Raw genomic sequence first — 113,940 nt, forward strand, 5'->3', positions numbered from 1 at the left:
CCGCCGCCACGCGCGCAATGTGCTCCTGCGTCCCGACGGTGGGACCGTCGGTGGACGAGCCGGCGTGCGCGCATACAAGGCCGACGCGCATGGTGCACCTCCATGCGTTTCTCGCGAGCGGGGTCTCCGGTCAGAGCGTCCCATTAACCCAGGTCCGGTGCGCCCAAACCTGACAGATCGGGGTCACCCGGCCAGTGCGTCCCGTGGGCGGGACAGCCGACCGATGCCGATCACCGGCGAAAACGGTCGGCATGACCGCCCCGGCCCGGGGTACCGACGGGGAATGCCGCTGACCCGCAGCCTCTCCGACGCCACAGTCGTCATCACCGGCGCCTCCAGCGGGATCGGCGCGGCCACCGCGTACGCGCTGGCCCGCCGGGGCGCCGACGTGGTGCTGGCCGCCCGGACCGAGTCCGCGCTGCGCCGGGTCGAGTCGTTCTGCCGGGAACTGGGCGGACGGGCCCTGGTGGTGCCCACCGACGTGACCGACCCGGAGGCGGTGGAGCGGCTGGCGACGCGGGCGGTGGCCGAGTTCGGCCGGATCGACGCCTGGATCAACAATGCGGCGGTGGGCACCGTGGGGCTGTTCGACGAGATCCCGGTGGCCGAGTTCCGCCGGGTGGTGGACGTGAACCTGCTCGGCACCGTGTACGGGACGCGGGCCGCGCTGCCCTGGCTCGACGCGGCCGGCGGCGGGGTGCTCGTCAACAACGCCTCGGTGCTGGCCGAGGTGGCGATGCCGTACCAGTCGGCGTACAACGCGACGAAGCACGCGATCCGAGGACTCGCCGACACCGTGCGGCAGGAGCTGCGGGTGACCGGCCGGGGGAACATCTCGATCTGCACCGTGCTGCCCGCCACCATCGACACGCCGTTCTTCCGGCACGCCGCCAACCACTCCGGCCGGGAGCTGACCCCGCCGCCGCCGGTGTACCCGCCGGAGATGGTCGCCGAGACGATCGTCAAGTTGCTGCGCCGGCCTCGGCGCGAGGCGTACGCGGGCGGCGCGGCCCGGCTGATCGGGCTCCAGTGGCGGCTCGCCCCGGCGCTGGCCGAACGCGTGCTGGGCTGGTACACCGCGCGCACCCAGTTCGGCCCCGGCGTACGCGCCGACTCGACCGGCGCGGTCTTCACGCCGGACGCGGCGGCGGAGCGGACCGACGGGTGGTCCGGCCGGCGCGGTCAGGTGCTCCGGCTGAGCGCGGCCGTCGGGCTGGCCGCCGGCACCGCTGTCGGCACGGTGGCGGCGCTCAGCCGCCGGTCGCGGGCCGGCCGGCCGTGAGTCCCGCCGACCGGACCGGTGCGCGGGCTCGGACCGAGGTGCACAATGGGGCGATCATGCCGACGGATGCACGTTGCCTGGTGGAGACCGACGACTCCTCGCCGACGGTCCGGCTGACCGGGGTGCTCGACCGGTCCGAGGTGGAGGCCGTCCGGGACGCGCTGCTCGCCCGGCTGTGGCGGCAGCCCGGGGTGCTGCTCGTGGACCTGTCCGGGGTGCGGATCCCCGATCCGATGGCACGCACCGCCCTGGACGAGATCTGCCGGGCGGTGGACGACTGGCCCGCCGCGCGGCTGCTGCTCGACCCGGACGGGCCGCCACCGGACGCCGCGCCCGAGCCGCTCGACGCCGAGCTGCCCCCGGTGGTCGAGGCCGCCCGGGAGGCGCGCGTGCTGGTGGCCGGCGGCTGCGCCAGGTGGGGACTGCCGGAGCTAACCGAGCCGGCCTGCATCGCGGTCACCGAGATGGTCAACAACGTGGTGGCGCACGCGGTCACGCCGATGACGCTCCGGCTGGCCCCGCGCGGCGGCGCGCTGCACGTCGCGGTCCGGGACCACTCGACCGGGCGGCCCGCGTACGGCGGTCCGGCGCCGGTTGACTCGGTGGGCGGGCGGGGGCTGCTGCTCATCGACACGGTGGCCCGGCGCTGGGGCAGCACGGCACTGCCCGACGGCAAGGTGGTGTGGTGTGTGCTGTACGCCGAGGACGAGGCGGCGTACCGCAACTGAGGTGCTTTTCGCACCGTTTCTCCTGATCCACCCGGCCGGTCGCGGTTAGGGCGGGGAGCGCAGTGGGTAGTTCCCGGGCATGCGCGACGACGAGTACCCCACCCCCGTGTCCGATCCCGAGGCGGCGGGCCTGCCCGACACCGCCGACGACGACTCCACCGCGAACGACGATGTGCTGACCGGACGCGAGGCGGACGGCCCCGAGCCGGCCCAGCTCCCCGGTGACCGCACGCCGGTCGCCGTGGACCAGTTCGGCACCACGGCGGAGGAGCAGCTCGACGGCGAGTCGCTGGACTACAAGCTCCAGCGCGAGCAGTACGAGCGCCCCGCCGACGACCCGCTCGCCGGCCCGGTCGACCCGGACATCGCCGCCGAGGCGGACAGCGAGGAGGCCGCCGCGCAGGCCCAGCTCGACGCCGACGTGATCGACCCGGGCCCGGTCTCGGACCCGCACTCCCCGGTCTCCGTGTATGACCACGGCCAGCTCGGCACCGTCGCCGACCACCAGGTGGGCCGGCTGGTCGAGCCGGACGAGGGCGCACACACCGACCAGGAGACCGACAACGTCGCCTACGACGCCGGCGCGGCCGGTGGCGGGGCCAGCGCGGAGGAACTGGCGGTGCACGAGACCCGGCCGCCGGAGGCGCACTGACAGCTCAGTCGTCCAGGCCCCGCTCGATGGCGTACCGGGTCAGCTCGACCCGGTTGTGCAACTGGAGCTTGCCCAGGGTGTTCTGCACGTGGTTCTGCACGGTCCGGTGGGACAGGCCCAGCCGGTCGGCGATCTGCTTGTAGGACAGCCCCTTGGCGACCAGACGCAGCACCTCGGTCTCCCGTTCGGTGAGTCGGGGTGCCTCGTCGTGCGGGGCGGCCGGCGCCGCGGCCAGCCGCCGGTACTCCCCCAGCACCAGCCCGGCCAGGCCGGGCGTGAACACCGGCTCACCGGCCGCCGTGCGGCGCACCGCGTCCAGGAACTCCGCCGGCGCGGCCGACTTGATCAGGTAGCCGGTGGCGCCGGCCTTGACCGCGTCCAGCACGCCCTGCGGCTCGCCGCTGGCCGACAGCATGAGCACCCGCACGTCGGGCAGCGCGGCGCGCAGGCCCCGGATCACCTCGACGCCGGAGATGTCCGGCAGCTGGAGGTCGAGCACGACCAGGTCGGGACGGGCCGCCGCGGCCACCCGTACCGCCTGCCGGCCCTCGCCGCTGGTCGCCACCACCTGGTGGCCCGCCTCGGTGAGGTCCCGGGCCACGCCCTCGCGCCACATCGGGTGGTCGTCGACCACCATCACCCGGATGCTCACCCGCGGCTCCTCGGCACGACCAGCTCGATCTCGGTGCCCGCGCCGGGCGCCGACACGATCCGCACCTCACCGCCCAGGTCGGCCACCCGGCCCCGGATGGACTGCGCCACCCCGAGCCGCCCCTGCGCGGCGGCCTCCGCCAGCCGGCCGTCCGGGATGCCCGGCCCCTCGTCGCGTACCGAGACGGTCACCGTCTCCTCCTCGTCCTCGATCAGCACCCAGGCCCGCCCGCCGGCGTGCCGGGCCACGTTGTCCAGCGCCGCGCCGACCGCGGCGCCCAGCTCACCGGCGGCCCGCGCCGGCAGCGGCACCGGTGTGGCGGGCGCGGACACCACGACGGTGGCCGAGGCGTACCTGTCGATCAGGTCGCGCAGGTCCTGCTCGTCCCCGCCCGGGTCCGGCGGCGCGCCCGCCCGGCCGATCAACGCCCGCAGCGCCGCCTCCTGCTCGCCGGCCAGCCGGGCCAGCTCGGCCGCCTCGCCGTCCAGGTCCGCGCCGCGCCGCCGGACCAGCGCGAGCACCTGGAGCACCGAGTCGTGGATGTCGCGGGCCAGCCGTTCCCGCTCGCGGGTGGCCGCCTCCAGCTCCACCGCCCGCTGCAACCGCTCCTCCGCCTGCACCGCCAGCCGCGCCACGTGCCCGACCACCACGCCGGCGAGCAGCATGAGGATCGCGCCGGTCAGCGCGGACGGGCTGATCCGGTCCCGGGTGGCGAGGTCGGCGCCGCCGAGGACGATCGCCGCCACCGCGCCACGTCGCCGCCCGCCGGAGACCGCCCAGGCCAGCACCGGCCCGGCCAGCCAGGCGGCGGTCAGCATCGGCACCCCGGCGGCGAGCGCCGCTCGGCCCACCACCCAGGGCGTGACCAGGATGATCGCCAGCACCACGCCGAGGTCGGCCAGGAGCAGCGGCCAGCGCCGCCCGGCCGGACGGCCGTAGCCGGCCGCCGTCACGCCGCTCCACGCGAGCATCGCCAGCAGGACACCGCCCGCGGCGACCGGGTGCGCGTAGCTGCCCGCGTCGCGCAGCACGACCAGTCCGACGTACGCGAGCGCGGCGAAGCGGAACACCGCTATCGATCGCCAGAAGGGGCCCTCGAGGCCGGAGGACGACGGCATGTGCGCCACCCTGTCACAGCCGGTCCGGGGCACCCCGGGCGGTGCGGGCCGAGAAACCCTGACGTACGGTGGAAATGCCGCGAAAGTCGTCGAGAACCATCGTCGGGACGGGGTCATGACAGACGCAGAACTCCCCGCACCGCGTACGGTTGTGCCCATCGAACCTTCCCTGCTTCTCGCCACCGCCTTCGACCAGGCGCAGGTGACCGGGCTGCGGCACTCGGTCACCTCCTGCGCGCACGGTTCCGGCCTGTCCGGCCAACGGCTGGACGACTTCGTGCTGGCGGTCAACGAGCTGATCACCAATGCGGTCCGCCACGGCGGCGGGCAGGGCTGGCTACGGCTCTGGGAGCGGAACGGCGAACTGGTCTGCGAGGTCGCCGACCACGGGCCCGGGATCAGCGAACGGCGGCTGCGCGACCGCGAGCGGCCCGCGCCGGACACCGCCGGCGGCTGGGGCCTCTGGCTGGCCCGGGAGCTGAGCGACACGATGGAGGTGGAGAGCGGCGACGCCGGCACGGTCGTCCGGATCACCGCCGCGCTCGCCACCCGCCAGCCCGTCACCGGCCCGCCGGACGGCTGACCCCGCCGCCGGCGTCAGGCGAACAGGGCGCTCACCGACTCCCCGTTGTGGATCCGCCGCATCGCCTCGGCCAGCGCCGGCGCCACCGACAGCACCTCCAGCTTCGGCACCCGCTTCTGGGCCGGGATCGGCACCGTGTTGGTGCAGACGATCTCCAGGACGCCCTCCTGCGCGCTCAGCCGCTCCAGCGCCCCGCTGGAGAACAGGCCGTGCGTACAGGCCAGCCGGATCGAGCGGACCCGCCGCTCGCGCAGGTGCGAGATCAGCTCGATCACCGTGCTGCCCTTGGCGATCTCGTCGTCCAGCACGATCACGTCCCGGTCCGCCACGTCACCGATGATCGTGCTGATCTGCACCCGGTCGTCGCTGAAACGCTGCTTCGCGCCGGCCGCCACCGGAGTGCCGAGCATCCGGGCGAACGCGGCGGCCTCCTTGGCGTTGCCCAGGTCCGGCGAGACCACCACCGCGTTGCTCAGGTCGTACCCCTTGAAGTGGGCGGCCAGCTCGCGCAGCGCGTGCAGGTGGTCCACCGGGACGCTGAAGAAGCCGTGCACCTGCGGCGAGTGCAGCGTCATGGCCAGCACCCGGTCCGCGCCCGCGGAGGTGAGCAGGTCGGCGACGAGCCGGCCACCGATGGAGATGCGCGGCGCGTCCTTCTTGTCCGACCGGGCGTACGCGTAGTGCGGCAGCACCACGGTGATCCGCGCGGCCGACGCACCCCGGGCCGCGTCGATCATGAGCAGCAGTTCGACCAGGTGCTCCTGCACCGGCGGCACCAGCGGCTGGATGAGGAAGACGTCGCGCTCCCGGCAGTTCGCCTGCAACTGCACCTCAAGGCAGTCGTTGGCGAACCGGGACACCCGCACCGGGTGCAGCGGGACGTGGAGGTGGGCGCAGATCTCGGCGGCGAGGTCGGGATGGGCCGACCCGCTGAACACGGCAATGTCACGCACGTCTGATGATCGTACGGGCCGCCGGAGGGAGACGGTGGACGCTCGCGGCGGGTACGGTGCTGCCGTGACCGCAGAGTTCGTCGCCGCGATCGACCAGGGCACCACGTCCTCGCGCTGCATCGTCTTCGACCGGGCCGGTGAGATCGTCGCCGTGGCCCAGCGCGAGCACCGGCAGATCTTCCCCCGGCCCGGCTGGGTGGAGCACGACGCCGAGGAGATCTGGACGAACGTCGAGCACGTGGTGCGCGAGGCGCTGGCGAGCGCCGACATCGGCACCGAGTCGCTGGCCGCGGTGGGCATCACCAACCAGCGCGAGACCACGGTGGTGTGGGACCGGGAGACCGGCCGCCCGGTGGCGAACGCGATCGTCTGGCAGGACACCCGCACCGGCCCGCTGCTGCGCGAGCTGACCGAGACGTACGACGAGGAGCGGCTGCGGGCCCGCACCGGCCTGACCCCGGCCACCTACTTCGCCGGGCCGAAGCTGCGCTGGCTGCTCGACCACGTCGACGGGCTGCGCGAGCGGGCCGAGCGCGGCGAGGTGCTGTTCGGCACCATGGACAGCTGGCTGATCTGGAAGCTGACCGGCCGGCACGTCACCGACGTGACGAACGCCAGCCGCACCATGCTGATGGACCTGGCGACGCTCGACTGGGCCCCGGAGCTGCTCGACGCGCTGCGCGTCCCGGCCGCCGTGCTGCCGGAGATCCGCAGCTCGGCCGAGGTGTACGGCACCGCCCGGGGGGTGCTGGCCGGGGTGCCGGTGGCGAGTGCGCTCGGCGACCAGCAGGCGGCGTTGTTCGGGCAGACCTGCTTCCAGCCCGGCGAGGCCAAGTGCACGTACGGCACCGGCAGCTTCCTGCTGCTGAACACCGGTGCCAGCCCGGTGCCGTCGCGGCACGGCCTGCTCACCACTGTGGCGTACCGGATCGAGGGCCAGCCCGCCGTGTACGCGCTGGAGGGCGCCATCGCGGTCACCGGCTCGCTGGTGCAGTGGCTGCGCGACAACCTCGGCCTGATCTCCTCCGCCCCGGAGGTCGAGGAGCTGGCCCGCACCGTCGACGACAACGGCGGCTGCTACGTGGTGCCGGCCTTCTCCGGCCTGTTCGCCCCGCACTGGCGCAGCGACGCCCGGGGCGTGATCGCCGGGCTGACCGGCTACATCACCAAGGGCCACCTGGCCCGCGCGGTGCTGGAGGCGTCCGCGTTCCAGACCCGCGAGGTGGTGGACGCGATGAACGCCGACTCCGACGTGGCGCTGCGCCGGCTGCGGGTCGACGGCGGGATGACCGGCAACGAGCTGCTGATGCAGTTCCTCGCCGACGTGCTGGACGTGCCGGTCGTCCGGTCCCGGATCACCGAGACCACGTGCCTCGGCGCCGCGTACGCCGCCGGCCTCGCGGTCGGGTTCTGGCCCGACCTGGCCACGCTGCGGGAGAAGTGGCGCTCGGACGCGCAGTGGGAGTCGACGATGGACCCGGCGCACCGGGAGCACGAGCTGCGCCAGTGGCACAAGGCGGTCCGGCGCACACTCGACTGGGTCGACTGAGCGTCAGGCCCAGGTGTTGCCGGTGAGCTTCTCGTACACCTCGACGTAGCGGGCCCGGGTCGCCTCGATCACCTCGGCCGGGACCTCCGGCGCGGGCGGCTGCTTGTCCCAGCCGCTCGACGTGGCCCAGTCCCGCACGTACTGCTTGTCGTAGGAGAACTGGGCGCGGCCCGGCTGGTACGACTCGGCCGGCCAGAACCGGGACGAGTCCGAGGTGAGCACCTCGTCGCCGAGCACGAGCGTGCCGTCCGCCGCCCAGCCCAGCTCCAGCTTCGTGTCGGCGATCAGGATGCCCCGCTCGGCGGCGATCTCCGCGCCGCGCCGGTAGACGTCGATGGTGATCTGCCGCAGCCGCTCCGCGACCTCCGGCCCGACCTTGTCCACCACCTGCTCGTACGTGATCGGCTCGTCGTGCTCGCCCTTGGGCGCCTTGGTCGACGGCGTGAAGATCGGCTCGGGCAGGATCGACGCCTCGACCAGGCCGCGGGGCAGCGGCACCCCGGATACCGAGCCGGTGCGCTGGTATTCGGCGAAGCCGCCACCGGTCAGGTAGCCCCGGGCCACGCACTCGACCGGCACCATCTCCAGCCGCCGGCAGCGGATCGCCCGGCCGGCGAACTCCGCCGGTACGTCCGTCGCGGAGATCACATGGTTCGGCACCAGGTCGGACAGCTGCTCGAACCACCACAGCGACAGCGCGGTGAGCAGGCGGCCCTTGTCCGGGATCGGGGTCGGCAGCACCACGTCGTAGATGGAGACGCGGTCGGAGGCGACCAGAATCAGGTCCTCGCCGTCGGCGTAGACGTCCCGGACCTTGCCCGAGTGCAGAAGTTCCACGGCGCTAGTACACCATGACCGGCGCGGACCGCCCGGCGCGCCCACCGCCGTCCCGCCCGGCGTTGACACCCGGCCGGGGGCCGGTGAAATGATCCGTCCACCCCACCTTCGGAGAGAGACGCGTGCGCGCTGTGCAGTCCGTACCCCGTCCCGGGATCGACCGGCGACGGTTCCTGGGCGCGCTCACCGGGCTGCCGCTCGCCGCCGGCGGGCTGCCGCTGCTCACCGGGTGCAGCCCGGAGGAGGTGGCCGCCGACGAGGGCCCGATCGAGCTGTCCGTGTTCTGGTGGGGCGGCGCCCGCCGGGCCGCGGCCACCGAACAGGCGCTGCGGCTGTACTCGCAGCAGAACCCGCGGGTCAGCTTCCGGGTCACCTGGCAAGGGCTCAGCGGCTACTACGACCGGCTCGCCACGCAGGCCACCGGCGGGAACGCGCCGGACCTGTTCCAGATCGACGACACCCTGCTCGCCGAGTACGCGGGCCGGGACATCCTGCTCGACCTGACCCGGTACGTCGCCGACGAGCGGCTCGACCTGCGCGAGGTGCCGGAGCAACTGGCCCGCTACGGCCGGGTGGACGAGCGCACGGTGGGCGTGCCGGCCGCGCAGACGAGCGCGGCGCTGGTGTTCAACCGCCGGCTGCTGCGCCGGCTGGGCCAGCCCGAGCCGCGTACCGGGATGTCCTGGAAGGAGTACGCGAACTGGGCCGCCCGCTTCACCCGCGCCTCCGGCAACCGGGTGGCCGGCACCATGGACGCCTCCGGCGACTACCGGGCGTTCTGGCTCTGGCTACGCGGCCAGGGCAGCGAGCTGTACCAGGGGCGGCAGCTCGGCTTCAGCTCCGCCGAACTGCTCGCCTGGTTCGAGTTCTGGGAGGTGGCACGCTTCGACCGGGCCACACCGAGCGCCGCCCTGGTCGAGCAGGCCGACAGCGGCGAGCTGGCCCGCCAGCTCGTGGTCACCGGGCACACGGCGGCCTCCTTCGCCTGGTCGCACCAGCTGCCCGAGTTGCAGAGCCTGACCGACGACGAGCTGGGCGCGGTGGCCTTCCCGGGTACGCCGGCCGCCCAGTGGCCCCGGGCGTCGATGTACTGGGCCGGTTTCCGGGGCACCCGCCACCCGGAAACCGTGGTGGACGTGCTCGACTTCCTGACCACGAACGTGGCGGCCGGCCGGCTCCTCGGCGTCGAGCGCGGCCTGAACGCCAGCAAGCAGGTGCGCTCGTTCGTCGCCGCGGAGGTGACCGGCCGGGCCGAGAAGCGCATGGCCGCGCTCGGCGCCGAGCTGGACGACCTGGCCGGCCCGTCGCCCGCGCCGCCGCCCAAGGGGCACGCCGCGGTACGCACGCTGCTGATCGAGGCGGCCGAGAGCATCCGCGGCAAGCGGGCCGGAGCCCGTACCGCCACCTCCCGATTCATGGCCCAGGCGAACGCCGCCCTCGCTGGCTGACCCACCCCTCCCCCCCACCCCGCCCGGCGTGGGCGGGGTGGGCCGGGGATCAGCGCGGGGGGCGGTTGCGGCGGTTGCGCGTCAGCAGCACCACCAGCAGCACGATGCCGCCGACCACCACGAGGCAGCAGAGCAGGCCGAGGAAGCCGAAGCCGCCCCGGGAACGCCGGCGCGCCGCCTCCACCACGATCTCGCCGGTGCCCGACGACGCCCAGGCCGCGACCGGCACGAAGACCGACAGCACGACCGTACCGAGGACCGCGCCCAGGCGGCCCCACCACTTGTTCCATGCAGACATGACCCCATCCTCGCCGAAGCCCGCAACCGGGGCACGGCGGACAGTGCGGATGTCGCCGGACACGGCGAAAGGCCCCGGAGAGAACTCCGGGGCCTTTCGTGACGAGTAGCGGGGACAGGATTTGAACCTGCGACCTCTGGGTTATGAGCCCAGCGAGCTACCGAGCTGCTCCACCCCGCGTCGGCTCGTAAAGCTTATCGCACTCCGTTCCTGGAGATCAGCCGGGGCCCCGGAATCCCCTCCTCGGGCGCCGCACGACGATCCGACGTCTCGCCGGGCGAGGTCGAGCCCGAGACTCTCTGGCCGAAAACGATATGCCTGAGAGTCATAACTATGACTCTCAGGCATACGCGTCTCGGGACTTCTCTTCCGCCGGGCCGGTCGCGGAACGTGACCAAGGCGTGCGAACCCGCACATGGGTGCGCAGGGCACCGGCGAGAACGGCGAAGGCCCCGGAGAGAACTCCGGGGCCTTCGTCACGAGTAGCGGGGACAGGATTTGAACCTGCGACCTCTGGGTTATGAGCCCAGCGAGCTACCGAGCTGCTCCACCCCGCGTCGGCTCGACAACCGTAGCGCACCGACCCGGGGAGGCGCAAAACGGGTACTCAGTCAGGGCGAAGAACGCCCGGTCCGGGATCGTGGTCGGGGTCGCGGCCGGGAGTCCGTCTGACGACACGAGCCCGTGGTCCGGATGACCGTTGCGGTCCCGGACCACGGGCTCGTGGTGTCAGTTCGGCGTCAGCCGCCCGGTGACGGCGCGGGTGACGTCGGCGCCGGTGGCGAGACGCTGCCCGACGGCGCCGGGTTGCCCGAGCCGTTCGCCGCGGCCTGGGCCTGCTGGAACGCGCTCATCGCCTCGTCCAGCGCCTTCAGCGCACGCCCGTACCGCTCGAAGTCGCCGGACGCCTGCGCGGCCTTGACCTCGCCGATCGCGGTCTGCACCCGGGCGGCCGCCTGGGCCAGCTCCCCGCTCATCGGCGGCGTGTTGTTGTCACCCCCGGTCGGCGACGGCGTCGGCGTCGGCGTGGGGTTGTCGTCGGTGCTGGGTGGCGGGTTGGTGTTCGGCGCCCGCTTGCCCTGCTCGACGAGCTGCTTGATGCCGTCGCCGAGGTTGTTGGCGAGCACCACGTACGAGCCGCCGTCACCGTAGGAGAGCAGCACCTTCTGCAACAGCGGGTACGCGTCCTGGCTGCTGCTCTTCACGTACACCGGTTCGACGTAGAGCATGCCGTCGGCGAACGGCAGCGACAGCAGGTTGCCGTACTGCACCTGCGCCTGGTTGGAGGAGAGCAGGTTCAGCTGCTGCCGGATGTCGCCGTTGTTCGTCATCTGCTGGTGCACCTGCGTCGGACCGGAGATCCGGGTCTGGTCCGGCAGCTCCAGCACCTCCAGCTTCGGCTGCCCGTCGACGTACGACCCGGAGACCAGCGCCGCGAGGTTCTGCCGGCCGTTCGGGGTCACCGCCGAGGTCAGCTGGAAGCGTGGCCCGTCCTGCCCGGGGAACTGGGTGAACAGGTAGTACGGCGGCTGCTTCTGCCCGCTGTCCGGCGCGTCCGGCACATTCGGCACCTGCCAGAAGTCCTGGCCGGAATAGAAGTCGCCGGGGTCGGTGACGTGGAACTTGGTCAGCAGGTTGCGCTGCACCTTGAACAGGTCGGCCGGGTAGCGGAAGTGCTCGGCCAGCTCGGCCGGAATGTCGCCCTTGGGCAGCACCAGGTCCCCGCCGAACGCCTTGTTCCACGCCTTGAGCACCGGGTCGGTGTCGTCGTACGAGTAGAGCTTGACCGTGCCGTCGTACGCGTCGACAGTCGCCTTCACCGAGTTGCGGATGTAGTTGACGTTCTCCCGGGCGAGCTGGAACGTGCCCCGGCCGGTCAGCTCGTCGGTCGTCTCGGCCTGGAGGTTGACCCGCTCGGCGTACGGGTAGGTCGCCGCCGTGGTGTAGCCGTCGATGATCCACAGCACGCGCCCGTTCACCACCGCCGGGTACGGGTCGCCGTCGAGCGTGAGGAACGGCGCGACCTTCTCCACCCGGTCGCGCGGGTTGCGCACGTACAGCAGCTTCGAGTTCTCGTTGACCGCCTCGGAGAGCAGGAAGTTCGACTCCTGCTCCTTGATCGCGTAGAGCAGCCGGCGCGGGAACGAGCCGATCTTGACGCCACCCTCGCCGGTGTAGGTGTAGTACTGCTCACCGCCGGTGGAGGTGGGCCGGTCGAACTCGACGTTGCGGTCGCCGTTCTGCCCGACGATCGCGTAGTCGCTCGCCTCCATCCGCTCGCCGTAGTAGATCCGCGGCTGCTGGGCCGGGATCTCCTCGGTCGGCGAGGAGCACGCCTCCTGCGCCTTCTCGCCGAGGTAGCCGGAGACGAAGTACGGCTGGCCGCCGCAGACCACCTGGTTCGCCGGGGCGGCGACCAGGCCGTATCCGTGGGTGTAGACGGTGTGCCGGTTGATCCAGTTGCTCTGCTGGTCGGTCAGCTCGCCGTAGTTGATCTCACGGACGCCGACCACGTAGTCGGAGGTCTTGTCCTTGACCGAGTACCTGTCGATGTCCAGCTTCGAACCGAAGTCGTAGAAGCCGCGGACCTGCTGCAGCTGCGTGTACGTCTCGGAGACGAGCTGCGGGTCGAGCAGCCGGATGTTCGACACCACCGAGGTGTCGGTGGCGAGGCTGGCGGGTGGAACGAGGTTGCTGGCCGCGTACGGTGTGGTCTTCGTGCCGTCGAGACCGAACGCGGACCGGGTGGCCTTGATGCTGCGTTCGATGTACGGCGCCTCCTTGTCCCGGGCGCTCGGCTTCACCTCGAACGTCTGCACGGCCCACGGGTAGATGCCGCCGATCGCCACCGCGGAGACGCCCAGCAGCGCCAGCGAGATGCCCGGCCAGACCAGGTTCCGCATCACCGCGTTGGAGAACACGATGATCGCCAGCGCCACCACGATCGAGATCCAGGCGAGGATCTCCTTCGCCGGGAGCAGCGCGTTCACGTCGGCGTAGCCGGCGCCGTAGAGCTTGGCGCCCTCGTTGTACTCCAGCAGCATGGCCCGCCGGTCCAGCACGTAGGCGACGGCCTTGAGCAGCACGAACACGGCGACCAGCGAGCTGAGGTGGGCGCGGGCGGCGTTCGTCATCCGGTCGCCGACGCCCTGGAGGCGCACGCCGCCGAAGATGTAGTGCACGGCGAGCGCGCCGAGCAGCGACAGCACCACCGCGGTGAAGCCGACGCCGAGCACGTAGCGCCAGAACGGCAGCTGGAAGACGTAGAAGCCGACGTCGACGCCGAACTCCGGGTCCTTCACGCCGAAGTCGCCGCCGTTGCGGAACAGCAGCCACTGGCCCCAGCGGCTCTGCGCGGAGAGGCCGGCGAACAGCCCGACGACGGCGGCGGCCAGCGCGATCCAGGTGCCGAGCCGAGGGCTCAGCAGCATCCGGTAGCGCTCCAGGGTGGCCTGCTCGGCCGAGTGCGGGCGCATCTTGGGCCGCAGCCGGTGGGCCAGCCAGAGATTGCCGCCGACGAGCAGCGCCATGCCGGCGCCGACCACCAGGAACAGCAGCAGGCGGGTGGCGAGCACGCCGGTGAAGACCTGGGTGTAGCGGACCTCGTCGAACCACAGCCAGTCGGTCCAGGCGTTCACGCCCCACCCGAGGAGGGTGAACAAGATGAACACCCCGATCAGGACACCGATGGTGACGCGTCCGCGCCGGCTCATCCTCGGTAAGGGACTGCTACGCATGACCACTGTTGGCTCCGCACGCTCGATGTGATCGGCTCCGACCAGGCACCAAGAGTACGGGGTGTTCCTGAGCACGTCGGGTCAAGGTCACGTCACGATCCGCGCCGTGACCGCCGCCCGGCCCGCGTCAGCAGCGCGTCGGCTGTCCCCCGGCCCGCAGCGTCTCGAGTGCCGTCAATGCCTCACTCAGCGTGGCGACCTTCAGCAGCGGCAGGCCCGGCTGCGGGTTGCGGACCGCCTCGGCGCAGTTGTCGGCGGGCACCAGGAACGCCTTCGCGCCCGCGTCCTTGGCGCCGACCAGCTTCTGCGCGATACCGCCGATCGGGCCGACGCGACCCTCGTCGTCGATGGTGCCGGTACCGGCGATGATCTTCCCGCCGGTGAGGTCGGCCGGCTCCAGCTTGTCGATGATGCCGAGCGAGAACATCAGCCCGGCGCTCGGCCCGCCGATGTCACCGAGGTCGATCTTCAGGGTGAACGGGTGCGGCTGCTGCTGGTCGATCTCCACGCCGATGCGCGGCCGGCCGTCCTGCTCACGGCTGGTCACCGTGGCCGTACCCGGGGTGCCGCCACGGGTGTAGCCGATCGTCAGCGCGGTGCCCGCCGGCTTCGCCCGGATCAGCTCGGTGAGCTTCGCCGCGCTCGTCACCGGCACCCCGTCGACCGAGGTGACCACGTCGTCGGGGCGCAGCACGTCGACCGACGGGCCGCCCGGCGTGACCGCCTTGACCAGCACCTTGATCGGGTAGCCCAGCTCACGCAGCGCCGCCGTCTCGGCGCTGGTCTGCGAGTTCTGGAAGTCCTCCGCGTTTCGCTTCTCGACCTCCTCCTGCGACTCCCCCGGCGGGTAGACCAGTTCCCGCGGCACCACCGCCTCGTCCGAGGAGAACCATCCGGCAAGCGCCGACCGCAGCCGCACCGTCGGCTGCACACCGACTGTGGTGAGCCGGAGCTGACCGGCGGAGGTGGACGTCGCGCGGCCGGTCACCTGGATGACCTCCTTGCCGTCCTCGCTGCCCAGCGTGTTCACGGTCGGACCCGGGCCGAGCACCACGTACGGCAGCGGCACACTCAGCACGCCGATGCTGAGCAGGGCGGTGAGCAGGGCACCGAGGAGGACGGTCACGCCGCGACGTCTCATGGGCCAGAGCGTACCGATCCGTCCCCTGCCATCCGGCGCGGTGACCGGCGGACTTCGCCCTCAGCGCAACGCCGAGTGGCACGACCTGCGGCGGGGCCCGCGTACCGTAGACGTCGTGCCTGATATTCCGTTCGGCTTCGCGCTCCCGGGTGGTCAACCACCGGACCCCAACGATCCCGCGGCGATGCAGCAGTTCATGTCGCAGTTGCAGCACCTGCTCTCGGCGCCGGGCAGCGGGCCGGTCAACTGGGACCTGGCCCGGCAGGTAGCCGCCAGCCAGCTCGCCGCCGCCGGCGACCCGGCGGTGTCGCCGTTCGAACGCAACGCGGTCGAGGAGGCGCTGCGCATCGCCGACCTGTGGCTGGAGCCGGCGACCTCGTGGCCCTCCGGCATCCGCACCTCGGTCGCCTGGAACCGCAACGAGTGGATCTTCAAGACGCTCGACGTGTGGCGCAAGCTCTGCGACCCGGTGGCCAGCCGGATGGTCGGCGCGATGGGCGACCTGGTGCCGCCGGAGGCCCGCGCCCAGCTCGGCCCGATGCAGTCGATGGTCGCCACGCTCGGCGGCGCCCTCTTCGGCGGCCAGCTCGGCCAGGCGCTCGGCTCGCTCGCCGCCGAGGTGCTCTCCGCCGGTGACATCGGCCTGCCGCTCGGCCCCGCCGGCACCGCCGCGCTCGTTCCCGCCAACATCAAGGTGTACGGCGAGGGCCTGGAGCTGCCCGAGGACGAGGTACGCCTCTACGTGGCCCTGCGCGAGGCCGCCCACCAGCGGTTGTTCCAGCACGTGCCGTGGCTGCGCGGGCACGTGCTGACCGCGGTGGAGAACTACGCCGCGGGCATCCGGGTCAACCGGGAGGCGATCGAGGAGGCGATGGGCCGGGTCGACCCGACCGACCCGGAGTCGATGCAGGCGATCGCGCTGGAGGGCATCTTCACGCCCGAGGACACGCCCGCCCAGAAGGCGTCGCTGGCCCGGCTGGAGACCGTACTCGCCCTGGTCGAGGGCTGGGTCTGCCACGTCGTCGACAGCGCCGCCGGTGACCGCCTCCCCAACGTCGTACGCCTCGGCGAGGCGTTCCGCCGCCGCCGCGCCGCGGGTGGCCCGGCCGAGCAGACGTTCGCCGCGCTCGTCGGCCTCGAACTGCGGCCCCGCCGCCTGCGTGAGGCGACGGTGCTGTGGGCGGCGCTGACCGAGCACCGCGGCATCGCCGGCCGGGACGCGGTCTGGGGTCACCCGGACCTGCTGCCCTCCGACGACGACTTCGCCGCCCCGGAGGCGTTCGCCACGACGAGCACCGATCTCGACGACGAGCTGGCGAACTTCGACTTCTCCGCCCCCGGTGCCCCGGAGGAGAAGTCCCCCGGCGAGGACGACGACAAGCGCTGACGCGTACGCCGGACGGGCCCGCACGGTTCCCCGTGCGGGCCCGTCCGCCTCCCCACCCCGCCCGCCCCGCTCCGTCGATCTTGGACTTGTGGCGCCCAGGATGTCCTGAATGAGGCTTCTGCCAGGTGCCACAACTCCAAGATCGGCGAAGTCGGCGGGGCAGCGGGGGCGCTGGGGGCGATGGGTCAGACGGGGCGGCCGGACAGCAGGGCACGGGTGGCCTCCCAGCCCTCGACGGCCGAATCGAGGGCGGCCAGGTCGGCCGGGCCGCGCATCCGGTGCCATCCGGCGGTGACCGCCACGTCCCCGGGGCTCGGCGCCGCCCGCCGCACCTCGGCCGGCGCGGTCGTGTCCAGGTCCAGCGCCGGCAGCCACGCCGGTACGGGCAGTCGCGCCGCCACCCCCAGCAGCCCGGTTCCGCTCCCCTCGACCGGAGCCAGCGCCACCGGCCGGGTGGTGAGCGGGCGCAGCAGCTTGCCGAGCGTCAGCCCCGGCACGTCCGGCGCGTCCGCCGCCACCACCGCCACCTGGTCGTAGCCGCCCGCCCCGTCATCGCGGGCCGCCCGGTCGCCGATGATCGCCGCGAACACCGCGTTCGGGGTGGGCTCGGGCACCTCGTACACACCGGTGCCGGGCCAGACCACCGCGTCGGCCAGCCATCGGTCGCGGGCGGTGACCGCGACGGCGGTCTCGACCTCGTTCAGCGTCGCGAGCAGGTCGACCACGTCCTCGGCGAGCGCAGTACGCCATCGCGCCGGATCGACTCCGGGCGGCGTCCACGTCACCGGGCCGAGCAGCGCCACCACCACACGTCGCGACATTCGCCGACCTTAACCCCACCCCACGGGCGATCATGAAGTTGGCGGTGACGAAGCGGACGAAACGCCGGGCCAACTTCATGATCGACCGCGATGGCGGCGGTGGTCAGGGGATGGCGGCGGTGGCTGCCACGCCCTCCAGGTAGCCGCGGGCGCGCTCCGACCTCGGGTAGCGGGCGACCAGCGCCCAGAACTGGGCGTTGTGGCTGGGCACGATGAGATGCGCCAGCTCGTGCAGCAGCACGTAGTCGATCACCCAGTCGGGCATGTCCTGAACCCGGTGCGAGATCCGGATGGTGCGGTCGGCGGGCGTGCAGGAGCCCCAGCGGCCGTTCTGGTTGGTCACCCAGCGGACGCTCGCAGGCGCGGCGGCCGACCCGTGTTCGGTCAGGTAGAGGTCGATCAGGCGAGCGGCGCGGGCGAGCAGTTCGGCGTCCGAGCGGGCCAGCCGGCCCTCGCGGGCGGCGAGCCGGGCGAGCATCCGGTCGACCCACTCGCTCTCCTCGGCCCGGGAGAACTGGTCGGGGATCAGCACGACGACGCGCTCACCGTCCCGGTACGCGGACACCGTGCGCCGCCGACGCTGGCTGCGCCGCACCTCGACGACGGGCTTCCGCGTCACGGCCATTACCGGTCCGCGCAGCCTCGGTTGACTGTCACGATGGAAAGCTAATGCGTACTGACCAGGACTCCGCAAGAGTCAACACGACGACACGCGCCCGGAAAGTGGCGGTTGATTGTCAGGAGTCCGGAAAAAATTCTTTGCGACGGTAGCTGACCATCACCTGACCGGCCCTGTTCACGTTAAGTGATCTACGACGAGTGACAGTCGGCGGGGCCACGCGAAGCGGATCTGGGTGCATTCATCCGGCGTGTCCGCGCGAAACTGACTTATCCGACGTTACTCGGCATGCACACTCTCGACGTCGACTTGCTCACAGAGTCGGCGCACAGCTGACATGGAACTGCCCGTACCTGGGTAGGGTCCGCCAACCACGGTCAGGTGACTGACCGCGGAGAACCCCCGGCGCCGGTGCCACGCGTGGGCCGCCGCAGGGAGACCGCCGGGACACCTCCGGCGGACGAGACGAGGAGGCTACCGTGGCCGACCAGGCCCAGACCTACAACGGTTACTGCGTGAAGTGCAAGGAGAAGCGGGACTTCGAGGGGCACGTGGAGGTCTCGAAGACCGGCATGAACATGGCCAAGGGCAAGTGCCCGGTGTGCGGCACAACAGTGAACCGCATCCTGGGCAAGGCCAAGGTCTGACCGTACGACACACACCGGGAGGGCGGCCGTCGGCCGTCCTCCCCGGTCGTGTAGCCGACAGAGTTACCGGCTAGTTGTGGAAAACCGGCGAGAACCTGTGGACAACGCTGGCCACGGCTCGCCGCACCTGTGGACAACGAGCGACGGAGCGCGCGGAGACGGTCACGATCAGTGGCGTGACCGACCCGACACCGCTCGTCCGTCCCGTCCTGCTCCCCGGCCTGACCCGACTCTGGCGCGACCGGCACACGCTCCAGCTCGGCGAGCCGCCCGGCCGCGCAGTGCTGCTGGAGATGTCCTCGCCGGGCACGGCCCGCCTGCTCGACCTGCTCGACGGCACCCGCAGCGAACGCGCCGTGCTGGCCGAGGCGCGCGCCGCCCGGGTCCCGCCCGACGAGGCACGCGCCCTGTTCGACACGCTCCGGGACGCCGGGCTGGTGGTACCGGCGCAAGCACTGCTCCCCCGTGATCTCGCCGGAACGACACGGGCCCGCCTGACCGCCGAGGCCACCGCGCTGGCGCTCGCGTCGCCCGACCTGCCCGGCACACCGGCCCGGCTACTGCGCCGCCGCCGCGACGCCCGGGTGCTGGTCACCGGCACCGGACGACTCGGCGCCGTGGTCACCGTCGCGCTGGCGCAGGCCGGCGTCGGGCACGTCGTACCCGACCTGGCCGGCCCGGTCGGCGCCGGTGACCTGGTCGGGACCGGCCTGACCGCCGCGGAGCTGGGCCGGCCGCTGGCCCTCGCGCTACGCGCGGCGCTGGAGCGGTGCGCGCCCGGAACGGTCACCGTCCCGTCGCGGGCGACCCGGCCGGACCTGGTGGTGCAGCTCGGCGTCGACCGTCCGGCCGAGCTGCTCGCCACCGGGTACGCCCGCCGGAATCAGCCCCACCTGCTGGTCGACCTGCGTGGCGGCGTACCGGTGATCGGCCCGCTGGTCTGCCCGCCCGTCGGTCCCTGCCTGCGCTGCCTGGACCTGCACCGAGGCGACCGGGATCCGGACTGGCCCGCGCTCGCCGCCCAGCTCGCCGCCGACCGGGGAGAGCGGGCCTGCACCGCCGCCACCGGGCTCGCCGGGGCGGCCTTCGCGACGGCCGAGGTGCTGGCCCAGCTCGACGGCGCCCGGCCGGAGACGCTCGGCGGCGCGGTGGAGATCCGCGGGCCGGGCCGGGTCCGCTACCGACGGTGGCCGCCGCACCCCTCCTGCGGCTGCTGCCGGCGTCGCCCGATCCGGTCGGCCCCGGCCGCTACCCGCCGCACGGCAGCAGCGGAGGCCCCGCGTCGGTAACAATGGCCGGGTGACCGACATCCCGCGCCGGGCCGTGTCCCGCACCGCCAAACTCGCCGCTCTGCCGCTCGGGTTCGCCGGTCGAACCGTCCTCGGCATGGGCAAGCGGGTGACCGGCCTCGCGTCCGACGTCATCTCCGCCGAGATCCAGCAGCGCACCGCCGAGCAGTTGTTCAGCGTGCTCGGGCAGCTCAAGGGCGGGGCGATGAAGTTCGGCCAGGCCCTGTCGGTGTTCGAGGCGGCGTTGCCCGAGGAGGTCGCCGCGCCCTACCGGCAGGCGCTCACCAAGCTCCAGGAGGCCGCGCCACCGCTGCCGGCGGCGACAGTGCACAAGGTGCTCGCCGAGCAGCTCGGCCCGGACTGGCGCGACCGGTTCATCGAGTTCGACGACACCCCGGCCGCCGCGGCCAGCATCGGCCAGGTACACCGGGCGGTCTGGCGCGACCCGGGGTACGAAGCGGGGGGCGGCCCCCGGCACCGCGACGTGGCCGTGAAGATCCAGTACCCGGGCGCCGGTGACGCGCTGCTCGCCGACCTCAAGCAGCTCTCCCGGCTCGGCGGCATGTTCCGGGCCATCCAGCCGGGGCTGGACGTGAAGCCGCTGCTGGCCGAGCTGCGTGAGCGCATCACCGAGGAACTGGACTACGAGCTGGAGGCGGAGTCGCAGCGGGCTTTCGCCGCCGCGTACGCCGACGACCCGGACATCTTCATCCCGGAGGTGCTCGACGCCGCGCCGCGGGTGCTGATCACCGAGTGGGTGGAGGGCATCCCGCTGTCCCAGATCATCCGGGAGGGCACCGAGGAGCAGCGGAACGAGGCCGGTCGGCTGATGGCCGAGCTGCACCTGTCCGCGCCGGAGCGGGCCGGGCTGCTGCACGCCGACCCGCACCCGGGCAACTTCCGGCTGCTCCCGGACGGCCGGCTCGGTGTGATCGACTTCGGGGCGGTGGCCCGGATGCCGCAGGGCACGCCCGAACCGATCGGCCGGATCGCGGCGCTGGCGCTGCGCGAGGACGCCGACGCGGTGGTGGAGGGGCTGCGCGCCGAGGGCTTCGTCAGCCGTACCGAGTCGATCGACGCCCCGGCGGTGCTCGACTTCCTGCGTCCGATGCTGGAGCCGATCGCCGCCGACGAGTTCCGTTTCACCCGGGCGTGGCTGCGCGCCGAGGCGACCCGGCTGGCCAGCCCGCGCTCCCCCGCCTACCAGCTCAGCCGGCAGCTCAACCTGCCGCCGTCGTACCTGATGATCCACCGGGTCACGCTGGGCTCGATCGGGGTGCTCTGCCAGTTGGAGGCGAAGGCGTCCTACCGGTCGATCCTGGAACGCTGGCTGCCGGGCTTCGCGCCGGTGGCCTGAGCGCAAGCCGGCGCCGGAAGACCACGAAGGGGCGGTGACCTGGTCGGTCACCGCCCCTTCCTCACGATCATTCTACAGAACGCCCAGGTCGCGGGCCGACTGGCTGCGACCCCGCATGGCGACGGTACGGGCGGAACGGGTTGCCTCAGTGCTCGTGGTGGTGCGACCGGCCTGAGGCCGGCGCATTCGAGCCCTGGACAACGCTTCGTGGAGTAGTTGCATCTCGAATCCGTTCGGCAGGTTCAGCATCAGGGTTTCTCTTTCAGGTCGGCCGGTGGAGGGACACCGGCATCGGTCGGTTTCGGAACGTAGGTGTGTCAGGCTGCCAGCCGGACGGAGTTCCGCGACTCGGACAGCCCGCTGGCCGCCAGTCGCGCCTCCGCCTCGACCCGAAGCTGCGCGTCACGGGCGAGGTCCTCCTTGCGCGGACGGCCACGGGGCCGCTTGCGCGGGACGACCGCGCCACGCTCGAAGATCTCGCCGCCCCAGACGCCCCAGGGCTCGGCTCGCTCCACCGCACCGGCCAGGCACTCGACGCGCAGCGGGCAGTCCCCGCAGAGCGACTTGGCCAGCTCGAGCTCGGCGGGCGAGTCGGAGAACCACAGGTCGGGGTCGAACTTCCGGCAGGGCAGGTTCGCCTCCACGTCGACGCTCACGTCGAGGGGGGCCAACGCCAGACTCATCCTCCGGTCACCTCTCTCTCACTTCGATCTCGTGGATCGCATTCCGACGTACTTCGGCGGGACAAAAAACTGAGGCCGCGGATCCCGGTATGCGGGTTCCGCGGCCTCGAGGTGAGCCGGTGGTCTGATGGATCAGACCGGTCTACCTCGAGGTGGAACGCCGCGGACATCCGTGCGCTTCTTGGCGCCATCGATGCCCTTGCCCGCGAAGCCACTGGTCCCCTCGACTCCGGCGATCGGCGCAACGGTCAGGTTCAGCTCGGCCTGAACCTGGACCTGGTGCACCTGCGGAGCCGACGGTCGAGCGGCGAGGGCCACCCGGACAGCCGACAGCGGAGCGACGGCAGACGGCATCGCCGCGAGACGCTCATAGTTGAAGATCTTCACTGGTGCCACCTCCCTACTCTCCTCGTGCCGACCGTGGACTCATCCCTCTTGAGCAGCCAGAACGGCGCCGCTCGCGAGGTGTGTCATGAGGCTATTCCTCGCCCTCGGGGGAGGGCAAACGATTTACGGCTAGTTTTCAGAAGTTTTCTGTGGGCAGACGTCGTCCACCGTTGCACCGGCCACCAGGGCGAGCACCGTATCCCCGTAAAGCCCGACTTTTCGGGGCCCGATCCCGGCGATCGCCACCAGTTCCTCGGTGCGGCCGGGCTTCCGCTCGGCCAGCGCGGTGAGCGTGGCGTCGGTGAAGACCACGTACGCCGGCACCTTCTGCGCTCCCGCGACCCGCTGCCGCCACTCGCGCAGCCGTTCGTACAGCTCCTCGTCGATGTCGGACGGACAGGTCGGGCAGCGGCCCAGTTTGCGGTCCGCGCCGGCGAGCAGCGTGGCGCCGCAGATCCGGCAGGAGACCACCTGCGGCCGGCGCCGCTCGGCCCGCCGCGCCGGGCCGGCGCCGCCGGCCCGCTCACCGCCGCCGGACCGGTCGAGCTGCGGCAGGAACCGCGAGGGCCGCCGGGCCCGGCCACCCGGCGAGCGGGCCGTGGCGTACGACAGCCAGAGCCACTCCCGGGCCCGGGTGATCCCGACGTAGAGCAGCCGCCGTTCCTCCTCGACCTGCTCCATCGTCTTCGCGTACGTGGTGGGCAGCGTGCCCTCGGCCAGCCCGACCAGGAACACCGCGTCCCACTCCAGCCCCTTCGCCGAGTGCAGCGACGCGAGCGTCACCCCCTCGACTGTGGGCACGTGCTGCTGGGCGGCCCGCCGGGCGAGTTCCTCGGTGAACCCGGTCAGGTCCGGCTCCTCCTCGGCCTGCGCCGCGTACTCCTCGGCGAGTTGGACCAGCGCGGCGAGCGCCTCCCACCGCTCGCGGGCGGCGCCGCCGGGCGGGGGCGCGTCGGGCGCCCAGCCGACGGCGGTGAGCGCCTCGACCACGGCGGCCCGCAGCGCGGTCCCGGCGTCGGCCGACCGGGTGGCGGCGCGCAACGCGATCATCGCCTGCCGCACCTCGGGCCGTTCGAAGAACCGCTCCGCGCCCTGGAGCACGTACGGCACCCCGGCCTCGGAGAGCGCCTTCTCGTACGCCTCGGACTGCGCGTTGGTGCGGAACAGCACCGCGATCTCCCGGGCCGGGGTGCCACCCGCGACGAGCGTCCGGCAGCGGGCGGCGACCGCGTTCGCCTCGGCCGGCTCGTCGGTGAAGATCCGCAGGTCCGGTTCCGGGCCGGGCCGGCGCTGGCCGTGCAGCTCCAGCCGCAGCCGCGCCTCGGTGCCCCGGGCCTGCGAGATCACCGCGTTTGCCAGACCGACGACCTGCGGGGTGGAGCGGTAGTCGCGGACCAGCCGGACCACTGTCGCGCCGCGGTGCAGCCGGGGGAAGTCGACCAGGTACGACGAGGTGGCACCGGTGAACGAGTAGATCGTCTGGCTGGCGTCGCCGACCACTGTGAGGTCGTCCCGGCCGCCCAGCCACGCCTCCAGCAGCCGCTGCTGGAGCGGGTTGACGTCCTGGTACTCGTCGACCACGAAGTGCCGGTACTGGTTGCGCACCTGCTCGGCCACGTCCGGGTGCTCCTCGATGCCCCAGACCGCGGCGCGCAGCATGTCCTCGAAGTCGATCACCCCGTTGCCGCGCTTGAGCCGCTCGTACGCGTCGAACACGTCCGCCACCCGGGCCGGCTCGTACGGCGTCTCGCGCAGCGCCTTGGCCGCGGCGACCACGTATTCCCCGGGCTCGACAAGCGACGACTTGGCCCACTCGATCTCGGCGGACAGGTCCCGCGCGGCGGCCCGGTCGGCGCGCAGGCCGACCTTGGCGGCGGCCAGCGTGACCACCCGCACCTTGCTGTCCAGCAGCTCCGGCATGGCCCGCCCGGCCAGCAGCCGGGGCGCGAAGTAGCGGACCTGCCGCAGCGCCGCCGCGTGGAACGTGCGCGCCTGCACCCCCTGCACCCCGAGCACGCCGAGCCGGCTGCGCATCTCGGCGGCGGCGCGGGCGGTGAACGTGACCGCCAGCACATGCCGGCCGGCGATGTCGCCGGTCAGCGCCCGGTACGCGATCCGCGAGGTCACCGCCCGGGTCTTGCCGGTGCCGGCGCCGGCCAGGATGCAGACCGGCCCGGCCGGGGCGGTCACCGCGGACCGCTGCTCCGGATCCAGCCCGGCCAGCACCTGTTCCGCCGCTGAGTGAACGCCCACAGCAGGGAATCATCCCAGCATCGTGTGACGTTGCAGCGGTTAGCCTGGCCTGATCGGACCGGGCGCGAGTCACCCCTTGGAGGATCAGACCATGCTGACGATGTATTCCACCCCGTGGTGCGGCTACTGCCACCGGCTGAAGTCGCAGCTCGACCGGGAGGGCATCGCGTACGAGGTGGTCGACATCGAGCAGGACCCGACGGCTGCGGACTTCGTGATGAGCGTCAACGGCGGCAACCAGACCGTCCCGACGCTGCGCTTCGCCGACGGCAGCGCCCTGACCAACCCCTCGATCACCCAGGTCAAGCAGCACCTCGCGGCGCTGCCCGGCTGATCTCCCGCGACACCACGAGCGGCCGTACCCGATCCGGGTGCGGCCGTTCGCCGTCGGTCAGGAGCCTCCGCGGCTGAGCACCCCGTCGTCGGCCGGCCGGCGTGGTGACGGGATCCGTACCGGCACGGCGACCGGCGCGGTCAGTCCGCGGCCCCGCCACAGGTAGAGGCCGGCCGCCGTGGTGACGGCACCGACGAGAGCGAACAGCAGCCGGTAGTCGAACACGCCGACGAGCAGCGCGCCGGTGCCGATGGAAAGCGCCTGCGGCCCGCTGACCAGGGCCTCGGACGCGGCGGTGACCCGGCCGAGCAGCCGCGGCGGCGTCCGCCGCTGGATCAGCGTGTTCAACCCCACCATGGTCAGCGGCAGCGACAGACCGGCCAGCAGCAGCGCCACCACCCCGAGCCACAACCGGGGGTACGCCAGCGCCAGCGCTGCTGGTCCGAAGAACGTCACGCCCGCCGCGAGCGCGCCGACCTCGCCGAACCGGCGGACCACGGCGGCCGAGAACAGGCCGCCGACCAGCCCGCCGACGCCCTGCACCATGACCAGCACGCCGACGAACGCGGCGTCGCGGTGCAGGCCCAGATCGACGTACGCGAAGATCAGCGACTCGGTGAAGCCCATCACCAGCGAGCCGAGCCCGTACCCGAGCAGCGCCCGGCGCAGCGCCGGCTCGCCGGTCAGGTGGCGCAGTCCCGCGCCCAGTTCGGACGGCCCGCGCCGATCCGGCCGTGCCGGCGTGCTCTCCTCCACGCGCAGCCGCGCGACCACCGCCGCCGCGGTGACGAAGCCGGTCATGGCGAGCAGGACCAGCAGCCAGCCGCCCACGGCGGCGTACACACCCGCCCCGGCCAGCGGCCCGATCAGCCGCAGGCCCTGCCGGACGGTCTGGAGCAGCCCGTTCGCGTCGGCGAGCAGGTCGGCCGGAACCAGGTGCCGGATCAGTCCGTTGAGCACGGCGGTGAGCGTGATGTACGACAGCCCGTAGAGCGCGGCGACCACGTAGATCACCCAGACGTCGGACCGGTCCCGGACCGTGAGCAGCGGGCCGAGCAGCACTGCCGCGACCAGGTTGGCGGCGATGAAGAACTGCCGCCTGCGGTAGCGGTCGACCACCCAGCCGACCAGCGGGGCGAGCGCCATCGGCGCGATGACCGCGAAGATGGTCGCCCCGGCCATGCTGTCCGAGCCGGTCAGGTCCTTGACCCAGACGGCCAGGGCGAGCAGCAGGACCGACTCCGCCGCCATGCTCGCGACGAGCGCGGCGAACAGGAGACGGAAGTCGGGGCGGCGCAGGACGGTGCGCATCGGGGTCCCTCCACGGTCCTCTTTTTGTCTCGTGACACGCCCGTGCCGGAGCCTCCGACGCCGGTCGCGCCGTCCATACTGACCGTGGGGGGCGAATTTCATACAGTTACCGTCGCGTCAAGCGACGGTCGACGGGAAAGAGGACGCCGTGCCTCCTGCCGCACCAGGCCCGATTCTGCGCCGTCGTCGCCTCGGCATCGAGCTGCGTCGGCTCCGCGAACAGGCCGGTCTGACCGGTGACCAGGTCATCGAGCGGATCGGCTGGGCCTCCGCATCCAAGTTGTCCCGTCTGGAGAACGGCCGCAGCCGTCCCGACCCGGACGACGTGGACGTGTTGCTGACGCTCTACGGCGCCGACGAGGAGCAGCGCGCGGAACTGACCGGGATCACCCACGAGGCCGGCGACATGCGCGGTTGGCTGCGCAACTTCCCGGTGATGACCCAGCAGCAGCGCGCCTTCGCCGAACTGGAGGCGGGTTGCGCGGAGATCTCCGAGTACAACCCGGTGCTGGTGCCGGGGCTGCTGCAGACGCCCGGGTACGCCCGGCACCGGATCCTGTCCGCCGCGCAGGTCGCCGCCGAGGCCGGCGACCCGGAGACAGAGGATCCCGAGACCGAGGTACGCGCGCGGCAGGCCCGCCAGTCGCTGCTGACCCGCTCCCCCGACGTGCCCCGCTACACGGCGGTGCTGGAGGAGGCGGCGCTCGGCCGCCGGGCCGGGCCGCCGGAGGTGCTGCACGAGCAACTCGTCCACCTGTGCGAGATGGCGCTGCTGCCGAACGTGACGCTGCGTCTGCTGCTGCGGGACACCCGGGTCGGTGACTGGTACCTTCCGCCGACCGCGTTCTCGGTCTACCGGTTCGCCGATCCCCTCGATCCGGAGACACTCGCCATCGAAGGTGGGTTCACCGACGTCATGTCGACCGAGGTAAACACCCTAAATCGCTATAAAGTGGTGTTCGAGTGGCTATGCTCGTCGGCACTCTCCGCATCGGACACCCTCTCCTGGTTGATCGAGGCGACGGGGCGGCTGACCGGCACGGCAGTCGAGTCCACGGTGGCGTACGGGCCGGCAACGGCGCCGGCCCAGCGTCGCCGGGACTCGGGGCGCCTCACCACGGAACGGTGATCCGGCACGGACACCGCCCGCGCTCCGGCGTCGCTCGGTCCCATCGGAGCACCTCACCAGGAGCAAGCACCATGAACGAGATCCACACCAGCACGACCGCCCGCTCGGGGCGGCTCGCCGGCGCCGCTTGGCGCAAGAGCACCCGCAGCCAGACCTCCAACTGCGTGGAGGTCGCACCGCTCGGCTCCGGGCCGGGCACCGTGGCCCTGCGGGACAGCAAGGACCCGAGCGGACCGGTCCTGCTGTTCGACCGGGCCGGTTGGCTCGGCTTCCTCGCCGGCACGAAGAGCGGTCAGTTCGATCTGGACTGATCCGGCGAACCACGGGGGGCCGTCGGCGCGAGCCGGCGGCCCCTTGCGCGTCCACCCCCGACGACGGTGCTGACCTGGGATCCCCCGATCGGTCGAGCTGGCGCGTTCCCCTTGCCGGGCGGACACATCGGCGTAACATGACGCGCGAGTGACGTGGAAGTTCCAGCGTGTAACCGCCGATTGTCCGGGGGACACCATGCGGTTCCTGATCGTCCGCACCGAGATCCGCACCGCCGCCGACGCCGACATCGCCGCCGCCTGGGCCGGCGGAGGCCGCCTGCGGGACGAGACGTGCACGCCCGAACCCCGCCGCCAGGTCGTCCACGCCGAGGACCGGGACGCCGCACTCCTGCTCGCCCGCGCACTGTCCGCCGTCGGTGCGGTACGCGCGGGCCGGCACCGGGTCAAGGTGCTGCCGATCGAGGAACACACCCCCGGGCACCCGTACCGCTGGGACGGTGGATGACCGGACGCTGACGTCCGTCGTGGCCGGACCGGCCTCCCCCGCCGTTTTCCCGCCTCACCCGGCCTCGACGGCACGTGTTCCCGGCCCGCGACCGTCGCGGCAACGACGGTCCGGGTCGGGGCCGCGTCCCCACCCCCGGCCCGAGTCCGCCCGGCCTCGCCAGGTCGGGGAGGTGGCTGCATCCCACCGCCCTCGACCACGCCACTTCCCCGAACTGGCGCCGCCGCACCAACCGAGACACGGCAACCCGACGAGGTCGGCCGGGGTCAGCAGTGGCCGTCGAGCCAGCGGTGCACCAGGAACAACGCGATCGACGACGGGGGCGGCAGGACCAGCCGGTCTCCCCCGCCCACCGGCACCGGCTCGCCCGCCAGCGCCGCGCCGATCTCCCGGCGGGTGAACCAGCGCGCGTGCGCGATCTCGGCCAGGTCGACCCGGATCGGCGCGTCCGCGTCGGCGCGGGCCAGGAAGCCGAGCATCAGCGAGCCGGGGAACGGCCAGGACTGGCTGCCCACGTACGCGATCTCCTCGACCGGGACGCCCACCTCCTCGCGGACCTCGCGCAGCACGGCGGCCTCGGCCGACTCGCCGGGCTCGACGTATCCGGCCAGGCAGGAGTAGCGGCGCTGTCCCGGGGTGCGCGGCCAGGCCGCGTTGTTGCCGAGCAGGCAGCGGCCGTCCGGGCCGTCCACCCCGTCGTGCACCAGCACGATCATGGCCGGATCGGTACGCGGCCAGACCCGGCCGCCGTCCGGGTCGATCCGCGACCAGCCGGCCTCGTCGGCGCTCGTCGCCTTGCCGGTCGTCGACGAGTAGCCGTGCCGCAGGTGCCAGTTGAGCAGCGCCAGCGCGGTGGTGAACAGGCCCGCGTCCCGGTCGGTCATCAGGTGGCCGACCTCGCGCAGGTGGGCCGGACGGGTGTCCGGCAGCGCCGGCAGCGGCCCGTCCACCGCGAACACGGGCACGCCGTCCGGCTCGACGCCGAGGAACATCGGCACCGACCGGGGCACCTCGGGCAGCTCACCGGGGCCGACCAGGACCAGCTCCGGCGGGGTCGACGCGCCCCGGACCAGCGCCCGCCCCTCGGCGGCGGAGTCCAGCACCAGCACCCTTGCCCGTTCCCACGCCTCGGTCAGCCAGGCCGGATCGGTACGCCGGTGCGCGGCCCGGTCGAGCGTCGACCGGGCCAGCGGCGGAGCGGGTTCGCCGCTCATGCCGATTCCGTACGCACCGGTGTCAGCGCGGCGAGCGAGTCGGCCACCCGAGCCGCGTCGCCGAGCACGACCGTGACCGCGCGCGCCGGGGCCAGGTAGCGGGCGGCCACCTCGGCCACGTCGTCCACCGTCGTGGCGGCCAGCCGGGCGGCGTACTCGGCGAGGAAGTCCAGCCGCAGCCCGTTGCCGGCGTACGCGCTGGTCAGCGACGCGAGACCGGCCTGGGTGGACATGCCGAGCTGAAGGGTGCCGAGCGCGTACTGACGGGCCTGCTCCAGCTCGTCGGTCTTCGGCGGCACCGTCGCCAGGCGGCCCAGCTCGTAGGTGGTCTCCACCAGCGCCGCCGCTGTCACCTCGGTGGCCACCTCGGCGCCGGCGACGAGCAGCGAACCGGCCACCGAGTGCTCGACGAGCGAGTGCGGCCCGTACGTGTAGCCCTTGTCCTCGCGGATGTTCTCCACCCAGCGGGAGGAGAAGTAGCCGCCGAAGATCAGGTTGGCGAGCTGCAACGCGGCGTGGTCCGGGTGGGTACGGGGCACCGCGGGCAGCGCGAGGCGTACCGAGGACTGCACCGAGCCGGGCCGGTCGACCAGCAGCAACGGCCCGGGTTCCAGCGGCGGCGCCGGGGGCAGCTCGGCGACGTGTCCGTCACCGCGCCACCCGGCGAGCGCCTTCTCGGCCGCGTCCAGCGCCCGTTCCGGGGCCACGTCGCCGACGAGCACCAGCACCGCGCCGGCCGGATGCACCCGCTCGGCGTGCAGCCGGCGCAACGCGGCCGGGCGGACCGCCCGGACCTGGTCCGGGTCGGGGGTCTGCTCCGCGTACGGGTGCCGGCCGTACACCCGCTTGAGCAGCGCGGTACGGGCCAGGTGCGACGGCTGGCTCTGGGCGACCTGGATGCGGTCGACCAGGCGGTCCCGCTCGGTCTCCACCCAGTCGGCCGGGTAGGTGGCGCCGGTGAGCACCTCGGCGAGCAGCTCCAGCATCCGGTCCAGGCCGGTGACCAGGCCCGCACCGGAGAGCATCAGCCGGTCCGGGTCGAGGCCGGCGGTCAGCCCGCCGCCGACCTTCTGCAACTCGGCCGCCAGCTCGGTGGCGCTGTGCGCCTCGGTGCCGGAGAGCATGGTCTGCGCCAGCATCGCGCCGCGGGCCAGGTGGGTGCGCCCGAACGGCATCCACAGTCGCAGCTCGACCAGCGGTACGGAGGAGCGGCGTACCGCGATCACGGTGAGGCCGTTGGCAAGCGTGCGCTCGGCCTGCTTGGGCACCTTGAGGCGGCGGTTCGGACCGAGTGCCGGCAGTGGCCGGACGGTGGTGGCGGTGGTCGTACTCGTGCTCATCGGGCTCCTCCGGCGACGACCTCGACTGCCGCGCGGCGCTCGGGCCGCAGGGTGGCGGCGGCGGCGCGGACCTGTTCCTCGGTCACCTCGCCGACCAGCCGGGGCAGGTCGTTGAGCAGGCCGGGTTCGCCCCGTTGCTGTTCCAGCACCGCCATCCGCAACGCGCGGCCGAGCACCGCGTCCGTGTCGCGCAGCAGGTGGGTGGCCATCCGGGCCTGGGTACGCGCCAGCTCCCCCTCGGTCAGCCCGCCGGTCGCCAGCCGGTCCAACTCCTCGTCGATGGTGCGCAGCACCTTGTCCACGTCGCCGCCGGGCGGCAGGTGCGCCTGGAGCAGCAGCGCGGTGGGGTCGCGGACGTCGAACGGGTCGCCCATGAAGCCGAGATATCCGCCGAGGCTGGTGACCGACCGGTCGCGCTGCACCAGCCGCTCGACCAGCCGGGAGGCGTCGCCGTCGGTGAGCACCTCGGCCAGCACCACGTACGGCAGGTAGCCGGCGAAGTCGCTGACCGGGTCGGGCACCCGCCACGCGCCGGCCACCGCCGGGAGCGGGGCCAGCGCGTCGGTGTACGTGCTGCGCCGTTCGGTGATCAGGTCGGGCTCGGCGAAGTCGGGCCGCTGCGGGGCGGGCCGGGCCGGCACGTCCCCGAAGTGCCGCTCGATCAGCGTGGTCGCCTCGGCCACGTCGATGTCGCCGCTGACCGCGAGTACGGCGTTGCCGCTGGCGTAGTAGCGGCGGAAGAAGTCGGCGGCGTCGGCCACCGTCGCCGACTCCAGGTCGACGAAGGAGCCGTAGCCGTCGTGCGCGTTGGGGAAGGTGTCGAACATCACCGGGGGCAGCGTCAGCCAGGGGAACCCGCCGTACGGCCGGTTCAGCACGTTGACCCGGATCTCCTCCTTGACCACGTCGACCTGGTTGCGCAGGTTCTCCTCGGTCAGCCGGGGGCCGCGCATCCGGTCGGCCTCCAGGAACAACGCCCGTTCCAGGGCGTTCGCGGGAAGCGTCTCGAAGTAGTCGGTGTAGTCCAGGTGGGTGGAGCCGTTGAACGTCCCGCCGGCGCCCTGGACGTGGCGGAAGTGGGCCAGCTTCTCCAGGTTCTCCGAGCCCTGGAACATCAGGTGCTCGAAGAGGTGGGCGAACCCGGTGCGTCCCTCGGGCTCGGAGCGGATGCCGACGTCGTAGACCACCGCCACCCCGATGACCGGGGCGCTGCGGTCCGGCGTGAGCACCACGCGCAGGCCGTTGTCGAGGGTGAACCGTTCGACCGGGTACTTCGTCGCTGGGATCTTCGCTCTCCGCGTCGGCACGAGATCGACACTAGCGCCTCGGCACCGGCTCTATCGCCGGTGTGCCCTGGCCGAACGGTGGACTGTTGCGGGACGGGTCTTGACGCCGACGGCCGCTTGCCCCACTCTTCCTACCAACTAAATAGGAATACTGCGGATTGGACATTCGATGAGAGGGCTTCCCCTGCGCCGCCTGGTCACCCTGGCGACCCTGGCCGCGGTCGGCGCGGCCACACTCGGCACCACCGCCGCCTGCGGCGAGGACAGCGACGCCGCCGCCGGGTCCGGCCCGGTGACGCTGCGCCTGGGCTACTTCCCCAACATCACGCACGCCCCGGCAGTGGTCGGCGTGGAGAAGGGGATCTTCGCCGAGAAGCTCGGCAGCGACGTCGAGCTGGACACCAAGACGTTCAACGCCGGCCCGGCCGCCATCGAGGCCGTCTTCTCCGGCGCGCTCGACGCCACGTACATCGGCCCGAACCCGACGGTGAACGCCTTCTCCAAGTCCAAGGGCGAGGCGGTCCGGGTCGTCTCCGGCGCCGCGTCCGGCGGCGTCGCGCTCGTGGTCAAGCCCGGCATCACCTCGGTGGAGCAGCTGCGCGGCAAGAAGATCGCCACCCCGCAGCTCGGCAACACCCAGGACGTGGCGCTGCGCTTCTGGCTCAAGGAGAAGGGCCTGGAGACCACCAAGGAGGGCGGCGGCGACGTCAAGATCGTGCCGCAGGAGAACGCGCAGACGATCGAGACGTTCGGCAGCGGTGCCATCGACGGTGCCTGGGTGCCCGAGCCGTTCGTCTCCCGGCTGGTAAACGCCGGCGGCAAGGTGCTCGTCGACGAGCGCGACCTGTGGCCGGACAAGAAGTTCGTCATCACCAACCTGCTGGTCAGCACCAAGTTCCTCAAGGCGCACCCGGACGTGGTGAAGAAGCTGGTCGAGGGCCAGGTCGCGGCGAACGAGTTCCTCAACACCAAGCCGGACGAGGCGCAGCAGGCCATCTCCGACCACATCGGCAAGATCACCGGCAAGCCGCTGGACCTCAAGCTGATCAAGCAGGCCTGGCCGACGCTGGAGTTCACGAACGACCCGATCCCGTCGTCGCTGAAGACCGGTCTGGACCACGCGGTCGCGGTCGGGCTGACCCAGCCCGTCGACCTGAACGGCCTCTACGACCTGACGTACCTCAACGAGGTGCTCAAGACGCAGGGCAAGGCCGAGGTCAGCCAGCCGTGACGACGACCGGCACGACCCCGCGCAGCGCGACCGGCTCGGTCGCGCTGCGCGGCGTGACGAAGGTGTACGGCCAGGGCGAGCAGGCGGTCCTGGCGCTGGACGGGCTGTCGCTCGATGTCGCCCCGGGTGAGTTCGTCTGCATGGTCGGCGCGTCCGGCTGCGGCAAGAGCACGCTGCTCAACCTGGTCGCCGGGCTGGACCGGGCCAGCGGCGGCACGATCGAATTGGGCGAGGGCGTCAACCCGGGACTCATGTTCCAGGAGCCGGCGCTGTTCCCCTGGCTCACCGTCGAGGGCAACGTCGAGGTGCCGCTGAAGCTGCGCGGGCTCCCCCGTGACCAGCGCAAGGAGCGGGTGGCCGAGCTGCTGCGCACGGTCCACCTGTCCGAGTTCGGCCGTAAGCGGCCGCACCAGCTCTCCGGCGGCATGCGGCAGCGGGTCGCGCTGGCCCGCACGCTCGCGCTGGAGACGCCGGTGCTGCTGATGGACGAGCCGTTCGGCGCGCTGGACGCGATGACCCGCGACATCCTGCACGACGAACTGGAGCGGATCTGGGCCGAGCGCAAGCTCACCGTCCTGTTCGTCACGCACAACGTCCGGGAGGCGGCCCGGCTCGCCGACCGCATCGTGCTGCTCTCCAGCCGGCCCGGCCGGATCATCTACTCCACCGAGGTCGCCGTGCCGCGCCCCCGGCGGATCGACTCGCCGGAGGTCTCGGCCATCGCCGCCGAGGTCACCGACCGGCTGCGCAAGGAGGTGGGCCGGCATGGCCAGTGACACCCTCGCCGGGTCGGCGCGTACCGACGCGGAGATCTCCGGACTCGACGCCCTGGAGATCGCCGGCCGGGAGAAGGGCCCGTCCCGGGTAGGCCGCCTGTGGTCGGCCACCTGGCCCAAGTTCGCCGCGCTCGCGCTGGCCGTCGCCATCTGGCAGGCGGTGGTCTGGTCCGGGTGGAAGGAGCCGTGGGCGCTGCCCGGCCCGGCGGTGGTCTTCGGCGACCTCGGGGAGTACCTGCTCAGCTCGGCGCTCTGGGAGGGCCTTGCGACCACCGCCCGGCGCGCGGCGGTCGGGTTCGCCGCCGCGGTCGCGGTCGGTCTGCTGCTCGGCCTGGGCGTGGCCCGGGTCAAGGTGCTCCGGGCCGCGCTCGGCTCGATGATCACCGCGTTGCAGACCATGCCGTCGATCGCCTGGTTCCCGCTGGCCATCCTGCTGTTCCAGCTCAGCGAGCAGGCGATCTTCTTCGTGGTGGTGCTCGGCGCCGCGCCGTCGGTCGCCAACGGCGTCATCCACGGCGTGGACTACGTGCCGCCGCTGCTGGTCCGCGCCGGCCGCAACCTCGGTGCCCGGGGGCTCAACCTCTACCGGTACGTGATCGCGCCGGCCGCGCTGCCGGCCATCGTGGCCGGGCTCAAGCAGGGCTGGGCGTTCGCCTGGCGCAGCCTGATGGCCGGTGAGCTGCTGGTGGTCATCGCCACCCGCACCTCGATCGGTGCTCAGCTCACGTACGCACGCGAGCTGAGCGAGGCGCCACGCCTGATGGCCATCATGATCGTCATCCTGGTGGTGGGCCTGCTCGTGGACACCGCGTTCGGGGCCGCCGACAAGGCGATCCGCCGCCGCTGGGGCGTGCTGGACCAGGCCGGCAACTGACGTCGTGTACATCTCCGCGCGCGCCGACTACGCGCTCCGGGCCATGCTCGCCGTCGCCGACGCCGCCGTCACCAGCGGCGACCCGGCGGTCGGCGGCGGCGAGCTGGTCAAGGCGGCGAGCCTGGCCGAGAGCCAGGACATCCCGCTCAGCTTCCTCCAGGGAATCCTGCTCGACCTGCGGCGGGCCGGGCTGCTGCACAGCCACCGCGGCACCGAGGGCGGGTACGCGCTGACCCGCCCACCGGACGAGATCAGTGTGGGCGACGTGCTGCGCGCTGTCGGTGGCGCGATCACCAGCGTCCGGGGCATCCCCGCCGACCGGGCCGGCTACCACGGCGTCGCCACCGGCCTGCGGGACGTGTGGCTGGCGGTGGACGGCGCGATCGCCCTGGTCGTGGACCGGACCACGCTCGCCGACCTGCTGAGCGACCGGGCCACGGCGCCCTGACGCGCGTCCGGTCACGACGTCGGCGGCCGTACCTGCCCGTCGCGGACCATGCGGATCTCGCGTACGCCGTCCTGGACCTGCGTCGTCCCGTCGGCTTCGAAGCCGTGCCGGCGGTAGAACGCCTGGGCACGAGGGTTGGGGTCGGCGACCCACAGCGCCGCCGGCTCCGCCGGGTCGAGGACGGCCCGCAACAACGCCGGCCCGGCGCCGGTGCCGTGATCGGCCGCGTGCACGTAGAGGACGTACAACTGCCGCGCCCACGCCGCCTCGGCATCGAGCGGCGGGCCCGACATCGCGATCCCCACCAGCTCGCCTCGCCGCTCGGCCACCGCCGCCCGGTTCTCGCGGTAGCGCTCGTCGGTCAACGCGGCGATCCAGAACCGCTCCCGGAAGGCCGGGAGGCCCGGATCGTCGAGCACCGCGTCCGGCATGAGCCCGCGGTACGTCTCCTGCCAGCACCGGACATGCACGCGTGCCATCCGGGCGGCGTCCTCGGCCCGGGCCTTGCGAACGGTCACCGACGGGTCCACCGCCGCATCGTAGGCGCCCGGCCGTTCCGGCATCGCCCCTTTTCGGGGCGTCTACTGAGTCTGCGGGGCGCTCATCCCGGGCGTGAAGCTGCGGGCGGCGCCGCGATCCGGCGAGCCGCCGTCGGACGGCTGCCACGGCCCGAACGCGGCCACCGCGGCGAGCGCCAGGCCGGCCCCCGCCACCGCGAGAACCAGCAGCACTTCCCGCGCTCCGCCCGATCCGGCTTCCCCCGCCATGAACCGCTCCCTCCGCGTCCGGCCGACCCCCCGACCGGTACCCCGCGCAGCAGCATCACCGTCGGGTTCCGGTCGCACAGTCGGGCAGCCGACCGAACATCGACTGATTCCCGACTCAGGAGCGACCGCTCTGCCCGACCGGAGAACCGCCGGTCAGGTGCGGGCCGCGGTCAGCGGCGGCGCGGGCGCCGACGAGGACGGGTCGCCGGGGCGGGGTGCGCGGCGGCGGGCGCGGTGATGGTCACCGGCACGCCGGAGGGCTCCCGGGCGCCGGTGAGCCGGGTCAGCTCGCCGTCGCCGGGGCGTACCCGCGTGGTCTTGGGGTTGATGCCCGCGGTGCTCATCAGCCGGGCGACGTCGCGGCGCTGGTCCGGCAGGACGAGCGTCACCACCGTGCCCGACTCGCCGGCCCGCGCGGTCCGGCCGCCCCGGTGCAGGTAGTCCTTGGCCTCGGTGGGCGGGTCGGCGTTGACGACCAGGTCCAGCCCGTCGACGTGGATGCCCCGGGCCGCCACGTCGGTCGCCACCAACGCGGTGACCTGGCCGGTGCGGAACTGCTCCAGGATGCGGGTGCGCTGCGGCTGCGACTTGCCGCCGTGCAGCGCCGCCGCGCGTACGCCCTTGGCGAGCAACTGCCGGGCCACCCGATCGGCGCGGTGCTTGGTGGCGATGAACACGATGGTGCGGCCCTCGCGGGCGGCGATGTGCGCCAGCGCGGCCGGCTTGTCCTCCGCGTCCAGGTGCAGTACGTGGTGTGTCATCGCGGTGACGGTGGCGGTGCCCGGGTCGACGGAGTGCGTCACCGGGTCGGTCAGGAAGCGGCGGACCAGCCGGTCCACGCCGCGGTCCAGGGTGGCCGAGAACAGCATCCGCTGCCCGCCCGGCGCGACCTGCTCCAGCAGCTTCGTCACCTGCGGCAGGAAGCCCATGTCGGCCATCTGGTCGGCCTCGTCCAGCACGGTGATGGCCACCTGGTCCAGCCGGGCGTCCCCCCTGTCGATCAGGTCGTGCAGCCGGCCCGGCGTGGCCACCAGCACCTCGGCGCCGGCGCGCAGCGCGGCCGCCTGGCGGCCCAGCGAGAGCCCGCCGACCACAGTGGCGCAGCGCAGGCCGAGCGTGGCGGCGTACGGGGCGAGCGCGTCGGTCACCTGCGCGGCCAGTTCCCGGGTGGGTACGAGCACCAGCGCGAGCGGGCGGCCCGGGCGGGCCCGGCGACCGGCCGTACGGTGCAGCAGCGGCAGCCCGAACGCGAGCGTCTTGCCGGAGCCGGTCCGGCCCCGGCCGAGCACGTCCCGGCCGGCCAGCGAGTCCGGGATCGTGGCCGCCTGGATCGGGAACGGCGCGGAGATGCCCTGCGCGGCCAGCTCGGAGACGAGCGCCGGAGCCAGGCCGGTGGCGGCGAACGTGGGCAGGGTCGTGGTCATGCGGAAAGCCTTCCTCGACGCGGCACGTGTCGAGGAAGGGCGCCGGACAGCGGCGCGTCACCGGCGTCACCGGTGGTCACAAGCACGAACCGAAAGGGACGGGCCGGCCCGGCAGAGGCGGGCCGGCCCGTGCACCACGCCCGAAGGGGCGCGATGGTGGTGCCGGTTGATCCGAAGATCAGAGCGGGCGGATGTTCTCCGCCTGCGGGCCCTTCTGGCCCTGGGTCACCTCGAACTCGACCCGCTGGTTCTCGTCCAGGCTCCGGTAGCCGGAGGTCTGGATCGCCGAGAAGTGGGCGAAGACGTCGGCGCCGCCGTCGTCCGGGGTGATGAAGCCGAAGCCCTTGTCAGCGTTGAACCACTTGACGGTGCCAATTGCCATGTGTTTCGTCTCCTTGACGGAACGGTCGGCCCGCACGTGTTGCGGGCCGGAGAGGAGCACACCGCGCGTGGAATACGCGGCGTGCCTGTCGCTGCTGGTCGCCCCGCCCGGAGAACTCCGGACACAACAAAGAGCGCCTGGGGCCACAATCCGCCAGGCGCACACAGAGTCTCTGGAAACCAAAACTGCAACCCGGCCAACGTATCACGGATTCGCGCGCTCCGGGAGATCCCCCGGGATTTCCGGCACGGCGGCGACCAACGCGGTCAGCCCCTCGGCGTCGAGCAGGTCGGCCGGACGGACCGTCGCGGAGTCCCGCACGTAGTGGAACGCGGCGCCGACCCGGTCCACCGGCACCCCGGCCAGCTCCGCCCAGGCCAGCCGGTAGACCGCCAGCTGCACCGCCGCCGCGTCGGCCTCCCGGCCGGCCGGCTGCCGCCCGGTCTTCCAGTCGACCACGTCGTAGCGCCCGCCCGGCCGGGCGAACACGGCGTCCATCCGCCCCCTGATCACGACGCCGGCGATGACGGTGGCGAACGGCACCTCCACCTCCACCGGCACCCGGTCGGCCCACTCGCCGGCCAGGAAGCGCTCCTGCAACTCGACGAGCGCCTCGTCCGGGGCCGCGTCCTCGTCCGCCGCGCCGGGCAGCTCGTCCACGTCGAGCAGCCGGTCCGCGCCGAAGCGCTGCTCCAGCCAGGCGTGGAACGCGGTGCCGCGCCGGGCGTACGGGTTCGGCTCGGTCGGCATCGGGCGGCGCAGCGTCCGGGCCAGCGCCTCCGGGTCGCGGCGCAACGCCACGAGCTGGGTCACCGACATCTGGCCGGGTAGAGCGACCTCGACCGCCTCGGCCTGCCGGGCCAGCTCCGCCCGCTCGGCGAGCAGGAGATCGGCCTCGCGCCGCCAGCGGGCCACCTCGGCGTCCTCCGCCGCTCCCGTGGTGGCGAGCACTGCCGCCTCGCGGCGGGCCGTCTCCGGGTCGGCCAGGTGCCGGCGGACCAGCGCCGCCGCTTCGGTCAGCGCGGGCCGGCGGGTGCCGAGCGGGTCGGCCGGCCACTCGGCCCGCAACACCGTCTCGGTGGTCGGGTTCACCGCGTCCCCGGCCGGCTCGGGCGTCCAGGCGTCCACCACGTGCCCGTCCGCACCGGCCAGGCAGGCGTCGTGCACCTCCCGCAGGAACACCGACGGGCCGCGGAACCGTTTGGTCCCCTCCCCCCACCAGTAGCCGGAGCAGAGCAGCAGCCGTCGGGGGCGGGTCACCGCCACGTACGCCAGCCGGCGCTCCTCCCGCTCGTCGTGCGCCCGCCAGGCGTCGGTGAAGTCGGTCAACGCCCGGGCCACGCCACGCTGGTCCTCCGCCTCCGGCAGGCCCAGCTCCGGCAGCCCGTCCGCGTCGCCGCGCAAGGGGAACGGCAGCACGCCCAGCCCGCCCAGCCAGTGGTCGGAGTTGCGGACCGGCCCCGGCCAGGCGCCCCGGGTCATCCCGGCCACCGCCACCACGTCCCACTCCAGGCCCTTCGCGGCGTGCGCGGTGAGCACCTGCACCGCGCCGGCCACCACCTCCACCTCGCCGGGCGCCAGCCCGCGCTCCTCGTCCTCGGCGGCGGCCAGGTAGGCGAGGAAACCGGCGAGCGTCGCGCCGGGCGTCTCGCCGCTGAACCGGGCCGCCACGTCGCCGAGCGCGTCCAGGTGGGCGCGGGCCAGCCCGGCGTCGCCCGCGCCGTCCCGGCCGGCCCGGACCGCCACCTCGACGTCGAGCCCGATGGTCCGCTCGATGTCCGCGATCAGCTCCGGCAGCGACTGGTCCAGCCGGTAGCGCAGCAGCGCCAGCTCCATCCCGTACGAGCGCAGCCGCGCGTAGCCCTCGGCCGAGTACGCCTGCGCCGGCCCCAGATCCGCAAGCGCCTCCACGAGCGTGGCCTCGTCCAGCGCGTCCACGGTGATCTCCGGGCCCTCGTCGCCGGTCAGCTCCCGGCGGCTGCGGGCGATCGCGCGGGCGCGGCGGTGCAGGGCGACCAGGTCACGCGGGCCGATCCGCCAGCGCGCGCCGGTGAGCAGCCGCAGCAGCGCCGCCCCGTCGGTCGGGTCGGCGAGCACGCGCAGCGTGCACACCACGTCCCGTACCTCGGGGGTGTCCAGCAGCCCACCCAGGCCGACCACGTCGACAGGCAGCCCGCGGGCACGCAACGCCGCCTCGATCGCCGGGATCTGGCTGCGCAGCCGCACCAGCACCGCAGTGGTCGGGCGACGGTCGGCGGGGATGTGCTCGGGCAGCGCGCCGGGCATGCCGGCCGCGCCCCGCCAGGCCGCCAGCACGCTGTCCGCGATCCAGTCGGCCTCGTCGGCGTACGTCTCCAGCAACGCGCAGTGCACGGTGCCGCCGGCCTGCCCGCCCGGCGTGCGGTGCGGGATCGGGTCGCGGACGCTGAGCGCGGCGTGCAGTTCCGGCACCCGCGCGCCGGCCGCCCGCAGCGGCACCGACAGCGTGTTGGCGACACCGAGGATCTCCGGCCGGTTGCGCCAGCTCGTCGTCAGGCTGAGCACGTCGGCGGGGCTGCCGTCGGTGCGGGCGAACTCGGCCGGGAACCGGTCGAGCGTGCCGGCGCTGGCCCCCCGCCAGCCGTAGATGGACTGGCACGGGTCGCCGACGGCGGTGACCGGGTGGCCGCCGCCGAACAGCGCGTTGAGCAGCACCACCTGGGCGTGACTGGTGTCCTGGTACTCGTCCAGCAGCACCACCCGGAACCGGTCCCGCTCGATCACCCCGACGCCGGGATGGTCGCGGGCCACCCGGGCCGCGCGGGCGAGCTGGTCGGCGAAGTCCATCGCCTCGAAGTCGTCCTTGCGCCGGGCGTACGCGCGCACCAGCGGCAGCAGCTTCAGCCGGGTCCGCTGGAGCTGGAGCGCCTTGCGCACGTCGGCGTAGACCCGGCCGGGCCGGGACTGCACGTCGGCGAAGAACCGGCCGGTCCAGGCGGCCAGCTCGTCCGGGTCGACCAGGTGCTCGTCCAGCTCACCGGCGAGCGCCAGCACGGCGTCGGTGATGGTCGACGGCATCCGGTCCACCTCGGACATGTCGCCGTCGTAGTTGCGCACCAGCAGGTCGACGAGCTGCCAGCGGGACGCCTCGGTGAGCAGCCGGGTGGTCGGCTCGTATCCGGCGCGCAGCCCGTGCTCGGTGACGATCCGCCCGGCGTACGAGTGGTACGTGGACACGGTCGGCTCGCCCGCCAGCGGGTCGTCGTGCGGATCCCGCCCCGGCCGGCCGAGCCGCCGGATGAGCTGGTCGAGCCGGGTGCGGACCCGGTGTGCCAGCTCACCTGCCGCCTTGCGGGTGAAGGTGAGGCCGAGGATGTGCTCGGGGCGTACGTAGGAGTTGGCGACCAGCCACATCACCCGCGCGGCCATCGTCTCGGTCTTGCCCGAGCCGGCGCCCGCGACCACCAGCAGCGGCTCCACCGGCGCGGCGATGATCGCGGCCTGTTCCCGGGTGGGCGCCGGCAGCCGCAGCAGCCGGGCCAGCTCGACGGGCGTGTAGCGGGGTCCGGCGTCGGCGGTACGCGGCGCGGGCGTGGCGGAGGCGCCGAACAGCGCCGGCTGAACGCTCATGGTCCGGTCCTTGTTCGCGACTGCGGGGCTCGCAAAACCGGCTCACTCCTCGCGCTCACGGCTGACTCTCCGGGGGCGGCTCGACCACCTGGCGGCCCTGGCCGGAGACCGGGCAGCTGGTGCGTACCGGGCAGACCCGGCACTTGGAGTTGGCCACGGCGGCGAACGTCGAGGCGGCCATCGTGTCCGCGGTACGGCGCACCAGCGCGGTGGCCCACCCGGCCTCCGGCCCCTCCCCGGCCGCGGCCTGGGTCTGCTCCTTGGCGTCCCGCGCACCGGTGCCGAGCTGCACCAGCGCGGCCCCGCCCGGTTCCTCGCCGAACTCGGCGAACCCGCCCGCCTCCACGGCCGCCTGGTACGCGCCGAGCTGCGGATGCTCGGCCACCTCCCGCTCGGTGACAGCAGTCGACTTGCCGGTCTTCAGGTCGATCACCACGAGCCGCCCCTCGTCGTCGACCTCCAGCCGGTCGACCCGGCCGGTCAGCTCGATCGGGCGGGCCGGGTCGTCGAGGCGGACCGCGAACTCGTGCTCGATCGCGAGCAGCCGGCGCGGGTTGCCGGCCAGCCAGCGCAGCAGCTTGTCCACCATCGCCTCGGCGCGCTGCCGCTCCGGACCGGCCATCCACCGGGCGGCCAGCTCGATCGCGTCGAACCGGGCGGCCACGTACTCCAGCAACGCCTCCCGGTCGACGCTGGCGTCCTCCGCGAGCATCGCGGCGGCGTGCACCAGGTTGCCGACGCCCTGCGCGGCGCTGGCCGGCCCGCTGCCGCCGTGCCGTTCCAGCAGCCAGCGCAGGCTGCACCGCAACGCGCTCTCCATCGCCGACGGGGTGACCCGCACCGGCTCGCCCTCGTCGACCAGCGGCCGGTCGTCGGAGAGGCCGCGCAACCCCCACCAGTCCTCCGGGTGCGCGCCGGGCACCCCGGCGGCGGCCAGCCGCGCCAGCTCACCCGCCGCCGCGTGCCGCCGGGTGATCGGCGTCGCCGGGTCGGTGACGGCGGTACGCAGCTCCGCCACCAGCGCTGACAGCGTGAGCCCTCGCGGCGGCAGGGTGACCGGGAGCGCGGCGGACGGCCCGTCCTGCGGATGCTCGTCCCCGTGCGGCACCGGCCCGTCCGCAGATCGCCCGCGCGTGGCCGTACCTGTCGGGCCGTTCCCGGCCGGGCCGGGGCCGTTCGGGGCCGGACCGGTCGGGTCCGGGCCGCCACCGCCGGTGGCGGGTGGGTCGGCGGCGGCCAGCTCGTGCAGGAAGCGGCTCGGCTGCTCCTCGTGGTCGTCCCCGCCGACGGCGGCGGACGCGACAGCGGTGACCAGCAGGCGCCGCCGGGCCCGGCTGATCGCCACGTGGAACAGTCGTCGCTCCTCGTCCAGCAGCGCGGACGTCTGCCCGACCAGGCTGGCCCGCAGTCCGGCACCGTCGGCGCGGCCGGCGAGCACGTCGACGAGCCGCTCCGAGCCGAGCAGGCTGCCGCGCAGGCGCAGGTCCGGCCAGACGCCCTCCTGCACCCCGGCCACCGCGACCAGATCCCACTCGAGCCCCTTGGCGGCGTGCGCGGTGAGCAGGCGTACCGCGTCGCCCCGGTCGGCGGCGGCGGCGAGTGTGTCGGCGGGCAGTTCCTGCCCGAGGACGTGGTCGAGGAACACCTCGGTACGCGCGCCCGGCAGCCGGTCGGTGAACCGGGCCGCCGCGTCGAAGAGGACGAGCACCGCGTCCAGGTCACGGTCGGCGGCCTCGGCCCGCCAGCGCTGGGCGGTCTCGTGCTCGCCGGTGGCCGCCCGCCCCCTGGTGATCGCCCCGGCCCAGCGTTCGGCCAGCCCGCTCTCCCGCCACACCGCCCAGAGCACGTCCTCGACCGTGGCGCCGGGCCGGCCGGCCGTCTCCCGGGCGGTCGCGAGCAGGTGCGCCACGGCTTGCGCGGGCGCCGCCCAGCGGCGCTCGATGGTGGCCAGTTCCGCCGGGTCGCGCAGCGCCTCCACCAGCAGCTCCCCGGACGGACGGCGGTCGCCGCCGGCCAGCGCCAGCGCCCGCAGCCCCTGACGCAGCCGCCGCTCGGCCAGCGGGTCGGCCCCGCCCAGCGGCGAGTGCAGCAGCGCGACCGCCGCCTCCTCGTCCAGCCGGCCGGGTTCGAGCGCGCAGCGCAGCAGGAGCAGCAGCGGGGCGACCGCCGGCTGGAGGTGCAGCGGCAGGTCCTCGCCGTGCACGACGGTCGGTACGCCTGCCGTGTGCAGCGCGCGCCGCAGCGACGGCAGTTGCCGGCCGGTGGAGCGGACCAGCACCGCCATCCGGGACCACGGCACGCCGTCGAGCAGGTGCGCCTCGCGCAACGCGTGCGCCAGCCAGGCCGACTCGCTGGTGGCGGACCGGAACGTCCGTACCTCCACCGTTCCGGCCGGCGCGCCGGGAAGCGGGCGCAGCCGCCGGTGCGCCGCCGGACCGCGCAGCCGGCGGGCCAGCCGAGCGGTGGCCGCCAGCAGTTCCGGCCCGGCCCGGTACGAGGTGGTGAGCGTGACCTGGGCTGCCGGCGCACCGGAGGCGGTGCGGAAGCGGTGCGGGAACGTGGTGACGCCCGCCGGGTCGGCGCCGCGGAACGCGTACGTGGACGAGTCCGGGTCGGCGAACGCGACGAGGGACCGGCCGCCGCCGGCCACCACGGCGAGCAGGTCGAGCTGGGCCGGGTCGGTGTCGGCCAACTCGTCGACGTACACATGGGTCAGTCGACGGCGCTCGGCGGCGAGCAGCTCGGGGTCGTCGAGCAGCATGCCGGTGGCGGCGCGCACCAGCTCCGCCGGGTCGTACGCGACCGAACCCCGGTTGCTCACGTCGCGCAGGGCGAGCACGGCGACGTACTCCCGCAGGAAGCGCGCTGCGGCCGGCCAGTCGGCGCGGCCCAGCTTCTCCCCCAGCCGGGCCAGCTCGACCGGGCCGACGCCGCGCTCCGCGGCACGCATCAGCAGATCGCGGAGCTGCTGGGCGAACGCCCGGGTACGCAGCGCGGGGCGCAGGTCCTCCGGCCAGCCGACCGGGTCGTCGCCGGGCTCCTCCCCCACCACGTCGAGCAGCTCGCGGATGATCAGATCCTGCTCGGGGCCGGTGAGCAGCCGGGGCGAGGGCTCGCCGCGTTCGGCCGCCGCGCGGCGCAGCAGCCCGAAGGCGTACGCCGGGAACGTACGCACCAGCGGCTCGCGGACCACGCGGTGTCCGTTCCCGGCGATCCGCGCCTCGATCCGGTGGCGCAGTTCGGTGGCGCCCCGCCGGCCGAAGGTGAGCACGAGGATCCGCTCCGGGTCGACGCCCTCGGCCACGCGGGCCGCGACCGCCTCGACGAGCGTCGTCGTCTTGCCGGTGCCGGGACCGCCCACGACGAGCATCGGCCCGTCGGTGTGCGCGACCACCTCGGCCTGCACCGGATCGACCCGGCACGAAACGTTCGTGCCCTCCCCGGCCCCGATCCCCGCGGAAGCAGCCGACGGTGGCGACGCGCCGGTCTCGTTCTGCGGCGAAGCGCCTTCGGGCGGCGCGGCAGTCTGCGGGTGCGCGGCGGTCTGCGGGTGCGCGGCGGTCTGCGGGTGCACGGTGGTCTGCGGGTGCGCGGCATCGCCCGCCGACCCCCCGGATCGCGGCTCCGCATCGGCCGATCCACCGGACCGACCCACCCCCTGCCCCGCCCCGGCGTCGTGGGTGACCCCCGCCCCCGCGCCGCCGGGCCGGCGCACCAACCGGTACGCCTGCATCACAGACATCCCACCACGCCGGTACGACACCCGGAAACCGACCGCCGACCCGCCGTCACCAGCTCACCTGACCGCGGCGTGCACCACTGCCCGGCTCTGCCACACACCCGTCTCTCAGGCGTTCACGCCCACCTCGGCGAAGTGGGGGCATCCCACCCCTAGATCAACACCATTACGGCGAGGTGGCCACATCGCACCGGCCCGGACACCACCACCTCCCCGAAATGGTGTCGATCAAGCCCCAAGCGGTGTCGATCAAGCCCGCCCCGCGACGGTGTTCAACAAGCCCGACCGGCCGAGCACACACGCACCGAACCGCGCCACTCCAACAAACGACACACCCCCACGCCCGACCCCAGGCGTCCGCGCCACCTCGGCGAAGTGGGGGCATCCCACCCCTAGATCAACACCATTACGGCGAGGTGGCCACATCCCACCGGCCCGGACACCACCACCTCCCCGAAATGGTGTCGATCAAGCTCTCCGGGAAGTGGTGTCGATCAAGCCCCCAAGCGGTGTCGATCAAGCCCGCCGAGACGGTGGTGAACAAGGACGGGCCGACCCGGGCGCGCGTCAGGTGAGGCGGGCGTCGATCAGGTCGAGCGCGGCGGGGACGCTGTCGGCCACCATCAACAGGTCCAGCGCTGCCGGCTTGAGGAACCGCTGTTCGCCGAGCCCGCGGATCCAGTCGAGCAGCGGCCGGTAGAAGCCGTCCACGTCGACGATCACCATCGGCTTGGCGTGCAGGGCCAGGGTGGCGGTGGTCCAGACCTCGAACAGCTCGTCGAGCGTGCCGAGGCCGCCGGGCAGCGCCACGAACGCGTCGGACTTCTCGTCCATCAGCGTCTTGCGGCTGGCCAGGCTGTCGGTCACCAGCAGCTCGTCGGAGTCCAGGTCGGCGACCTCCAGGTCGACCAGGGACTGCGGGATGACGCCGATGGTGCGACCGCCGGCCGCCCGCGCGCCCTGCACCACGGCGCCCATCATCCCGACACAGCCGCCGCCGCTGACCAGCGTGTGGCCGCGCCGGGCCAGTTCCTCACCGGTCTCGGTGGCGAGCGCCAGCCAGCGGGCGTCGAGAGTGCGGGAGGACGCGCAGAAGACACAGACGTTGGCCACGGGTCAGCTCCGTCCCGCCGGGCCCTCGGGGGCGGCCTCGGCGGCGGCTCGCTGGTCGGCGGCCACCCGGGCGACCGCCTCCTCGCGGACCGCCTCCTGCTCGGCGGAGAGCACCGCCTCGGCCTCGACGATGTGCCGGACCGCCTCGTTGACGTCGTCGGTGAGGCGGATCAGATCGAGGTCGGACGGGCCGATCTTGCCCTCGGTGGCCATGGTGGCGCGCAGCCAGTCGAGCAGCCCGCGCCAGTAGTCGGTGCCCATCAGCACGACCGGGAAGCGGGTCACCTTGCCGGTCTGCACCAGCGTGAGCGCCTCGAACAGCTCGTCCAGGGTGCCGAAGCCGCCGGGGAGCACCACGAACGCCTGGGCGTACTTGACGAACATCGTCTTGCGGGCGAAGAAGTAGCGGAAGTCGATGGCCAGGTCGACCCAGTCGTTGAGGCCCTGCTCGAACGGCAGCTCGATGCCGAGCCCGACGGAGAGGCCGCCGGCCTCACCGGCACCCCGGTTGGCGGCCTCCATCACGCCGGGACCGCCGCCGGTGATCACCGCGTACCCGGCCCGGGCGAGTGCGCCGCCCAGTTCCTCGGCCATCCGGCACTCCGGGCTGTCCGGCTTGCTGCGGGCGGAGCCGAAGACGCTCACCGCCGGGGGCAGGTCGGCGAGGGTGTCGAAGCCCTCGACGAACTCGGAGAGGATCCGCAGCGCGCGCCAGGCGTCCTTGGTCTTCCAGTCGCTGCGTCCCCGGGAGTCGAGCAGCCGCTGATCGGCCGTACTCGTCGGAATCGCCCGGTTGCGCAGCGTAACCGCACCGCGGTGCCGTTCTCCCCGGTTCCGCTCCTCCCGTCGGCCGTCCCCGGCCGACATTCCCCTGCTCTCGCCCATGGAGTCACCGTAGTGGAGCGGCTCCGGCCCGGCGCGAAGGCCCGGGAGCCGGAGAAATCTTTGGGATCCGGGCAACTAATTCGGTCGCACGTACGTCTTACTATTCACATACCCGGTATACCCCGGGCGACGCGCCTTCGGGGGAGGAGCCAGCGTTGATCAGTAACAGCGAGATGATCCGGATCCGCCGTCAGATGCAGCGGCGGATCCGTGACGTGGTGGCCGAGCGCCGCCGCGCCCGGATGATGGAGACCCACCGGTCCGACCTGACCGGCGAGACCGGCGAGGCGGAAGCACCCCTGACGACGACCGTCTGACGATCACCGGGGCCCGCGCGGCGGGCGCGGGCCCCGGTGACCGCCGCGCGTCAGGCCGGGGCCAGCCAGCGGTGCAGCGTCGCCGCGCCGTCCCGGATCTTGGTCAGTTCGACGTGCTCGTCCTTGTGGTGCGCCAGGTTCGGGTCGCCGGGGCCGAAGTTCAGCGCCGGGATGCCCATGGCCGCGAACCGCGCCACGTCCGTCCAGCCCAGCTTTCCGATCGGCGCGGCACCGACGGCCGCCAGGAACTCCTGCGCCGCCGGGCTCTCCAGCCCGGGCGGGGCGCCGGCCGCCGCGTCGGTGACCTCCAGCTCGAAGCCGGCGAAGACCTCGCGCAGGTGCGCCTCGGCGCCCGCCGGGTCGCGGTCCGGGGCGTACCGGTAGTTGATCTCGATCTCGCAGCGGTCGGGGATGACGTTGCCGGCCACCCCGCCGGTGATCCGTACCGCGTTGAGGCCCTCGCGGTAGTCGCAGCCCTCGATCGTCACCCGGCGGGCCTCGTACGTGGTCAGCCGCCGCAGCACCTCGCTCGCGCCGTGGATGGCGTTCACCCCGTGCCAGGAGCGCGCCGCGTGGGCCCGCTCGCCGTGCGTGGTGACCACCGCCCGCATGGTGCCCTGGCAGCCCGCCTCGACGATCCCGTACGTCGGCTCCAGCAGCACCGCGAAGTCGGCCTCCAGCCACTCGGGGTGGCTCTGCGCGACCAGGGTCAGGCCGTTGTACTTCGACTCGATCTCCTCGGCCTCGTAGAAGAAGTACGTGACGTCGTAGCGCGGGTCGGGCAGCGTCACCGCCAGGTGCAGCGCGAACGCCACCCCGGACTTCATGTCGGAGGTGCCGCAGCCGTACATCAGGTCGCCGCGCATGGTCGAGGGGAAGTTGCCGTTGAGCGGAACGGTGTCCAGGTGGCCGGCGAGCACCACGCGCTGCGCCCGGCCCAGGTCGGTACGGGCCATCACGGTGTTCGAGTGCCGGTAGGTGGTCAGGTGCGGCACACCGCGCAGCACCTCCTCCACGCAGTCGGCGACGGCCTTCTCGTTGAGGGATACCGACTCGATGTCGACCAGGGCGCGGGTCAGCGCCACCGGATCGGCCAGGACCTCGGGGGTCAACGGGTTCTGCATGTCTCGCACGGTACCGTCATCCTCGGTGGGCGCGAGGGACACGTGCCGCGCCCCCGGCCGCGAGGAGCGGCGGACGCCGCCGCCGGAGCAGAGAGGTGTCACCGTGACGTCCGCACCATCCGCCTGGGGTATCGGCCTGGCCACCGTCACCGCGCAGGACCAGGTGCTCGACACCTGGTACCCGACCGGCAAGCTGGGCCTGGGCGAGCTGCCGCTGGTGCCCGGCGAGGACCGGGCCGACGTGCTCGACCTGCCGCCGGGCGCGATCGGCGAGCGGGCGCTGCCCGGGTTGCGCACTGTCGAGGTGACCACGCTGATCGGCTCGCTGGACGACCCGATCAAGGACGCCGCCGACGCGTACCTTCGGTTGCACCTGCTCTCCCACCGCCTGGTACGGCCGAACGAGCTGAACCTCGACGGCATCTTCGGCAAGCTGGCGAACGTGGCCTGGACGTCGGCCGGGCCGTGCCCGCCGGAGCGGGTGGACGAGCTGCGCGTCATCGAGCGGGCCGCCGGCCGCCACCTGTCCGTGTACGGGGTGGACAAGTTCCCCCGGATGACCGACTACGTGGTGCCGTCCGGGGTGCGGATCGCGGACGCGGACCGGGTCCGGCTGGGCGCGTACCTGTCCTCCGGCACCACTGTGATGCACGAGGGCTTCGTCAACTTCAACGCGGGCACGCTGGGCACCTCGATGGTCGAGGGCCGGATCGTGCAGGGCGTGGTGGTCGGCGACGGCTCCGACATCGGCGGTGGCGCCTCGATCATGGGCACGCTCTCCGGCGGCGGCACGGAGAAGGTGCGCATCGGTGAGCGGAGCCTGGTCGGCGCGAACGCCGGTGTCGGCATCACGCTCGGCGACGACTGCGTGGTGGAGGCCGGCTGCTACATCACCGCCGCCTCGAAGATCACCCTGCCGGACGGCCGGACGGTCAAGGCCCGCGAGCTGTCCGGCGTCGACGGGCTGCTGTTCTGGCGCAACTCGGTGACCGGCGCGCTGGAGGCGAAGCCCCGCACCGGCCAGGGCATCACGCTCAACGCGGCGCTGCACGCCAACGACTGAGCCGTACCCCCGTCCGGGTCCGCGCTCACCGCGCGGACCCGGACGGCCGGCTCACCGCAGGCGGTACGCCTGGATGATCCGCTGGGTCACGGTGTTGCCGGCGTCGTCACGGGCGGTGGCCCGCAGCGACGCGTACCCGGGGCCGGCCGGGTGCCGGACGGTGGCCGTCCACGCCCCGCCCTGCTTCTTCAGTGCCGCCTTCTGCCAGGTCTTCCCACCGTCGTAGGAGACGTCGACGGTGAGCGCCACGACCCGGCCGGACGGCGCGCCGGGCTGACGCTGCACGGTCACCGGCACGGTGAACGTCCGGCCCGCCGGGGCGGAGCTGTCCACCGCCAGCGGCGGGGTGAACCGGACCGCCGTGGCCGGCAGCCGGGCCGGCACGTCACCCGGTACCCGCTTGGAGCGGAACGTCCAGCTCGCCGAGACCTCGGTGCTCAGGTCGGTGAAGCCGCGCGTCGCGGTGGTCTCCACCCGGTAGTTCGCCGTTCCCGGCGGCACTGTGAACTCGCCGTACCCCGGGTAGGGCGACTCGTCGACCAGCTTGCCGTTGCGGTAGAGCCGGGTGTGCTCGGTGTCGTTCAGCGAACCGCCCGGGTGCCCGGCCGCGTCGCTGTGCACCGGCAGCGAGACGACGAGGGTGTCGCCGGTCCGCGTGATGCCCTGCTCCGGCCACTGCGGCTGCGGGAACGACGGGCCGAACGGGGCCTTGTTCCACTCGTCCCGGTAGGTGTGCCCGGCCCGGTAGCGGGTCGGCACTCGTTCCAGCGCCGCCCGCGGCTCCAGCCAGCCCTCCTCGGAGCGCTCACCGAAGGCCAGCTCGGCGCTCCAGCGGGTCCGGGTGACGCTGAGGTGGTCGATCCGCTTGCCCGGCACCTGTACCGGCAGGACGATCGCCGAGCCGCCCATGTTGTAGTCGCGCTCCGCGTAGACGACCAGTTCGTTCTCCATCCCGGCGTAGCCGGCGGCGAACCGGTTCGTGACGGCGGCCAGGTCGGCCGGCCGGTAGTGCCGGACGAAGCCGGTCGGGAACCGGCCCGGGAACAGGTCGTTCAGGCCGTAGAAGTACGGACTGCGCTCCGGCGCGGTCGGCTCGGCCCACTGGCTGGCGAGCGCGCCGACGAAGACCTTGTCGGAGACGGTGCGGCCGATCTGGGCCGAGTAGAGGCCCTCGAACCGGTCGGTCCACAGCCCGAAGCTGTTGTAGTAGTCGCCGAATCCCCAGGCCGCGGTGAGGTCGATCAGCAGTGGTGCCGCGCCGCGCTGCGGCACCGTGGTGCGGATCGGCTTCGCCCGCCGAGCGTCCAGCGTGAGCCGCTGGTTCCCGGCCACCACCAGTTCCGGCTGGGCCAGGAAGGAGACCTCCGACCAGCCCTGGTCACCGTCGACGAAGATCAGGCTGTGCGCGCCGTACCGGCCCTTCGGCACCCGGATCCGGGTCTCGCCGCCGGCGCCGTAGACGTCCCGGTAGCTGCCGTCGTCGAGCCCGAGCAGAACCGTGTAGTAGCCGTCGGTCAGGGCACCGGAGCGGTTGCGGTGGGTCACGGTCAGGTCGTAGCTCTCCACCTCGCGGTCGACCGCGAGCGGGGTCACCACCACCGCGTCGCCGGCGCGGGCGAGCAGGCGGCCGGTCCAGTAGCCGTCGGCGCCGCCGAGCCGGGTGTCGATCACCACTGTCGCCTGGGCGCTGCCGCCCGCGGGAACGGTGAGCCGGGAGGTGCTGAGGGTCAGCATGCCGGCCGGCGCGGTCCGCCCGCCCGGCCCGGTGAACCGGGTGCTCAGGTCGAGCGTGAGCGGGGCGGTCCCGCCGTTGCGGTAGGTGACCGTCCGGCTGATCGGCTTGTCGTCGGTGTGCGGCCAGGCCGCCACACCGAACGAGACGGAGGCCGGTTCGCTCGTCACCTGCTGGGTCATCGCCCGGGCGACGTCGACCCGGCCCGCGCCCTGCTGGAACGCGGTCTGCTCCGGGTGCGGCTTCGCCGAGGCCATCAGCGTCGCCTTGTAGCGCTCGGGCGTCCAGCCGGGGTGCTGCTGGGCGAGCAGCGCGACCGCGCCGGCCACGTGCGGGGCGGCCATCGACGTGCCGGACAGCGAGGCGTACCGGTCCCCCACCGGGTCGCCGATCTGGCCGTTCGCGGCCCGCGCGGCCACGATCTCCACACCCGGCGCGGTGATGTCCGGCTTGATCGCCCCGTCGCCCACCCGGGGACCACGGCTGGAGAAGTCGGCGAGCGCGTCGTCCCGGTCCACCGCGCCGACCGCGAGCGCGGCGTCGGCGGTGGCCGGCGAGCCGACCGAACCGTCGACGCCGTCGTTGCCGGCCGAGATCACGAACAGCGTCCCGTGCTGCTCGGTCAGCGTCCCGACCGCCTCCTCCAGCGGGTCCACGTCCGGGGTGTCGCCGCCGCTGAGGCTCATGTTGACCACTGTGGCGTGCTGCTCGGCCGCGGCCCACTGCATGCCGGCCAGGATGGCCGACTCGGTGCAGCCGTAGACCTCGCAGACCTTGCCGGACAGCAGCGTGGCGTCGGGCGCCACGCCCCGGTACTTCCCGCCCGAGGCGGCGCCGCTGCCGGCGATGGTGGAGGCCACGTGCGTGCCGTGCCCGACGATGTCGTCCGGGTCCGCCTCCTCGGTGAAGTTGCGCGACTCGGCGACCTTGCCGGCCAGGTCCGGGTGGCTGAGGTCGACGCCGGTGTCGAGCACCGCCACACGCACGCCCTTACCGGTCCAGCCGGCCGCCCACGCGGTCGGCGCGCCGATCTGCGGCACGCTGTGGTCGAGTGTCAGCCGCCGCCGGCCGTCCAGCCAGATCCGGTCGACACCCCCCGCCGCGTCGAGCCGGGCACCGGAGCGGTCGGCGCTCACCTCCTTCCAGAGCGCGCCGGTGTCACCCTTGTCGGCGACGACGGCCGCGCCGGCGATCGCCGGCAGGTCGCGGGTCACTCGCGCGCCCGCGAGCGGGGCCGCCGTCCGCCGGGCCACCCCCGGCCGGTACGTCACGAGCAGCGGTACGCTGCCGCGCCGCGCGTCGTCGTACCCGGCCTCGATCAGCCCGCTCACGTCGAACAGGCGCCGGTCGAGCTTGCCGGCGCGGACCAGCGGGAGCGCGTCCTGCGGCATCACGGTGAGCCGGTCGCGCTCCCGTCCGACCAGGAACTGGATGCCGGCGCGGCCGGCGCCGGGGCGTACCGCGGCACGGCCGCCGGAGGCGACGGTGACCCGGTCGCCGGTGATCAGGGTGACGGTGACCGGTTGGACGCCGGCCGGGGCGGACGGCCCGGTCCGGGCGGACGGGCCGGTCGGCGCGGTGGGCGCGGCGGCCAGCGCGGGCACCGGCAGGCCGAGCGCCAGCGTCAGGCCGAGGCCGAACGCCGTCAGCTTTCTGCGGTTCCGGAGCAACCTTCCTCCTTCGTCGAACGTTTCATCGATGGGAGACACATCGATGCGGGTATCAGAATTACATACCGCGTATGTATCGGGAAGTCGCCGATCCGACGGAACCGCCACCACCCACCGGAGCGGGCCGGGACGATCGGGCGATGACCTCCATGAAGGACCGGATGCTGGCCGGCGAGCAGTACATCGCCGACGATCCCGCGATCATCGCCGATCTGGAGCGGGCGGCCCGGCTCGGCGAACGCTTCAACCGCAGCTCCGCCGACGATCCGGCGGGACGCCTCGCCGCGCTGCGCGAACTGCTCGGCTCGCTGGGCGAGGACGCCTGGGTCCGGCCGCCGCTGTACTGCGACTACGGACACCAGACGCACATCGGCGCGCGGACGTTCGTCAACTTCAACGCGGTGTTCCTCGACGTCGCCCGCATCACCATCGGTGCGGACGTCCAGATCGGACCGAACGTGCAACTGCTCACCGCCACCCACCCGGTGGAACCGGAGGCGCGCCGGGCCAAGTGGGAGTCCGCAAAACCGATCACCATCGGTGACAACGTCTGGCTCGGCGGCGGGGTGATCGTGCTGGCCGGAGTGACCATCGGCGAGAACACGGTGGTCGGCGCCGGCGCGGTGGTGACGCGCGACCTACCGGCGAACGTGGTGGCGGTGGGTAACCCTGCTCGCCCGATCAGGAGCCTGAGCAATCCGTCCTGAGCTGGGGAAACAACCGTTCCAGCGGATGCGGATTCCCGTCCTCTCACGCACTCTGGGTAGTAGTGCGTTTACCGGGAGGCACGATGGAACGGGTCCTCGAACTGCGGGTGCACGGGGTCTCCAACACCCCGCCGGATCAGCTGCTCGGCCTGACCGCGGGCGCCAACGGTGACGGTGCGCAACCAATGCTTGTCGCCGGCGGTCAGACCACCGGCTTCTACCGGTCCAGCGCGGCGGGCCGGGACGACCCGATCACCGTCGAGGCGTACAGCTGGGGCCAGTTGACCTCCGGCGCGCGGACCCGGCGGGACGTGGAACGGGCGCTGTGGACACTGATGCTCCCGTTCGCGCTGGCGAACGTCGCGCTGCACGCCCGCGCCGGCATCCCGCCCGACCCGGACCAGGAACGCTGGGCCAGCCGGTCCGGCATCACCGCCTGGCTCATCCGCCTGTTCTGCCTGAGCCTGACCTGCACGCTCGTCGTCACGGTGACCGGTGTGGGCGTGGACCTCATCGCCTGGCAGTGCGTCGAGGCGGACTGCCTCGGCAAGATACCCGGGCCGTGGGAGTTCCTCGGCGCCCCCTGGTGGCGCGAGGGCACCCGGACGCTCGCGCTCGGGCTGCTGCTGCCACTGCTCGTGCTGGCCGGGATCGGGCTCGTCGCCTTCCGCACCTACCAGTACGAGGCGCAGATGCCCGCGGACCCGCACCACCACGGGGCGGCCCGGGAGGACGGCGAACCGGACAGCCGGCCGGACCCGCGTGAACCGCCACGGAACCCGCTCCAGGACCCGACGTTCTGGAACGGGGAGGGGCAACTGCGCCGGGCCGCCGTGCTGCACCTGTGCACCGGGGCGGTCAGCGCCGCCGCCGTACCGGTCGCCGCAGTGATGATCATGGACCCGCCGCGAGGCGTACGGGCCGCCGTCGCCTGGCCCACAGTGGCGCTGCTCGCCGCCGTGGTGATGATCGCCGTGGTAGCTGTCGCCCGGCCGTGGCTGAGCCGGCGGCAGGGCGCCACCCCGCTCGGCCGGTGGAGCGCGGCGGTCGTGGCGCTCACCGCGCTCGGACTGATCGGGGCGTTCACCCTGCTGCTGCTCCCCGACGGGGCGGCCGGGCAGCCGTTGTCGGCGTACCGGCCGCCGGACGGGTGCACGGCGCAGCCGGTCACCGCCGGCTGCCGCACCGACAGGTCACTGCCCGGGTACGACACGGCAGTCGCGTGGCTGCTCGCGTACCAGGTGCTGTTGCTGCTCGCCATCGCCGCGGCGAACCGCTCCGGCCGACGGGCGCTGATCGGCCCCGTCGCCGGGATGGTGCTGCTGCCGGTCGGCGCGACCTGGATCGAACGCGGGCTGCCCGTGCTGCCCGCCGCACCGGGCGAGTTGCGCACCTGGATGCTCGTCGGTCCGGCCGTCGCGCTGGCCGCCGCCGGACTGTTCCTGCCCCGCCTGCGACCGCCGGTGCCGACCCAGCCACTCGGCGCGTACACCGATCTCGCCTGGCGCGGCTGCGCCCCGGCGGTCATCGCCGGGTTCGGCTGGATGATGGCGGTGGCGTACTGCGCCGGGCTGCTCTACTGGGTCAGCGACCGGCTCGACGCGTCGGCCGAGCCGAGCGGCCCGAGCCGGGTCGTGCCGCCGCTGGCCGTCTTCTGGGCCGGGCTGGCCTGCGCGATCGGCCTGGCCGCGCTGATCGGACTGCTGATCCGGGCCGTCGTCATGCTGCACCGGCTGCGCCGGGTCGAGTACGCGCGGCTGGCCGCCACCCCCGGCCTGTCCGCACACGACCTGCGGCGCTGCCGCGACGTCAGCACCTACCGGGCGCTGCACCGCCTGATCGGCGAGCACGCGGTACGGCTGCTGGGCTGTTACGCCGCGTTCTGCGCCGCCCTGGTCACCCTCTGCTGCGCCGCCGCGCTGTCCGGCGAGCGGCCCAGCCCGCTGTCCCCGTCCGGCTGGCAGACCGCCATCCACTGGACCGCCGAGCGCGGCGACGCCCTCCTCGGCTGGCTGCCGGTGGTGATGGCGGCGCTCGGGCTGCTCGTCTACCGCACCGACTCGGTACGCCGCTCGGTCGGCGTGATCTGGGACGTGTGCACGTTCTGGCCCCGGGCCGCGCATCCGCTCGCACCCCCCAGCTACGCCGAACGCGCCGTACCGGAACTCCAGACCCGGGTGGCGGGCCTGCTGGCGCTACCGCCGCACCACGCCGACCGGATGGACGGCGTCGTCCTCTCCGGGCACAGCCAGGGCACCGTCATCTGCGCCGCGGTGCTGCTGCAACTGCCCCGGCGGTGGCGGCTACGGACCTGGTTCTTCTCCTACGGCTGCCAGCTCACCCGGCTCTACGGGCGGGTCTTCCCGTCCTACTTCGGGCCGGAACGGCTGCGGGCGCTGGCCGGCGCGCTCACCTGGCCCGGCGGGCACGTGGCCTGGACGAACTTCTGGCGGGACACCGACCCGCTGGGCTGGCAGGTCAGCGCCGGTCAGCGAGACGTGCCGGTGGCCGACCCGGAGGCGCTGCACCCGTCCGGCGGCGAGGTGGCCGACCCGCCCATCCGTAGCCACAGCGGTTATCCGGAGTCGGTGGAGTTCACCCGCGAGCGGGCGGTGGTGGCGCGGCTGCTGCGCCGCACCGTGCCGTCGCCACGCCAGCGGACCGGCTGACCGTGCACCACTGCGGCGGCGGGCCGGCCGACGTCACGCCTGCGGCGGTTCGGCCAGGCGTACCACCAGGTCGGCGTGCCCGGCCGTGCCGGCGACCCGCCGGGCGTTCTCCTCGTCGCTGCCGAGCGCCCAGGCGCGGGCCTGCTCCGGCGACTTCCCGTACGCCTCATGGCGCGCGGTGAGCCGGCGCAGCCGCAACTCCGCGTCCAGATCCAGGAACCAGATCTGGTGTACGAGGGTGCGTACCTCCTCCCACGGGTCGTCCCGCAGCAGCAGGTAGTTGCCCTCGGTGACCACCAGGCGCACCTCAGGCGGCACCTCGATCGCCCCGGCGACCGGCTCCTCCAGGTCCCGGCGGAACTCCGGCGCCCACACCGACGTCGGTTCCAGCCGGCGCAACCGGCGCAGCACGGACACGAAGCCGTTGACGTCGAACGTGTCCGGCGCGCCCTTGCGCCCCGCCCGCCCCAGCCGAGCCAGCGCGGACCCGGCCAGGTGGAAGCCGTCCATCGGGACCAGCCGGGCGACCGGGCCGAGCGCGGCCACGATCCCTTCCGCCAGGGTGGACTTGCCCGCCCCGGGTGCCCCGGCGATGCCGAGCAGCTGACGTGGGCCGGTCTCGGCCAGCGCCCGCGCTCGGGCGACCAGCTCGTCGAGCGGCAGCACCTCCGCCGGTGGCATCAGCCCAGCACCGGCTCGCTGATGGTGAACCGCGCCTCGACCGCCGCCTGCACCGGCTGCGGCGCCGGGTCCAGTTCCAGTTCGCGCTCCGGCTCGCCGGAGCGCGAGTAGGCCGCCCCGACCATCATCATCGGCGGCCCGGCGCTCATCCCGGTGTCGGACAGCTCGCGCAACGCGATCACCCGGGCGCCGAGCGCCTCAGCGTACTCCCGGGCCCGGACCAGCGCGTCGGCGATCGCGGCCTGCCGCGCCTCCCGGTAGGCCGGGCTGTCCGGCCGCAGCGACCACACCGGCCCGGCCACCTCCACCTGCTCCTGGTCGGCCAGGCGGAGCATCAGCTCGCCGAGCGCAGTGAAGTCGGTGGTCGTCACTGTGGTGCTCACGTTGCCCTGGTAGGCCACCACCCGGTCGCCGGAGCGCTTCGTCACCGGCCGGACGTGGACCTGGCCGGTCTCCCGGCGCTCCACAGCCGGCTCGGCCGCGTCGAGCAGCGCGCGCACCGCGGCGGCCCGTTCGGCCAGCCGGGTCAGCGTGGTCTCCCGGTCCCGGTCCCGCGCCGTCGCCGTCACGGTGAACCGGGCCAGCTCGGGAGCCACCTCCCGGTACGCCTCACCGCGTACCGCCACGACCGGTGCGTCAGCCATGCCCTCAGCCTAACGGCGGGGTGGCCGGCAGGTGCCCCGTGTAGGTGACCGAGCCGGCCGTCTCCCGTACCCCGCTCAGGTGACCGCCCGCCGCGCCCAGCTCCCGCAGGTACGCCAGCTCGCCCGCGTGGTCGGCGGCGGCCGGGAACTCCCGCCGGTGCGTGCTGAACGTACGCGCCCGCAGGGTCGCGCGGACGTCTCGCCCCTCGGCGAACCGGTCCGCCAGCGCACCCGCGTCGCCACCGCGCAGCGCCTCGGTCAGCTCGCTCAGGAACGCGCCGAGCGCGTCCAGTTCGGCGAGGACGCGGTCCCGGTTGCCGAGCAGCATGTTCGCGGTCCGTTCGGGTGGCCCGCCGGCGACCCGGGTGCCGTCGGAGAAGCTGCCGGCGGCGAGCGTCAGCACCGCGTCCCGCAACGCCGACCGGTGCACGGTGCCGGCCAGCGCTCCCGCCAGCACGTGCGGTACGTGCGAGGCGAGCGCGGCGGCGCCGTCGTGTTCCGGGGCGGACATCGGCACCACCCGGGCGTGGAAGACGTCCACCAGCAGCACCGCCAGCCGCCGGAACGCGCCCAGGCCGGCCGGCCCCGGGCAGAGCACCCAGGCTGCGCCGTCGAGCAGGTCCGGGCCGGCGGCGCCCGCTCCGGCCCGGTCCGCGCCGGCCATCGGGTGCCCCGGCACGACCCGGTGCCCGAGCCCTTGCACGGTGGCGGCGGTGCTCACCTCGGCCTTGACGCTGCCCACGTCCGTAAGCACGCAGTCGTCGTCGGTCACGGCCGCGACCCGGGCCAGTGTCGCCGGCAGCGTGGGCAGCGGGCCGCAGAGGAACACCACGTCCCGGCCGGTGACCGCCTCTTCGACCGTGTCGGGCGCGTCGATGCCCCGGTCGCGTACCAGCCGGCGGGCCGCCGGATCGGGATCCCAACCGGCGACGTCCAGCCCGGCGGCGTGCAGCCGCAGCAGCACCGAACCGCCGATCAGCCCGGTACCGACCACCGCCGCCCGCGCCAGCCCGCCCGCCACGTCAGGCCTCGGCGAGCCGCCCGGCCACCGCGTCCACGTGCTCGTCGGACTCGGTGAGGGCCACCCGGACGTGCCGGGCACCGGCCGGGCCATAGAAGACACCGGCGGCCACCAGGATGCCCCGGCGGGCCAGCCAGTCCACTGTCTCCCAGCAGTCCTCGTCCCGGGTGAGCCAGAGGTAGAGCCCGGCCTCCGAGTGCTCGACGGTGAAGCCGGCGGCGGTGAACGCCGCACGCAGCTTCTCCCGCCGGACGCGGTAGCGCTCCCGCTGGGCGTCGGCGTGCTCCTGGTCGCCGAGCGCGGCCACCATCGCGGCCTGCACCGGCGCCGGTACGATCAGACCCGCGTGCTTGCGGATCTTGAGCAGCTCAGCCACCAGCGCCGGGTCACCGGCGACGAACCCGGCCCGGTAGCCGGCCAGGTTGGAGCGCTTGGACAGCGAGTGCACCGCCAGCACGCCGTCGTACGAGCCGCCGCACACCTGCGGCGAGAGCACCGAGACGGGCTCGGCGTCCCAGCCCAGCGGCAGGTAGCACTCGTCGCTGGCGACCACCGCGCCGCGCTCTCGCGCCCACTCGACCACCTTGCGCAGGTGGGCGGCGGGCAGCACCCGGCCGGTCGGGTTACCGGGCGAGTTGACCCAGACCAGGCGGACCCGGGGATCCGGGCCCAGCGCGGTCAGCGAGTCGGTGCGTACCGTCGTCGCGCCGGCCAGGCGGGCCCCGTCCTCGTAGGTCGGGTAGGCCACCGACGGCACCACCACCACGTCACCGGGGCCGAGCCCGAGCAGCGTGGGCAGCCAGGCCACCAGCTCCTTGGAGCCGATCGTCGGCAGCACACCCAGGCCGTCGACGCCCGCGCCGCAGGCCCGCGCGACCCACGCCGCGATCGCGTCCCGCAGGGCGGGCGTACCGGCGGTCAGCGGGTAGCCCGGCGCGTTCGACGCGTCGGCCAGGGCCTGGCGGATCAGCTCCGGCACCGGGTCGACCGGCGTGCCCATCGACAGGTTGATGAGACCGCCCGGGTGCGCCGCGGCCGTGGCGGCCGCGGCGTCCAGGGTGTCCCAGGTGAAGTCGGGCAGCCGTGCCGAGACCGGCGAGCGCCGGTTCAGTGGCCCTCGCCGCGCGGCGGCTGCGCGGCGACGAAGGTGGCGTCCTTCTCCACCTTGCCGATCTTCGAGGCGCCACCGGGCGAGCCCAGGTCCTCGAAGAACTCGTAGTTGGCCCCGGTGTAGTCCTTCCACTGCTCCGGGACGTCGTCCTCGTAGAAGATCGCTTCCACCGGGCAGACCGGCTCACAGGCACCACAGTCGACGCACTCGTCGGGGTGGATGTAGAGCATCCGGTTGCCCTCGTAGATGCAGTCGACCGGGCACTCCTCGATGCATGCCTTGTCGAGCACATCCACGCACGGCTCGGCGATGATGTAGGTCACCGGTCTTCTCCTCCGCAAGACTCGTCGCGATCAACCGCAACGGTAAGAGCCTAGTATCTCGCCGGGGAGGGGGTCGATCGTGCTCCGACAGCAGGACGTGGGACACCGGATCGTGGTCCGCCGGATTGTGGGGATTCGCGAGGGCCGCACGCTGTTCTCCGACGCGCTCGGCGAGCTCGTGGAGCTGAGCGAGACCCACATCACTCTGTCCACCGACGCCGGGCCACTGCGCGTACCGGTGGCCGAGGTGCACCGGGCCAAGCGGGTGCCGCCGGCCCGGCGGCCCACCGCCGCCGCCGTGGTCGCGCTGGAACTGGCCGCCGACGAGGCGTGGCCCGCGCCGGTACGCGGACGGCTCGGCGACTGGCGGCTGCGCTGGGCCGACGGCTGGACCGGCCGGGCCAACAGCGCGCTGCCGGTGGGCGACCCGGACCGGCCGCTGCCCGCCGCGCTGGACGCGGTGCAGCGCTGGTACGCCGAGCGCGGCGGGCCCGCCCTGGTGAACACTCCGCTGCCGCTCGCCGCCCCGGTCGGGGCGGAGCTGGACGCGCGCGGCTGGACGTCCCGGCCGCCGGTGCTGGTGCAGACCGTCCCGCTGCGCACCCTGACCGCTGCCCCGCTGCCGGGCGACGCCTCGGCCGGCGCGCCGCCGGTGACGCTGGCGGACGCGCCCGCCGACGACTGGCTGGCGATCGCCGCCGGCCGCAAGGGCGGGCTGCCGGACGCCGCCCGGCAGGTGCTCACCGGGACGCCCCGGGTCCGCTTCGCCGAACTGCGCGAGGACGGCCGACTGCTCGCGGTCGGGCGGGGCACGGTGACCGGCGAGGGCCGCTGGCTCGGCGTCAGCCTGCTGGAGACGGTGCCGCAGGCGCGCCGCCGAGGGCTCGCCGCCGCTGTCGTACGGGCCCTGGCCGGGTGGGGCGCCGCCGAGGGCGCCACCCACGCGTTCCTCCAGGTCGAGCAGAGCAACACCGGCGCCGTGGCGCTCTACCGGGGGCTCGGCTTCACCACCCACCACACCTACCTGACCCGGGTCGCCCCGGCGGCCTGACCGGCGGAGCGGTCAGCGCCGGACGATCTTGCGAGGCCGGGTGCGCTTCATCTCGGCGTACCGCTTGAGCTGGCGGGACCGGTAGTCCCGGCCCAGCGCGGTCAGGATCAGGTAGCCGACGAGCACGCCCGCCGCGGTCGCAGCGAGATAGAGCCAGATCTGCGCGAAGAACAGGCCCGCGCCGCCGCCGAACGGGTTCTCCCCGACCAGCAGCGGACCGACGAACACGGTGAGCGCCAGCGCGACCGCGACCGCGGCGGCCAGGTCACCGGCCCAGCGGCTCAGCGGCCGGTCGGCGCCCCACCGGAACGCGGTGCCGGCCAGGATCAGCCCGATGACCAGGAACATGGCGAGCGAGACGCGGCCGGACGCGGTGTCGTCGTCCGGGAACGCGAATCTGATGACCAGCCGGGCCACCACGTTCACCCCGAACAACGCGGCCGCCAGCACGCCTACCGCACGCCACCGCTGACCCATCGCACGCCTCCCGCCGTACCGCCCGCTCCCTCGGCGGGCCTCTTGGCTGGAATGTCTACCACCGCGAGCTGTGCGGCGTCAGCACCTCACCGTGCGTCGGGCGGCGTCACCAGGTGCCGGAAGCCCAGCACCGCGAACGTGACCGCGCCGGCCACGATCAGCGCGAGCCCGAGCACGTTGTCACCGGCGAGCGCCAGATCGCCCTCGACGGTCCGGAAACCCCCCACCACGATCACCAGGAACCACGGCAGCGCGCCGAGCGCCACCGCCCAGCGTGTACCCGTCGACAGGTGGGCGAACCGGCCCAGCAGCACCGTCGTCGCCACCACGGCGACGACGCCGGCGGTCACCAGGCCGATACCGAGAAGCGCCCGCAGCCCGCCGGAGCGGCCCTGCACGGTCTCCCAGGCCCACGTCGCGAAGATCAGGTCGAGCAGCGCCAGCAGGACGCCGGCCCAGACCGTCACGACGCCGCCGGCCACCCGCAGCGCGCGGTCGAGCACCCGCTCCGCCGGGCTCGGCGTCGCGGCCGTCGGCGGCTGCTCGGGGAGTGTCGACACGGGTACGGCCGGCAGCGTCACCGGAGACCGGCCGCCGCGACCGGGGACCGCCGCGGGTCGTCCAGGGCGATCCCGGCGAAGAGGTCGTCCTCCCAGCCGTACGGGCCGGTGCCCGGCCCCTTCTCGCCGACCGCGAGCGTGAAGTACTCGACGCCCATGAACTCGCCGCCGAAGTTGCCGGCGATCGAGTAGAGCCACGAGTTCGCCGGGATCTGGGTGGCGTGGGCGCGCATCGCCGCCTCCTTGGCGGCGTGCTGGTCGGTGCCGTCGATCCGGGCGGCGATCTCCGCATCAGGCGTGCCGAACGGAAGCTCGTCGGCGCTCTCGATGCCCGCGAACGGGTTGTCCGAGGACTCGGTGAACGTCTCCAGGCCCGCGTCGAGCACGCTGCGCGGCATCGCCGTCCAGTAGACCTTCGCCGGGGCGATCCCCTCGGCCGCGGCCAGTTCCACCGCCCGCATCGCCACCCGGTGCGCCTGGATGTGGTCCGGGTGGCCGTAGAAGCCGTCCGGGTCGTACGTGACGAGCACCTGCGGGCGGACCTCGCGGATGACCTCCACCAGGTATCCGGCGGCGACGTCCAGGTCGGCCTGCCAGAACGCCCGCGGGTGCTCGTTCGTGGCCAGGCCCATCATGCCGGAGTCGCGGTAGCGGCCCGCGCCGCCGAGGAACCGGTGGTCGGTCACGCCGAGCGCGGCACAGGCGGCCGCCAGCTCGCCGATCCGGTAGCCGCCGAGCTGGTCCGCCTCGGCCGCGCAGAGCTGGGCCAGCGCCGGGACGTGGATCTCGCCCTCCTCGCCCAGCGTGCAGGTCACGAGCGTGACGTGGGCGCCGGTGGCGGCGTAGTGCGCCATCGTCGCGCCGGTCCCGATCGACTCGTCGTCCGGATGCGCGTGGACCAGCAGAAGGCGTCGGTCGGGCAGCGTCGTCACGCCCGTCACTCTAACCGGCGGTCCTGCCCGCTCGACGGTGATGCGTCCGCCCAGGTCGGCCACATCACCTCCGGCGCCCGCCTACGCTGCAGGCGTGGACTTTCCCGAGCTGGCCGCCCGTACCCGTCGGTTCAGCCACGGGGCGCCGCGTGCCGTCACCGTCGCGGGCGACGGCGCCCGGGTGATCTTCCTGCGTTCCGCGGGACCGGAGGACCCGGCCGACGCGCTCTGGCTGCTCGACGTCGACAGCGGCGAGGAACGACTGGTGGCGGACCCGGCGGTGCTGCTGGGCACCGACGCCGAGCCGGCCCGCCTCGCCCCCGGCGAACGGGCGCTGCGCGAACGGTTGCGGCTCAGCTCCGGCGGCATCGGCTCGTACGCGCTGGACTCGGCCGGCCGGGTCGCCGCGTTCGCGCTGGCCGGGCGGCTGTTCCGGGCCGACCTGGTGCACGGCGACGTGATCGAGGTGGCGGCGATCGGGCCGGTGATCGACCCGCGCCCCGACCCGGCCGGTGAGCGGCTCGCGTACGTCACCGACGCCACCGAGGGGGTGCGCCGGGGCCAGTTGCGGGTGGTCGAGCCGGACGGCACGGACAACCTGCTCGCCGGCGAGGACCACGGCGTCACCTGGGGGCTGGCCGAACACATCGCGGCCGAGGAGTTCCACCGCTACCGGGGCTACTGGTGGGCGCCGGACGGGCGCAGCGTGCTGGCCGCCCGGGTCGACGAGTCCCGCCTGGAACGCTGGTACCTGCACGACCCGGCCGACCCGGCGACCCCGCCGACGTCGCTCGCGTACCCGGTGGCGGGTGGGCCGAACGCGGAGGTGAGCCTGCACCTGCTCGACCTCGACGGCGGCTGGGTCGACGTGCACTGGGACCGCGAGACCTATCCGTACCTGAGTTCGGTGGACTGGACCGAGGGCGGCCCGCTGATCACCGTGCTGCGGCGCTCGCAGCAGCACGGCCTGGTGCTCGCGGTGGACCCGCGCACCGGGGAGACGCAGGTGCACGCCGAACTGGCCGACCCGCGCTGGGTGGAGCCGATCCCCGGCACCCCGGCGCACCTGCCCGACGGACGGGTGCTGGTCGGCGGCGAGCTGGCCCACGACGGGTACGACGCCCGCTGCCTGTTCGCCGACGGCACCCTGCTCACCCCGCCGTCGCTGTACGTGCGGCGGGTGGTCGGACGGCTGCCGAACGGCCCGAACGCGGCGGCGGACCTGCTGGTGGAGGCGAGCGAGGGCGAACCGAGCCAGCGCCACCTCTACCGGGTGCGGACCACCATCGGCGGCGGCATGGACGCCCGCCGGATGGGCAGCGACCCCGGCTGGCACACCGCCTCGATCGGCGGGTCCACGCTGGCGGTGGGCATCGCGTCGCTGGAGCACGCCGGGGTCCGCTGGCGGGTATGGCACGGCGACCGCGAGGTGGGCGAGTTGCGCTCGTTCGCCGCCACCTGCTCGTACGCGCCGCGGCCGACGATGGTCCGGGTGACCGACAGGCGGCTGCCCAGCGCGGTGCTCTACCCGGCCGAGCACGTCAAGGGCACCCGGCTGCCGGTGCTGCTGGACATCTACGGCGGGCCCGGCCACCAGGAGGTGGTGGCGGCGCGCGGTGTCTGGCTGGAGCGGCAGTGGTGGGCCGAGCAGGGTTTCGCGGTGGTCACCATCGACAACCGGGGTACGCCGGGCATCGCGCCGTCGTTCGAGAAGGCGATCCACAGGCGGGTCGCCGACGTGATCCTCACCGACCAGGTGGACGCGCTCACCGCGCTCGCCGACAAGCACCCGGATCTGGACCTGGAACGCGTGGCGGTGCGCGGCTGGTCGTTCGGCGGCTGGCTGGCCGGGCTCGCGGTGCTGCGGCACCCGGAGCTGTTCAAGTGCGCGATCGTCGGCGCGCCGGTCACCGACTGGGCGCTGTACGACACCGCGTACAGCGAGCGCTACCTGGGCATGCCGGACGACGGGATGGACGTGTACGCCCACCACTCGCTGGTCGAGCTGGCCGCCGAGCCGCTCGGCGACCCGACGCAGGCCCGGCCGATGCTGCTGGTGCACGGCCTGGCCGATGACAACGTGCTCGCCGCGCACACGCTGCGGTTGTCGGCGGCGCTGCTGGCGACGGGCCGCCCGCACGCGGTGCTGCCGCTCACCGGCGCGAGTCACCTGGCCGCCGGCGGCGTGTCCGAGCGCCTGCTCCGGCTGGAGCTGGACTTCCTCCGCCGCTACCTGTGAGGAAGGGCCCCTCGACGAGGGGCCCTTCCGCCGACCACAGGTGTGGCTACTGCTTGACGTACGCGTTGACGAAGTTCGGGTAGCCGAACACGGAGGAGATGAACACCCCGCCCGCCTTCGACCCGTGCACGTTGTACGCCACGTCCACGTAGAGCGGCACCACCGGCGCGTGCTCCTTCATGATCCGCTCGTCGAGCTTGCCCCACTCCGGGCCCTGCTCGGACGGCGGCAGCGCCAGGATCCGGTCCATCTCGGCGTTGATCGCGTCGTCGTTGAAGTACGACTGGTTGCTGTTGCCCTCGGCCTTGATGGTCCGGCCGTCGTAGAGCACCGGCAGGATCGACGCGCCGCTGGGCCAGTCCGCCGCCCAGTTGCCGATGTACAGGTCCCAGGGGTTGTTCTTCTTCTTGACCTCGTCCAGCTTCGCGTCGTCCGGGATGTTCCGGACGGTGATCTTGAAGCCGGCGCGCTCCAGGTTGCCCTTGAGCTGGACCGCCTCCGCCTGCTCGGTGGTGTTGTCGGCAACGCCGAGGACCAGCTCCGGCGTCTGGCCGCCGAGCAGCTCCTTGGCCTTCTCCACGTTGCCGTTGGCGCCGGCCGGGTACGCGTCGTACGCCTTGTAGCCGATTGTCGACGGCGGCATCAGCGTGGTGATCGGCTGCGCGACGGTCTGGCCGCCGAGCGCCTTGACCAGGCCCTCGCGGTCGATCGCGTAGTTGAGCGCCTGGCGGATCTTCAGGTCCTTGACCCGCTGGGTGTTGATCACGAGCTGGTTGGCGCTCGGGGTCGGGGACAGCAGCGTGCGGGACTTCAGCGCCGGGTCACCGGCCACCTTCGCCACGAGCGAGGCCGGCACCGAGTTGAACGCCAGCGCGCTCTGGTCGGCGCCGTTGTCCGCGATCACCCGGTTGTTGGCGGCGTCGGCGGTCGGTCCGAAGCTCCACACGAACTGGTCCGGGTACTGGTGCCGCACCGGGTCGGTCTTGGCGTCCCAGTTCGGGTTGCGGTCGAGCGTGAGCTGGACGCCGACCTGGTTCTTGGCGATCTTGTACGGGCCGGACGAGAACGGCTTCTGATCGAGGTTGACCCCGGTGTCCTTCTCCGGCTTGAGCGGCGCCGTGGTGGGCAGCGAGACCGCGAACGGCAGGTCGCAGCGCGGCTTGGCGAACTCGAACCGCAGCGTCTTGTCGTCCGGCGTGGTCAGGCCCGGCGGCAGCGACGTCTTGTTCTTCTTGAAGTCCCACTTGGTGTCGTACTGCGCGGTGTCGGCCAGCCACTCCTGGATGTAGGTGGGGCCGCCGGTGAGGTCCGGGTCGAAGGAGCGGGCGATGCCGTACGCGATCTCCTTCGAGGTGATCGGGCTGCCGTCCTCGAACTTCACCCCGTCCTTGATGGTGAATTCCCAGACCTTGCAGTCGTTGTTGACGTTCTTGCCCGGCGTCTCGGCCAGGTCACCCACGAGGACCAGGCCACCCTTGCCGTCGTCCTTCCAGGTGGTCAGGTAGCGGGCGAAGAGCGGGTTGGCCATCAGACCGGCGAACGAGTACGTCCGCTGCGGGTCCAGGTGGGAGATGGGGGTCTCCCGGATGATGGTGAACGTCCCGCCCTTGGCCGCGCCGTCGATCTCGGCGGCCGGGCCCTGCGAGTCCTTCGGGTCGGTCGCGATGACCCCGGTCTGCTGCCGGTTGCCGTCCACAGTGGTGCCTTCGCCCGTGTTCTCCGAGCAGGCACCGAGTGCCACAACCAGTGCGATGGCGCCGCCAGCGGCGGCCGCTGCGCGTGGTCGCATGTCCTACCTCCTCCACCCGTGCGCCGAGCGCATCCGCCGACGTCCCGAGGATCGTAAAGAAGAAAAGCTACGAGTTGGATAACAGTTGTCGATAAATTTCGTCGCGGTTCAGCCGAGCCGTACCCGCGGGTCGATCACCGCGTAGAGCAGGTCCACCACCACGTTCGCCAGCACCACGAAGACCGCCGCGATCAGCACCGTCGCCATGATCGTCGGCAGGTCGCCCGAGCGGACCGCGTCGACAGCGGTACGCCCCATCCCGTTCAGACCGAATGTCGTCTCGGTGATCACCGTGCCGCCCAGCGCCCCGCCCACGTCCAGACCGGCGATCGTCACCACCGGTGTGATCGCGGCGCGCAGCGCGTGCCGGCCGTACACCTTGCGTTTGGCCAGGCCCTTCGCCCGCGCGGTCCGGACGAAGTCCTCCGACAGTGTCTCCAGCATCTGCGCCCGGGACAGTCGCGCGTAGATCGCGGAGAAGAGGAACGCCAGCGCCACCCAGGCCAGCACCAGCCCGCTCGTCCACTTCAACGGGTTGTCGAACAACGAGGTGTAGCTCGGCACCGGCAGCAGGCGCAGGTTGTAGACGAAGACGATGAGCAGCACCGCGCCGACGAAGTAGAGCTGCAACGAGGCGCCGGTGAGCGAGAAGCCGATCGCCGCCCGGTCCAGCCAGCTGCCCCGGCGCAGCGCCGAGAGCATGCCCAGGCCGACGCCGAGCAGCAGCCACAGGATGGCGGCCGGGATGACGATGCTCAGCGTCACCGGCAGCACCCGGGCGATGGTGTCCGAGACCGCCTCGTTCGACACGTACGACCAGCCGAGGCAGGGGGCGTCGCACCGACCGCCCTGGGCGCTGCCCAGGTCCCGGCCGGTGAAGATGCCCTTCATGTAGCCGGCGTACTGGCTGATCAGCGGATCGCGCAGGCCCAGCTCCTGGCGGACCCGCTCCAGTCGCTCCGGGTTGCAGTTCTTCGGGCACATGCCGGTGACCGGATCGCGGGGCAGCGCGAAGAACATCAGGAAGCTGAGCACGCTCACCGCGAACAGCGTGAGCGCGGCGGACAGCAGCCGGCGGATGAGGAATCGCGTCATGGACCGGCCTCCTACCGGGACGACTTCGGGTCGAGCGCGTCGCGCAGCGCGTCACCGAAGAGGTTGAAGGCGAACACGAGCGCGAAGATGGTGATGCCCGGGAAGAAGACGTACGCCGGGTCGGTCTGCAGGTAGTCGAGGCTGCGGTAGATCATGCGGCCGAAGCTCGGCGTCTCGTCGGTGAGGCCGACGCCGATGAACGACAACGCGGCCTCGCTGGTGATGTACTGCGGTACCGCCAGCGAGAAGGCGACCAGGATCGGTGCCCAGGCGTTCGGCAGCAGCTGGCGGAACAGCATGTGCCCGAGACCGGCGCCGCTGGCCCGCGCCGCCTCCACGAACTCGCGCTCCCGTAGCGCGATGATCTGACCCCGGACCAGCCGGGCAGTACCGGTCCAGCCGAACAGGGCGAAGATCGCGATGAGCACACCGATCTGGAAGTACGCCGGCACGGCCTCGCGCTGCCCGTAGAAGCGCAGCGCGACGGTCGGCATCAGGGCCAGCGCGATGATCAGGAACGGCATGGCCAGGGTCAGGTCGGTGATCCAGTTGATCACGGTGTCCAGCCAGCCGCCCAGGTAGCCGGCGAGCGTTCCGAGCGTCACGCCGATCACCGCGGTCAGCACGGCGGCGGCGAAGGCGATGAACAGCGATGTCCGCAGCCCGTGCACCATCCGGATGAAGATGTCCCGGCCGAGGCCGGGCTCCAGCCCGAACCAGTGCTCCCCGGTCACCCCACCGGCGTAGCCCAGCGGCATGCCGTAGCCGTCGAGGCGGTTCTGGAACTGCTCCTTCGGTCCCACCCCGTACAGCGCCTCGATGAGCGGCACGGCGAGCGCGACGAGCACGAAGAACGCCAGCAGGCCGCCGCTGATCAGCGCGGTGCGGTCCCGCTTGAGCCGCGCGAGGGCGAGCTGGCCGGGTGACCGGCCGACGAACTCCTTCTTACCGCTCTCGCCGCCCTCGCCGGGCGACTCGATCTCGGCGAGCGCGACGCCCTCGACCGGCGACAGGCTCATTGGGACACCTCCACGGGTTCGCCGGTCGGCACGCCGACCGGTCCGCTCTCCGGGTAGTGGCAGGCGGTTTGCTGTCGGCCGTCGTCCCGTGTGGTCAGCGCGGGTTCTTCGGTGGCGCACCGGTCGGTGGCTTTCCAGCAGCGGGTGCGGAAGCGGCAGCCCGACGGCGGGTTGAGTGGCGTCGGCACGTCGCCGGTGAGGCGGATGCGTCCGGCGGGCCCGAGGGTGGTGACGTCGGGGATCGCGGACAGCAGCGCCCGGGTGTAGGGGTGCTGGGGGCGGGTGTAGATGGTGTCGCGGTCGCCGATCTCGACGATCTTGCCGAGGTACATGACGGCGACGCGGTGGCAGAAGTGCCGCACCACGGCGAGGTCGTGGGCGATGAACACGAACGCCAGGTCGAGGTCGTGTTGCAGGCTGCGCAGCAGGTTGATGACCTGCGCCTGGATGGACACGTCCAGCGCCGAGACGGGTTCGTCGGCCACGATCAGTTTCGGCTTCAGGGCCAGGGCGCGGGCGATGCCGATGCGCTGGCGTTGCCCGCCGGAGAACTCGTGCGGATACCTGTTGTAGTGCTCCGGATTCAACCCGACCAGTTCCAGCAGCTCCTGGACGCGTTTCTTCACACCGCCGGGTGGGGTGATCCGGTTGACCTGCAACGGCATCGCCACGATCCGCCCCACGGTATGGCGGGGGTTCAGCGACGCGTACGGGTCCTGGAAGATGATCTGCAGATCCTGTCGCAACCCCCGCAGCTCACCACGTTTCGCGTGGGTGATGTCCCGCCCCGCGAACGCGATCGACCCAGCAGTGGGTTCGAGTAGCCGCACGAGCATCCGCCCGGTCGTGGTCTTCCCACACCCCGACTCCCCCACCAGCCCGAGCGTCTCGCCCGGCCGCACGTCGAAGTCCAGCCCGTCCACCGCCCGCACCGCACCAGTGGCGCGCAGCCCCTGCCGCACGGGGAAGTGCTTCGTCAGGCCGCGCACCGACAGCAGCGGCTCGGTCTCGGTGCTCATCGGGCCACCCCCACCTGGGCCACCTCGTCGCGGTAGATCCGCTCCCGATCCCCCGCCGACAGATGGCAGGCGACCAGGTGACCCGGCGCTCCGGCCTCCCGCAGCTCGGGCACCTCGGTACGGGACCGGTCGCCGTTCACGTCGGCCCACCGGCACCGCGGATGAAACGCACACCCCGACGGCAGATTGATCAGACTGGGCGGGTTACCCGGAATCGGCACCAGGTCCGCATCCGCGTCACCGTGCAACGACGGCACACTCGACAACAACCCCCACGTGTACGGATGCTGCGGCGCCCGCAACACCCGCTCCACACTCCCGTGCTCCACCGCCCGACCCGCATACATCACCAACACGTCATCAGCCACCTGACTGACCACACCCAGATCGTGAGTGATCAACACGATCGCCGACCGGAACTCCTCCTGCAAATCCGCCAACAGATCCAGGATCTGCGCCTGCACCGTCACATCCAACGCCGTCGTCGGCTCATCCGCGATCAACAGATCCGGATCGTTCACCAACGCCATCGCGATCATCGCCCGCTGCCGCATCCCACCCGAGAACTCATGCGGATACTGATCGAACCGCTTCGCGGGCTGCGGAATCCCCACCCGGCCCAGCATGTCCACCGCCCGGCTGCGGGCCTCACGTCGGCCGGCCCTCGGATGATGCACCCGATACGCCTCAGCGATCTGCCTACCCACCGAGTAGTACGGATGCAACGCCGACAACGGATCCTGGAAGACCATCGCCATGTCCCGGCCCCGCAGCCGCCGCACCTCCTCCTCACCCAGCCCGACGAGCTGACGCCCACCGACGGAGATCTCCCCGGAGATGGTCGTGCGCTTCGCGTTGTGCAAACCCAGAATCGCCAGCGAGGTGACGCTCTTACCGGAACCGGACTCACCCACGATCCCCAACGTGCGACCCCGCTCCACAGCGAACGACACCCCGTCCACGGCCCGCACCACACCGTCCTCGGTGTCGAACCGCACCCGCAGATCCCTGACCTGGAGATAGGGCCCGTCGCCGGAGCGCTGCTCCGGCACCTCCGGGCGGTCCGGCTCCCCGGACGGCACCGCCTCCGACCTGCCCATTGACCGCCTCCCCTTCGGTGATGAAGAGAACCTACAGGAAATCCCCAGAGGCGAAAATAAGCTACATCGAGCGGTCTGTCAGCGGTCCGAGCGTAACGACTCGGTCTCCCGTCCGCACGCCCCTCACCTGGGACATCCACAGCCGCGATTGGGCATCGCCGCCTCGTCGTCGCACCCGTCGTGCGACGATGGTCGTGGCGATCAGGGAAGGATTCTCACCAGCACGAGGTGGAGGTGACCATGACCGCGGCGGTGTTCGGCCACGACGGCCCGTGGACCGAAGAGGAGTACCTCGCCCTCGGCGAGACGCAGGAACGCGTCGAATTCTTCGACGGGAGCCTCTACGTGACTCCAGGTCCCACCCCGCTGCACCAGAACATCTCCGGTGAGCTGCGGGCCGCACTCCGGGCACCAGTGCGCCAGGCCGGGCTTCGCGTACTGGAAGCGGTGAACGTCCGCCTCAGGCCGGGCCGGATACCGATCCCCGACCTCGCCATTGTCGACGACGTTGATCTCCGGGTTCCCGTTATCGAGGCGAGCAGCGTCCGGCTGGTCTGCGAGATCCTCTCCCCGAGCAACGCCGCCACGGACAAAGTGCTCAAGATGCACTACTACGCTGCCGCCGGCATCGAGTGGTATCTCCTTGTCGACCAGGAAACCCTGACGATGCACCTTTACCAGCGGCAAGGAGCGCACTACGTCGAGCGGTCCGTCACGAAGGCCGGCGAGGTACTGGAGCTGACGGATCCGGTCCACGCGACGATCCGGCCTGAGGATCTGCTCGCCTGACGGATGTCGGTGCGCTCGCCTAGGGTCGGCGCATGAGCGAGCGTCAGCAGGGCAACGGAGTGCCAGCATGAGCGAGTTCGACGCGGCGACCGCAGCCGTCCAGGCCGCTCTCGACGCGGGTGCCCGGTACGCCGACGCCCGGGTCATGCACCGCCGCTACGAGTCGATGTCGGCCCGCAACGGCGACATCGAGGAGCTGAGCCAGGACGAGAGCATCGGGCTGGGCGTACGCGCACTCGTCGGATCGGGGTGGGGCTTCCACGCCGTACCCGATCTGTCCGACGCCGCGGCCCGCGACGCCGGCCGGCGCGCCGCGGCGATCGCCACCGCGAGCGCGCGGGTGCCCGGCCCGCCGATCGACCTGGTGCCGGTCGAGGCGACGGTGGCGAGCTGGGCCTCGGACTGCGCCGTCGACCCGCTCGGGGTGCCGCTGTCGGACAAGGGCGACCTGCTGGTCCGCGCCACGGCGACGATGCGCGAGCACGGCGCCGACCTGGCCGAGGGGCTCTACCAGATCTGGGACACCTCGAAGTGGTTCGTCTCCAGCGAGGGCCACCGGATCGACCAGCGCATCCGGGAGTGCGGCGGCGGCATCTCGGCCACCTCGATCGGTGCCGGCGAGACGCAGCGGCGGTCCTACCCGAGCTACCGCGGGCAGTACGGCACCACCGGCTGGGAGCTGGTCACCTCGCTCGACCTGGCCGCGCACGCCGCCCGGATCGCGGAGGAGTCCCGCGAGCTGCTCACCGCGCCGCTCTGCCCGTCCGGCGAGACCGATCTGATCCTCGGCGGCGAGCAGCTCGCGTTGCAGATCCACGAGTCCGTCGGGCACGCCATCGAGCTGGACCGCATCCTCGGCTGGGAGGCGGCGTTCGCCGGCACGTCCTGGCTCGACCTGGCCCGCCTCGGCTCGCTGCGGTACGGCTCCGAGCTGATGAACGTGACCATCGATCCGACCATCCCCGGCGCGCTCGGCAGCTTCGGCTTCGACGACGAGGGCTCCCCGGCGGTCGCCCGGGACGCGGTCCGCGAGGGGCGGTGGGTCGGGGTGCTCGCCGGCCGTGACTCGGCCGCCGTCGCGGGCCTCGACTACGGCGGCAGCGTACGGGCCGACGGCTGGGCCCGACTGCCGATGGTGCGGATGACGAACGTGGGCCTGGAACCCGGCCCGCACACGCTGGACGAGATCATCGCGGCCACCGACGACGGGGTGCTGATGGACATCAACCGGTCCTGGTCGATCGACGACAAGCGGCTCAACTTCCAGTTCGGCTGCGAGATCGGCTGGGAGGTGAAGAAGGGCCGCCGGGGGCGGATGCTGCGCAACCCGACCTATACCGGCATCGGTCCGGTCTTCTGGCGCTCGATGGACATGCTCTCCTCGGAGACTGTCGCCTGGGGCACACCCAACTGCGGGAAGGGGCAGCCCGGTCAGGTCGGGCACACCGGTCACCCGGCCGCGCCGGCCCGGTTCCGCGGCGTCCGGGTGGGGGTGCGGGCATGAGCGAGCGAGTCAGCAGGCTCAGGGCGACGGTGCCTCATGACGGCACGGAGCGAAGCGGAGTGCCGGCATGAGCGAGCGCAGCGAGCGAATCAACAGGCTCAGGGTGACGGTGCCTCATGACGGCACGGAGCGAAGCGGAGTGCCGGCATGAGCGAGCGCAGCGAGCGAATCAACAGGCTCAGGGTGACGGTGCCTCATGACGGCACGGAGCGAAGCGGAGTGCCGGCATGAGCGAGCGCAGCGTGAGCGCCGAGTTGGAGATCGCCGCCGGGGTGGTGGACCTGGTCCGGCACACGGCGGGGCCGGCCGCCGAGGCCGAGGTGCTGGTGACCCGCACCGACCTGGCGCTGACCCGGTTCGCCAACTCGTTCATCCACCAGAACGTGTCCGAGACCGGTGTCGCCGTACACCTGCGGTTGCACGTGGACGGGCGGACCGCGACCGGCAGCGGCAGCCGGGTCGACGCCGACGGCCTGGCCGCCCTGGTCGAGCGGACCCGCGCGGCGGCCCGGCTCGCGCCGCCCGACCCGGCCTGGCCGGGGCTCACCGCACCGACCTCGGTGCCGTCGGGCCCGGCCGTCGACGAGGCGACGGCGTTCGCCTCGCCCGACGAGCGGGCCGAGCGGGTACGCGCGTTCGTGGACGCGGTCGACGGGCTGGAGGCGGCCGGCTACTGCCGCACCGCGTACCGGTCGGGGGCGTTCGCCAACTCGGCCGGGCACACGGCTGTGGGCCGGGCGGGCGAGGCGGCGATGGACGGCATCGCCCGCGCCGGCGGCGCCGACGGGGTGGCCCGGCTCTGCGGCGACCGGCTGGCCGATCTCGACGGCGCGGCCCTCGGCGCCCGTGCTGCGGCGAAGGCGCGCGCCGCGGCCGACCCGGTCGAGCTGCCGCCCGGGCACTACGAGGTGGTGCTCGAACCGGCGGCCGTGGCCGACCTGCTGCAGAACCTGGCCTGGTACGGCTTCAACGGCAAGCGGTACGCCGAACGGCAGTCCTTCGCCGAACCGGGCACCGCCCAGTTCGACCCGGCGGTGACGCTGGTGGACGACCCGCTGCACGCGAGCGCGCTGCCGTTCGACCTGGAGGGCACGCCCCGGCGGGCGTTGCCGCTGGTGCAGAGCGGCACCACAGGGGCGGTGGCGTACGACAGGCGCGGCGGCGCCGAGGCGGGCACCGGGTCCACCGGCCACGGTATGCCGGGGGGCGCGACGTTCGGGCCGATCCCGCACAACATCCGCCTGCTGACGGCCGGCGCTGACGCGGGCGCGGGGTCGGCCGCCGCGGCGGTGAGCGCGGGCGTGACCGGGGCGGTGGGCGACCCGGACACCGCCGCGCTGGTGTCCGGGATGCGGCGCGGGCTGCTGGTGAGCGACTTCTGGTACACCCGCGTGCTGGACCCGAAGCAGTTGGTGGTCACCGGGCTGACCCGCAACGGGGTGTGGCTGGTCGAGGACGGCGTGCCGACCCGGGCGGTGCGCGACTTCCGGTTCACCGAGTCGTACCCCCTGGCGATGGGGCCGGGCCGGGTGCTCGGCCTGGGCCGGACGGCGGTCCGCCAGCCCGCTCGCGTCGACGGCTCCTGGTACGAGACCCCGGCGCTGCGGCTGGCCTCGTGGCACTTCACCGGCGGCGCGTCCGGGTGACCCGGCGCGCCGCCGGGCGCGTCACGGCACCGGTCGGCGCACCGTTCGGCCGACCCGCCACATTGATCATGAACTGACTCTTTCCAAGCTGCGGGACACACGGGACACTGCGTTGCGCGGCCGGGCCGTGAAGATCGGCGTAACGTGTGTCACTTAGCCGCACCGGTTCGCCGGTGTGGCCTCGCGCGTGCGCAGGACGTGACAGTGACGTCAGGGAGATGACTCGAATGACAACTACGTCGGCCAGGACGCCGAGACCGCAGCCGCGGGGAGGGCGGGCACGCGCCGCCATCGCGGCGAAGACGTTGCGGACCGACAGATGGTGGATCGCCCCGCTGATCACAGTGGTGGGGCTCAGCGCGTGGGTCATCTACGCGACGGTCCGGGTCTTCATGCACAAGTGGTACTGGGTGGAGCAGTACCACTACCTGACGCCGTTCTACTCCCCCTGCGTCACCGACCGCTGCGTCGAGGGCTCCTCGCACTTCGGCCAGTTCCTGCCCGGCTGGTGGATCATCCCGGATGCGGCGCTCACCCTGCCGTTCCTGCTGCTGTTCCGGCTGACCTGCTACTACTACCGCAAGGCGTACTACCGGTCGTTCTGGCTGTCGCCGCCGGCCTGCGCGGTGCCGGACGGGCACCAGTCGTACAGCGGCGAGACGCGGTTCCCGCTGCTCGGCCAGAACCTGCACCGCTACTTCTTCTACGCCGCCGCGATCATCTCGCTGATCAACACCTGGGACGCGGTCCTGGCCTTCCACTCCCCCGAGGGCTTCGGCTTCGGCCTGGGCAACATCATCCTGATCGGCAACGTGGTGATGCTGTGGGCGTACACGATCTCCTGCCACTCCTGCCGGCACATCATCGGCGGGCGGCTCAAGCACTTCTCCAAGCACCCGATGCGCTACAAGGCGTGGACCGGGGTGTCCTGGTTGAACGTCCGGCACATGCAGCTCGCCTGGATCACCCTCGGCACCCTGGCACTCACCGACTTCTACGTGATGGCGGTCGCCGCCGGCTGGATCAACGACCTGCGGTTCATCAACTGAGAGCCTGGACATGACTGAGACGCGAATCGAACGACACCACTACGACGTCGTCGTGATCGGGGCCGGTGGCGCCGGCCTGCGCGCGGCGATCGAGGCCCGGCTGGCCGGCAAGAAGACCGCGATCATCTCGAAGTCGCTGTTCGGCAAGGCGCACACGGTGATGGCCGAGGGCGGCGCCGCCGCCGCGATGGGCAACGTGAACTCGCGCGACAACTGGCAGGTGCACTTCCGGGACACCATGCGCGGCGGCAAGTTCCTCAACAACTTCCGGATGGCCGAGCTGCACGCCAAGGAGGCGCCGCAGCGGATCTGGGAGCTGGAGACGTACGGCGCGCTGTTCGACCGCACCAAGGACGGGAAGATCTCGCAGCGCAACTTCGGCGGCCACGAGTACCCGCGCCTGGCGCACGTCGGCGACCGGACCGGCCTGGAGCTGATCCGTACCCTCCAGCAGAAGATCGTCTCGCTCCAGCAGGAGGACAAGCAGGAGTTCGGCAGCTACGACGCGCGGATCCGGGTCTTCTCCGAGACCACGATCACCGAGCTGCTGCTCGACGGCGACCGGATCGCCGGCGCGTTCGGCTACTACCGCGAGTCCGGCGAGTTCGTCCTGTTCGAGGCGCCCGCGGTGGTGCTCGCGACCGGCGGCGTCGGACGGTCCTACAAGGTCACCTCGAACTCGTGGGAGTACACCGGCGACGGCCACGCGCTGGCGCTGCGCGCCGGGGCCACCCTGATCAACATGGAGTTCCTCCAGTTCCACCCGACCGGCATGGTCTGGCCGCCCTCGGTGAAGGGCATCCTGGTCACCGAGTCGGTCCGCGGCGACGGCGGCGTGCTGAAGAACTCCGAGGGCAAGCGGTTCATGTTCGACTACGTCCCCGACGTGTTCCGCAAGCAGTACGCGGAGACCGAGGAGGAGGCGGACCGCTGGTACACCGACCCGGACAACAACAGGCGTCCGCCGGAGCTGCTGCCCCGCGACGAGGTCGCCCGCGCGATCAACAGCGAGGTCAAGGAGGGCCGGGGTACGCCGGCCGGTGGCGTCTACCTGGACATCGCCTCCCGTAAGTCGGCCGAGGAGATCCGCCGCCGCCTCCCGTCGATGTACCACCAGTTCAAGGAACTGGCCGACGTCGACATCACCAAGGAGCCGATGGAGGTCGGCCCGACCTGTCACTACGTGATGGGCGGCGTCGAGGTGGACCCGGACTCCGGCGCGGCGTACGGCACCGTGCGCGGGCTCTACGCCGCCGGTGAGGTGTCCGGCGGCATGCACGGCTCCAACCGGCTCGGCGGCAACTCCCTGTCCGACCTGCTGGTCTTCGGCAAGCGCGCGGGCGGGCACGCGGCCACGTACACCGATCAGCTCGCCACCCGCCCGGCGGTGTCGGTGGCGGCGGTCGAGGCCGCCGTGGAGACGGCGCTGGCGCCCCTGCAGCGGGACACCGGCGAGAGCCCCTACCAGCTCCAGCAGGACCTGCAGGCGGTGATGGGTGACCTGGTCGGCATCATCCGCCGGGAGAGCGAGCTCGCCGACGCCATGCGGCGGCTGGCCGAGCTGCGGGAGCGGGTGGCGAAGGTCAGCGCGGCCGGCGGTCGGCGCTACAACCCGGGCTGGCACCTGGCGCTGGACCTGCGCAACATGCTCGTGGTCTCGGAGTGCACCGCGATGGCGGCGCTGGAGCGGCAGGAGTCACGCGGCGGGCACACCCGGGAGGACTACCCGGCGATGGACCCGAAGTGGCGCCGGGTCAACCTGGTCTGCTCACTGGACGGGGACGCGGTCCGGCTCACCGAGAAGCCGCTGCCGAAGATGCGGCCGGAGCTGATCGGACTGTTCGACCGGGCCGAGCTGGCCAAGTACCTGACCGACGAGGAACTCGCCGAGTTCGACGCCCTCACCGAACAGGAGCGCTGAGGAATGGGAACCGATCCGCAGCAGGCGACCGGCAAGCCGGGCGCGAAACGCCAGTTCCGCATCTGGCGGGGCGACGAGACCGGCGGCGACCTGAAGGACTACACGGTCGAGGTGAACGAGGGCGAGGTGGTCCTCGACGTGATCCACCGGCTCCAGGCCACCGAGGCCCCCGACCTGGCGTGCCGGTGGAACTGCAAGGCCGGCAAGTGCGGCTCCTGCTCGATGGAGATCAACGGCAAGCCGCGGCTGGGCTGCATGACCCGGATGTCGACGTTCGAGGAGTCCGAGACCGTCACCGTCACCCCGCTGCGCACCTTCCCGGTGATCCGGGACCTGGTCACCGACGTCTCGTTCAACTACGAGAAGGCCCGGGAGACCCCGGCGTTCGCGCCGCCGGCCGACGTGGCGCCCGGCGACTACCGGATGCAGCAGGTCGACGTCGAGCGCTCGCAGGAGTTCCGCAAGTGCATCGAGTGCTTCCTGTGCCAGAACGTCTGCCACGTGATCCGTGACCACGAGGAGAACAAGCCGGCGTTCTCCGGTCCCCGGTTCTTCATCCGGGCGGCCGAGCTGGACATGCACCCGCTCGACGCGCGTACCGACCGCCGGGAGTATGCGCAGTCGGACATGGGACTCGGATTCTGCAACATCACCAAGTGCTGCACCGAGGTCTGCCCCGAGCACATCAAGATCACCGACAACGGGATCATCCCCATGAAGGAACGGGTCGTCGACCGCAGGTACGATCCCCTTGTGTGGCTCGGTAACAAGATCTTCCGGAGGGGTCAGGTGCCTCAGACCAGCGCGACCAGCGGGCATTCCAGCGGTGCCGTCACGTCCGGAGGGGCGCACGGCGGGGCGCACGCGCACGGCAGCGGTTCGCACGCCGGCGGGGTGCACTCGCACGCGGGCGGCTCGCACGACAGTGCCGCCGAGCGTCAGGCGCAGCAGGGCGTCAACTGGCACCGCGAGGTGCCGCACCCGACCGCCCCGGCGGTGGACGCCAACGGTCGGCTGCCACTGACCGAGCTGACGTTCAACAAGGCCGCCGCGCCGTCGCCGTTCGGCGACGACGTGACGTTCCCGCTGCCGCCCGAGCACCTCAACTTCGCTCACCCGCAGCAGGACGAGCCGAAGCACTGAACAGCAGCGCGACGACGACGGGGGCCAGCGGCACACGCCGCGGGCCCTCGTCCCGTTTCTGCCCGGCTGTCCGGTTCACCGGACGGCCCGGCCCGTGCCGCGATCGTTCAGGGGGCGTCGAGCAGCGGGCGCAGCGCGGCCACGATCGGCACGTCGGCCGGCAGCCAGTCGACGCTGTCCAGTTCGGCGGCGGACAGCCAGCGCAGCTCGGCGTGCTCCAGCGCCTTGGGCTCGTCGCCGTGCAGCAGGCGGGCGGCGTAGACGCGCAGCACGGACCGGCCGTGCGCCATCCGTACGTCCCGGCCGACACGCGCGCCGACCGCCACCCGCACGCCGAGCTCCTCGGCACACTCCCGGGCCAGCGCGTCGGTCTCGGCCTCACCGGGCTCGACCTTTCCGCCCGGGAACTCCCATCGCCCCGCCACCTCGGGTGGCGCGGAGCGCTCGCACGCCAGCACCCGGCCGCCCTCGATGATCGCCGCCCCGACGACCACCTTCGGCTCCCGCCGGTCGGCCTGCCCGTTTCCGCTAACCCGTTCGGTCCGCACGGGCCACCAGCGTGCCAGATCAATCGGCGGTTTGGGTAGCTGCGTCGACCGTCAGGTCAGCAGAACACGGAAGTGTGGGCGTGGACACACCATCTGAGTGGCGAGAGACTAGAGGGCGTCGACTGGGACACGGGATGGCGACGATTTGGCCACAAGCCGGCAACGACGCCTGGGAGGTGCGGTGATGCGCGTGCTGTTCAGCGGCCGGGCGAAGCACGACTACCTCAGCGACGCGCTCGCCCTGCTGTCCGGATGGACGCGCGAGGGCGAACAGATCCGCCGCACCATCGTCCTCGACGACACCCAGCACGCCGCGCTCACCGAGCGGGTGGCGGTGGTGGCCGACGCGCTGCGGTTGCGCCCCGAGATCAGCCGCCGGGCCGACCGTACCCAGATCCGGCTCGGCCACGGCGACGGCGAGCCGCTCACCGAGGGTGAGGTGCTGCTGGCCGCACGCATCGAGGACGCGGTCCGCGCGGTCACCGAAGCCTGAGCCGCTGGCACGCCCCGCCTACCCTCGGGTGCATGTCTGGCCCCACGTACGACCGCAAGGAACAGTTCCAGCAGATCCAGAGCGGGTTGCTGCCCGGCGAGCAGATCATCGCCGTCTACGACGCGATCGGCACCGGCACCGGCTTCATCGGCCTGACCGACCGGCGCGTGATCGTCCAGGACCGCTCCTTCGTCGGCAAGCGGTACGCGATCACCAGCATCCCGTACTCGAAGATCACCAGCGTGAGCGTGGTGAGCAACAAGTCCTGGGGTGGTTCGTTCTTCTCCACCGGGTCCATCGCGGTGCACGTCGGCACCCACACCTACGAGGTCGAGTTCCGGGGCGCGCAGAAGAGCCACCACGTGCACAACGTGATCCTGCAGTACATCTCCTGACCCGCCTGGCACAATCGCCGCCATGCGAGGGCTGACGGCGCGATGGCGGGCCTGGCGGGGCGACCGTCGGCGGGCCGTACGCCTGCTCCGCCGCCTCCTGGTGCTCGCCACCGCCGCCGTGATGCTGCTCGGCGCCGCGACGGTCGCCAGCGTGGTCTGGGTCCGCGACGCCGCCGAGGGCCGCGTGTTCGACGCCGCGGACGCGCCCGAGACGCCGGTGGCGCTCGTGCTGGGCACCAAGGTGGAGCCGGACGGCACGCCGGCGCCGTTCCTGGCCGCGCGGCTGGAGATCGCCCGGCAGTTGTACGCCGCCGGCAAGGTCCGGGTGCTGCTGCTCTCCGGTGACCACATGAACTGGGACTACGACGAGCCGGACGCGATGCGGCGCTGGCTCGTCGACCGGGGCGTCCCGGCCGAGAAGACGGTGCTGGACCACGCGGGGTTCGACACGTACGACTCGTGTGTGCGCGCGCACCGCGTCTTCGGGGTGCGGCGGGCCACTGTGGTCACCCAGTCGTTCCACCTGTCGCGCGCGGTGGCGCTCTGCCGGGACGCCGGCATCGACACCGTCGGCGTCGGCGACGACACCGCCCGCCGGTACGCGGGCCAGTGGCGGATCAGCTCCGTCCGGGAGTACGGGGCGTGTGTGAAGGCTGCCCTGGACGTGCTCACCGGGCGTGACCCGGTGCACCTCGGCCGCCGGGAGACCGGAGTGGACGACGCGCTGCGGGCGTAATCCGGTTGTCCCGCCGGCTCGGCTGCTGATCTGCTGAGCCTCTCGAAGCCGACCGGAGGGAGCATCACCATGCCACACGCTGCGAAGCCCACCCGACCCGTCGTCACCTCATCCGAAACGAGGCTTCGTGTTGTCGTACCCCATTCCGGCGGAGGTCACTGACCTCGCGCCGCGTCGCGTCCCGTCCGCCCGGCGGGAGGGCGCGTGATGTCCGTCTTCGACGATCCCGGCCTGTTCGGCCGGCTCTGGGCCGCCACCTACGACGGCCCCGGCAATCCCGACCCGGCCCCGGCCGTCGACTTCCTCGCCCCGCTGGCCGAGGGCGGCCCGGTGCTCGAACTGGCGATCGGCACCGGCCGGGTGGCCCTGCCGCTGGCCGAGCGCGGCCTGACCGTGGAGGGCGTCGAGGCGTCCCCGGAGATGGTCGCGCACCTGCGCGCCAAGCCGGGCGGCGCGGACATGCCCGTCACCGTCGGCGACATGGCGGACGTCCCGGTCCCCGGGCCGTACCGTCTGGTGTTCCTGGTGTTCAACACGCTGTTCAACCTGGTCTCCGAGGAGCGCCAGGCGGCGTGCTTCCGCAACGTCGCCCGGGTGCTCGCGCCCGGCGGGGCGTTCGTCATCGAGACCTTCGTGCCCGACCCGGCGGACTTCGACCGGGACGAGCAGGTCCAGGTGCGGGAGGTGACCGAGGACTCGGCCACCATCCGCATGCATCGGTACGACCGGGCGGCGCAGACGTTCGTGCGCCAGACCGTCACGTTCGACGCTGCCGGCGTTCACCTCAAGCCGTTCGCCATGCGGTACGCCTGGCCGGAGCAGATCGACGAACTGGCGGAGCGGGCCGGGCTGCGGCTCACCGAGCGGTACGCCGACTGGGACCGGTCGCCGTTCGACGCGGACAGCCGCTCGCACATCTCCGTCTACCGGCGGCGGTAGCGCTCACACCGAGGGGCCGGGCATCCCGTCCCGGCCCTTCGGCCGCGCGACTACGCTGACCACCGCCGGTCCGGACAGGGGGAACCGATGACAGTCACCGTCGTCGCCATGAACGACTCGCACGCCGACGCCGTGCTGGAGATCTACCGCCTCGGCATCGACGAGGGCAACGCCACGTTCGAGACCGCGCCGCCGGACTGGGCGCGGTTCACCGCCACCCGGATGCCCGGCCACCGCTGGGTGGCGCTCGACGAGGCCGGCGACGTGCTCGGCTGGGCGGCCTGTTCGGCGGTCTCCGAGCGCAGCGTCTACGCCGGGGTGGTCGAGCACTCCGTCTACGTGCACCCGCGGGGGCGCGGACGCGGGGTCGGCCGGGCCCTGCTGGAGGCGCTGATCGCCTCCACCGAGGCGGCCGGGATCTGGACCATCCAGTCCGGCGTGTTCCCGGAGAACACCGCGAGTCTCGCGCTGCACGCGGCGTGCGGCTTCCGCGTCGTCGGCACCCGCGAGCGGGTGGGCCGCCACCACGGCACCTGGCGCGACGTGACCCTGATCGAGCGCCGCAGTCCCCGAATCTGACCCCTTGGTCACCGGGTCGGTCAGGCGCCGACCAGGTGACGGCGCACCAGGGCGTCCCGCTCCAGGACCAGGTCGATCATCTGCCAGAACTCGGCGATCCGGGGATGGGTCAGGCCCTCCTCGCGGCTGAGCTTGCGGCCGAAGACCGGGCTGTCATCCGCGACCTCACCACCGTTGACGAGCGTCGCGGCCGGCCCCGGCGAGCCGGCCACCGGCCCGAGCCGGCAGCCGAACGTGACGTGGTCGTCGAAGTCGTCGCGGCCCCAGCTGCCCAGGATCGCGTCGATCCAGACCTCGTGCACGCCGTCGTGGTGGTAGCAGCTCGCGAAGTAGACGGCCGCCGTCGCGCCGTCGGTGCGGATGTGGGCCCGATCCTCAGTGTCACGGCGCGAACCCTAGCGAGGACTTGACGGTTCTGCCGCCCAGGTGCGATGGTTAGTTACATGAGTAATGAACCAAAGAACCGGGATGGATGACGGCCGGCCGATCTTCGTCCAGATCGCGGAGCTGATCGAGAACTCGATCATCGACGGGACGTACGCGGAGGAGACCCAGGTGCCGTCGACGAACGAGCTGGCGGCGTTCCACCGGATCAACCCGGCGACCGCCGCCAAGGGGATCAACCGCCTGGTCGATGACGGGCTGCTCTACAAGCGCAGGGGGATCGGAATGTTCGTGGCAACGGGGGCCGTCGAAACACTCCGGGAACGCCGCCGGCGCGAGTTCTCCGACCAGTACGTGCGGCCCCTCATCGAGGAGGCACGCAAGTTGGGCATCGGCACCGAGGAGCTGAAGAAGCTCATCGAGACAGGGGAGGAACAGCGATGAGCGTCGTGGCGGCAGCCGGCCTCACGAAGCGGTTCGGCGACGTGACCGCTCTCGACGACGTCACCTTCACGCTGACCGGAAACAAGATCTACGGCCTGCTCGGCCGCAACGGCGCCGGGAAGACGACGCTGATGCAGCTGATCACCGGCCAGAACAGCGGCACCAGCGGCGACCTCACGCTCTTCGGCGAGCGCCCGTACGAGAACGAGCGGGCCCTGTCGCAGGTGGCCTTCATCAAGGAGAGCCAGACTTACCCGGCCGCCTACCAGGTCCGGCACGTCCTGAGCCTGGCCAAGCGGCTGTTCCCCAACTGGGACGAGGACTTCGCACAGTCCCTCGTGGACGACTTCGACCTGCCGCGCAAGCGCAACGTGCGCAAGCTGTCCCGCGGCATGCTGTCCGCGCTGGGCGTGACGATCGGCCTGGCCGCACGCGCGCCGCTGACCTTCTTCGACGAGCCGTACCTCGGTCTCGACGCGGTCGCCCGGCAGCTCTTCTACGACCGGCTGCTCGCCGACTACGCCGAGAATCCACGCACCGTCGTGCTCTCCACCCACCTCATCGACGAGGTGGCCGACCTGATCGAGCACGTGCTGCTGCTCGACCGCGGCAAGCTGCTGCTCGACGCACCCAGCGACGAGTTGCGCGGCGAGGTGATGGAGGCGTCCGGCCCGGCCGCGGTGGTGGACGAGTTCGCCGCCGCGTACCGGGTGCTGCACCGCGAACAGCTCGGCGGCGCGGTCCGCGCGTCGCTGCGCGGGTCGTTCGACAACGCCGAACGGATGCGCGCCAAGAAGCTCGGCATCGACCTGGCGCCGGTGTCGCTCCAGCAGGCAGTGGTGCGCCTGACGACGGAAAGGACGAAGACCCGATGACTCGCATCCTCGACGTCGCCCGGATGCACACCATCGCCTGGATCGGCCAGCTGGCCTGGCCGTGGGGCATCATGGCCATCTCGCTCGGCGTCAACCTGCTGATCTTCGCCTCGATCGACGAGGCGGCGCCGGGCAAGAACACCACAGGCGGTCTGGCCAGCCTCTACATCGTCTGCTCGATCGTCGCCGCCGCCTCGATCAGCCAGGTGTTCCCGTTCGCGCTCGGCATGGGCGTCACCCGGCGCACCTTCTACCTCGCCACGGTGCTCGTCAACGTGGTGCAGGCGGTCGCCTACGGCGTCCTGCTCTACCTGCTCAACCTGATCGAGGGCGCCACCGGCGGCTTCGGGATCGAGCTGCGGTTCTTCCGGATCCCGTACATCGACGTCGACAACGGGCTGTTGCAGATCGCCGTCTACGCGGTGCCGTTCCTGTTCCTGAACTTCCTCGCCGTCTTCGTCGCCGTCTGGTACGTCCGGTTCGGCATGAACGGCCTGCTCGGGGCCGGCGCGGCCCTGATCCTGGTGACCGGCCTGCTCGTCGCGTTGATCACCTGGCAGGGATGGTTCGGTGACATCTGGCAGTGGCTGAGCAGCCAGCACCAGGTCAGCCTGCTGGTGGGGTGGCCCGCCCTGATCGCCGCTTTGGCCGCGCTCGGCGGCATGGCGGCCATCCGCCGGGCGAACGCCTGACGGTACGCAGACGGCGACCGCCGGTCCGCGAGACGCGGGCCGGCGGTCGTCCGTGCGATGGGTTCCGGGCTCTCAGCGCCTGGTCTCGTACCTGGTCAGGAGCACGCCACCGGAGAACGTCCGGGTCTCCACCAGGGTCAGGTTCACCCAGTTGTCCAGGGCGGCGAAGAACGGCTTACCGCCACCCACCAGGACCGGGTGGGTGGCGAGCACGTACTCGTCGATCAGCCCGCCCCGCATGGCCGCCGCGGCGAGGGTGGCGCCACTGATGTCCATCGGACCACCGTCCTCGGCCTTCAGCCGGCTGATCTCGGTGACCGCGTCGCCGGTGACCAGGCGGGTGTTCCAGTCGACCGGCCTGGTCGTCGAGGAGAACACCACCTTCGGCATGTCCCGCCAGCGACGGGCGAACTCGGCGTGCGCCGCTGTGACGTCCGGCTGCTGATCGGCGGTCGGCCAGTGGGAGCTCATCGCCTCCCACAGTCGCCGCCCGTAGAGCGCCGTGCCGGTCGCCGCCACCCGGTCGGACCACCACTGGAACCACTCGTCGCTCGGCACACCCCAGGCTGAGATCGTCGCCGGGCGCGGCGACGTAGCCGTCCAGGCTCACGTTCATGCCGAAGGTCAGTTTGCGCATCGTGCCAGCCTCCCGTGGTCGGTACTCGACGTACAGACCAGCACGGCGCCGGGAAACCATCGGTCAGGCCACGCCGAGCGCCGGCCCACCAGGATTCAGACGTCGAAGCGGATGGTCAGCGCTGGTCGCCGCCTGACGGAATTTCACACGTCGAGCCGGAAATCACCGGGGCCGGCGGCAGGTTCTCGACTACCAGCTCTACGGCTTCTTCCGCCGTTGCGGCCAAGCCGATGATCCGCTCATAACCGGCGGCAATGACTTGGTAAGGAGGGCCGCCGCAGGCGATGAGGGGCAGATCGTGGGCAGGGGTATCGGGCCAGCTCCAAGCGGTCCTGAAGAACTTGATCGTCCCGTGCGTTGCCATAGGGAAGAGGGCGCGCAACGTGGGGTGCCCATAGGCTGCCCGGAAGACCGGATCATCCACCCACCAGCCCTGCGTGTCCTCCATGAGCGCGCGCCAAACGTCGTCCGCCGACGTCTCCGGTTCCATCGGAGCATCCTTGCACGAGCAGCCAACTGCTCGATGATTCTGCTGATGCAGCGCTCAGTCCAGAATCAGACGTTGAAGCGGAACTCCACCACGTCGCCGTCCTGCATGACGTACTCCTTGCCCTCGATCCGGACCTTGCCGGCGGCCTTCGCCGCCGCCATCGATCCGGCCTCGACCAGGTCGTCGTAGGAGACCACCTCGGCCTTGATGAAGCCGCGCTGGAAGTCGCTGTGGATCACCCCGGCGGCCTCCGGCGCGGTCGCGCCGACCGGGACGGTCCAGGCCCGCGCCTCCTTGGGACCGGCCGTCAGGTACGTCTGGAGCCCGAGCGTCCGGAAGCCCACCCGGACGAGCTGGTTCAGGCCCGGCTCGGACTGCCCGATCGACTCCAGCAGTTCGCGGGCCTCGTCCTCGGGCAGGTCCACCAGCTCGGACTCGATCTTGGCATCCATGAAGATCGCCTCGGCGGGCGCGACCAGGCCGCGCAGCTCGTCGAGGAACTCCTCGTTGCCCAGCTCGGCCTCGTCGACGTTGAAAACGTAGAGAAACGGCTTGGTGGTGAGCAGGTGCAGCTCACGCAGGTGCTCCAGCTCGACCTTCGCGGCGGCGGCGCCCGCGTACAGGGTCACGCCGTTGTCGAGGACCTCGACCGCCTTCTTGGCGGCCTCGACGGCGGCGGCCCGGTCCTTGCGGAGCTTGGCCTCCTTCTCCAGCCGGGGCAGCGCCTTCTCCAGCGTCTGGATGTCGGCCAGGATCAGCTCGGTGTTGATCGTCTCGATGTCGTCGGCCGGGGAGACCTTGCCGTCGACGTGCACCACGTTCGGGTCGGAGAAGGCGCGCACCACCTGGCAGATCGCCGAGGCGTCGCGGATGTTGGCGAGGAACGCGTTGCCCCGCCCCTGCCCCTTGGAGGCGCCCCGAACCAGGCCGGCGATGTCGACGAACGAGACCGGCGCCGGCAGCACCTTCTGCGAGGAGAAGATCTCGGCCAGCTTGGTCAGCCGCTCGTCGGGCAGCCCGACCACGCCGACGTTCGGCTCGATGGTGGCGAACGGGTAGTTCGCGGCGAGCACGTCGTTCTTGGTCAGCGCGTTGAACAGGGTGCTCTTGCCCACGTTGGGCAGGCCGACGATGCCGATGGTGAGACTCACGACGAACCAGCTTACGCGCCTCGCCGACACCGCCGGGCAGGCAGGTGCGCGAAGCCGGTCACTACGGCGCGGCGGACAGCAGGCGTGGCTCGATCCGGGTCTCCCGGACGGTGCCGTCCTCGGCGCGGACCAGCTCGTACGCGGCCACGCCGGGCCGGTCCGCCACCGCCTCGGCCAGGCGGGTGCCCCGGTAGATCAGCCCCACCCCGTCGTCGGTGCAGTGGCTCGCGGGCAGCGTGCCGTCGGCGACCAGCCGGTGCATCAGCGGGCGGCGCTGCTCCTCGTTGTCGTAGTGCACGCCGTTGCCGTACGGGAGCCAGCCCAGCCCTTCGGTGAACGGCCGCAGCGCCGGGCCGTAGCTGTCGGTGGCGCCGCCGGTGTGCCAGCAGATCGAGCCGGCGGACACCCCGCCGAGCACCACTCCGGCCTGCCAGCACTCGTGCAGGATCTCCGGCAGGCCGTGCACCCGCCAGACCGCGCAGAGGTTCGCCACGCTGCCGCCGCCGACCCAGACGATGTCCTGCGCGAGCAGGTGCGCGCGGATGTCCTCGACGTTGGGCATCGGGTAGAGCGCCAGGTGGGAGGTGCGGAACCGGGTGCCGGCGAAGGCCCCGTAGAAGACGGTGAACCCGGTCGGTTGGTCGCCGGTGGCCTGGCCGAGATAGCAGACGCGCGGCGCGTCACCGGCCCCGGCCAGGTCGGCCATCAGGTCGAACAGGGAGCTGGGCCGCGCGTCCCAGGGGCCACGGCGACGGCTGGTGAAGCCCATGCTGGTGGCGACGATCGTCGGTTCGGTGGCGGGCACGGGCGTCCTTCCGGGCGGCGGCGGTGCTGATCATTGTGCCGGATCCGCGGGCCCGGTCTCGGCTGCCGCGAGCAACGCGCGCAGCAGATCGGCCAGCCGGTCCTGGTCGGCCGGGGGCAGCGCGTCGAGAATCCGCCGCTGCACGGCGAGCCCGGCCTCGGCCGACTCCTCCACCACCCGTCGGCCGGTGTCGGTGAGCGTCACCCGCAGCGCCCGCCGGTCGGCCGGATCCGGCGAGCGCCGTACCAGGCCGGCCCGTTCGAGCCGGTCGAGCCGCCCGGTCATGCCGCCGGAGGTGAGCATCAATGAAGCGGCGAGCGCCTTCGGCGCCAGCGTGTACGGCTCACCGGAGCGCCGCAGCGCGGCGAGCACGTCGAACTCGCCCCGGCCGATGTTCCAGCCCGCGTACACCTTCTCCTGGCCGTCACCGACCAGCCGGGCCAGGCGGTAGATGCGGCCGAACACGGCCATCGGCTCGGGCCGCATGCCGGGGCGTTCCCGCCGCCACTGCTCGACGATCGCGTCCACCTCGTCGCCTGTCACGGCTGCCGATTGTGCCGCACGTCCCACTTCACCTTTCACTCGGGCCTGATTAGCTTAGCACTAAGATACTTACGCCTGAGAAAGAGGCCGACATGAACCCCCGCTGGACCGACGTCGCGTTCACCGCCGCCGCACCCGTCACCTGGGGCACCACGTACCTGGTCACCGCCGAACTCCTTCCGCCGGACCGGCCGCTCTGGGCCGGGGCGATCCGCGCCCTGCCGGCCGGCCTGCTGCTGCTCGCCCTGACCCGCAGGCGACCACACGGCCTCTGGTGGGGGCGGGCCGCCGTGCTCGGCGCGCTGAACATCGGGGTGTTCTTCCCGCTGCTGTTCCTCGCCGCGTACCGCCTGCCCGGCGGCACCGCCGCCGTCCTCGGCGCCGCGCAGCCGCTGCTGGTGGCGGTGCTGACGGTCGCGCTGCTCCGCGACCGCCCCACCCGGCCGGCACTGGTCGCCGCCGTGGCCGCCCCGCTCGGCGTCGCCCTCGTGGTGCTGCGGCCGGGCGCCGGCCTCGACCCGCTCGGCGTCGCCGCCGGGCTGGCCGGTGCAGTGGCGATGGCCACCGGGCTGGTGCTCACCCGCCGCTGGGGCCGGCCGCCCGGCGTGGGCGTCCTCGCCGCGACGAGCTGGCAGCTCGTCGCCGGTGGCCTGATGATCGTGCCGGTAGCCGCCGCCGTCGAGGGCGCGCCACCAGTGCCCGACGGGCCGGCCCTTCTCGGGTACGCGTGGCTCGGGCTGGCCGGCACCGCCCTGGCGTACGTGCTGTGGTTCCGGGGCGCGGCGCGACTGCCGGTGTCCCGCGTGTCGGTGCTGGGCGCGTTGAGCCCGCTCACCGCCGCGGCGCTCGGCTGGGTGGTGCTCGGCGAGGCGCTGGACCCGGTCCAGCTCACCGGTTTCGCGGTCGCAGTGGCGGCGATGGTGCTGGCCCAGATGCCGGACCGGGCGGCGATCCCACCCGGCGCTCAGCCGGCCCGCAGCCGCCGCCAGTCGTCCGGCCACGCCTCGGCGGCGACGCCCTCGGGCAGCGCACCGGCCGGTAGCTGCGCCGCTGCTGCGAGCGGCAGCGTGAACCGGTGCGCGGCGGCGGGGCCGGCCGCGTACGACCGGTCGAGCAGCCACCGCACCTCGTCGGCGGTCCAGCCCAGGCCGGAGCGGGCGGCGATCTCGCGGACCAGCCGCACGCCGACCCGGGTGTCGTCGTCGTAGAAGCGCATGCACCAGTGGTGGGCCCACATGCCGAGCGCCCGCAGCCCGTCCGGGTCGAGGGAGCCGGCCAGCCGCCCGCAGGCGGTGTCCGCGAAGGGGCGACCGGGGTCACCGGCCCGATCACGCTCGATCGCGCCGTACGCGGCCGGCGCCACCACCCGCATCCGCTCGTAGAAGCCCTCCACCACCGCGGCGTCCAACGGTGCTCGCCCCGATCGCATCAGCGGACACCCCGCCCGGCCACGCTCGCCATGCCCCGCACCTCTTCTTGAGTTGGTGGCGGGACGCTACCGACCACTTACGACACTTTCTCGGGTCCGCCGGCCATGATCCACGCCACCTCGGCGGAGTGGTGCCGTCCCGGGGCCGGGGACACCGCCACTTCCCCGGGCTGGCGCGACTCCCGCACGTCATGTCTGAATCCCGCCAGCCGAGCCCGGGAGCTGCGAGGCAGGATCGTGGCATGGAACTGGACTTCGAGCGGTGCTACCGAGCCGTCGACAGCCGCGACCCGCGGTTCGACGGCTGGTTCTACACCGGTGTGACGTCGACCGGGATCTACTGCCGGCCGTCCTGTCCGGCGATGACGCCTAAGCGGCGCAACGTCCGGTTCTTCCCGTCCGCCGCCGCCGCGCAGGGGGCCGGGCTGCGGGCGTGCCGCCGGTGCCGGCCGGACGCGGCACCGGGCTCGCCCGAGTGGGACGTCCGGGCCGACCTGGTCGGCCGCGCCATGCGGCTGATCGCCGACGGCGTGGTGGACCGGGACGGCGTGCCCGGGCTGGCCACCCGGCTGGGCTACACCGAGCGGCACCTGCACCGGATGCTCCGGGCCGAGCTGGGTGCCGGCCCGCTGGCGCTGGCCCGGGCCCAGCGCGCGCAGACCGCCCGGATCCTGATCGAGACCACTGGCCTCGGCCTGGCCGAGGTGGCCTTCGCCGCCGGGTTCGGCAGTGTCCGGCAGTTCAACGACACGGTCCGCGAGGTCTACGGCGGCACCCCGTCCGAGCTGCGGGCCGGCCGTCGTGGCCCGGCCGCTGCCACCGGTGCGGGCACGCTCTCGCTGCGGCTGGCCTACCGGCCCCCGCTGCACGCGGGCGCGCTGCTGGACTTCCTCGCGCTGCGCGCGCTGCCCCGCGTCGAGGTGGTCCGCGACGGCACCTACCACCGGGGGCTGCGCCTGCCGCACGGTCCCGCCACGGTGGCGCTGACCCCCGCCGACGGCCACATCGACGCGACGCTGCGGCTGGCCGACATGCGCGACCTGGCCCCCGCGGTGGCCCGCTGCCGCCGCCTGCTCGACCTGGACGCCGACCCGGTGGCGGTGGACGCCACCCTGGCCGCCGACCCGGCGCTGGCACCGGCCGTCGCGGCCGAGCCCGGCGTCCGGCTGCCGCACGCGGTCGACGGTTTCGAGCTGGCCGTCCGCGCCGTCGCCACCCAGCAGGTCTCGCTGGCCTCGGCGCGGACCACGCTCACCCGCCTGCTCTCCGCCACCCGGGCGGCGAGCGGGGCGGCCGCCGACGATCCGGCGGACGGTCTGGTGGCGTTCCCCGGTCCGGCGGAGGTGCTCGCGGCGCCGGACACGGCGTTCCGGATGCCGGCGGCCCGCCGGGAGACGCTCCGCGCGCTGGCCCGCGCGGTCGCCGACGGCGAACTCGACCTGGAACCCGGAGGCGACCGGGAGGAGACGGTCCGGCTCCTGGCCGCGGTGCCCGGCATCGGCCCGTGGACCACCGGCTACCTGGCCATGCGCGCACTCGGCGACCCCGATGTCGCGCTCGCCACCGACCTGGGCGTACGCCGTGGCGCAGCGGCGCTCGGCCTGTCCGACGACCCGAAGACCCTGTCCGCGTACGCCGACCGCTGGCGCCCCTGGCGGTCGTACGCGACCATCCGACTCTGGAGAGCAGCATGAGCACTGTGGACAGCACCGTCATCGACACTCCCGCCGGCCCGTTGAGCGTGCTCGCCGGCCCCGACGGGGCGGTACGCGCGGCGGGCTTCACCGCCGACCCGGCGGTCCTGCTGCCGCTGATCCATCCGAGCCTGCGCGGCGAACTGCGGGAACGGGCCGACCTCGGCCCGGTGACCGCCGCCGTACGGGCCTATCTGGACGGTGACCTGGCCGCCATCGATGCGGTAGCGGTGGAGCAGCACACCGGCGGCGCATTCCTGACGCACGCCTGGCAGGTGCTGCGCGACGTCAAGCCCGGCGACCCGGTCACCTACACGGGGTTCGCCGCGCTGGCCGGGCGACCGGCGGCGATCCGGGCCGCCGCGGCGGCCTGCGCGCGCAACGCCGCCGCGCTGTTCGTGCCCTGCCACCGGGTGCTGCGCACCGACGGCACGCTGGGTGGATACCGCTGGGGGCTGGACGTGAAGAAGTGGCTTCTCGGGCATGAGGGACGGGTGACGGCTAGCTGACAGCAGGACTGTCACCCCCGGGGGCTACCGTCGGGTAGTGCCCGCGTCCAGCGACGGCAACCCCGCGGCGCATACCGGCGCCCGGTCCCAGCCGCTGCGCAACCTCTGGCGGCTGCGGCCCTACCTGCGCCCGTACGCGATGGAGTTCGCCTGGCTGCTGATCGCGGCGCTGGCGGCCACCGCGGCGAGCCTGGCCGTGCCGCTGGTGGTGCAGCGGGTGGTGGACGGGCCGGTGGCCCGGCACGACGAGGCCGGGCTGCTCCGGCTCGGCGCGCTCGCGCTGCTGCTCGGTGTGGCCGAGGCGGTCCTCATCTTCATCCGCCGCTGGACGCAGTCGTCGTCCTCGGTCGGCATGGAGGCCGCCATCCGCGCCGACATCTACGCCCACCTGCAACGGCTTCCGGCCGGTTTCCACGACCGCTGGCAGTCCGGCCAGTTGTTGTCCCGGATCACCAGCGACCTGTCGGTGATCCGGCGGTTCCTCTCCTTCGGGCTGCTGTTCCTGGTGCTCAACCTGGTCACGTACGCGGCGGTGGTGGCGCTGCTGATCCGGCTGCACCAGTGGCTGGGGCTGCTGGTCGCGGCCAGCGCCGTACCGCTGTTCCTGATCAGCCGCCGCTTCGCGCGCCACTACCACGCGGCGTCACGCCGCATGCAGGACCAGCAGGGCGACGTCGCCACACTGGTCGAGGAGACCGCGCTGGGGTTGCGCACCATGCGGGCGTACGGGCGCGGGCCGGAACTGGCGGCCCGGTTCGCGGTCGGCGCGCGCCGGCTGCACGACACCGGGATCGGCAAGGCCCGGCTGCTGGCGCGGACCTCCGCGCTGTTCGACCTGGTACCCAACCTGACGCTCGGCGCGGTCCTGGTGGCCGGCGCCGCAGCGGTCGCCGACGGCGTGCTGTCCATCGGGGAGCTGGTCGCGTTCGTCAGCCTTCAGCTCATGCTGATCTGGCCGGTGCAGTCGCTGGGCTGGATCATCGCCAACGGCCAGGAGGCCGCGACCGCCGCCGACCGGATCCAGGAGGTGCTGGACACGCCGCCGACCATCGTGGACGCCCCGCACGCCCGGTCGCTCGACCGGGGCGAGGTGCGCGGCCGGCTCCGCTTCGAGGGGGTCCGCTTCCGCTACCCCGGCACGTCCGGCCCGGTGCTGCGCGACCTCGACCTGGCGGTCGAGCCGGGCGAGACGATGGCGCTGGTCGGCGTCACCGGCTGCGGCAAGAGCACGCTGCTGTCGCTGGTCCCCAGGCTGCACGAGGTGACCGGCGGCCGGATCACGCTCGACGGCTACGACGTACGTGACCTGCGGCTGGACTCGTTGCGCCGGCTCGTCGCCGTGGCGTTCGAGGAGCCGACGCTGTTCTCCATGTCGATCTGGGAGAACCTCACGCTGGGCCGGCCGGACGCGAGCGAGGACGAGGTCCGCGCCGCGCTGACGCTGGTCCAGGCGGACTTCGCGTACGAGCTGCCGTGGGGGCTCGCCACCCGGGTCGGTGAGCAGGGGCTGTCGCTGTCCGGCGGCCAGCGGCAGCGCCTCGCGCTGGCGCGTGCGGTCCTCGGCCGGCCCGCGGTGCTGGTGCTCGACGACCCGCTGTCCGCGCTCGACGTGCACACCGAGGCGCTCGTCGAGGCGGCCCTGCGCCGGGTGCTGCGGGACACCGCGACCACCACCCTGCTGGTGGCGCACCGTCCGTCGACGGTGGCGCTGGCGGACCGGGTGGCCCTGCTCGACGACGGCCGGATCGTCGCCGTCGGCACCCACTCGGAGCTTCTGGCCCGGGTGCCCGCCTACCGGGCGGTGTTGTCCGCCGAGCCGGAGCGCCGGAGCGACGGCCTCGGCCTGGTGCGCTCGTGACCGGCCGCGCGCCGCGGGTACCCAGGCCCCGGGACGCGCGCAGCGGTGACGGGTCGACCGGCGCGCGCCACGGCGACGGTGACGACCTGTCGCGCTGGCGTGGGCGGGCCACCGACCCGGACGCCGACCGCAGCCGGGCCGAGGACTCGTCCCCGGAGGCGGTGACCAGGCTGCGCGCCCGCAGCCGGCTGCTGCTGCGGCTGCTGCTCCGCCCGCACCGGCGTGCGCTCGGGCTGGCGGTGGTGTTGCTGCTGGCCCAGAACGCCGCCGCGATGTCCGGGCCGTACCTGGTCATGCTCGGCATCGACAGGGGCATCGGGCCGCTGCGGGCCGGGGACCCCGGCCCGCTGATCGCCGTCGCCGCCGCGTTCGTGGTCGCCACCGCGATCGAGTACGCGGCCCGGCGCGCGTTCCTCACCCTCGCCGCCCGGATCGGCCAGGCCGTCCTGCTGGACCTGCGCCGTCGGGTGTACGGGCACTTCCTGCGCCTCGACGTCGGGTTCCACGAGCGCTACACGTCCGGGCGGATGGTGTCCCGGCTGACCAGCGACCTGGAGTCGATCGCCGAGCTGGTCGACGGCGGCATCGACAAGCTGGTGATGGCCGGGCTCTCCGTGCTGTCGGTGGCGGGCATCCTGCTCTGGCTGGACCTGCCACTGGCGGCGGTGACGCTGCTCGCCTTCCCGTTCCTGTTCGTGCTGTCGCGCTGGTTCGCCCGCGCGTCGGCCGGGGCGTACCGGCGCACCCGGGAGGCGGTGGCGCTGGTCATCGTGCACTTCGTCGAGTCGCTGCGCGGGATCCGGGCCGTGCAGGCGTACCGGCGGGAGGACCGCAACGACCGCATCTTCGGCGCGGTGAACGACGACTACCGGCGCTCCAGCCTGAGCGCGTTCCGGCTGATCGCGATCTACTCGCCGGGCATCCGGCTGATCGGCAACCTGACCGCGGCGGTGGTGCTCGGGTACGGCGGCTGGCGGGTGCTGGGCGGCGGCGTCGAGGTGGGCGTGCTCGCCGCGTTCCTGCTCTATTTGCGCCGGTTCTTCGAACCGATGGAGGAGCTGAGCCAGTTCTACAACTCGCTCCAGTCGGCGACCGCCGCGCTGGAGAAGCTGGCCGGGGTGCTGGACGAGCGTCCGGCGGTGGCCGAACCGGCGCAGCCGGTGCCGCTGCCGGCCGGTCCGCCGCGCGGGGCGGTGACCTTCCGTGCCGTCGACTTCGGCTACCGCCGCCGGACGCCGATCCTGTCCGGCCTCGACCTGACCGTGCCGCCGGGGCAGACAGTGGCGCTGATCGGGCCGACCGGCGCCGGGAAGTCGACAGTCGCCAAGCTGGTGGCCCGCTTCCACGACCCGGACGCGGGCGCGGTCCGGCTGGACGGGGTGGACCTGCGCGACCTGGCCGATGCCGAGCTGCGCCGGGCGGTGGTGCTGGTGACCCAGGAGACCCACCTGTTCAGCGGTTCCGTGGCCGACAACATCAGGTTCGGCCGTCCCGACGCCGACGACGAGGCGGTGGTCGCGGCCGCGCGGGCGATCGGCGCGCACGACTTCATCGCCGCGCTGCCCGACGGGTACGCCACCGACGTGCACCGGCGTGGCGGACGGCTCTCCGCCGGGCAGCGGCAACTCGTCGCGTTCGCCCGGGCGTTCCTCGCCGATCCCCGGGTGCTGATCCTGGACGAGGCGACCTCGTCGCTCGACGTGCCGACCGAACGGCTGGTGCAGCGGGCGCTGCACAACGTGCTGCGCGACCGCACCGCCCTGGTGATCGCCCATCGCCTTTCCACAGTGGAGACCGCGGACCGGGTGCTGGTGCTCGACGACGGCCGGATCGTGGAGGACGGCCCGCCGGCCGAGCTGATCGCCGCCGACGGCCGCTACGCCGCCCTGCACCGCCAGTGGCGCGACTCCCTCCTCTAGCTCTCCCGCGGGGACGCGCGGGGTGGGGAAAGTCGTGGAGTGCGACGGGCGCGCTGCCTACCATCGGCTGATGACCGACACCACGAGGAGCGCCCGCGGCGGCGTCCCCGAGCGTCCGAGCCTGGACGGCCTCGAGGAGACCTGGGCCCGCCGCTGGCAGTCCGACGGCACGTACGCGTTCGACCGCACGAAGGAGCGGTCGGACGTATACGCGATCGACACTCCCCCGCCGACCGTGTCGGGCGAGCTGCACATGGGGCACGTCTTCTCGTACACGCACACCGACACGGTGGCCCGGTTCCAGCGGATGCGCGGGCGGACCGTGTTCTACCCGATGGGCTGGGACGACAACGGGCTGCCCACCGAACGCCGGGTGCAGAACGTGTACGGCGTGCGCCCCGATCCGGCGCTGCCGTACGACGGGGGCTGGCGCCCGCCGGCCGCACCTGTGGACGACGCGGCCCGGAAGAACCCGACGCCGATCTCCCGGCGCAACTTCATCGAGCTGTGCGAACTGCTCACTGTCGAGGACGAGAAGGCGTTCGAGGCGCTGTGGCGGCGGCTCGGGCTGTCGGTGGACTGGTCGCTGACGTACACCACGATCGGGTCGGCGGCCCGTGCGGCCAGCCAGCGCGCGTTCCTGCGCAACCTGGCCCGGGGTGAGGCGTACCAGGCCGAGGCGCCGACGCTGTGGGACGTCGGGTACGGCACCGCCGTCGCGCAGGCGGAACTGGAGGACCGGGAGCGGCCGGGCGCGTACCACCGGCTGCGGTTCACCGGACCGGACGGCCGCGAGGTGCTGATCGACACCACCCGCCCGGAACTGCTGCCGGCCTGCGTGGCGCTCGTCTGCCACCCCGACGACGAGCGGTACGCGGACCTGGTCGGCGCCGCTGCGCGTACCCCGGTGTTCGGGGTCGAGGTGCCGGTGCGCGCGCACCCGCTGGCGGACCCGGCCAAGGGCACGGGCATCGCGATGGTCTGCACGTTCGGTGACCTGACCGACGTGACCTGGTGGCGTGAGCTGCGGCTGGACACCCGCGTGGTGATCGGCCGGGACGGACGCCTGCTGCCGGAGCCGCCGACCGGCGTGCCGGCGGAGCCCTACGCGGCACTGGCCGGGCAGACGGTGAACGGCGCCCGGCGGACGCTCGTGGAGCTGCTCGCGGACGCGGGCGACCTGGTCGGCGAGCCGCGCCCGATCACCCACCCGGTGAAGTTCTACGAGCGCGGCGACCGGCCGCTGGAAATCGTCTCGACCCGGCAGTGGTATCTGCGCAACGGCGGCCGCGACGCGGACCTGCGCGAAGATCTGCTGGCCCGGGGGCGGGAGCTGCGCTGGGTGCCGGAGCACATGCGGCACCGCTACGAGCACTGGGTGGGCGGCCTCACCGGTGACTGGCTGGTCAGCCGGCAGCGGTTCTTCGGCGTGCCGGTGCCGGTGTGGTACCGGCTCGACGACACTGGCGAGCCGGACTGGTCCCACCCTCTCACACCGGACGAGGCGACGCTCCCGATCGATCCGACGAGCGAGCCGCCGCCCGGATACGAGGAGTCGCAGCGCGGCGAGCCGGGCGGTTTCACCGGCGACCCGGACGTGCTGGACACCTGGGCCACCTCGTCGCTGACCCCGCAGATCGTCGGCGGCTGGGAGACCGACCCGGACCTGTTCGCCCGGGTCTTCCCGATGGACCTGCGCCCGCAGGGGCACGACATCATCCGGACCTGGCTGTTCGCCACGGTGGCCCGCTCCCACCTGGAGCACGGCACGCTGCCGTGGCACACCGCTGTGCTCTCCGGCTGGATCCTCGACCCGGACCGCAAGAAGATGTCGAAGTCCAAGGGCAACGTGGTCACGCCGATGGCGCTGCTGGAGCAGAACGGATCCGACGCGGTCCGCTACTGGGCCGCCAACGGCAAGCCGGGCATGGACCTCGCCTTCGACCCGGCCCAGGTCAAGGTGGGGCGCCGGCTGGCCACCAAGCTGCTGAACGCGTCACGGTTCGCGCTCGGGCTGGGTGCCGCCGACGAACTGCGGGCCGCGGCGACCCAACCGCTCGACACCGCGATGCTCGCCGATCTGTCCGGCGTGGTCGCGACCGCGACCACCGCCTTCGACGGGTACGACCACACGGCCGCCCTGATGGCCACGGAGGCGTTCTTCTGGCGGTTCTGCGACGACTACATCGAGTTGGTGAAGGAACGCGCCTACGGCACCGGGCCGGCCGCCGACTCGGCCCGGGCGGCGCTGGCGACCGCACTGTCGGTGCAGTTGCGCCTGTTCGCGCCGGTGCTGCCGTTCGTCACCGAGGAGGTCTGGTCGTGGTGGCGGTACGGGTCGGTGCACCGCGCGCCGTGGCCGACCACGTACGAGGTGGGCCGCGCGATGGAGGCGCCGGGTGACCCGGAACTGCTGCGGCTGGCCGCTGACGCGCTGGGTCAGGTGCGCCGCGCCAAGTCGGAACGGAAGCTGTCGATGAAGGCGGACGTGCCGCTGGCCGAGGCGCTCGGGCCGGCAGCCGTGCTGGAGCAGCTCGGCACCGTCGCCGACGACCTGCGCGCGGCGGGCCGGATCGCGAAGCTGGACCTGCTGCCCGACCGCACCACCGAACTGGTCGTCGCCTGCGCGTTCTGACAGCGAGGGGCGGCCGGCGTGACGCCGGCCGCCCCTCGGCGGTGCATGCCTCAGTCAGCCGCGCAGGCCGCCTTGAGCTTGTCCCGGGCGGCGGTGAGATCCGCCTTGCTCGGCGCCTTACCCGGCGCCTTGGCCCAGGTGTCGGCGAGGTCGGTCATGGCGGTGGCGACCCCCTTCACCGCGGCGTTCACCTCGTCGCTGCTGGTGAAGGCGTGCGTGTAGAGCGTGGCCGCGCCCGCCGAGTACTGGGCGCTGACCGCCGAGTGGCCGGCCGGCGGGCCGATCTTCTCCGCCTCGGCCACCTCCTTCAGGGCGGCCGTGATGTCCTTCTCCGCCGTCGCGCAGGTCTTCCTGGTGGCCTCGTCGAGGCCCGCCGGCGCCGGGGTCACCGGCGGCACGGAGGTGGCGGCGGGTACGGACGGCGCCGCCGGCCCGGCCGAGGGCTTGTCGTCGCCGCCGTCGCAGCCGGACATGACGATCAGCGCCACCGCGGCTGGGGCCAGCAGGGCGAGTCGAGCCGAACGCAATGTGTCTCCCCGTGTCGGTGTTCGTAGCCGCCGCAAACTAACAGACCGGACACGGCAGGGCAGAACCCGTTTTCCGGCGCTCGTACCGGAGAACGGGTTCCGCCCCGCAGTTCAGCTCGTCTCGCCGGCCACGCTGAACGAGCGCAGGCGGTCGATCGCCAGCACGGTGAACCCGACCGCCACCAGGGCGGTGAGCACCGCCGCGACCGGCACCGAGACGGTGGTGCCGAGCAGCGGCGTCGGCGCCATCCGGTCGGCCAGGGCGATCACCCACTGCTGGATCGACAGCACCCGGGTGCCGCCGACGAACCGGCCCAGCAGCCCTTCCCAGATCAGCACGTAGACCAGGCCGAGCAGCACCGGCCGCCGGGTCACCAGGCTCAGCGCCAGGAACAGCGCCGAGTACGCCAGCGCGCCCGCCGCCGAGGCGGCGACCAGAGCGAGTCCGAGGCGTACCGAATCGGCGAGCACGCCCGCGACGTAGATCGGGACGCCGACGGTGACCGCTGTGACGCCGGCCGCGACCGCCAGCTTCGGCAGCACGATCTGCCAGCGCGGCAGCGGCTTGGTGAGGATGTGCACGACGGTACCGTCGTCGATCTCCGCGCCGAGCACGCCGGTGCCCACGATCAGGGCCACCACCGGCAGCACCACCGCGAGGCCGAGGCCGACGAGCACCGGCGGGCCCCACTGGCCCGGGTCGACGCCGAGCGACCGGCAGAGCACTGCCAGGCCGATCAGGACCAGCGGCAACGGCAGCAGCATGAGGAACCGGCTCCGGCCGAACAGGCCACGCGCGGTGATCCAGGTGACTGTCGACATCATGCCTCCACCAGATACGAGAAGACGCTCTCCAGCGACTCGTCCTCCGGCAGGAGCTGCCGGACCCGGATGCCGTGCCGGAGCGCGATCCGGGGCAGTGCCCGGGTGAACGCGCCGTAGTCGCCGGCCTTGACGGTCAGGCCGGTACGGCCCAGCTCGACGCCGGAGACCGACGCCTCGGCCATCAGCGCCACCGCCAGCGCCCGGTCGTCGGTGGAGCGGACCGCGAACACGTGCGGCCGGTTGGTCATCAGGCGGCGGATGGTCCGGTAGTCGCCGGAGGCGGCGAGCCGGCCGGCCACCATCACCTGGACCGTGCCGGAGACCTGCTCGACCTCCTCCAGGATGTGCGAGCTGAACAGGATGGTCCGCCCCGCGTCGCCGAGCCGGTGCAGCAGCGCCATCATGTGCAGCCGCTGGCGCGGGTCCATCCCGTTGAACGGCTCGTCGAGCAGCAGCACCTGCGGGTCGTGCACGAGCGCGGCGGCGACCCGGGTGCGCTGCCGCATGCCCTTGGAGTAGGTGCCGATCCGCCGGGTCTGCGCGTCCTCCATCTCGACCAGCTCGATCGCCCGCTTCGTGGCGGCCTCCGGGTCGGGCAGCCGGTGCAGCTTGGCGCTGGCGAGCACGAACTCGTACGCGCTGAGGAACGTGTGCACCGCCTCGCGCTCGCTGACCAGGCCGAGCCGCCGGTAGACGGCGGGGTTGCGCCAGGTCGGCTCCCCGTCCAGCGTCACGGTCCCCCGCGACGGGGACAGGAAGCCCGCCATCATGTGCAGCAGCGTGGTCTTGCCGGCGCCGTTGGGGCCGAGCAGGCCGGTCACGCCGGGGCCGAGCCGCATGGTGACGTCGTTCACCGCCACCACGTTGCCGTACCAGCGGGAGACACCGGCCAGGTCGAGCGTGCTCGTCGCGGCGGCGGGCGCGCCGGCCGTCGACTGGGTGCTGATCGCCGTCATCGGGCGGCCACCTTCCGGTATCGCAGGAGCAGCAGGCTGACGCAGGCGGCGACCAGCAGTACGGCCACCACGGCGTAGACCGGCCCGAAGTCGCCGATCGGCATGCCACCCCGTCCCTGGGTCAGCCGGTCGCCGAGCGCCCAGTTGCCCACGCCCCCGACGAGCGTCGGCGGGGAGGCCACGAAGGCCAGCTCGTTGATCGTCTGCGAGGGCAGGATGGACAGCACGCCGACGACCGGCGTGGTCATCAGGAAGACCGCCACGATGCCGCCGGCGGCGAACGCGCGCTTGCCGGTGAGCGAGGCGACGAGCAGGGCGATCGAGGCGAACACCACCGCCCACAGCCCGGCGTAGAGCAGCCCGGGCAGCAGGTCGAGCAGTTCGTCCCACACCCCGCCGATACCCCGCTTCGTGGTGAACGCGGCGCCGAGGAACATCACCAGCTGCGGGCCGCCGAGCAGCAGCCAGAGCGCGGTGACGAGCGCCAGCAGCTTGGACAGGGCGTAGTCGCCGCGCGGCAGCGGCCGGGAGAAGTACAGCGGCAGCACGCCGCTGCGCAGGTCGCGGGAGACCAGCTCGGGCGCGGCCACCGCGGCGAAGAAGATGACCAGCCAGCTCATCGCGTCGGCGAACTGGGCGTACGTCATCACCACCTCGCCGATCTGGCTGCGCACCGCGGTCACCCCGGCGGCCACCACTGTCACCACGGAGACGACGAGCCACGGGAAGATCTTGGCCTTGGCGCTGCGGCCCAGCCCGAAGACGGTACGCACGCCGTGCAGGTAGAGCGCGCCGAAGACCTGCCGGCGGCCGAGCCGCGGGCCGGTGTAGCGCTGGTAGCCGATGTCGTGGATGACCCCGGTCGCGTCAGACATGGCTGGGCTCCCTCGCGGCGAAGAGTTCGGCCACCCGGTGCCGCCGCTGGTCCAGCCGGTGCAGCGGCAGGTCCAGCTCGGCGACCGCGCCGAGGATCTGGTCGTAGGTGGCGTCGTCGGCGAGCGGGACGAGCAGCAGTCGCCCGTCGCGGGTCACCGGCAGGTCGAGCGCGGCGAGCCGGGCGGCCAGGTCGTCCGTGCCCTCGCTCACCTCGACGGCGAGCACGTCGGTGGCGGTGGTCATGGCGGACACCCGGTCGGCGCGCAGCAGCCGGCCGCCGTCGATGGCGACGAGCGTGTCGCAGATCCGCTCCACCTCGCCGAGCAGGTGCGAGCAGACCACCACCGAGATGCCGAACTCGGTGCCGATCCGGTGGATCAGCGCGAGCATGGCGTCCCGGCCGGCCGGGTCGAGGCCGTTCGTCGGCTCGTCGAGCAACAGCAGATCGGGATCGTGTACGAGCGCCTGGGCGAGCTTGACCCGCTGCTTCATGCCGGTGGAGTAGCCACCGACGGCCCGGTGCCGCTCCTCGTGCAGACCGACGTGGCGCAGCGCCTCGGAGGCCCGTTCCCGGGCGACGGTGCGCGGCAGCCCGCTGATCCGGCCCAGATGGGTGACCAGCTCGGCGGCGGACAGGTCGGGCGGGAGGGCGTCGTGCTCGGGCATGTAGCCGACCCGGGCACGGACCGCGGCGGGGTCGGTGGTGGGGTCGAGGCCGAGCACCTGTACCCGGCCGCTGGTCGGCGGGAGCAGACCCAGCAGGATCTTGATCAGAGTGGACTTGCCGGCGCCGTTCGCGCCCACCAGCCCGATGATCCCCGGCTCGACCGACACGGTGAGGTCGGCCAACGCGGTGACCCGGCCTCCGTACGTCTTGGTCAGCGACTCGGTCGCGAGCAGTGTCACGCCGTTCAGCGTAGAACTCCGGCGCCTCGCCGGAGCCGCTCCTGACCCCTGCGATCCCCTGATCCTCGGCCCTCGCAGCCCCTAGGTGGCGGGAACGGGGTAGCGGGGTGGCGACCGCTCCGGGATGCTGCCACCGGGTGAGGCGACTCGACGGGGGGCGGCATGACCGACGGTACGGACCGGACCATGGTGAGCGTGGTGGTGCCCACGTACAACTGCGGCGCGAACCTCGATCCGCTCGTCGCTTCGCTGCCGAAGCAGGGGCTGCCGCCCGGTTCGTACGAGGTGATCTTCGCCGACGACGGATCGACCGACGGCACCCCGCAGCGCCTGGACGAGCTGGCCGCCGCCGACCCGCACGTACGGGTCCTGCACCTGGAGCACTCGGGCTGGCCGTCGCACCCGCGCAACCGAGGGCTGGAGCAGGCGCGTGGCGAGTACGTCTTCTTCGCCGACGACGACGACTGGTTCGGCGACGAGGCGCTGGCCCGCCTGCACGCCTGTGCCCGGGAACACGACGCGGACATCGTCATCGGGCGGATGATCGGGCACCGGCGGGGCGTACCGCGGGAGCTGTTCCGGGAGAACCGGTTCGGCGTCACGCTGGCGAACGCGCCACTGGCCGACAGCATGACCTGCCACGCGCTGTTCCGGCGGTCCTTCCTGGACCGGCACGGGCTGCGGTTCCCGGAAGGCCACCCGCGCCGCCTGGAGGACCACCGGCTGATGGCGGCGGCCTACCTGCTTGCGGGGCGCGTCTGCGTACTGGCCGATCACCCCTGCTACCACCACGTCCGCCGGGCGGACGCGGGCAACGTCACCGCCACCCGGATGGACCCGGCCGAGTACTACGCGGCGCTGCGGGAGGCGCTGGACATCGTGGACGCGAACCGGTCGCCCGTCGCGACCCGCCTCCGCCTGCAGCGGCGCTGGCTGCGCAAGGAGATGCTGAGCCGGCTGCGCGGGCAGACCCTGCTGAGCGCACCGGAGCAGTGGGCCGATCAGGTGGCCGGCGAGGTGGGCCGGCTCGTCGAGGAGCGCTTCACGCCGGAGGCGGTCGCCGGGTTGCCGCCGATGTTCCAGGTGATCGCGCACCTCGCCGCGCAGGGCCGGGTGGCGGACCTGCGCCGGCTGGCGGAGTGGGAGGTGAGCGTCCGGGCCCACGTCTCGGTCGGCGGATGGCGGGTCCAGGGGCGGACGCTGACCGTCACCGTCGACGCCCACCTGCGCGCCGGTGACGAGCCGCTGCGCTTCGACGACCAGGGGCTGCCGGTGCTCCCGGTGGCCGACGCGGTGCCGGCCGGGGTCGTGATGCGGGCCGGCGGGGCGCGGACCGACGTCGTCGTCCGCCGGCGGGAGACCCGGGAGGAGTTCTTCCTGCCGGTGGCCGCCACCACCGAGCGGGCCGACACCGGCGAGGTGCGCCACCGCAGCACCGCCAGCGTCGACTTCGCGGAACTCAACGGTGGCCGGACCCGGGGCACCTGGGAGGTCCGGGCCCGGGTGATCCAGGCCGGCTGGGCGCCGGACGTCCGCCTGCCGCTCGTGGTGCACTGCGCGGCTGACGGCGGCCCGCCCCGGGTGGAGGACTCGCGCCGGCTCCCGTCCCGGATCCGTCGCGCGGTCCGGCGGATCCGGGACCGCGCGCTCGGCCGGTCGGCGCGCGCCGGCAGCCGTTCGCACGATCGGCCGGCCGCCGCTCGCCGTTAGGATTCGATGACCCCGGTTCGCCCTCGGCACCGTCGCCGGACACGCGATCACCGGGAGGCCGGGTGGCGCTCTCGACCGATCGCCGGTGGGCTGCGAAACTGTGTGCCGGCCGGTGAGTTGGGGGTTCGATGAGCAACGGGTGGCTGCTGCCCGAGGACGTTCTGCGGGATGCGCCGTCGTACGCGCCCAGACCCGCTGAGCTGGCCGATCTCCAGTTGTTGCTGAGTGGGGCGTACGCACCGCTCACCGGTTTCATGAGCCGGGCCGACCTGGCCTCGCTGAACCGGCGCGGCCGGCTGGCCGACGGCACGCCGTGGCCGGTGCCGGTGACGCTCCAGGTGCCGGCGGCGCTCGCCGACGGGCTGGACCCGGCCGACCCGGCCCGCCGCGCGGTGGTGCTCACCGACGGTGAGGGCGCACCGGTGGCGGCGATGGACGTGACCGACGTCTGGCCGGGCCGCGAGGGCATGGTGGGTGTCGGTGGCGCGGTGCGCCGCTTGGGCGACGGCGGCCACGGGCCGTTCCAGCGGCTGCGGCGCGGCCCCGACGAGGTACGCGGACTGCTGCCGCCGGGCCGGGTGCTCGGCGTGTTCGCCGACCGTCCGCTGCACCGGCCGCAGCTGGCGCAGATCGCGCATGCGGCCCGTACGCTCGGCGCGCACCTGCTGGTGATGATCCCGATCGGCGAGGAGTCGATCGCCGGGCTGCCGGCCGAGGCGCTGGTGCGCAGCGTGTTCGCCGCGCGCGACCGGATGCCCCCGGCGACGCTGGTGGCGGTGCCGCTGGCCCGGCGGCGCGACGAGATCAGCGACGCGCTGCTGCGGGCCCGGGTCGCCGCCGCGTACGGGGTGACCCACCTGCTGTCCACCGAGGGCATGCTCTCCGGCGCCGGCCTGCGCGTGCTGGTGCCCCGCGAGCTGGCCTACGACAACCGGGACGGGCAGTGGCGCTGGCGTGAGGACATCCCGCCGCGCAACCGGCGGCTGGCGCTGAGCACGCGGGAGATCGACGACCTGCTGGACCGGGGCTTCCCGCTGCCCGAGTGGCACACGCCGCCGGCGGTGGCGAAGGAACTGTCCCGGGCGCGCCCGCCGCGGCGGCACCGGGGCCTGGTGATTTTCCTGACCGGCCTGTCCGGCTCGGGCAAGTCGACCATCGCGCGCGGGCTGGCCGACGTGCTCCGCGAGCAGGGCGACCGCACCATCACGCTGCTCGACGGCGACGTGGTGCGGCGGGAACTCTCCGCCGGGCTGGGGTTCAGCAAGGCCGACCGGGATCTCAACGTCCGCCGGATCGGCTGGGTGGCGGCGGAGATCGCCCGGCACCGGGGCGTCGGCATCTGCTGCCCGATCGCGCCGTACGCGGCGGCTCGCGCCACCGCCCGGGAGATGGCCGAGACGGCCGGGGCGGGGTTCCTGCTGGTCCACGTGGCGACGCCGCTCGCGGTCTGCGAGCAGCGCGACCGCAAGGGCCTGTACGCCCGCGCCCGGGCCGGCCTGATCACCGGGATGACTGGCATCGACGACCCGTACGAGGAGCCCACCGACGCCGACCTGGTGGTCGACACCTCGGATCTGAGCGTCGAGGAGGCCATCGGGAAGGTGATGGAGCACCTCACCGAGACCGGCTGGGTGGAGCCCCGCCTCCAGCCCGCCTGATCTCCTGACGCCGGACGCGTCCGGCCTGCGAGCACCTCGACCGCCGCCGTCCGGCCTTCCGGACGGCGGCGGTTTCGCATAGGCGTAGCTGCGCGGTAGTGTTCGTCTTTGTTGGAACACGTTCGACCGCGTGGAGTGCCCACGTGAGTCGGTGAGGCGCGGAGGTGAGCCGGGGATGCTGGCGCGGCAGCGGCAGACGGCCATCCTGGAACGACTGCGCCGCGCCGGTGGCGTCCGGGTCACCGAGCTGGCGGCCGAGTTCGGCGTCTCCGACATGACCATCCGGCGCGACCTGGACACGCTGCACGAGGCGGGCCTGCTCGCCAAGGTGCACGGCGGCGCGACACCGGCCGGTCCCGGCTCCACCGACGAGCCCGGCTTCCACGCCAAGTCCGTCCGCCAGTCCGCCGAGAAGGCCGCAATCGCCGAGCACGCCGCGGGACTGGTCCGGCCCGGCGCCGCCATCGCGCTGTCCGCCGGCACCACCACCGCCGAGCTGGCCCGGCGACTGGTCGACGTGCCCGGCCTCACCGTGGTCACGAACTCGCTTCCGGTGGCGGAGGCCCTGCACGTCGGTGGCCGGCCGGACCAGACGGTGGTGCTCACCGGCGGCGTCCGCACGCCGTCGGACGCGCTCGTCGGTCCGCTCGCCGTGGCCGCGATCGCCGCGCTGCACCTGGACCTGCTCTTCCTGGGCGTGCACGGGATCAGCGAACGGGCCGGTTTCACCACGCCCAACCTGATGGAGGCGGACACGAACCGGGCGCTCGTGGCCGCAGCGGACCGCCTGGTGGTGCTCGCCGACCACACCAAGTGGGGCACCGTCGGCATCTCGTCGATCGTGCCGCTGGACGCGGCGGACGTGCTGATCACCGACGACCGGTTGGCACCCGAGGCCCGACGGGTACTCGACGACAGGGTGGGTGAGCTGGTGACGGTGCCCACGACGAGGGGGGCGGAGTGAAGCGTACGCAGATCGCGCTGGTCGACGGCCGCGAGCTGATCTACTTCGACGAGCGGGACGACGCGGTCCGCGACCAGCCGGACCGGCGGGACCTGCCCCCTCCCCCGCCCGCCTCGCAACTGCGGTACGACCCGCTGACCGACGAGTGGGTGGCGGTGGCGGTGCACCGGCAGACTCGCACGTTCCTGCCCCCGGCCGACCAGTGCCCGCTCTGCCCGTCGCGGGGCGAGCGGCACAGCGAGATCCCGGCGCCCGACTACGACGTGGTGGTGTTCGAGAACCGGTTCCCGTCGCTGAGCCAGCGGGTGGCCGACGAACCGGCCGAGATCACGCCGTTCACCCCGGTACGCCCCGGGCGCGGCAGGTGCGAGGTGGTCTGCTTCACCGACGACCACAACGCCTCGTTCGCCCGGCTCTCCCCGCGCAGGGTCCGGACGGTGCTCGACGCGCTCGCCGACCGCACCACGGCGCTGAGCGCGCTGCCCGGCGTGGAGCAGGTCTTCCCGTTCGAGAACCGGGGCGTGGAGATCGGGGTGACGCTGCACCACCCGCACGGGCAGATCTACGCGTACCCGTTCGTCACGCCGCGCACCCGCACCATGCTGGCCGCCGCCCGGCGGTACGCCGACCGCACCGGGGGCAACCTCTACGCCGACGTGCTGGCCACCGAACGCGCCTCCGGGGAGCGGGTGGTGACGAGCAACGAGCACTGGACCGCGTACGTCCCGGCAGCGGCGCGCTGGCCGTTCGAGGTGCACGTGGCGCCGCACCGGCCGGTGCCGGACATCCCGGCGCTCGACGACGCCGAGCGGGACGCGTTCGGGCCGCTCTACCTGGACCTGCTGCGCCGCTTCGACGGGCTGTTCGATCTGCCCATGCCGTACATCGCGGCCTGGCACCAGGCGCCGGTACGGATCGACAGGGAACTGGGCCACCTGCACCTTCAGCTGTTCAGCATCCGGCGGGCCAAGGACAAGCTGAAGTATCTGGCCGGGTCGGAGTCCGGCATGGGCGTGTTCATCAACGACATCGCCCCCGAGAGAGCCGCCGAGCTGCTCCGCACCGCCTGACCCGGGCGCGCGGGTCCCGCAACAGGGCGCGGGGGGCCCGGGACAGGGCCCCCCGCAAGGGAAGGGACGGCTGGACGAGACTGGCATCGCGTCCACCCGGTACAACGAGCCCGGCCCGGACCCGGTGACGCACCGAACCCGGACACGACGGAGCCCGCCGGCACGTGCCGGCGGGCTCCGTGGTGATCGACGGGAGTGATCAGGCGGCGAGCTTGCGCGCCAGGTTCTCGTCGAGCGCGTTCATGAACTCGTCGGTGGTCAGCCACGGGGCGTCCCGCGAGATGAGCAGCGCGAGGTCCTTGGTCATCTGGCCGCCCTCGACGGTGTCCACGATGACCTTCTCCAGCGTGTTCGCGAACTCGGTGACCGCCGGGGTGCCGTCCAGCTTGCCCCGGTGGGCCAGGCCCCGGGTCCAGGCGTAGATCGAGGCGATCGGGTTGGTCGAGGTCTTCTCGCCCTTCTGGTACTGCCGGTAGTGCCGGGTGACGGTGCCGTGCGCGGCCTCCGCCTCGACAGTGCGGCCGTCCGGGGAGAGCAGCACCGAGGTCATCAGGCCGAGCGAGCCGAAGCCCTGCGCGACGGTGTCGGACTGCACGTCACCGTCGTAGTTCTTGCACGCCCAGACGTACCCGCCCTCCCACTTGAGCGCGGCGGCGACCATGTCGTCGATCAGCCGGTGCTCGTAGGTGAGGCCGGCGGCGTCGAACTCGGCCTTGAACTCGTTCTCGAACACCTCGGCGAAGATGTCCTTGAACCGGCCGTCGTACGCCTTGAGGATGGTGTTCTTGGTGGACATGTAGACCGGGTAGTTGCGGTCCAGGCCGTACCGGAACGAGGCGCGGGCGAAGTCCCGGATCGACTCGTCGTAGTTGTACATGCCCATGGCGATGCCGCCGCCGGGGAAGTTGGCGACCTCCATCTCCATCGGGGTGCCGCCGTCGGCCGGGGTGTAGGTGATGGTCACCGTGCCCGGGCCGGGGACGACGAAGTCGGTGGCCTTGTACTGGTCTCCGTGCGCGTGCCGGCCGATGATGATCGGCTTGGTCCAGCCCGGGACGAGCCGCGGCACGTTCGACATGATGATCGGCTCGCGGAAGACCACGCCGCCGAGGATGTTGCGGATGGTGCCGTTCGGCGACCGCCACATCTTCTTCAGGCCGAACTCCTCCACCCGGGCCTCGTCCGGGGTGATGGTGGCGCACTTGACGCCGACGCCGTGCTCCTTGATGGCGTTGGCGGCGTCGACCGTGACCTGGTCGTCGGTGGCGTCACGGTGCTGGATCGACAGGTCGTAGTAGTGCAGGTCGACGTCGAGGTAGGGCAGGATCAGCTGCTCCCGGATCTGCTTCCAGATGATCCGGGTCATCTCGTCGCCGTCGATCTCCACGACCGGGTTGTTTACCTTGATCTTCGCCATCGGCCGGCGCTCCTCTCGGGGGACACGTGCTCAAGCAGTACGAGCGTACTGGAAACTGACCGGCAGTCCCCAGGCGGCCCGGGTGGACCGCCGGAAAAGCGGGCTGCGCCGCGCCTCGGCCCGCTGGCATCATCGTCCGATGCCGCACAGCCGCACCATCGGGTCTATCACGGTCACCGCGCTCTCCGACGGCGAGGGGCCCTTCTTCCAGCCCCGCGGCGAGGCGTTTCCCGGTGCCACCCAGGCGCACTGGGCGGCGGCCGACCGGCTCGATCCTGGTGCCGTCACCGACGACGGCAGGTGGTGGCTACGGTTCCGCGCGTTCGCGGTGCGGTCCGGCGACGGGCCGGTCACGCTTGTCGACGCCGGCATCGGCCCGGCCGACTCGCTCGCCGCGAGCTGGGCGCCGGTGCCGGGCCGGCTGCCGGCCGAGCTGGCCGAAGCCGGGATCGACCCGGCCGACGTCCGCACAGTGGTCCTCACCCACCTGCACACCGACCACGTGGGCTGGGCCGGCGCGCTGTTCCCGAACGCCGATCACCTGATCCAGCGGGCCGAGCTGGACGCGCTGGAGCTGTTCCACCCGGAGCTGCCGGCCCGGCTGCTGACGCCGTTGCGCGCCGCCGGCCGGCTGCGGGTGGTCGACGGCGAGACGCCCCTCACCCCGGGGGTACGGCTGCTGCACACGCCCGGCCACACGCCGGGTCACCAGTCGGTGCTGGTCGAGGCGGACGACGAGCGCCTCCTGATCACCGGCGACCTGCTGGTGCACGCGATCCAGTTGGTCGACCCGGAGCTGGCGTACGCCCACGAGGTGGACCCGGACGAAGCCCGCCACTCCCGCACGACCCTGCTGACAACCCTCTCCCCCGCCACCCTGGCGACCCCCCACCTGACCGCACCCTTCACCCCCCACCCACCCCCTCCCACCCCCGGTCGATCATGAAGTTGACCGCCTTGTCGATCTCCATTTCCGCCGCCAACTTCATGATCGACGGGGTGGGGGGGTCGGGTCGGACGGCAGAGGGCCCGCCGGCGGAAGCCGGCGGGCCCTCTGCGCGATGGGACGGGGGTCACATGCTGGCGACGTCGCCCTGCTTGGCGCGGACGGCCTCGGCGGCCTCCTTCAGCGCGGCCAGCTCGTCGGCGTCCAGGTCGGTCTCGACGACCCGCTTCACGCCCTCGGCGCCGATCTCGGCCTCGACGCCCAGGTAGACGCCGGAGATGCCGTACTCGCCGTCGACCCAGGCGCAGACCGGCATGACGGCACCGGAGTCCTCGGCCACTGCCTTCGCCATCCGGGCCGCGGCGGCGGACGGGGCGTAGTACGCCGAACCGGTCTTGAGCAGCGCGACGACCTCGGCGCCACCGTTGCGGGTCTTGACGACCAGCTCCTCGATCTGCTCGGCCGGCATGACGTCACGCAGCGGCTTGCCGTTCACGGTGCTCTTCGACGGCACCGGGACCATCGTGTCGCCGTGCGAGCCGAGCGTCAGGGTCCGTACCGACTTCACCGGCACGCTCAGCGCCTCGGCGACGAAGTTGGTGAAGCGGGCGGTGTCCAGCATGCCGGCCTGGCCGAGCACCCGGTTCTTCGGGAACTGGGTGGCGAGCTGGGCCAGCGCGGTCATCTCGTCGAGCGGGTTGGACACCACGATGACGACGGCGTTCGGGGCGTACTTGGCGACGTTCTCGGCGACCTGCCGGACGATCTTGGCGTTCGTCTCCAGCAGGTCCATCCGGCTCATGCCCGGCTTGCGCGGCAGGCCGGCGGTGATGACGACGACGTCCGAGCCCTCGATGGCCTCGTAGCCCTCGCCGTTCGGGCCGGTGGTGACGCCCACGACCTTGGTCTCGAAGCCCTCGACCGCGCGGGACTGGTTGAGGTCGAGCGCGAGACCCGCCGGCTTGCCCTCCACGATGTCGGTGATCACGACGGTGTCGAAGACGTCGTACTCGGCCAGGCGCTGTGCGGTGGTCGAGCCGTAGAAGCCGGCGCCGACGACAGTGACCTTCTTACCCATGGTCGTCCCACTCCCTGATACCAGTCGGTTTTCCGGACCGTATCAGCCATCCTGGCACCGATCAGGTCAGGGGCGGACGGTTATGACCTGGGTGGGTGTCAGCCCGCCCGCTCGGCCCGTTCGACCACGTTCGTCAGCAGCATCGCCCGGGTCATCGGACCCACGCCGCCGGGCATCGGCACCAGCTTGCCGGCGACCTCGGCCACCTCCGGGTCCACGTCGCCGGTGTAGCGGCCCTTGCCGTCCTCACCGATGACCCGTGTGATGCCGACGTCCACCACCGTCGCACCCGGGTTGACCATGTCGGCGGTGAGCAGCCCGGGCACGCCGGCAGCCACGATGACGACGTCGGCGGCGCGGGTGTGCGCGGCCAGGTCGAGCGTGCCGGTGTGGCAGAGCGTCACTGTGGCGTTCTCGCTGCGCCGGGTGAGCAGCAGGCCCAGCGGGCGGCCGACCGTGTTGCCCCGGCCGACGACAGCCACGTTCGCGCCGCGCAGCGGCACGTCGTGCCGGCGCAGCAGTTCCACGATGCCGCGCGGGGTGCAGGGCAGCGGCGCGTCGTACCCGAGGACGAGCCGGCCCAGGTTGACCGGGTGCAGCCCGTCGGCGTCCTTGTCCGGGTCGATCGACTCCAGCGCGCGCTGGGTGTCGAGGTGACCGGGGAGCGGCAGCTGGACGATGTAGCCGTGGCAGGCCGGGTCGGCGTTCAGCTCGGCCAGCGCCGCGTCGAGCTGTTCCTGGGTGGCGTCTGCGGGCAACGCGACCCGCAGCGAGGCGATGCCGACCTCGGCGCAGTCGCGGTGCTTTCCGTTGACGTACGCCTGGGAGCCGGGGTCCTCCCCGACCAGCACGGTGCCCAGGCCGGGGGTGATGCCGCGTTCCGCGAGCGCCTTGACCCGGGCTCGTAGCTCGTCCTTGATCTCCGCCGCGGTGGCCTTGCCGTCCAGGATCGTCGCCGTCACGCCGTGATCGTCTCACGCCCGCGGGCAGGCCCGGACGACGACAGCCGACGATCACGCTCCGCAACGTGCCCTGAATCACGGAGAGTGACCAGCCATTGCGACGTGGCTGCCCGGACACACCCGGACAGGCAGGGACCGGACAGGCAGGCCGGACGTCGCAGACGCGCTCGACCGGGCCCCGATCGGACCATTGAGGGTGAATAAAAGACCAGTTAGAAGCGGGTTTTAGCACGCGCGGGCAGCAGCGACAAGGCTCGTCGAACACGATCCGTCATCAGTTGACCACGCACTAGTTGTCGACGAGCCGGATCGCGACCTACCGTTACCGCTCGTTGCGCAGAGTCACCCAGCGCCGGGACGACCGCGCAGCGTGAGGAGATGAGGAGACCCCCAATGCGTGTTCGTAGGCTCGCGGCCTGGGCCGCGCTCCCGCTCGCGGTGACGCTGGGCCTGACGGCCTGCGGCTCGGGCGGTGGCGGCGGCGGTGCCGGCGACTCCGACGCGGCCGTGCGGATCGAGATCGCCGAGCCGCAGCACCTCGTGCCGACAAACACCAACGAGACGAGCGGCTCCCAGGTCCTGTCGGCCCTGTTCAGCCCGCTCGTCGACTACGACGAGGCGAACAAGCCGCACGAGGTGGCCGCCGAGGAGGTGACGACGTCCGACAACAAGGTCTGGACGATCAAGCTGAAGCCCGGCTACACGTTCCACAACGGCGAGAAGGTCATCGCCGACAACTACATCGACGCCTGGAACTACGGCGCGTACGCGCCGAACGGCCAGAACTCCAGCTACTTCTTCGAGAAGGTGGCCGGCTACGACGACCTCCAGGGCG

Annotated in this window: 105 protein-coding genes, 2 tRNA genes and 1 pseudogene (2 of these 108 cut by a window edge); 50 read left to right on the forward strand and 58 right to left on the reverse strand. The window is 72.8% G+C overall.

Translation table 11 applies throughout. The features are described from left to right. Positions 1-91, reverse strand: partial view of a glycosyltransferase gene (locus O7611_RS23740; RefSeq protein ID WP_194800490.1) — the start only. It extends 1,178 nt beyond the left edge of the window; only the first 91 of its 1,269 coding nucleotides appear in the window; it begins with the start codon at positions 89-91; its stop codon lies beyond the left edge, outside the window. Positions 92-283: 192 nt separating this feature from the next. Between O7611_RS23740 and O7611_RS23745 the strand changes: the two genes are divergently transcribed. From O7611_RS23745 to O7611_RS23755, 3 genes are all read left to right on the forward strand, one after another. Beyond that, positions 284-1,282: an SDR family oxidoreductase gene (locus tag O7611_RS23745; RefSeq protein WP_194800489.1), complete on the forward strand. Its 999-nt coding sequence runs from the start codon at positions 284-286 to the stop codon at positions 1,280-1,282. Between the two features lie 56 nt (positions 1,283-1,338). Beyond that, positions 1,339-2,010, forward strand: a complete 672-nt coding sequence (locus O7611_RS23750; RefSeq protein ID WP_194800488.1) for an ATP-binding protein — start codon at positions 1,339-1,341, stop codon at positions 2,008-2,010. Between the two features lie 79 nt (positions 2,011-2,089). After that, positions 2,090-2,662 (forward strand): DUF5709 domain-containing protein, encoded by a 573-nt coding sequence (locus tag O7611_RS23755; protein ID WP_194800487.1) that lies wholly within the window; start codon positions 2,090-2,092, stop codon positions 2,660-2,662. Between the two features lie 4 nt (positions 2,663-2,666). On the opposite strand, the gene O7611_RS23760 is transcribed toward O7611_RS23755, so the two are convergent. Together O7611_RS23760 and macS are read right to left on the reverse strand one after the other, a co-directional pair. Then, positions 2,667-3,299 (reverse strand): response regulator, encoded by a 633-nt coding sequence (locus O7611_RS23760; RefSeq protein WP_194800717.1) that lies wholly within the window; start codon positions 3,297-3,299, stop codon positions 2,667-2,669. An 11-nt stretch (positions 3,300-3,310) separates the two neighbouring features. Next, positions 3,311-4,432 (reverse strand): MacS family sensor histidine kinase, encoded by a 1,122-nt coding sequence (macS, locus tag O7611_RS23765; RefSeq protein ID WP_269697613.1) that lies wholly within the window; start codon positions 4,430-4,432, stop codon positions 3,311-3,313. A gap of 115 nt (positions 4,433-4,547) precedes the next feature. Between macS and O7611_RS23770 the strand changes: the two genes are divergently transcribed. Further along, complete coding sequence (locus O7611_RS23770; RefSeq protein ID WP_269697614.1) at positions 4,548-5,015, forward strand: ATP-binding protein; 468 nt, start codon at positions 4,548-4,550, stop codon at positions 5,013-5,015. A gap of 14 nt (positions 5,016-5,029) precedes the next feature. On the opposite strand, the gene O7611_RS23775 is transcribed toward O7611_RS23770, so the two are convergent. Then, positions 5,030-5,968: a ribose-phosphate diphosphokinase gene (locus tag O7611_RS23775; protein ID WP_194800484.1), complete on the reverse strand. Its 939-nt coding sequence runs from the start codon at positions 5,966-5,968 to the stop codon at positions 5,030-5,032. A 64-nt stretch (positions 5,969-6,032) separates the two neighbouring features. Here O7611_RS23775 and glpK point away from each other — a divergent pair, with 64 nt between their 5' ends. Continuing rightward, entirely contained in the window at positions 6,033-7,517 is a 1,485-nt protein-coding gene (glpK, locus tag O7611_RS23780; protein ID WP_269697615.1) for a glycerol kinase GlpK, read from the forward strand. Between the two features lie 3 nt (positions 7,518-7,520). Here glpK and O7611_RS23785 read toward each other — a convergent pair whose 3' ends face one another. Then, positions 7,521-8,354, reverse strand: a complete 834-nt coding sequence (locus O7611_RS23785) for a phosphoribosylaminoimidazolesuccinocarboxamide synthase (RefSeq protein WP_194800482.1) — start codon at positions 8,352-8,354, stop codon at positions 7,521-7,523. Positions 8,355-8,476: 122 nt separating this feature from the next. Here O7611_RS23785 and O7611_RS23790 point away from each other — a divergent pair, with 122 nt between their 5' ends. Next, positions 8,477-9,802: an ABC transporter substrate-binding protein gene (locus tag O7611_RS23790; protein WP_194800481.1), complete on the forward strand. Its 1,326-nt coding sequence runs from the start codon at positions 8,477-8,479 to the stop codon at positions 9,800-9,802. 49 nt (positions 9,803-9,851) lie between these two features. Here O7611_RS23790 and O7611_RS23795 read toward each other — a convergent pair whose 3' ends face one another. The 5 genes from O7611_RS23795 to O7611_RS23815 form a co-directional block, all read right to left on the reverse strand. Next, positions 9,852-10,100, reverse strand: a complete 249-nt coding sequence (locus O7611_RS23795) for a hypothetical protein (RefSeq protein WP_091422247.1) — start codon at positions 10,098-10,100, stop codon at positions 9,852-9,854. Between the two features lie 106 nt (positions 10,101-10,206). After that, positions 10,207-10,280: transfer RNA gene (locus O7611_RS23800), tRNA-Met, on the reverse strand. A gap of 303 nt (positions 10,281-10,583) precedes the next feature. Then, positions 10,584-10,657, reverse strand: a tRNA-Met gene (locus tag O7611_RS23805). A 183-nt stretch (positions 10,658-10,840) separates the two neighbouring features. After that, complete coding sequence (locus tag O7611_RS23810) at positions 10,841-13,837, reverse strand: UPF0182 family membrane protein (RefSeq protein WP_269697616.1); 2,997 nt, start codon at positions 13,835-13,837, stop codon at positions 10,841-10,843. 127 nt (positions 13,838-13,964) lie between these two features. Continuing rightward, complete coding sequence (locus O7611_RS23815; protein ID WP_194800479.1) at positions 13,965-14,978, reverse strand: YlbL family protein; 1,014 nt, start codon at positions 14,976-14,978, stop codon at positions 13,965-13,967. 115 nt (positions 14,979-15,093) lie between these two features. Between O7611_RS23815 and O7611_RS23820 the strand changes: the two genes are divergently transcribed. Then, positions 15,094-16,365, forward strand: a complete 1,272-nt coding sequence (locus O7611_RS23820; RefSeq protein WP_091423230.1) for a zinc-dependent metalloprotease — start codon at positions 15,094-15,096, stop codon at positions 16,363-16,365. 185 nt (positions 16,366-16,550) lie between these two features. On the opposite strand, the gene O7611_RS23825 is transcribed toward O7611_RS23820, so the two are convergent. Together O7611_RS23825 and O7611_RS23830 are read right to left on the reverse strand one after the other, a co-directional pair. Continuing rightward, complete coding sequence (locus tag O7611_RS23825; protein ID WP_194800478.1) at positions 16,551-17,186, reverse strand: hypothetical protein; 636 nt, start codon at positions 17,184-17,186, stop codon at positions 16,551-16,553. Positions 17,187-17,289: 103 nt separating this feature from the next. Further along, positions 17,290-17,811 (reverse strand): M48 metallopeptidase family protein, encoded by a 522-nt coding sequence (locus O7611_RS23830; protein WP_194800477.1) that lies wholly within the window; start codon positions 17,809-17,811, stop codon positions 17,290-17,292. A gap of 473 nt (positions 17,812-18,284) precedes the next feature. Here O7611_RS23830 and O7611_RS23835 point away from each other — a divergent pair, with 473 nt between their 5' ends. From O7611_RS23835 to O7611_RS23845, 3 genes are all read left to right on the forward strand, one after another. Continuing rightward, positions 18,285-18,452, forward strand: a complete 168-nt coding sequence (locus tag O7611_RS23835) for a DUF5679 domain-containing protein (RefSeq protein WP_007464795.1) — start codon at positions 18,285-18,287, stop codon at positions 18,450-18,452. A 176-nt stretch (positions 18,453-18,628) separates the two neighbouring features. Further along, positions 18,629-19,741, forward strand: coding sequence for a hypothetical protein (locus O7611_RS23840; protein WP_194800476.1), 1,113 nt, complete (start codon positions 18,629-18,631; stop codon positions 19,739-19,741). Positions 19,742-19,751: 10 nt separating this feature from the next. Continuing rightward, positions 19,752-21,098, forward strand: a complete 1,347-nt coding sequence (locus O7611_RS23845; protein WP_194800475.1) for an ABC1 kinase family protein — start codon at positions 19,752-19,754, stop codon at positions 21,096-21,098. A gap of 317 nt (positions 21,099-21,415) precedes the next feature. Here O7611_RS23845 and O7611_RS23850 read toward each other — a convergent pair whose 3' ends face one another. From O7611_RS23850 to O7611_RS23860, 3 genes are all read right to left on the reverse strand, one after another. After that, positions 21,416-21,781, reverse strand: coding sequence for a WhiB family transcriptional regulator (locus O7611_RS23850; RefSeq protein WP_194800474.1), 366 nt, complete (start codon positions 21,779-21,781; stop codon positions 21,416-21,418). Between the two features lie 132 nt (positions 21,782-21,913). Further along, on the reverse strand, positions 21,914-22,168 hold the full coding sequence (locus tag O7611_RS23855; protein WP_082931090.1) for a hypothetical protein: 255 nt from the start codon (positions 22,166-22,168) through the stop codon (positions 21,914-21,916). A gap of 129 nt (positions 22,169-22,297) precedes the next feature. After that, positions 22,298-24,421 carry an ATP-dependent DNA helicase UvrD2 gene (locus O7611_RS23860; protein WP_194800473.1) on the reverse strand — a complete coding sequence of 708 codons (2,124 nt, stop codon included), beginning with the start codon at positions 24,419-24,421 and terminating at the stop codon, positions 22,298-22,300. A 91-nt stretch (positions 24,422-24,512) separates the two neighbouring features. On the opposite strand from O7611_RS23860, the gene O7611_RS23865 reads away from it, so the two are divergent. Further along, positions 24,513-24,755, forward strand: coding sequence for a mycoredoxin (locus tag O7611_RS23865; protein WP_018784736.1), 243 nt, complete (start codon positions 24,513-24,515; stop codon positions 24,753-24,755). A gap of 57 nt (positions 24,756-24,812) precedes the next feature. Here the strand turns inward: O7611_RS23865 and O7611_RS23870 are convergent, their stop codons facing one another. After that, a complete protein-coding gene (locus O7611_RS23870) occupies positions 24,813-26,066 on the reverse strand; it encodes an MFS transporter (RefSeq protein WP_194800472.1) in 1,254 nt (417 codons plus the stop codon). Between the two features lie 148 nt (positions 26,067-26,214). Here O7611_RS23870 and O7611_RS23875 point away from each other — a divergent pair, with 148 nt between their 5' ends. From O7611_RS23875 to O7611_RS23885, 3 genes are all read left to right on the forward strand, one after another. Further along, positions 26,215-27,195, forward strand: a complete 981-nt coding sequence (locus tag O7611_RS23875; protein ID WP_194800471.1) for a helix-turn-helix domain-containing protein — start codon at positions 26,215-26,217, stop codon at positions 27,193-27,195. Positions 27,196-27,266: 71 nt separating this feature from the next. Further along, a complete protein-coding gene (locus O7611_RS23880) occupies positions 27,267-27,506 on the forward strand; it encodes a DUF397 domain-containing protein (protein WP_194800470.1) in 240 nt (79 codons plus the stop codon). Positions 27,507-27,702: 196 nt separating this feature from the next. Continuing rightward, positions 27,703-27,972 (forward strand): hypothetical protein, encoded by a 270-nt coding sequence (locus O7611_RS23885; RefSeq protein WP_269697617.1) that lies wholly within the window; start codon positions 27,703-27,705, stop codon positions 27,970-27,972. 266 nt (positions 27,973-28,238) lie between these two features. Here O7611_RS23885 and nudC read toward each other — a convergent pair whose 3' ends face one another. From nudC to O7611_RS23900, 3 genes are read right to left on the reverse strand one after another with little or no spacing between them, the layout of a single operon-like run. Beyond that, complete coding sequence (gene nudC, locus O7611_RS23890; protein WP_194800468.1) at positions 28,239-29,186, reverse strand: NAD(+) diphosphatase; 948 nt, start codon at positions 29,184-29,186, stop codon at positions 28,239-28,241. Continuing rightward, positions 29,183-30,526, reverse strand: a complete 1,344-nt coding sequence (locus O7611_RS23895) for a M16 family metallopeptidase (RefSeq protein ID WP_194800467.1) — start codon at positions 30,524-30,526, stop codon at positions 29,183-29,185. Before O7611_RS23895 ends, nudC begins: the two co-directional genes overlap by 4 nt. Continuing rightward, positions 30,523-31,833 carry a M16 family metallopeptidase gene (locus O7611_RS23900; protein WP_194800466.1) on the reverse strand — a complete coding sequence of 437 codons (1,311 nt, stop codon included), beginning with the start codon at positions 31,831-31,833 and terminating at the stop codon, positions 30,523-30,525. The genes O7611_RS23895 and O7611_RS23900 overlap by 4 nt, the downstream gene beginning before the upstream one ends. Positions 31,834-31,981: 148 nt before the next feature. Here O7611_RS23900 and O7611_RS23905 point away from each other — a divergent pair, with 148 nt between their 5' ends. Genes O7611_RS23905 through O7611_RS23920 form a run of 4 tightly spaced genes read left to right on the forward strand, consistent with a single transcriptional unit; the run spans position 31,982 to position 35,141 of the window. After that, on the forward strand, positions 31,982-33,043 hold the full coding sequence (locus O7611_RS23905; RefSeq protein WP_269697618.1) for an ABC transporter substrate-binding protein: 1,062 nt from the start codon (positions 31,982-31,984) through the stop codon (positions 33,041-33,043). Continuing rightward, positions 33,040-33,819 carry an ABC transporter ATP-binding protein gene (locus O7611_RS23910; protein WP_194800464.1) on the forward strand — a complete coding sequence of 260 codons (780 nt, stop codon included), beginning with the start codon at positions 33,040-33,042 and terminating at the stop codon, positions 33,817-33,819. Before O7611_RS23905 ends, O7611_RS23910 begins: the two co-directional genes overlap by 4 nt. Beyond that, complete coding sequence (locus O7611_RS23915) at positions 33,809-34,693, forward strand: ABC transporter permease (RefSeq protein WP_194800463.1); 885 nt, start codon at positions 33,809-33,811, stop codon at positions 34,691-34,693. The genes O7611_RS23910 and O7611_RS23915 overlap by 11 nt, the downstream gene beginning before the upstream one ends. Before the next feature lie 4 nt (positions 34,694-34,697). Continuing rightward, positions 34,698-35,141, forward strand: a complete 444-nt coding sequence (locus O7611_RS23920) for an RrF2 family transcriptional regulator (RefSeq protein WP_194800462.1) — start codon at positions 34,698-34,700, stop codon at positions 35,139-35,141. 11 nt (positions 35,142-35,152) lie between these two features. On the opposite strand, the gene O7611_RS23925 is transcribed toward O7611_RS23920, so the two are convergent. From O7611_RS23925 to O7611_RS23960, 8 genes are all read right to left on the reverse strand, one after another. After that, positions 35,153-35,671 carry a GNAT family N-acetyltransferase gene (locus tag O7611_RS23925; protein WP_269697619.1) on the reverse strand — a complete coding sequence of 173 codons (519 nt, stop codon included), beginning with the start codon at positions 35,669-35,671 and terminating at the stop codon, positions 35,153-35,155. A gap of 51 nt (positions 35,672-35,722) precedes the next feature. Then, positions 35,723-35,908, reverse strand: a complete 186-nt coding sequence (locus O7611_RS23930) for a hypothetical protein (protein WP_194800461.1) — start codon at positions 35,906-35,908, stop codon at positions 35,723-35,725. A gap of 170 nt (positions 35,909-36,078) precedes the next feature. Beyond that, positions 36,079-37,332 (reverse strand): DEAD/DEAH box helicase, encoded by a 1,254-nt coding sequence (locus tag O7611_RS23935; protein ID WP_194800460.1) that lies wholly within the window; start codon positions 37,330-37,332, stop codon positions 36,079-36,081. 178 nt (positions 37,333-37,510) lie between these two features. Beyond that, a complete protein-coding gene (cspE, locus tag O7611_RS23940; RefSeq protein WP_013288421.1) occupies positions 37,511-37,714 on the reverse strand; it encodes a transcription antiterminator/RNA stability regulator CspE in 204 nt (67 codons plus the stop codon). A gap of 204 nt (positions 37,715-37,918) precedes the next feature. Continuing rightward, positions 37,919-41,323, reverse strand: a complete 3,405-nt coding sequence (locus O7611_RS23945; protein WP_194800459.1) for an ATP-dependent helicase — start codon at positions 41,321-41,323, stop codon at positions 37,919-37,921. Between the two features lie 55 nt (positions 41,324-41,378). Then, the gene (locus tag O7611_RS23950) at positions 41,379-44,693 is read right to left on the reverse strand and encodes an ATP-dependent helicase (RefSeq protein ID WP_281601183.1); all 3,315 of its coding nucleotides are present in this window, start codon (positions 44,691-44,693) and stop codon (positions 41,379-41,381) included. A 936-nt stretch (positions 44,694-45,629) separates the two neighbouring features. Then, positions 45,630-46,175, reverse strand: coding sequence for a TIGR00730 family Rossman fold protein (locus O7611_RS23955; protein WP_269697620.1), 546 nt, complete (start codon positions 46,173-46,175; stop codon positions 45,630-45,632). Positions 46,176-46,178: 3 nt separating this feature from the next. Then, positions 46,179-47,042, reverse strand: coding sequence for a TIGR00730 family Rossman fold protein (locus O7611_RS23960; protein WP_442929394.1), 864 nt, complete (start codon positions 47,040-47,042; stop codon positions 46,179-46,181). Positions 47,043-47,215: 173 nt separating this feature from the next. On the opposite strand from O7611_RS23960, the gene O7611_RS23965 reads away from it, so the two are divergent. Next, positions 47,216-47,377: a hypothetical protein gene (locus O7611_RS23965; protein WP_013288426.1), complete on the forward strand. Its 162-nt coding sequence runs from the start codon at positions 47,216-47,218 to the stop codon at positions 47,375-47,377. Between the two features lie 50 nt (positions 47,378-47,427). Here O7611_RS23965 and dapE read toward each other — a convergent pair whose 3' ends face one another. After that, a complete protein-coding gene (gene dapE / locus O7611_RS23970) occupies positions 47,428-48,501 on the reverse strand; it encodes a succinyl-diaminopimelate desuccinylase (protein WP_269697622.1) in 1,074 nt (357 codons plus the stop codon). Between the two features lie 103 nt (positions 48,502-48,604). Here dapE and dapD point away from each other — a divergent pair, with 103 nt between their 5' ends. Continuing rightward, on the forward strand, positions 48,605-49,564 hold the full coding sequence (gene dapD / locus O7611_RS23975) for a 2,3,4,5-tetrahydropyridine-2,6-dicarboxylate N-succinyltransferase (protein WP_194800455.1): 960 nt from the start codon (positions 48,605-48,607) through the stop codon (positions 49,562-49,564). A 51-nt stretch (positions 49,565-49,615) separates the two neighbouring features. Here the strand turns inward: dapD and O7611_RS23980 are convergent, their stop codons facing one another. After that, entirely contained in the window at positions 49,616-52,966 is a 3,351-nt protein-coding gene (locus O7611_RS23980) for a S8 family serine peptidase (RefSeq protein ID WP_269697623.1), read from the reverse strand. Positions 52,967-53,106: 140 nt separating this feature from the next. On the opposite strand from O7611_RS23980, the gene O7611_RS23985 reads away from it, so the two are divergent. Together O7611_RS23985 and O7611_RS23990 are read left to right on the forward strand one after the other, a co-directional pair. Then, on the forward strand, positions 53,107-53,673 hold the full coding sequence (locus O7611_RS23985; protein WP_269697624.1) for a sugar O-acetyltransferase: 567 nt from the start codon (positions 53,107-53,109) through the stop codon (positions 53,671-53,673). Positions 53,674-53,756: 83 nt separating this feature from the next. Then, complete coding sequence (locus tag O7611_RS23990) at positions 53,757-56,342, forward strand: hypothetical protein (RefSeq protein ID WP_194800452.1); 2,586 nt, start codon at positions 53,757-53,759, stop codon at positions 56,340-56,342. Between the two features lie 33 nt (positions 56,343-56,375). On the opposite strand, the gene O7611_RS23995 is transcribed toward O7611_RS23990, so the two are convergent. From O7611_RS23995 to fdxA, 5 genes are read right to left on the reverse strand one after another with little or no spacing between them, the layout of a single operon-like run. Next, positions 56,376-57,023: a nucleoside/nucleotide kinase family protein gene (locus tag O7611_RS23995; RefSeq protein WP_194800451.1), complete on the reverse strand. Its 648-nt coding sequence runs from the start codon at positions 57,021-57,023 to the stop codon at positions 56,376-56,378. Continuing rightward, positions 57,023-57,667, reverse strand: a complete 645-nt coding sequence (locus O7611_RS24000; RefSeq protein WP_194800450.1) for an SIMPL domain-containing protein — start codon at positions 57,665-57,667, stop codon at positions 57,023-57,025. Before O7611_RS24000 ends, O7611_RS23995 begins: the two co-directional genes overlap by 1 nt. A 4-nt stretch (positions 57,668-57,671) precedes the next feature. Further along, positions 57,672-58,688 carry a prephenate dehydrogenase gene (locus O7611_RS24005; RefSeq protein WP_194800449.1) on the reverse strand — a complete coding sequence of 339 codons (1,017 nt, stop codon included), beginning with the start codon at positions 58,686-58,688 and terminating at the stop codon, positions 57,672-57,674. A 1-nt stretch (position 58,689) separates the two neighbouring features. After that, on the reverse strand, positions 58,690-59,799 hold the full coding sequence (gene dapC, locus O7611_RS24010; RefSeq protein ID WP_269698159.1) for a succinyldiaminopimelate transaminase: 1,110 nt from the start codon (positions 59,797-59,799) through the stop codon (positions 58,690-58,692). Then, a complete protein-coding gene (gene fdxA / locus O7611_RS24015) occupies positions 59,796-60,122 on the reverse strand; it encodes a ferredoxin (protein WP_007464872.1) in 327 nt (108 codons plus the stop codon). Before fdxA ends, dapC begins: the two co-directional genes overlap by 4 nt. Before the next feature lie 79 nt (positions 60,123-60,201). On the opposite strand from fdxA, the gene O7611_RS24020 reads away from it, so the two are divergent. Further along, entirely contained in the window at positions 60,202-61,173 is a 972-nt protein-coding gene (locus O7611_RS24020) for a GNAT family N-acetyltransferase (RefSeq protein WP_269697625.1), read from the forward strand. A 12-nt stretch (positions 61,174-61,185) separates the two neighbouring features. On the opposite strand, the gene O7611_RS24025 is transcribed toward O7611_RS24020, so the two are convergent. The 3 genes from O7611_RS24025 to mshB all read right to left on the reverse strand — a co-directional run bounded on the left by O7611_RS24025 (position 61,186) and on the right by mshB (position 63,151). After that, positions 61,186-61,650: a hypothetical protein gene (locus O7611_RS24025; RefSeq protein WP_194800447.1), complete on the reverse strand. Its 465-nt coding sequence runs from the start codon at positions 61,648-61,650 to the stop codon at positions 61,186-61,188. Between the two features lie 86 nt (positions 61,651-61,736). Next, positions 61,737-62,210, reverse strand: a complete 474-nt coding sequence (locus O7611_RS24030; RefSeq protein ID WP_410054927.1) for a hypothetical protein — start codon at positions 62,208-62,210, stop codon at positions 61,737-61,739. 17 nt (positions 62,211-62,227) lie between these two features. Next, on the reverse strand, positions 62,228-63,151 hold the full coding sequence (gene mshB / locus O7611_RS24035) for an N-acetyl-1-D-myo-inositol-2-amino-2-deoxy-alpha-D-glucopyranoside deacetylase (protein WP_194800445.1): 924 nt from the start codon (positions 63,149-63,151) through the stop codon (positions 62,228-62,230). 85 nt (positions 63,152-63,236) lie between these two features. Here mshB and O7611_RS24040 point away from each other — a divergent pair, with 85 nt between their 5' ends. Next, positions 63,237-65,381 carry a prolyl oligopeptidase family serine peptidase gene (locus O7611_RS24040; RefSeq protein ID WP_269697626.1) on the forward strand — a complete coding sequence of 715 codons (2,145 nt, stop codon included), beginning with the start codon at positions 63,237-63,239 and terminating at the stop codon, positions 65,379-65,381. A gap of 46 nt (positions 65,382-65,427) precedes the next feature. On the opposite strand, the gene O7611_RS24045 is transcribed toward O7611_RS24040, so the two are convergent. The 5 genes from O7611_RS24045 to O7611_RS24065 form a co-directional block, all read right to left on the reverse strand. Next, positions 65,428-67,170 carry an ABC transporter substrate-binding protein gene (locus tag O7611_RS24045; RefSeq protein ID WP_194800443.1) on the reverse strand — a complete coding sequence of 581 codons (1,743 nt, stop codon included), beginning with the start codon at positions 67,168-67,170 and terminating at the stop codon, positions 65,428-65,430. A 108-nt stretch (positions 67,171-67,278) separates the two neighbouring features. Further along, entirely contained in the window at positions 67,279-68,265 is a 987-nt protein-coding gene (locus O7611_RS24050; protein WP_013288442.1) for an ABC transporter permease, read from the reverse strand. A gap of 11 nt (positions 68,266-68,276) precedes the next feature. Beyond that, positions 68,277-69,284, reverse strand: coding sequence for an ABC transporter permease (locus tag O7611_RS24055; RefSeq protein WP_269697627.1), 1,008 nt, complete (start codon positions 69,282-69,284; stop codon positions 68,277-68,279). Next, on the reverse strand, positions 69,281-70,303 hold the full coding sequence (locus O7611_RS24060) for an ABC transporter ATP-binding protein (RefSeq protein WP_269697628.1): 1,023 nt from the start codon (positions 70,301-70,303) through the stop codon (positions 69,281-69,283). Before O7611_RS24060 ends, O7611_RS24055 begins: the two co-directional genes overlap by 4 nt. After that, positions 70,300-71,403: an ABC transporter ATP-binding protein gene (locus tag O7611_RS24065; RefSeq protein ID WP_269697629.1), complete on the reverse strand. Its 1,104-nt coding sequence runs from the start codon at positions 71,401-71,403 to the stop codon at positions 70,300-70,302. Before O7611_RS24065 ends, O7611_RS24060 begins: the two co-directional genes overlap by 4 nt. Positions 71,404-71,643: 240 nt before the next feature. Here O7611_RS24065 and O7611_RS24070 point away from each other — a divergent pair, with 240 nt between their 5' ends. The 6 genes from O7611_RS24070 (at position 71,644) to O7611_RS24095 (ending at position 79,455) form a co-directional block, all read left to right on the forward strand. Further along, positions 71,644-72,192 carry a Uma2 family endonuclease gene (locus O7611_RS24070; RefSeq protein ID WP_269697630.1) on the forward strand — a complete coding sequence of 183 codons (549 nt, stop codon included), beginning with the start codon at positions 71,644-71,646 and terminating at the stop codon, positions 72,190-72,192. A 67-nt stretch (positions 72,193-72,259) separates the two neighbouring features. Next, on the forward strand, positions 72,260-73,696 hold the full coding sequence (locus tag O7611_RS24075; protein WP_194803561.1) for a TldD/PmbA family protein: 1,437 nt from the start codon (positions 72,260-72,262) through the stop codon (positions 73,694-73,696). 227 nt (positions 73,697-73,923) lie between these two features. Next, positions 73,924-75,342 (forward strand): TldD/PmbA family protein, encoded by a 1,419-nt coding sequence (locus tag O7611_RS24080; RefSeq protein ID WP_269697631.1) that lies wholly within the window; start codon positions 73,924-73,926, stop codon positions 75,340-75,342. 227 nt (positions 75,343-75,569) lie between these two features. Continuing rightward, on the forward strand, positions 75,570-76,391 hold the full coding sequence (locus O7611_RS24085; RefSeq protein ID WP_121685313.1) for a hypothetical protein: 822 nt from the start codon (positions 75,570-75,572) through the stop codon (positions 76,389-76,391). A 10-nt stretch (positions 76,392-76,401) separates the two neighbouring features. Then, on the forward strand, positions 76,402-78,312 hold the full coding sequence (locus O7611_RS24090) for a fumarate reductase/succinate dehydrogenase flavoprotein subunit (protein WP_194801308.1): 1,911 nt from the start codon (positions 76,402-76,404) through the stop codon (positions 78,310-78,312). 3 nt (positions 78,313-78,315) lie between these two features. Next, the gene (locus tag O7611_RS24095; protein WP_194801309.1) at positions 78,316-79,455 is read left to right on the forward strand and encodes a succinate dehydrogenase/fumarate reductase iron-sulfur subunit; all 1,140 of its coding nucleotides are present in this window, start codon (positions 78,316-78,318) and stop codon (positions 79,453-79,455) included. 107 nt (positions 79,456-79,562) lie between these two features. On the opposite strand, the gene O7611_RS24100 is transcribed toward O7611_RS24095, so the two are convergent. Continuing rightward, on the reverse strand, positions 79,563-80,003 hold the full coding sequence (locus O7611_RS24100; protein ID WP_194801310.1) for a (deoxy)nucleoside triphosphate pyrophosphohydrolase: 441 nt from the start codon (positions 80,001-80,003) through the stop codon (positions 79,563-79,565). A 184-nt stretch (positions 80,004-80,187) separates the two neighbouring features. On the opposite strand from O7611_RS24100, the gene O7611_RS24105 reads away from it, so the two are divergent. The 5 genes from O7611_RS24105 (at position 80,188) to O7611_RS24125 (ending at position 83,145) form a co-directional block, all read left to right on the forward strand. Next, a complete protein-coding gene (locus O7611_RS24105) occupies positions 80,188-80,496 on the forward strand; it encodes a 4a-hydroxytetrahydrobiopterin dehydratase (protein WP_194801311.1) in 309 nt (102 codons plus the stop codon). A gap of 32 nt (positions 80,497-80,528) precedes the next feature. Next, positions 80,529-80,891, forward strand: a complete 363-nt coding sequence (locus O7611_RS24110; RefSeq protein WP_135241958.1) for a PH domain-containing protein — start codon at positions 80,529-80,531, stop codon at positions 80,889-80,891. Between the two features lie 22 nt (positions 80,892-80,913). Then, positions 80,914-81,627 (forward strand): SanA/YdcF family protein, encoded by a 714-nt coding sequence (locus O7611_RS24115; RefSeq protein WP_269697632.1) that lies wholly within the window; start codon positions 80,914-80,916, stop codon positions 81,625-81,627. 207 nt (positions 81,628-81,834) lie between these two features. Then, positions 81,835-82,566: a class I SAM-dependent methyltransferase gene (locus O7611_RS24120; RefSeq protein WP_194801313.1), complete on the forward strand. Its 732-nt coding sequence runs from the start codon at positions 81,835-81,837 to the stop codon at positions 82,564-82,566. Between the two features lie 87 nt (positions 82,567-82,653). Beyond that, on the forward strand, positions 82,654-83,145 hold the full coding sequence (locus tag O7611_RS24125) for a GNAT family N-acetyltransferase (protein ID WP_194801314.1): 492 nt from the start codon (positions 82,654-82,656) through the stop codon (positions 83,143-83,145). 20 nt (positions 83,146-83,165) lie between these two features. Here O7611_RS24125 and O7611_RS24130 read toward each other — a convergent pair whose 3' ends face one another. Continuing rightward, the gene (locus O7611_RS24130) at positions 83,166-83,447 is read right to left on the reverse strand and encodes a hypothetical protein (protein ID WP_194801315.1); all 282 of its coding nucleotides are present in this window, start codon (positions 83,445-83,447) and stop codon (positions 83,166-83,168) included. 166 nt (positions 83,448-83,613) lie between these two features. Between O7611_RS24130 and O7611_RS24135 the strand changes: the two genes are divergently transcribed. The 3 genes from O7611_RS24135 to O7611_RS24145 are packed head-to-tail and all read left to right on the forward strand — an operon-like array spanning position 83,614 to position 85,540. After that, positions 83,614-83,973 carry a GntR family transcriptional regulator gene (locus O7611_RS24135; protein WP_128137275.1) on the forward strand — a complete coding sequence of 120 codons (360 nt, stop codon included), beginning with the start codon at positions 83,614-83,616 and terminating at the stop codon, positions 83,971-83,973. Next, positions 83,970-84,848 carry an ATP-binding cassette domain-containing protein gene (locus O7611_RS24140; RefSeq protein WP_194801316.1) on the forward strand — a complete coding sequence of 293 codons (879 nt, stop codon included), beginning with the start codon at positions 83,970-83,972 and terminating at the stop codon, positions 84,846-84,848. The genes O7611_RS24135 and O7611_RS24140 overlap by 4 nt, the downstream gene beginning before the upstream one ends. After that, positions 84,845-85,540, forward strand: coding sequence for an ABC transporter permease (locus O7611_RS24145; protein WP_194801317.1), 696 nt, complete (start codon positions 84,845-84,847; stop codon positions 85,538-85,540). The genes O7611_RS24140 and O7611_RS24145 overlap by 4 nt, the downstream gene beginning before the upstream one ends. 72 nt (positions 85,541-85,612) lie before the next feature. Here O7611_RS24145 and O7611_RS24150 read toward each other — a convergent pair whose 3' ends face one another. The 5 genes from O7611_RS24150 to O7611_RS24170 form a co-directional block, all read right to left on the reverse strand. Continuing rightward, a complete protein-coding gene (locus O7611_RS24150; protein WP_269697633.1) occupies positions 85,613-86,098 on the reverse strand; it encodes a dihydrofolate reductase family protein in 486 nt (161 codons plus the stop codon). A gap of 194 nt (positions 86,099-86,292) precedes the next feature. Next, entirely contained in the window at positions 86,293-86,667 is a 375-nt protein-coding gene (locus tag O7611_RS24155) for a DUF6193 family natural product biosynthesis protein (protein ID WP_269697634.1), read from the reverse strand. 65 nt (positions 86,668-86,732) lie between these two features. Continuing rightward, positions 86,733-87,818, reverse strand: coding sequence for a redox-regulated ATPase YchF (gene ychF, locus O7611_RS24160; protein ID WP_194801320.1), 1,086 nt, complete (start codon positions 87,816-87,818; stop codon positions 86,733-86,735). A 61-nt stretch (positions 87,819-87,879) separates the two neighbouring features. After that, positions 87,880-88,623, reverse strand: coding sequence for a peptidase E (locus tag O7611_RS24165; protein ID WP_269697635.1), 744 nt, complete (start codon positions 88,621-88,623; stop codon positions 87,880-87,882). 30 nt (positions 88,624-88,653) lie between these two features. Continuing rightward, the gene (locus O7611_RS24170) at positions 88,654-89,166 is read right to left on the reverse strand and encodes a MarR family winged helix-turn-helix transcriptional regulator (RefSeq protein ID WP_194801322.1); all 513 of its coding nucleotides are present in this window, start codon (positions 89,164-89,166) and stop codon (positions 88,654-88,656) included. A gap of 92 nt (positions 89,167-89,258) precedes the next feature. Between O7611_RS24170 and O7611_RS24175 the strand changes: the two are divergent. Next, positions 89,259-90,080 (forward strand): annotated as a pseudogene (locus tag O7611_RS24175) (EamA family transporter); the annotation flags it as partial. 50 nt (positions 90,081-90,130) lie between these two features. Here the strand turns inward: O7611_RS24175 and O7611_RS24180 are convergent. Beyond that, positions 90,131-90,595 (reverse strand): hypothetical protein, encoded by a 465-nt coding sequence (locus tag O7611_RS24180; protein WP_228532298.1) that lies wholly within the window; start codon positions 90,593-90,595, stop codon positions 90,131-90,133. 242 nt (positions 90,596-90,837) lie between these two features. Between O7611_RS24180 and O7611_RS24185 the strand changes: the two genes are divergently transcribed. The 5 genes from O7611_RS24185 (at position 90,838) to valS (ending at position 99,210) form a co-directional block, all read left to right on the forward strand. Then, the gene (locus O7611_RS24185; RefSeq protein ID WP_194801324.1) at positions 90,838-92,289 is read left to right on the forward strand and encodes a DNA-3-methyladenine glycosylase 2 family protein; all 1,452 of its coding nucleotides are present in this window, start codon (positions 90,838-90,840) and stop codon (positions 92,287-92,289) included. Beyond that, positions 92,286-92,798 carry a methylated-DNA--[protein]-cysteine S-methyltransferase gene (locus O7611_RS24190; protein ID WP_194801325.1) on the forward strand — a complete coding sequence of 171 codons (513 nt, stop codon included), beginning with the start codon at positions 92,286-92,288 and terminating at the stop codon, positions 92,796-92,798. Before O7611_RS24185 ends, O7611_RS24190 begins: the two co-directional genes overlap by 4 nt. Positions 92,799-92,835: 37 nt before the next feature. Continuing rightward, on the forward strand, positions 92,836-94,656 hold the full coding sequence (locus tag O7611_RS24195; RefSeq protein ID WP_194801326.1) for an ABC transporter ATP-binding protein: 1,821 nt from the start codon (positions 92,836-92,838) through the stop codon (positions 94,654-94,656). After that, positions 94,653-96,575 carry an ABC transporter ATP-binding protein gene (locus O7611_RS24200; protein ID WP_194801327.1) on the forward strand — a complete coding sequence of 641 codons (1,923 nt, stop codon included), beginning with the start codon at positions 94,653-94,655 and terminating at the stop codon, positions 96,573-96,575. The genes O7611_RS24195 and O7611_RS24200 overlap by 4 nt, the downstream gene beginning before the upstream one ends. Positions 96,576-96,645: 70 nt before the next feature. Next, complete coding sequence (gene valS, locus O7611_RS24205; protein ID WP_194801328.1) at positions 96,646-99,210, forward strand: valine--tRNA ligase; 2,565 nt, start codon at positions 96,646-96,648, stop codon at positions 99,208-99,210. Between the two features lie 50 nt (positions 99,211-99,260). On the opposite strand, the gene O7611_RS24210 is transcribed toward valS, so the two are convergent. The 5 genes from O7611_RS24210 to O7611_RS24230 form a co-directional block, all read right to left on the reverse strand. Continuing rightward, complete coding sequence (locus O7611_RS24210; protein WP_194801532.1) at positions 99,261-99,698, reverse strand: hypothetical protein; 438 nt, start codon at positions 99,696-99,698, stop codon at positions 99,261-99,263. A gap of 150 nt (positions 99,699-99,848) precedes the next feature. Continuing rightward, positions 99,849-100,559, reverse strand: a complete 711-nt coding sequence (locus O7611_RS24215; protein ID WP_013288490.1) for an ABC transporter permease subunit — start codon at positions 100,557-100,559, stop codon at positions 99,849-99,851. Next, positions 100,559-101,518, reverse strand: coding sequence for an ABC transporter ATP-binding protein (locus tag O7611_RS24220; protein WP_194801330.1), 960 nt, complete (start codon positions 101,516-101,518; stop codon positions 100,559-100,561). The genes O7611_RS24215 and O7611_RS24220 overlap by 1 nt, the downstream gene beginning before the upstream one ends. Continuing rightward, a complete protein-coding gene (locus tag O7611_RS24225) occupies positions 101,515-102,393 on the reverse strand; it encodes an ABC transporter permease (RefSeq protein ID WP_194801331.1) in 879 nt (292 codons plus the stop codon). Before O7611_RS24225 ends, O7611_RS24220 begins: the two co-directional genes overlap by 4 nt. Further along, on the reverse strand, positions 102,386-103,300 hold the full coding sequence (locus O7611_RS24230) for an ABC transporter ATP-binding protein (RefSeq protein ID WP_194801332.1): 915 nt from the start codon (positions 103,298-103,300) through the stop codon (positions 102,386-102,388). The genes O7611_RS24225 and O7611_RS24230 overlap by 8 nt, the downstream gene beginning before the upstream one ends. 162 nt (positions 103,301-103,462) lie before the next feature. On the opposite strand from O7611_RS24230, the gene O7611_RS24235 reads away from it, so the two are divergent. From O7611_RS24235 to galT, 4 genes are all read left to right on the forward strand, one after another. Continuing rightward, positions 103,463-105,010, forward strand: a complete 1,548-nt coding sequence (locus O7611_RS24235) for a glycosyltransferase family 2 protein (protein WP_269697636.1) — start codon at positions 103,463-103,465, stop codon at positions 105,008-105,010. Between the two features lie 128 nt (positions 105,011-105,138). Continuing rightward, positions 105,139-106,668 carry an adenylyl-sulfate kinase gene (gene cysC / locus O7611_RS24240; protein ID WP_194801334.1) on the forward strand — a complete coding sequence of 510 codons (1,530 nt, stop codon included), beginning with the start codon at positions 105,139-105,141 and terminating at the stop codon, positions 106,666-106,668. Between the two features lie 175 nt (positions 106,669-106,843). Beyond that, the gene (locus tag O7611_RS24245) at positions 106,844-107,632 is read left to right on the forward strand and encodes a DeoR/GlpR family DNA-binding transcription regulator (RefSeq protein ID WP_194801335.1); all 789 of its coding nucleotides are present in this window, start codon (positions 106,844-106,846) and stop codon (positions 107,630-107,632) included. Then, positions 107,629-108,702, forward strand: coding sequence for a galactose-1-phosphate uridylyltransferase (gene galT / locus O7611_RS24250; protein WP_269697637.1), 1,074 nt, complete (start codon positions 107,629-107,631; stop codon positions 108,700-108,702). Before O7611_RS24245 ends, galT begins: the two co-directional genes overlap by 4 nt. A 199-nt stretch (positions 108,703-108,901) precedes the next feature. Here the strand turns inward: galT and O7611_RS24255 are convergent, their stop codons facing one another. Next, positions 108,902-110,119 (reverse strand): NADP-dependent isocitrate dehydrogenase, encoded by a 1,218-nt coding sequence (locus tag O7611_RS24255; protein ID WP_120573189.1) that lies wholly within the window; start codon positions 110,117-110,119, stop codon positions 108,902-108,904. Positions 110,120-110,258: 139 nt separating this feature from the next. Here O7611_RS24255 and O7611_RS24260 point away from each other — a divergent pair, with 139 nt between their 5' ends. Further along, positions 110,259-111,065 carry an MBL fold metallo-hydrolase gene (locus O7611_RS24260; protein WP_269697638.1) on the forward strand — a complete coding sequence of 269 codons (807 nt, stop codon included), beginning with the start codon at positions 110,259-110,261 and terminating at the stop codon, positions 111,063-111,065. Positions 111,066-111,192: 127 nt separating this feature from the next. Here O7611_RS24260 and mdh read toward each other — a convergent pair whose 3' ends face one another. Together mdh and O7611_RS24270 are read right to left on the reverse strand one after the other, a co-directional pair. Next, complete coding sequence (mdh, locus tag O7611_RS24265; RefSeq protein ID WP_013288499.1) at positions 111,193-112,143, reverse strand: malate dehydrogenase; 951 nt, start codon at positions 112,141-112,143, stop codon at positions 111,193-111,195. 98 nt (positions 112,144-112,241) lie between these two features. Continuing rightward, positions 112,242-113,105 (reverse strand): bifunctional methylenetetrahydrofolate dehydrogenase/methenyltetrahydrofolate cyclohydrolase, encoded by an 864-nt coding sequence (locus O7611_RS24270; RefSeq protein ID WP_194801339.1) that lies wholly within the window; start codon positions 113,103-113,105, stop codon positions 112,242-112,244. A 393-nt stretch (positions 113,106-113,498) separates the two neighbouring features. Here O7611_RS24270 and O7611_RS24275 point away from each other — a divergent pair, with 393 nt between their 5' ends. Further along, positions 113,499-113,940, forward strand: partial view of a peptide ABC transporter substrate-binding protein gene (locus O7611_RS24275; RefSeq protein WP_194801340.1) — the 5' end (the start) only. 1,157 nt of this gene lie beyond the right edge of the window; only the first 442 of its 1,599 coding nucleotides appear in the window; the start codon lies at positions 113,499-113,501; its stop codon lies beyond the right edge, outside the window.

Source organism: Micromonospora sp. WMMC273 (genome assembly GCF_027460285.1).
GTDB classification, from domain to species: Bacteria; Actinomycetota; Actinomycetes; order Mycobacteriales; family Micromonosporaceae; genus Micromonospora; species Micromonospora aurantiaca.

Bases quoted from the DNA above. Each gene is read 5' to 3' on its own strand.
- O7611_RS23745 (WP_194800489.1), top strand. From the start codon at position 284: ATGCCGCTGACCCGCAGCCTCTCCGACGCCACAGTCGTCATCACCGGC.
- O7611_RS23750 (WP_194800488.1), top strand. From the start codon at position 1,339: ATGCCGACGGATGCACGTTGCCTGGTGGAGACCGACGACTCCTCGCCG.
- O7611_RS23755 (WP_194800487.1), top strand. From the start codon at position 2,090: ATGCGCGACGACGAGTACCCCACCCCCGTGTCCGATCCCGAGGCGGCG.
- O7611_RS23760 (WP_194800717.1), bottom strand. From the start codon at position 3,299: ATGGTGGTCGACGACCACCCGATGTGGCGCGAGGGCGTGGCCCGGGAC.
- macS (WP_269697613.1), bottom strand. From the start codon at position 4,432: ATGCCGTCGTCCTCCGGCCTCGAGGGCCCCTTCTGGCGATCGATAGCG.
- O7611_RS23770 (WP_269697614.1), top strand. From the start codon at position 4,548: ATGACAGACGCAGAACTCCCCGCACCGCGTACGGTTGTGCCCATCGAA.
- O7611_RS23795 (WP_091422247.1), bottom strand. From the start codon at position 10,100: ATGTCTGCATGGAACAAGTGGTGGGGCCGCCTGGGCGCGGTCCTCGGT.
- O7611_RS23810 (WP_269697616.1), bottom strand. From the start codon at position 13,837: ATGCGTAGCAGTCCCTTACCGAGGATGAGCCGGCGCGGACGCGTCACC.
- O7611_RS23815 (WP_194800479.1), bottom strand. From the start codon at position 14,978: ATGAGACGTCGCGGCGTGACCGTCCTCCTCGGTGCCCTGCTCACCGCC.
- O7611_RS23825 (WP_194800478.1), bottom strand. From the start codon at position 17,186: ATGTCGCGACGTGTGGTGGTGGCGCTGCTCGGCCCGGTGACGTGGACG.
- O7611_RS23830 (WP_194800477.1), bottom strand. From the start codon at position 17,811: ATGGCCGTGACGCGGAAGCCCGTCGTCGAGGTGCGGCGCAGCCAGCGT.
- O7611_RS23850 (WP_194800474.1), bottom strand. From the start codon at position 21,781: ATGAGTCTGGCGTTGGCCCCCCTCGACGTGAGCGTCGACGTGGAGGCG.
- O7611_RS23865 (WP_018784736.1), top strand. From the start codon at position 24,513: ATGCTGACGATGTATTCCACCCCGTGGTGCGGCTACTGCCACCGGCTG.
- O7611_RS23870 (WP_194800472.1), bottom strand. From the start codon at position 26,066: ATGCGCACCGTCCTGCGCCGCCCCGACTTCCGTCTCCTGTTCGCCGCG.
- O7611_RS23880 (WP_194800470.1), top strand. From the start codon at position 27,267: ATGAACGAGATCCACACCAGCACGACCGCCCGCTCGGGGCGGCTCGCC.
- O7611_RS23885 (WP_269697617.1), top strand. From the start codon at position 27,703: ATGCGGTTCCTGATCGTCCGCACCGAGATCCGCACCGCCGCCGACGCC.
- nudC (WP_194800468.1), bottom strand. From the start codon at position 29,186: ATGAGCGGCGAACCCGCTCCGCCGCTGGCCCGGTCGACGCTCGACCGG.
- O7611_RS23895 (WP_194800467.1), bottom strand. From the start codon at position 30,526: ATGAGCACGAGTACGACCACCGCCACCACCGTCCGGCCACTGCCGGCA.
- O7611_RS23905 (WP_269697618.1), top strand. From the start codon at position 31,982: ATGAGAGGGCTTCCCCTGCGCCGCCTGGTCACCCTGGCGACCCTGGCC.
- O7611_RS23915 (WP_194800463.1), top strand. From the start codon at position 33,809: ATGGCCAGTGACACCCTCGCCGGGTCGGCGCGTACCGACGCGGAGATC.
- O7611_RS23930 (WP_194800461.1), bottom strand. From the start codon at position 35,908: ATGGCGGGGGAAGCCGGATCGGGCGGAGCGCGGGAAGTGCTGCTGGTT.
- O7611_RS23935 (WP_194800460.1), bottom strand. From the start codon at position 37,332: ATGACCACGACCCTGCCCACGTTCGCCGCCACCGGCCTGGCTCCGGCG.
- cspE (WP_013288421.1), bottom strand. From the start codon at position 37,714: ATGGCAATTGGCACCGTCAAGTGGTTCAACGCTGACAAGGGCTTCGGC.
- O7611_RS23945 (WP_194800459.1), bottom strand. From the start codon at position 41,323: ATGAGCGTTCAGCCGGCGCTGTTCGGCGCCTCCGCCACGCCCGCGCCG.
- O7611_RS23950 (WP_281601183.1), bottom strand. From the start codon at position 44,693: ATGCTCGTCGTGGGCGGTCCCGGCACCGGCAAGACGACGACGCTCGTC.
- O7611_RS23960 (WP_442929394.1), bottom strand. From the start codon at position 47,042: ATGTCGGCCGGGGACGGCCGACGGGAGGAGCGGAACCGGGGAGAACGG.
- dapE (WP_269697622.1), bottom strand. From the start codon at position 48,501: ATGCAGAACCCGTTGACCCCCGAGGTCCTGGCCGATCCGGTGGCGCTG.
- O7611_RS23985 (WP_269697624.1), top strand. From the start codon at position 53,107: ATGACCTCCATGAAGGACCGGATGCTGGCCGGCGAGCAGTACATCGCC.
- O7611_RS23990 (WP_194800452.1), top strand. From the start codon at position 53,757: ATGGAACGGGTCCTCGAACTGCGGGTGCACGGGGTCTCCAACACCCCG.
- O7611_RS23995 (WP_194800451.1), bottom strand. From the start codon at position 57,023: ATGCCACCGGCGGAGGTGCTGCCGCTCGACGAGCTGGTCGCCCGAGCG.
- O7611_RS24000 (WP_194800450.1), bottom strand. From the start codon at position 57,667: ATGGCTGACGCACCGGTCGTGGCGGTACGCGGTGAGGCGTACCGGGAG.
- O7611_RS24025 (WP_194800447.1), bottom strand. From the start codon at position 61,650: ATGGGTCAGCGGTGGCGTGCGGTAGGCGTGCTGGCGGCCGCGTTGTTC.
- O7611_RS24045 (WP_194800443.1), bottom strand. From the start codon at position 67,170: ATGCGACCACGCGCAGCGGCCGCCGCTGGCGGCGCCATCGCACTGGTT.
- O7611_RS24050 (WP_013288442.1), bottom strand. From the start codon at position 68,265: ATGACGCGATTCCTCATCCGCCGGCTGCTGTCCGCCGCGCTCACGCTG.
- O7611_RS24055 (WP_269697627.1), bottom strand. From the start codon at position 69,284: ATGAGCCTGTCGCCGGTCGAGGGCGTCGCGCTCGCCGAGATCGAGTCG.
- O7611_RS24060 (WP_269697628.1), bottom strand. From the start codon at position 70,303: ATGAGCACCGAGACCGAGCCGCTGCTGTCGGTGCGCGGCCTGACGAAG.
- O7611_RS24065 (WP_269697629.1), bottom strand. From the start codon at position 71,403: ATGGGCAGGTCGGAGGCGGTGCCGTCCGGGGAGCCGGACCGCCCGGAG.
- O7611_RS24070 (WP_269697630.1), top strand. From the start codon at position 71,644: ATGACCGCGGCGGTGTTCGGCCACGACGGCCCGTGGACCGAAGAGGAG.
- O7611_RS24075 (WP_194803561.1), top strand. From the start codon at position 72,260: ATGAGCGAGTTCGACGCGGCGACCGCAGCCGTCCAGGCCGCTCTCGAC.
- O7611_RS24080 (WP_269697631.1), top strand. From the start codon at position 73,924: ATGAGCGAGCGCAGCGTGAGCGCCGAGTTGGAGATCGCCGCCGGGGTG.
- O7611_RS24085 (WP_121685313.1), top strand. From the start codon at position 75,570: ATGACAACTACGTCGGCCAGGACGCCGAGACCGCAGCCGCGGGGAGGG.
- O7611_RS24090 (WP_194801308.1), top strand. From the start codon at position 76,402: ATGACTGAGACGCGAATCGAACGACACCACTACGACGTCGTCGTGATC.
- O7611_RS24095 (WP_194801309.1), top strand. From the start codon at position 78,316: ATGGGAACCGATCCGCAGCAGGCGACCGGCAAGCCGGGCGCGAAACGC.
- O7611_RS24105 (WP_194801311.1), top strand. From the start codon at position 80,188: ATGCGCGTGCTGTTCAGCGGCCGGGCGAAGCACGACTACCTCAGCGAC.
- O7611_RS24110 (WP_135241958.1), top strand. From the start codon at position 80,529: ATGTCTGGCCCCACGTACGACCGCAAGGAACAGTTCCAGCAGATCCAG.
- O7611_RS24115 (WP_269697632.1), top strand. From the start codon at position 80,914: ATGCGAGGGCTGACGGCGCGATGGCGGGCCTGGCGGGGCGACCGTCGG.
- O7611_RS24120 (WP_194801313.1), top strand. From the start codon at position 81,835: ATGTCCGTCTTCGACGATCCCGGCCTGTTCGGCCGGCTCTGGGCCGCC.
- O7611_RS24125 (WP_194801314.1), top strand. From the start codon at position 82,654: ATGACAGTCACCGTCGTCGCCATGAACGACTCGCACGCCGACGCCGTG.
- O7611_RS24135 (WP_128137275.1), top strand. From the start codon at position 83,614: ATGGATGACGGCCGGCCGATCTTCGTCCAGATCGCGGAGCTGATCGAG.
- O7611_RS24140 (WP_194801316.1), top strand. From the start codon at position 83,970: ATGAGCGTCGTGGCGGCAGCCGGCCTCACGAAGCGGTTCGGCGACGTG.
- O7611_RS24145 (WP_194801317.1), top strand. From the start codon at position 84,845: ATGACTCGCATCCTCGACGTCGCCCGGATGCACACCATCGCCTGGATC.
- O7611_RS24155 (WP_269697634.1), bottom strand. From the start codon at position 86,667: ATGGAACCGGAGACGTCGGCGGACGACGTTTGGCGCGCGCTCATGGAG.
- O7611_RS24180 (WP_228532298.1), bottom strand. From the start codon at position 90,595: ATGCGATCGGGGCGAGCACCGTTGGACGCCGCGGTGGTGGAGGGCTTC.
- O7611_RS24185 (WP_194801324.1), top strand. From the start codon at position 90,838: ATGGAACTGGACTTCGAGCGGTGCTACCGAGCCGTCGACAGCCGCGAC.
- O7611_RS24190 (WP_194801325.1), top strand. From the start codon at position 92,286: ATGAGCACTGTGGACAGCACCGTCATCGACACTCCCGCCGGCCCGTTG.
- valS (WP_194801328.1), top strand. From the start codon at position 96,646: ATGACCGACACCACGAGGAGCGCCCGCGGCGGCGTCCCCGAGCGTCCG.
- O7611_RS24215 (WP_013288490.1), bottom strand. From the start codon at position 100,559: ATGTCGACAGTCACCTGGATCACCGCGCGTGGCCTGTTCGGCCGGAGC.
- O7611_RS24220 (WP_194801330.1), bottom strand. From the start codon at position 101,518: ATGACGGCGATCAGCACCCAGTCGACGGCCGGCGCGCCCGCCGCCGCG.
- O7611_RS24225 (WP_194801331.1), bottom strand. From the start codon at position 102,393: ATGTCTGACGCGACCGGGGTCATCCACGACATCGGCTACCAGCGCTAC.
- O7611_RS24235 (WP_269697636.1), top strand. From the start codon at position 103,463: ATGACCGACGGTACGGACCGGACCATGGTGAGCGTGGTGGTGCCCACG.
- cysC (WP_194801334.1), top strand. From the start codon at position 105,139: ATGAGCAACGGGTGGCTGCTGCCCGAGGACGTTCTGCGGGATGCGCCG.
- O7611_RS24245 (WP_194801335.1), top strand. From the start codon at position 106,844: ATGCTGGCGCGGCAGCGGCAGACGGCCATCCTGGAACGACTGCGCCGC.
- O7611_RS24255 (WP_120573189.1), bottom strand. From the start codon at position 110,119: ATGGCGAAGATCAAGGTAAACAACCCGGTCGTGGAGATCGACGGCGAC.
- O7611_RS24260 (WP_269697638.1), top strand. From the start codon at position 110,259: ATGCCGCACAGCCGCACCATCGGGTCTATCACGGTCACCGCGCTCTCC.
- mdh (WP_013288499.1), bottom strand. From the start codon at position 112,143: ATGGGTAAGAAGGTCACTGTCGTCGGCGCCGGCTTCTACGGCTCGACC.